A 113,318-nucleotide genomic window follows, 5' to 3' on the forward strand; every position below is an offset into this window, starting at 1 on the left:
CCAAGAAGGCCCCGCCGCGTCGGTGAACGGGCTTATAAGACCACTCCCCAACACTGTCAAACAATCATCATATCAAAGTTATCCACAGAAAATAAGGCGGGAAACCAGGGGAAAATGAAGAAATCCACCTTTTCCACCCTTTTATCTCCCTGAAAAAACTTCCTTTTTCTGCGTTTTTTCTTAAAAATCTCTGTCCACACTCAGAAATCCGGCCAGTTAGGCGCCAGATGCCCCCCCATTCTCAGGGGAGCGACCTTTGTCGCCAATCCGGTGGCGTCATTTGTTTCCACCAACAACCCACACACCGTCGCCTCCCCTTCCGCTGGCTGCGGGCGCTCTCCGGGAATTTTCCTGACCAGCTTGTGGAGAGCTGCTTCCTTTCCCATCCCGATCACGCTGTCGTAGTCACCGCACATTCCGGCATCCGTCTGATATGCCGTACCCTTTGGCAGAATACGGTGGTCCGCCGTTGGAACATGTGTGTGCGTCCCAACCACAAGAGACACCCGACCATCAAAGTACTGACCGAAGCCCATTTTCTCGCTGGTGGCTTCTGCATGGATATCAATGATGATCGCATTCACGGTCATACCGAGCCGATGTCGCGAGAGGAGTTCACTCACAACGCGAAACGGGTCATCCAGCGGGTCCATGAAGATACGCCCCATCACATTGATGACGAGCGCACGACGTCCGCGCTCTAGATCAATAATATAACTCCCCTGCCCCGGCGTACCGGCGGGATAGTTAATAGGCCGAACAATGTTGGGCATCTGATTGATATGCCCGATCATGTCCCGCCGATCCCAGGCATGGTTTCCTAGTGTAATGACATCCACCCCAGCAGATATGAGACTTCTGGCAATATCGGGGGACAGACCATAACCGTGTGAAGCGTTCTCACCATTCACGACCACAAGATCCAGAGCCAGCTTTTTGCGCCACTCTGGCAAATTGCGGGTAATCGCTTCACGTCCGCTACGACCTACAACGTCACCCAAAAACAGAAGTCTCAACAGTCAGCCTTTCGAGTTATGGAAACCTGTCTCAATCGTCTCTTTTTCAGTGACGATAACAGACAGTGGAATATCGTATGGTCCCGCTGGAAGGGCTTCCATTTCCTGCGTGGAAAACCCGTAGCCAATTGCAGGCACCTTCAACTGAGCAAGAGTACGGTCGTAGTAACCGCCCCCATAGCCCAGACGGTAACCCGCTCGGTCAAATGCCAGAAATGGAACCAGAACAAGGTCAGGAATGACCACCGGACCGTCTGGATAAGACGTACCAAAACGGCCCTCACACATAGGAACACCCTCTTTCCATTCCCGAAAGATGAGCGGATTTCCTTTGGGGGTCGTTTCCGGAAGCCCTATACGGCGGCCAGCTTCCACCAACTGGAAACAGAGCGGCCGTAAGTCAATTTCTCCGGGAAGCGGCCAGACAGCCCCAATAACAGAAGCACTATGAGCTTCTATGACGTTACGCAGACGAAGCAGAAGCGCAGCTTCTGTGTCTCGAGCCGTGGCATCCCTCCGTTCGGTCATCTGCCGGCGGAGTTCTTTTTTCTGGAGATCGAGAGAAGAAATCTGTGGAGCCGCCAAAGCCGTTGGTCTTTTCAGCCCTCCTAGACCTGCAAGTGCAGGTGGGCACCGGTTAACGTGACCAGGGCCACGACAGAGCCAGTTCCCGTAGGAATGCTTATCGGCCCGGGGGTTGATTTGCCTGACGCACCAGGCAGCTCCGAACTACATATTAGACAGTGCAGGGAGATATTCAACGACAATCGCAAAATCACTCAGACGTTTCGAGTGCACCCGCCAGTTCTTCCGCGCGCTGCGCCAGTTGAGCCAGACGCTCCTGTCGAGCTTCCGCTATGCGAAGTGCTGCCTTCGCTTCTTCCACCGTAGCAAGCATATCATCCGGAAGAGGGCGGCGTTTGAGTTCAAAAATCTCATCTGCCATGAGCAGCGCAGCCATCATGAGAGTCTTGGATTCACTGGCAGCGCCGCCCAGCGTGCGGGCCCGTTGCAACCAGCTCTCGACCTGCCGTGCCATCGCGTAAAGGTGATGCTCTTCGCCGTCCTGACAGCCGACACTGTACACATATCCGTTCAAACGGATGGAGACCTGCGCCATGGGTTATTCGCCTTTCCGTTCGAGAATACCGCGGATACGAACACAGAGCGCATCAATATTTGCAGCAATTTCAGGAAGATCGGGGGCAGAACGCGCTTCACGTTCACGCTCTTCCCGGGCACGGGCCTGCTGTTCCATCGCACTGGCAATCCGCACCATTGCTTCCTCAAGACGATCAATAGTCTTATCGTCCTGCAGATATCCTGCCTGCTCGCTCAAAATGCGTTCTTCCCGTTCCTGCCATGACGTGCCGATGAAATGACCGACACACATCCTACTGGACTGTCTCTTCAGGAAAGACCTGAACCCCTCATCAGGTCAAGCACCTCTCAGCCTTTGACGAAGCCGGTCTTCGTCATTTCCCGTCAGGCTGACATGACAAACCTGAAGACACGCCATCCCCTCCCGTTCCTTGCCATGTCACCGATGGGGGCGGGAAACAGTTTCGGCGTCCCCTGGTGGCTACAGGTTGTCGAGGAAGAGCGCTCAGCATCCATTCTTGATTGCGGGGCCTCTGCGGCCCTGGCCCGCCTTGCACTTCTGGCTGGAATCGGATGGGTCGTATGCAGGGCATCGCCCGGGCAATTGAAAGCCTTGTATTCGGACGAACTCCATCGAGAGCGAATTCTCACGGAGGTGCCACAAATCACCCCTTGGCCCCGCTAGCCTGAACCTCCTGAATCTGCGACACTCACTCCATGATACCCTGCGACTTTTACCCCGTTCTTCCAGCCAATTTTGATGCGACCGTACTTTTTGACACTCTGCCTGCGCTTCTGGCGCATTCAGAAGTCACGGCCCTGCGCCTTCCGGCAACGCACACACTGGATAAACCGCAGTTTTCCAGACTGTTGGCGCTCCTGCATGACAACGATGTCGCCTTGATGCTTGATGTGCCGGACGGGGTTTCCACTCTTTCCGCCGATCTTCTGAAAGTAGCGGACGGGTTGCATGCCCCTTCAGCAGACAGCCTGCCGCCCCTCCGCAAACTGGCTGGTGACAACATTCAAATCGGATGTCTCTGCCAGAGCCGCGATGAAGCCATGCTGGCTGGTGAACGAGGCGCTGACTACATTGCTTTTGCTGTAGAGCACACAGACATGATCCGGTGGTGGACGTCTGTCATGGAGTTGCCTGCCGTAGCGGAGAATGTTCAGACAGTGGAGGAAGCTGCCACTGCAACCGCAGCTTCTGCAGACTTCCTTGCGATACCACTTAAACTCGACGGAACTGACGAGACGCTGATCTCCAGCCTCCTCGCCAGACTCCAGGGCTGATCGAGCCTCCCTGTTTCTTCAGCGGGAAACAGGGATCAGGGCATCCTGCGTGAAGTACAGAACGCCGTTTGATTGCGGGAAAGAGTGACCCCAAAGACGCGTTGTCTGACCCGCAGGATTATTCAGCAGAATTGCACCCGTCTGCGGTTCGACGTGAACGCTCAGGATATCTCCATACAGCGTCTTCAGACCAATCCCCTGCCCGTGACGCCGAGCAATGGTCTTGCGAATGGTCTTTTCATCCCAGTGACCTGAAACAATCGTATATCCCAGAATATGGGTCAGTTGCCCGCGCATCGCAGGCGCCATCAGGCCGCCTGGCCAGCGGCTGGAGAGCTTTTCCATCGCTTCGTTGGGAATGGCGAATACCGTGATGGGCCCCGGTCCCGTAATCCACGGCACAAGCCCGACCGCCCGAAGAGCAGCCATATAGTTTGCAAGCTCGATAGAAGCGCCGATGTTTTCATCCAAAGGACGATCATCATAGGATGGCGTAGCTGGCCGCTGATAGGCAACTGGCGTACTGGGTTCATTGTTTTTGGGCTCGACAAACGCTTTGGCCACGGCGTCAGGTATGTAGGACATGGACGTTTTGGCAGGCGTCTCGAAGCTGTCCTGATAATTGTGCGACCAGTCCGTTCCGTGACAGCCTGCCAGAGCAAGCCCCAGAAAAAGACTTCCCCCCAGCTTCAGACCCGAAGCCCTGGACTTGCCACTGAGGATAGAAGGAAATCCGAATCGCACCTGCATGTCTTGGTCACACCGTCTTACTGAAGATGATGTGACCATAGACCAGGAAAATGATTTCAGCACCCGTCCCCGCGCATGGTCCATCCTACGACGTGACCAGTGACGAGTTCAAAAGTCGTCTGGCAGGTGGTGTTGTAATAGGTGGAGGGGAAACCGCCGCCCCAGCCACCACCCCAACCGCCGGGTCCGCCCCAGCCGCCACCCCAGCCACCCCAGCCAGGTCCACCCCAGCCGCCACCCCAGCCCCAGCCGCCGCCGCCCGAATACTGGGTTTCGTTCTCGATATAGGCGAGAAAGGAGTGACCTTCGGTTTGGTAGCTTCTGCTCGGCACGCCAAACTGACGAACGACATCGACTTCGGATTTTCCGACCATGCCGTCGAGAACCTGACGCTGCTGGAGGGTAGGCACCTCACAGGCAGACAGAGCCAGAAGTGCGACGACGGAAAGCAGTTTTGCCTTTTTCATTTTCTTTGTCCCCGGCTGGATGCGCAGCGCAGATATAATCTTCAGCACGATGTTTTAACCCGTTTGGCATAAGAAACGGATTAAAACTCCTGCAAGTTTCAAAACGACTGACCCAACCACAAAATGTCACGGATTTTCGGCGCTCCTGTTGCCAGCAGAACCAGACGATCAAATCCCAGTGCGATACCGGAGCATGATGGCATATCTGGCAAGGCAGTCAAAAAAGCTTTATCAAGCGGCCAGTCCTGATCCGGGGAAAACTCCAGACGTCGTTGACGATCTGCCTCAAAACGCTGGCGCTGCTCGACAGGGTCCGTCAGTTCTTCGAACGCATTCGCCAGTTCGATGCCGCCAATATAGAGTTCAAACCGGAGCGCCGCACGCTTATCGGCGGGGTCACGTTTGGCCAGTGCTGCCTGTTCCGCTGGCCAGTGCGTGAGGAAAGTCGGCCGCTCACGCCCGATCACTGGCTCGATACGCTCAAGAAGCAGGCGGAAAAACAGGTCTTCCCAGCTTTCCCCGTCCCGCAGACTGACTTTCGCCTGACGGGCAAGCGCTTCGGCATCCCCCGCCGTTTCAAGCAGATCAGCTCTAACGTAACGCGCAAAAGCATCCTGCATCGTCAGGCGCTCAAAAGGCTCCGTCACCGGAATTAGAACACCATCACGATAAACCTGATCCGGCAGAAGCGCGCGTACAAAGTCTTCGGTTTCGTCCATCAATGCATCAAGATCAGCGCCAGGCGCATACCATTCCAGCATCGTAAATTCGGGTACATGCGTGGCACTCATCTCTCCATTTCGCCAAACGCGCGCGAGTTGGAAGATGGGCAGACCAGTCGCTGCGATGATCCGCTTCATGGCAAATTCGGGACTGGTATGCAGGAAACGCACCTCACGCGAGCCATCCGCATGTTCCAGTTCAGTCCGAAAACACCGCAGATGAACTTCTTCGCCAGGCACAGGCACCGCGTAAGGTGTGTCGACGTCCAGATATCCCCGATCATCGAAGAATTTCCGTGTGGCCTGCACCATCTGGGCCCGACGACGCAGGAGCGGCAGACGTTCGGCAATCCTGTCCGGATCGGAAGAAGAATGGGTCATCGGAGCGAGTTCCTGTTGCAACACACGGCCAGCCAGCGTTAGAGCCACCACATGCACGATACGGTCAAGACCTCTCCGAAGCGGCGCGTCCTGCGTACGCCGTCCGATCTGATTCAGGCCGGCCTCGTCCCGGAAGCCGAACGCAGCACGCTGGATGCTGTCGCCAGCCAGTTTGCAACGGCGATCCCGCCTGCGTTTCAGGCCCTGATTGAAAGGCCGGATGATCCGATCGGCAGGCAGGTCATCCCGAATGAACGCGAACTCTCCACACAGCCCTACGAAACCCTGGATCCGATCGGAGACGATGCGCTTTCTCCAATCAAGGGAATCGTGCACCGTTATGAAGATCGTGCGCTTCTCAAGCCCCTTCTGATCTGCCCCCTGTATTGCCGTTTCTGCTTCCGGCGGGAGCATGTCGGCCCGGATGGTGGATTGCTGAGTGATACCGAACTTGAGCAGGCCCTGGACTGGGTCAGAACCCATCCCGCCATCCGCGAAATCATTCTGACAGGCGGTGACCCGTTAATGCTGGCTCCCAGACGGCTGAAACATATCGTTCAGTCACTGTCAGCTATCCCGCATATCGAGACGATCCGCATCCATTCCCGCGTCCCGGTAGCCGATCCAGCCCGGATTACGCCCGAACTTCTGGATGCCATGGAAACGGACCGGGCCATGTGGGTCGTCGCCCACATCAATCACGCCCGGGAGATGACGACCGAAGCACGTACTGCCATTCGGTCCATTCTTGCACGTGCGATACCCGTCCTGTCCCAGTCCGTTCTGCTGCGCGGCGTGAATGATACGGAAGAGTCTCTTGAAGCCCTGCTCCGGGCGTTGGTGACGGCACGGGTCAAACCCTATTATCTGCATCATCTGGATGCAGCCCCCGGTACCAGCCATTTCCACGTCCCCGTTGAGGAAGGACGAGCCCTGCTTGCCCGTCTGCGTGGACGGGTTACCGGCCTTGCCTGGCCGACTTATGTCCTCGACATTCCGGGCGGCAAAGGAAAAGTGCCTCTCGGGCCAGACTATCTGATGACGGGGGAAGATGGAAAAGTCCGCTCTCCAAAGGGCGAGATCTCCTCCTTTACATAAGGCAGGTGAAACCGGACGGCGCAAACTCCCGTCCGGTCAGAAAAAATTTTCAGCCTTCGGTCTTTGGAAACAGGTGTGTGGCGTGCGTAACAGCCCCACCCGCACGGATTGCTGCAGCCACGAGGGCGATTTCCGCCAGTTGGGCATCCGTCGCACCGGCATCCCGTGCAGCTTTGCCATGCAGCTCAATACAGTAAGGACATTGTGTCGTCAGGGCGACAGCCACAGCCGCGAGCTGTTTGGTCAAGGCGCTGACAGCCCCGTCTTCGAAAGCCGCACGGTCAAACTTCCAGAACGCGTCCATGCCTTCGCTGGCATTGGCTTCCAGATGCGGAATGCGGGAAAGATTCTTCATGTCGTACATAGAGGGAGCCTCCAGTTGCATGCCCCGCCTGCACGACAGGGTCTGACGAGTACCATGAACGCGTCCGGTGCATGCCCCAAGAGGGCGGTACTTCACACTTTCCTGAGCCATTCCGGTCAATGAAGCCGCCTTGCGCCTTGCCGACCTCCCCCCTGCGGCGCTAGAAGCCCACAAGACGTGATAAAAAACCCACCATTGCAGGGTCAGGACACACCATGAAGCAACAAGCCAACCTTATCCGCGCTGGCCAGGTCATCGAGCATGGCGGCCGCCGCTGGACGGTTCTCAAGCAGCAGATCATCACCCCGGGTAAGGGTGGCGCTTTCATTCAGGTTGAAATGCGCGACCTGAACACCGGCAACAAGACCAACGAGCGCTGGAGAACGGCTGACAGCGTCGAGCGTCTGATGACGGAAGACAAGGACTACACCTACTCCTACATGGACGGTGAAAATGTTGTCCTGATGGATCCGGTGACCTTCGAGCAGCTGATTCTGCCCCAGGACATCTTCGGTGACCAGTTCGCTTTCCTTCAGGACAACATGGCCCTGAACGTGAAGCTGGTTGAAGGCGACCCGGTTGGTGTTGAACTGCCGCCGCACGTCACGCTCGAAATCACGGAAGCCGATCCGGTCGTGAAGGGCCAGACGGCCTCTTCTTCCTACAAGCCGGCTGTCCTGTCCAACGGCGTCAAGACGATGGTTCCTCCTTTCATTGAAGCTGGCGAGCGCATCGTTGTCCGTACGGATGATGCGTCCTACGTCGAGCGCGCCAAGGACTGATCATGCGTCTTTCCCCGCACATGGCCGTCATGCAGAACGCAGCGCAGAAGGCAGCACGCCGCCTGCTCCGCGATTTTGCAGAGGTCGAGCAGCTTCAGGTCAGCATCAAGGGTCCGGGAGATTTCGTTTCCCAGGCCGACCTGCGTGCAGAAACCATCATCCGCGAAGAACTCGCCCGCGCACGTCCAGGCTATGCCTTCCTCATGGAAGAAACAGGCGCTTCGGGCGGGGATAACTGGACGTGGCGCTGGATCGTCGATCCGCTGGATGGCACGACGAACTTCCTGCACGGCATTCCGCACTGGGCCATTTCCATTGGTCTCCAGCGTCGCCTGCCGGACGGTAGCGTCGAACTGGTTTGTGGTCTGGTCTACAACCCGGCTGCCAATGAGATGTTCTGGGCCGAAAAGGGCATCGGCGCCTTCGTAAACGAACGCCGCCTCCGCGTCTCCGCACGCCGGAACATGCAGGAAGCCGTATTCGCCACGGGTATTCCGTTCGCCAAGGTTCCGGGCAGCCAGCGTATGCCGTTCGCCCGCGTTCTCGGCGCCCTCATGCCGCAGGTTGCAGGAATCCGTCGCTTCGGCGCGGCTGCCCTTGATCTCGCATGGGTCGCCGCTGGCCGTTACGAAGGCTACTGGGAATTCGGCATCAAGCCGTGGGACTGTGCTGCTGGCCTGCTGATCGTGCGTGAAGCCGGTGGCCATGCCACCGATCCGGACGGCAAGGAACTTCATGACCTTGATGACGACGTCAACGTTGTCGCTGGAAATGCCCAGTTGCATGGCACATTGCGCGCCATCGTCCACGAAGCTCTGAACCGGGAGTAACCGGAAGTCACTCCCGCCCCATTGCGGGAGGATGGAACGCTCGGTTAGGATCAGGCCATATGTACAGGCCGATCCTAACCTCCCTCTCAGTGGCGGCCGCTCTGGCCTGCCTTCAGCCCTCCGGGGCACATGCTCAGGTCTCCAGCAATCTGGATGATCTGCCTCAGGGCAAACCGGCCTCTGTTGCAAAACCGGCCACCCCGTCCCGTCCCGCTCATCATGCAGCGACGGCTCCCCAGACATCCAAAACGTCTGCCTCGAAAGCACCTGCCTCTCCTGTAAAGGCATCTGCTCCCGCAAAGGCAACCGTACCCGCCGTGCCAGCCGCTCCCCCGCCGCCGGTTGTGCTACCGCCTCCGTTCGTTCCCATTCAGACGCACGCCCCCGTGCCCCCCGCCGACATCAAGCCGGTTGCGGATGCGAAGACCCGCACGGAAATACTTGAAGGTGGCGGAATGCGCATTCTGTTTGCACCGGAAAGTTCTGACCTGAACGATGACAGTCTGAAATCCGTCGTGGCCTACGCAAACACCCTCAGGGACCAGCCCGAGAAACGTATCATCCTGACAGGATATGCGACGCTGCCAGGTGATGACATTTCGATGCCGCGTCGCATTTCTCTTGCACGCGCGCTGGCAATACGCTCCATTTTCATCAACGCAGGCGTTGCAACCACACGTCTCTATCCGCGCGCCATGGGACGTCCTGACAAGAATGACACCAGCCCGGCCGACCGTCTGGATATCGTAACCGAGAGCAATCCCCAGCCTTCCGAATCCGCAACCCCGGCAAGCGGCACGCCATAAGCCAGGAAAGACCCGCCGTGACCCGTCCCACCACATTCCTTCTGCGTATGGGTATCTTCCTTATTGCCGTTGCACTTCTTGCAGCGTCGATGGCGAAGACCCTCCTGAATGCCTTCAATGCCAATCCGAAGCTGGATGCCGTCATTCTGGGCGTTCTAATCCTCGGCATTATCTGGAATCTGAGAGTCGTTCAGCGGCTCATGCCTGAAGTCCAGTGGGTAGAACTGCTCCGCCAGCCCCGGACGGGTCTGGGCACACCCAATCCGCCGAAACTGCTTGCACCAATGGCAAGCATGTTAGCCGCCCGCAGCCGGACGGATCGGCTGACGCTCTCCACCCAAACGACGCAGGCCATGCTCGACAGTCTGTCGTCCCGTCTGGATGAGAGTCGCGAAATCTCGCGCTACATGACGCAGCTGCTAATTTTCCTTGGCCTTCTGGGAACGTTCTACGGCCTGCTGCTGACGGTCAGTTCCATCGCCTCTGTCATCGGTGGCATGTCAGCGGGCAATGGTGATCTGGATGCGATGTTCAACCAGCTCAAGACCGGTCTGGCTGGCCCACTCGCAGGCATGTCTACAGCGTTCTCGGGCTCCATGTTCGGCCTTGCCGGCGCACTGGTTCTCGGCTTTCTGGATCTGACCGCCGGTCAGGCACAGACACGGTTCTTCAATGAACTTGAAGAGTGGCTCGCCGGTCTGACGCGTGTTAGCGGCGGCACAAGCATCGACAGCGATGGCGCGCCAATTCCGGCTTATGTTCAGGCACTCCTTGAGCAAACCGCCGAAAATCTGGAAACACTTCAGAATGCCGTCTCCCGCAGTGAAGAAGGCCGCGTCCGTGAAGTACAGCTTCTGGACAGCTTGCAGGAACGTCTTCGTGGCATGACCGAACTGCTGAAAGCCAATCAGCAGATCATGGCTCGGACGGCGGAAACAAATGCTGCCCTCGTGCCGCTCCTGCGTCAGATGGGTGAAGAGGGTCAGCCAGGCTCGCAGGGCACGCCATTGCTGCGCATTGAAAGCCATCTCTCCCGCCTCGTGGAAGAACTGCATCAGGGTCGTGCCCAGACCATTGGCGAAATCCGCAACGATTTGCGGGTTCTGGCGCGGACAATCGCGGCAGCCTCAGGCAACACGACCGGCACTTCCAGCAGGCAGGACTGACCCATGGCCCGGCGCAGACGCGGACCCAACAACGCCCTGGATGCCTGGCCCGGCTATGTGGACGCCCTGTCCACGTTGCTGATGGTCGTAACATTCGTTCTTCTGGTTTTTGTTGTGGGGCAGCAGTTCCTGTCCGTCTCCCTGATGCGGCGCGAACACACACTGGATGCCCTGCAAAAGCAATTGGCCGAACTGTCGCACATGCTCTCCATGACGGAGGACAAGAACAAGTCCCTGAATGCGACTGTCGCCAGTCTGGCCAATGACAAACAGAAAAACGAAGACCAGCTTAAGGCCCTCGCGGGCCAGATGGCTCTGCTGAACGGTCAGCTTCAGTCCAAGGATCAGGCACTGGCATCAGCCGACAGCGCCAGTCAGCAGCAGAATACCAAGATCTCGGATCTTCAGGCGCAGATTGAAGAACTGACGCGCCAGCTCCAGGCCATCAGCAATGCCCTGGATATCGAAAAGAAGAACGAGACCGCGAAAGACACTCAGATACAGGATCTGGGCAACAAGCTGAACATTGCCCTCGCTGACAAGGTCAACCAGCTCAAACGCTATCGTTCGGAATTCTTTGGCCGTCTGCGGGATATCCTGAAGAACCAGAAAGGCGTGAATGTTGTCGGAGACCGTTTTGTCTTCCAGTCAGAAATTCTTTTCCCTCAGGGAAGCGCCGATCTGACCGCAGAAGGCAAAAAAGAAATCACAACGCTAGCCAAAACCTTCAAGCAGGTTTCTTCAACTATTCCGGCAGATATTCCATGGATTCTGCGCATTGACGGACATGCTGACAAACAGCCGATCCACAGTGCTTTTCCGAGCAACTGGGAACTGTCGTCCGAGCGTGCCATTACGGTCGTGAAGCTCCTGGTCTCGGAAGGGATCGACCCCCGCCATCTGGCTGCTACCGGCTTTGCTGACTACCAGCCGCTTGACGCGGCCAACACTCCAGCGGCATACGCCCGCAACCGCAGGATCGAGTTCCGTCTGACGGATCGCTGATCCCTTTTGACCTGCCTTTGGAAAAAGGCAGGTTTCCCCGCAGGTCTGCTGACATTCCTGCCAGAATCCCGTATGTAACCTGCCATGACCGACACCCCGCTCTCCCTCATCCGCAATTTCTCGATCATCGCGCATATCGACCACGGCAAGTCCACGCTTGCTGACCGGCTGATTCAGGCCTGTGGCGCGCTTACCGAGCGCGAGATGAAAGCTCAGGTCCTCGATTCGATGGAGCTGGAGCAGGAACGCGGCATCACCATCAAGGCGCAGACCGTGCGCCTCACCTACCCGGCCAAGGACGGCAAGGTTTACACGCTGAACCTCATGGATACTCCGGGCCATGTTGACTTCGCCTATGAAGTCAGTCGCTCGCTGGCAGCCTGTGAAGGCTCCTTGCTGGTCGTAGATGCTTCGCAAGGTGTGGAAGCGCAGACGCTGGCCAACGTTTATCAGGCTATCGATGCCAACCACGAAATCGTTCCCGTCCTGAACAAGATCGACCTTCCAGCCGCAGAGCCGGAACGCGTCCGGGCACAGATTGAAGAAGTCATCGGTATTCCTGCCGACGATGCCGTGGAAATCAGTGCCAAGACGGGCATCAATATCGAAGGCGTGCTGGAAGCTCTGGTCGAGCGCCTTCCGGCTCCGAAGGGTGACCGCGATGCGCCCCTTCAGGCCCTGCTGGTCGATAGCTGGTATGACCCGTATCTCGGCGTCATTATCCTGATCCGTGTCATGAATGGCACCGTCAAACGTGGTGATCGTATCCGCATGATGCAGGCCGGATCGACCTATCACGTCGATCAGGTCGGTGTGTTCCTGCCGCGCATGACGAACGTGGACGAACTTGGCCCAGGCGAAATGGGCTTCATCAATGCTGCAATCAAAACCGTGGCGGACGTTGCCGTCGGCGATACCATCACCCTTGATCGCAAGCCTGCAGAAAAGACCCTTCCGGGCTTCAAGCCCTCCATCCCGGTTGTGTGGTGTGGCCTCTTCCCGATTGACGCGGACGATTTTGAGAAGCTGCGTGATAGCTTGGGCAAGCTGCGCCTGAATGACGCCTCGTTCCACTTCGAGGCAGAAAGTTCTGCGGCTCTTGGTTTCGGATTCCGTTGCGGGTTCCTTGGACTGCTACATCTGGAAATCATTCAGGAGCGTCTGTCCCGCGAGTTCAATCTGGATCTGATCGCCACCGCGCCGTCCGTCGTTTATCGCATGACGCTGACGAACGGAACGAAGGAAGAGCTTCACAACCCGGCCGACATGCCGGACCCAGCCCTGATCGAAACCATTGAAGAGCCTTGGATCAAGGCCACGATCATGGTGCAGGACGAATATCTGGGCTCCGTACTCACGCTCTGTTCGGAACGTCGCGGTATTCAGGTTGATCTCACCTATGTCGGCAATCGTGCCATGGCCGTCTATCGCCTGCCGCTCAACGAAGTGGTGTTCGACTTCTACGATCGTCTGAAGTCCCTCACCCGCGGTTATGCGTCATTTGATTATCAGGTCGATGGATACGAAGAGAGCGATCTCGTCCGTATTTCCATCCTGGTGAACCATGAACCGGTCGATGCACTGGCATTTGTGGCGCATCGTACGGTTGCCGAGACGCGTGGTCGGGCAATCTGTGGCAAACTCAAGGATCTGATTCCAAAGCAGCTCTTCAAGATCGCCATTCAGGCTGCCATTGGCTCCAAGGTCATTGCGCGTGAAACCATCGGTGCGCTGTCCAAGGACGTGACTGCGAAGTGCTACGGCGGCGATATCTCCCGTAAGCGCAAACTGCTGGACAAGCAAAAAGAAGGCAAGAAACGGATGCGACAGTTTGGTAAAGTCGAAATTCCACAAAGCGCTTTCCTTGCCGCACTTAAAATGGATTGATCCTGCCTTATGTTAAAAACAGCCGCTGTTCTGTTCGTCCATAACGAGGTCGACAACATTGGCTGGTGGATCAGTCATCACAGAGCGATTGGTTTTTCGACACTGATCATCTGTGATGACTACTCTACGGATGGCACATGGACTGTTCTTTCCAGTGCAGCATCTTTTCATGACATTCGTCTTCATCGTTCAAATGCTGATTTTCCCGATCGCCTGGCACGCCAGACCGCGTTTCAGGAAGAGGTCTTCAGTGAAGGTAAAAGCGAATTCGACTGGATGATGATTCTGGCTGCAGACGAATATCTGCATCTTGAAGCTGACATATCTCTCGAACACTTCCTCTCATCCATCCCAGAGGATGTGCAGCCGGTTCACTGGTGTCTCTTTGGATCAAATGGACACGAAGTACCGTCTCCATTTGCGCCGACACAGATTTTCACTCGGCACGCGACACTGGAAACTGCAGATCACCATGTGACCCGAGCCCTGGTTCGGCCAGATCGACATAACGGACAAATCCCGGACCCATTCTCCCGACTGGCTCACGCGCCGGACTGGTCTCGCGCCAGAATCCTGCACTACGCGGCTGGAGATCGGCACAGTTTTCTGAAACGTCAATCGAGTACGACACCGGAAGAGGCTTGGTCTCATTTCAATCGTAATGATGTGCTCGACACATCGGCCCATCGCTGGGTACGGCAGACGCGTCAGTTTGCGGCCTCTATTGTCCAGGCGAGCCTGACAGATCTTTACTGGCAACTCCGTCAGGTCGTAATCCGTAACGATGAAGAGCTACTCGCGAAGCTGGGACTGAGTCCTTCAGTTCTCTTTGAGGATCAGGATTTTTCTTTTCCGGAATTCACGTTCTATGCTTTTGGGCAAGATGCGCAACTGGCTCTGGATCTGGAGACTGAAGATCTTGTAACAGTCGAGACCACCGCGCTCGATACAGCACGTTACGTCCGCTTGCTCCTCATGGTCGAAACCAGCGCGCCAGCCCCTTACCCCGCCTACCTTTTAACAGAGCGCCTCTGTTCAGTATCCTGCCTGAACATAGAGCATTCCCCGTGTCTTCTGCCTACTGTCCCGCTGCAACTGGCCCCTGAAGAGCGCCTTGTTCGGTCTCCGCTGACGGGTCAGAAAGTTGCCCTTCAGACACCCGGCGACGCGCTGCTCAAGCAGGAGCCCTCCACCGAACTGTCCAGGCGCGCTACCGCATTGCGGGTCCTTTGTCAGGACGGCCATTCTCTGGTCGCACTTCTGCGGGGAATCGAAAAACTACCCACCCCAGATGCCGCGGCCCTGGGCTGTGCTATTGCGATGCTCCCCTATGCAGAAGCCAGCCGGCTGGCTAAAGCCTTTCCGGGCCTTGTTCCACTCAATGTTCGCCCCGTCAGCCCCTGACAGCAGCTCTGCGGAAAAGATCAAACGTTGAGCTAACACCGTCCATGACTGACTGACGGTAAATTCGGTCAGCATTCCCCAGGCGGTCTCTCAGAATTTGAAGGAAGGCTGGCCATCCGCCTTTTTCGTGACCTGCGGAAAGATAGGTACGAGGCAGCCCTTCCCCCACTTGGGCAGAAAGCATTTTACCCCCCAGTCGGGATCCTTCCAGAACATACAGAGCACCCAACGTGGCCCCGGCTCCTGAGGGTGGCTGCCAATCCAACTGCTCCGGAAGAGCATGTCCCAACTCGGTCAGATCACGCTGAAGATACACTGTACGCTCTTGCCAGTGCGGCAGATCAGGCGCGCCTTTCAGCCAGCGTTCAACCTGAGGTAAAACGCGCCCATGGGCCTGAAGAAACGCTCCATAGGACGTCGCATCTGACAGGGTGAACCCGGAATAGGCCTGATCAACCTGTTCATGGATGGTACGGCTGACGTTACGCAGTGCTGTCAAAGGGTCGTCTTCACGCATTTTCCGCACTCTTCTGTCCTGCGAGCGAAACTGGCCCGGCTGCAAATCGTATTCATACCAATGCAGTCATATTTCCAATCCTGCCAGACTTTTCATGATGTGGAATTTCAATGGTGAGCGAAACCTCTTCATCCCCCCGATCGGCTGATCCCCGTCGGCATCCCGTCCTCAAAGTGATCGGTGGCCTCTTTGGGGCACTGGCCGTGGGCATCATCGTCCTGGTGATGATCTGGCAGTGGGACTGGTTTGTACCGCTCATCAATCGCAAAGCCTCTGCGGCGCTTCATCGACCGGTCAGCATTGCTCACCTTCATGTCTCGCCAGGTCTCAGAACCAGCGTCACAGTTGATGATCTGAAAATTTCCCAACCTGAGGGGTTTGAAAAAGAAAGCGCAGATTTCGCGTCTGCAAAATTCCTGACAGTCAAGGTAGATGTCTGGCGCTATCTGACCGGACGTGGGCTTTTCATTCCAGTCATCCGCATGGATACACCAAAGGGCGACATCGTTTCCCGGATAAACGGCCAGAACAACTATACATTCGGCGATACGGCTGAAAAGAAAGAGACTTCCTCCTCATCGAATACGACAGCACTCCCAGACATCGGCGAAATCGATATTCAGAATGCCGATGTCCGACTGGCCCTCGCACAGTTAAAAACGGACATGCATGTTCTGGTCCACACAACGCCGCCACAGAACGGCACGAAGGGTAACGTTGTTGTTGATCTGAAAGGTCGTTATGCCCAGGCACCGATCAACGGCCATATCGTTGGCGGAGCCCTGCTATCCCTGACAAAGCCTGCAGAACCGTACCCCATTGATGGCCGCATCGAGAATGGTCCGACTTATGTCACCCTGAAAGGGACGGTTGACGATCCGATGCATTTCAAGGGGACGAAACTGGCCCTCCATTTCGCGGGCCCGGACATGTCATTGCTTTATGGACTGACCGGCGTCCCTATTCCCCACACACCCGCCTATAGCATCACCGGTAATCTCGGTTATTCCGAGAACGCCATCCGCTTCCAGAAATTTGAAGGCAAGATGGGGTCCTCGGATATCGGGGGGGATATCAACGTCAATCCACACCTCAAGCCGCCCTTCGTCGAGGCGGCTCTGCATTCCCACTCGGTTGATCTGGCTGATCTGGGAGGCTTCATCGGCGCCAAGACCGGCGAAGCGAAAAAGACAGCTCCACCCAGCCGTAGCGTTCTGCCTGACCAGAAAATCAATGTTCCCAAGCTGAATGCCGTCAATGCGCATGTCACCTACCATGGCGATCATATCCGCAACAAAGACTGGCCTCTGGACAACATCGACACTGAATTTGAAGTCAGGGACGGTGCCATTGATCTGAAACATCTGGCCTTCGCGACAGGCTCCGGAAAAATCAGTGCGACGGCAACGCTACAACCAACTAAAAACGAACAGTTCCGAACGAAATTCCGTCTGGACGTGTCTCGTCTGCCCCTCTCCCGAATCATGAAAGCCACGGATACTTTCAAGGGTGAAGGAACAATCGGCGGTCATGTTACGCTCACGTCGACCGGCAACTCTGTCGCCTCTCTGGTTGCCAATGGCGATGGCGGCACCACGCTGGTGCTGGATCGCGGTGGCGATGTAACGGCGCTTCTGCCTGATCTGCTGGGGCTCAAACTCGGTTCCGCCGTTCTTTCAGCACTGGGAATTCCAGACCGCTCCAAACTGGAATGCCTCGTGGCGGATATGCCGCTGGACAACGGTATTCTGAAAACGAAGTCCCTGCTGCTTCAGACTGAAACAACCCGTACGACCGGAACAGGCACGGTTAACTTCCATAATGACACGCTTGATTATGCTGTCACCACACGCGCCACCCACCCACAGATCCTGTCCCTGCCCGGCGCGGTTCATATTTTCGGTCCTCTTAACGGTCCCAATATTTTGCCTGGCGCAGAAATGATCGGTCGCGTTGCTGCTTCGGTAGGGCTTGGTGTCCTGTTTCCACCTGCAGCCCTGATCCCAACGATTCAGCTCGGTGTTGGCGAAGGCTCCGCATGTGAGCGCGCGGTTCAGGAAGCCAATACAAATCCGGCCGCAGGGATTGCACCCGGCAGTACGACAGGCGCAGGGGCCAGCAGCGTACCTCATCCTGAAAAACAGGGCGCGGCAGGGAAGCCAGCAAAACACCTGACACCTGCACAAGTCCACAAAGCATGGGCACAAAAATCGAAGCCGAAATGAAAAAACATCAAGGCCCCATGGCGGAATGAACTTTTTTCACTATAGCTGAGCACAATGTTCGTTCCCGCCGGAGTGCCTGATCGTTGCTGTCCACACTCGACCGCTGGTTTCATATTTCCGCCCGCGGCTCCACCATACCCCGTGAGATCATCGCTGGCCTGACGGTCTTCGGGGCCATGGCCTATATCGTCGCCGTCAATCCTTCCATCCTGTCTGAGGCAGGACTGGACCGGCATGATATGGTCATGACCACCATTGCTGGAGCAGTCGCAGGCACCCTGCTGATGGCGCTCTGGGCGAGATTGCCCATTGCGCTTGCTCCGGCCATGAGCAGCAACGTGCTGTTTGCGCAGGTTGTGGTTCAGCAAGCTCATGTAAACCCTCGCACTGCATTTACTGTCGTCCTGTTCAGTGGCCTGTGCTTCACGGCCCTTTCGCTTAGTCAGATCAGACAGCGCATCATTCGTGGTTTTCCGCCCTCAATCGTGCTGGGTATTCAGGTCGCGCTCGGCGCATTCATCGCCCGTATCGGCCTGACGACCGGCGGTATTGCTGTACCTACTGCGCAGGGACTTACCTTTGGATCACTAAGCGACCCATCAGTCCTGCTCAGTCTGGCGGGCGTCCTTCTCTGTGCCGTTCTGGTCGTACTACGTGTTCCAGCCGGACTGCTTCTGGCGATTTCAACCCTGACGGTTGCAGGGCTCTTCATCCATACGGACAAGGGCGCCATCACAACCCTGCCTGCCCATGCTTTAGACTGGCCGCATTATCCCACCAATCTCTTCCTGCCTTTCGATTTTGCAGGTTTCTTTTCCCATCTCGGCCTACTCATTCCGATCACACTTTACTTCCTGATCAGCGACTTCTTCGATGCGACTGCCACAATGATGAGTGTGGCTCATCGCGCAGGGCTGGATGGCACACCGGAAAAACCAGCGCTGGATCACCGGGCTTTTGCCTCTGATGGTGCCGCAAGTATCATTGGTGCCAGCCTTGGGACCTGTACGGTCTCGGCATATGTGGAAAGTCTGGCGGGCGTCGAAGCCGGTGGCCGTACAGGCCTGAGTGCGCTAGTTGTGGCGCTGCTGTTTGCTGTGTCGTCAGTTTTCTGGCCATTAATCACTGCCATTCCGGCAATCGCAACAGCACCCGTTCTGGTGCTGGTCGGACTGAACATGCTCGGAAGTCTGCATCGCGTGGCAGACAATCCGTCTGACGCCATTCCTCCCCTGACGATGCTGCTCATCGCAGGCGTGACAGGCAACTTCATGCTCAGCCTGTCCTGCGGCCTACTCCTTTATACCGGGCTGGCTCTCGTACTTCGCGACTTCAAACGTCTGACGCCGATCGTTCTTGGTCTTGATGTTGCATTTCTTTTCTACATGGTTCTCCAAAGCCATATGGGCGGATAAGACTTTTTACGTTCCCAATTTAAGCCTTTTTTAAGAAGGGCTGGCCCAACATGCACAGCATGAGTGCCAGCCCCCATATTTTTATCGCGACACCCTGCTTCGGCGGATCTGTCACGCAATCCTACATGCAATCCATTATCGGCTGCATGGCGGAAGCTGCTTCCCAAAATATCCGCCTGACGCTGTCTACGCTGGGAAGTGATGCACTAATCACCAGAGCCAGAAATACGCTCCTGCACCAGTTCATGACCATGACGGATGCGAGCCACCTGCTCTTTGTTGACAGCGACATCGGTTTTTCATTTTCAGATATTCAAGCCCTCCTTAACGCTGACAAGCCAGTTATCGGAGGAGCCTACCCACTCAAATCCCATTACTGGGACAAGAACACAGAGCGCTTTCTCGCGTCTGGTGAACCACCGGAAACCGCAAGCCTCCGTTATGTTGGAGATTGTGCGGCTCTTTATAGTGAGAGTACGCGACCGCATGTTGCGCAGGTCTCATATGTCGGAACAGGATTCCTATTGCTGACACGCGCGACCATTCAACGCATGGTGAACGCTTACCCGGACAGTCGCTATCAACGGATTGATGCTCAACAGAGCGGAGACATACCTGCAATTTCCGCTGAACAAACGGACGCGTTTGCACTGTTCGACTGCATGATTGACCCAGAGACACGAACCTATCTGTCAGAAGACTACGCCTTCTGCCGCAGGTGGATCAATATAGGTGGAACAGTCTGGCTGCATCGTGGCCTGGCGCTCTCCCATACTGGACCTGCGACCTTTTGTGGAAATCCTGCAAACCGTATATTGCCGCTTGTTAAATAATTATGGAAATCAATTGAAATAAATCTCTTATTAAGGGCTTGCGCCACTATTCTGTCATAATAAGGCGGTTTAAGATAAGGTCTGCGGTGTCGGGAGCGTGATGCATACAGGTCCCCGGCATCGCTCACCTCATCTATGCCTGCAGCGCTTTCTTGAAAAAGATGACATTCGCTGCAGGATCGGCTGCCCCCAGAACCGTATTGTAATGCACCTTGTGATAACGGCTCAGGACATACGGGTCACTCGCACCCGGTAAGGCCTCTTTCACCCGATAAAACCGAATGCGGGCCATCGCACAGGCATAACGCAGATTTGTCACCATCTGCGCGCTCCGTGGCAGATCCGGGGCCAGCATATCCTCCAGAAGACCACCAAGACGCTTTCCCACTGGAAAACGCAGAAAATTGTTCCAGCAGTCATCGTGCGTTGCGGGTTCCATCTGCCAGAGTCCCAGGGCTGGGCCTCCGCCAACCTGTTTCAGATATGTGCCCCGACTTTCCGCGAGCGCAGTTCCAGTCAGCAGATTAACCGCGACATCTCCTCCGAGTCCCAAGGCTCCCAGAGTTGGTTCAACCACAAGATGCTTGAGCTGTCCGACATCAAGTCCGTTCATAGCCGGCGTCCTCAATGTGTGCTCAGGGAGAGAGCGAAATGCACCATCCCTGTGCCAAGAATGGACGTCGCCAGCGTTACAAGAGCCGTCAGAACCGCTCTCCCACCGATCAGACGGTCCAGCTTTCCATTCACAATCCTGTTACCGTCATCCATCTTGGTCTCAAGAGACTTCATCTGGTCTCGAAGAGAACTGATTTCCTGACGCATTTCCGTGCGGAGCTGTTCATAGCGGTCTGAAAGCCCCCCAGCCACAGTTTCCAACCGCAGAACTCGATCTTCCAGAACCCGCAGCGTGTAAGCACGACGCTCATTTCCTTCAGAAGCCGAGGGGCTCTCGCAGATCTGCTTTTCCATACATCCCCCAAAAACAAAAAAAGCGCCCCGAAGGACGCTTTGTGGCATTGAGCCATAAATATAGAAAAACACTCACATTTCAGCAATGGAAAATCGATCCCTTGGCCCGAGGTCAATCGCGAGGCATAACAGACGTCATGACATTACCTCCGACGGAGACCCTGCTGGACCTGCGCGGTCTCGCCTGCCCCATGCCTGTTCTCAAGGCAAACCGTGCGCTCCGCGATATGGCGCCCGGTGCTCGCCTTCGCATTCTGGCAACGGATCGCGCCTCAGTGGCAGATTTTCAGTCCTATTGCCGCGAAACAGGACATGCCCTCGTCGCGTTCACGGAGACTGCAGGTGTGCTGTCCTTCGTCATCCGCAGGCGTGCAGAAACGCAACCCTCCTGAGGAAACTCCCCCGTTCCCACGCACAGGGCTGGCAAAAGCTGTCATCTGGCTGTAATCCCTCGCTACCTTGTTTCCAAAGCATGTCTTGAGGCTTTCCATGCCCGAACCCATTGATGCCATGTCTTTCGAAGATGCTCTCTCCGAGCTGGAGCGCATCGTCCGTGGCCTAGAGGGCGGACAGATGAAGCTTGAAGACGCCATTTCTGCCTATGAACGTGGTGCTGCCCTGCGCAGACACTGCGATGCAAAGCTGGGAGAGGCTGAAATGCGTGTGCGTGCCATCGTGCAGAACGATGACGGCAGCACAGGCACTGAGCCTCTTGCCGATACCGGAGAGACCGGCCGATGAGTGCCACCACCACGTCCACCTCCCTCAAGGAGGCTCTCGCTCACGCCTGCACGGACATTGAAGCGACAATTGACGCTCTGCTCCCCATGGTGCCGGGTGACGAATCTGTTCTTCTGGAAGCCATGCGTTATGCCTCCCTCGGCGGCGGCAAGCGTCTGCGCGGCTTCCTGGCCGTAGAAGTTGCGTCACTGTTCGGAGCTAACCGTCAGGCCGCCCTGCGCGTTGCGGCGTCCGTCGAGATGCTGCACGCCTACTCACTGGTTCACGACGATCTCCCGTCCATGGACGACGACGATCTGCGCCGTGGACAGCCGTCGACGCACCGCCAGTTTGACGAAGCCATCGCCATTCTCGCAGGTGATGCCCTCCAGACCCGCGCGTTCGAAATCCTTGTCGAACCTGAAACCAGCCCCGATGCCACTGTCCGCGCCAATCTGGCCTTAGCCCTGGCGCGCGCGTCAGGCGCGGCAGGCATGGTCGGCGGTCAGGTCGTGGATATTCGCGGTGAAGGCCGTGCGTTGCCACTGAACGATGTCCGCCGCCTTCACGCGCTGAAGACCGGAGCGTTGATCCGCTATGCTGCCGAATCTGGCGCCATTCTGGCTGGCGTGACCGATGAACGCCGTGATGCCATCGTGGCTTACGGCCGCGATCTCGGGACCGCCTTTCAGGTGGCCGATGATGTTCTGGACATGACCGCAAGTGCCGAAGAACTCGGCAAGACTGCTGGCAAGGATGAAGCCAGCGGCAAATCAACCTATGTCTCCCTGCTTGGCATTGACGGAGCCCGCGCCGAGGCCCGCCGCCTGAGCGATCAGGCCCGGGAGGCCCTTTCATCTTTCGGCGCACAGGCCGCAGCCCTCAGGGCCCTTGCAGACTACGTCGTCGAGCGCAGGAACTGATTCCATGAGCAACCCGTCTTCCACGATCCCTACCTACGGCCGCTATCCGGTTCTGGACCGCGTCACCCTGCCGTCAGACATGCGGAATCTTTCTGTCGATCAGCTCAAGCAGCTCGCCGACGAACTGCGCTCCGAGACGGTTGACGCCGTTTCCACCACTGGCGGCCATCTTGGTGCGTCTCTTGGTGTCGTCGAACTGACCGTTGCGCTGCACGCTGTGTTCAACACGCCTGATGACCGTATCATCTGGGACGTTGGCCATCAGGCCTACCCACATAAGATTCTGACAGGCCGTCGGGATCGCATCCGCACCCTGCGCCAGCCGGAAGGTCTGTCCGGCTTTACCCGCCGCGCGGAAAGCGAATACGACCCGTTCGGTGCAGCGCACTCATCCACGTCCATTTCCGCCGGTCTCGGCATGGCCGTGGCGCATCACCTGCGCGCGGAAGAAGATCCAAGCTACCACGAGCGCAACGTGATTGCGGTTATCGGTGACGGCTCTATCTCCGCTGGTATGGCTTACGAGGCCATGAACAACGCTGCCGTTGCGGGTCCCGGGGCAAACCGTCTGATCGTGGTGCTGAACGACAACGAAATGTCGATTGCCCCCCCAGTTGGTTCGATGTCGAACTACCTGTCCCGCCTGATGTCGTCGCGCCAGTTCTTTGGTCTGCGGGATCTGGCTGGCAAGGTCGCAAAGCGCCTGCCAGGCAAGATCGAACGTACAGCCAAGCGCGCCGAGGAATATGCCCGCGGCATGATTACCGGCGGCACGCTGTTTGAAGAACTTGGCTTCTATTACGTCGGCCCGGTCGATGGCCACGATATGACGCAGCTTGTTCCCATCCTGCGCAACCTGCGTGATGCAGACGATCAGGGTCCGATCCTGCTCCACATCATTACGGAAAAGGGGCGCGGCTATAAGCCTGCCGAAGCCGCTGGCGACAAATACCATGCTGTCAGCAAGTTCAACGTCGTCACGGGGGAGCAGAAGAAGGCTCCCGCCGGTCCGCCGAGCTATACATCCGTTTTCAGCCGCGAACTTCTCCGTCGCGCCAAGACGGACGACAAGCTGATCACGGTCACTGCCGCGATGCCCTCCGGCACAGGCCTGACAGCTTTCGCCAAGGCCTATCCGGATCGCTTCTTTGACGTCGGGATTGCCGAACAGCATGCCGTCACTTTTGCAGCCGGTATCGCTTCAGAAGGTCTGCGTCCGTTCTGCGCGATCTACTCGACCTTCCTGCAGCGTGCCTATGATCAGGTCGTGCATGACGTCGCCCTGCAGAACCTGCCCGTTCGCTTCGCGATTGACCGCGCTGGTCTCGTAGGTGCTGACGGTGCAACCCATGCCGGGTCGTTCGACCTGAACTATCTGTGCTGCCTGCCGAACATGGTCGTCATGGCGCCGTCCGATGAAATCGAACTGCTTCATGCCACAGCCACAGCCTGTGAATACGATGCTGGCCCGATCGCCTTCCGCTATCCACGCGGCAGCGGCATTGGTCTGGATCTGCCGGAAGAGGGTGAAGTTCAGGAAATCGGCAAGGGCCGAGTTGTTCGCGAATCCCGTCAGGTTCCTGGAACGCGTTCTGGCGTGGCCATCCTGTCTCTCGGCACCCGTCTGCATGAATCCCTGCGTGCAGCGGACCAGCTTGCAGCACAGGGCATTTCCGTCACCGTCGCAGACGCACGTTTCGCAAAGCCGATCGACACCAAGCTGGTTGATGATCTGGTTGCGCAGCACGAAGTGCTCATCACACTGGAAGAAGGCGCAATCGGCGGCTTCAGCAGCCTGGTCGTTCAGCACCTCGCTGAAACGGGTAAGCTGGACACGGTGAAGTTCCGTCCGATGGCACTCCCTGACAAGTACATCGACCACAACAACCCCGACGTTCAGTATGACGAAGCTGGCCTGACGGCTCCGCACATTGTCCGGACTGCCGCCGCAGCACTGGGCGTTGAAGTCGCTCAGCAGTCAGCCTGAGTTATGGCCAAACGCCGCGCAGACCAGCTTCTCGTTGATCGAGGGCTGGTCGAAAGCCGAACACGCGCCCAGTCCCTCATCATGGCAGGTCTTGCCTATACGGGGGACCGGCGCATCGCCAAGGCTGGAGACCAGCTTCCGGAAGATGCTCCCCTGTCCCTTAAAGGGCAGGATCATCCCTGGGTCTCGCGCGGTGGCCTGAAACTCATTCATGGTATCGAGCATTTCGGGCTGGACCCGAAAGGTCGTATTGCTATCGACGTCGGCGCCTCTACGGGCGGCTTTACAGACGTTCTGCTAACTCATGGTGCCAGCAAGGTTTACGCTGTTGATGTGGGCCATGGGCAGTTGGCCTGGAAAATCCGCTCTGACGAGCGCGTTGTTGTCATGGAAAAGACGAATGCCCGTGCTCTGACGGCAGAACAAATTCCCGAACCGGCTGGCATTGTCGTCTGTGATGCAAGCTTCATCGGCCTCAAAACAGTTCTTCCCGCTGCTCTGGCTCTTACAACGCCTGACGCATGGGCCATTGCGCTGATCAAGCCTCAGTTCGAAGCAGGTCGCGGAGAAGTGGGTGCCAAAGGTGTGGTGCGAGATCCGGCTGTGCATGATCGCGTCTGCGGAGAAATCCGGGACTGGTTTGCCTCACTTCCCGGCTGGGAAGTCCTTGGAATCGAGGCCAGCCCGATCACCGGCCCTGAAGGCAACCGGGAGTTTCTGATTGCAGCCCGCCGCACGGAAACGCCAGTCGCCGCCTGAATGATTGCATCCGGCGCAGGAAAATTCCTGCGTCAGACTGCGCATGCGCCAGAACCAGAGCGCCCTGAATCCCACTGACAATCTCTTCTGCAAGATCATTAGCTTCCTCCTGCGGCTTTCCCGATTTATGAGCCGCTGAGGCCAGAGCGATCTGCCAGTCGGAAAAATACGCCCGTATCTGTGTCCCGAACGGTGTCTCCTCATCCAATGCCATAAGCCCCATCAGGCAAATTTTCTGACCTGACTGGAAATACTGTTCCGTACTCCGAAACATACGCTCAATTCCTGCCCACGGGTCTTCAGTCTCTTTAAGTGGCACAAAGATTTCTGCCTCGAACCAGCGTTGGATATGAGCCAGAACTTCGGCAGCCATCTGCTCTTTTCCATGCGGGAAAAAGTTATAAAGACTCCCCTTTCCCAGTCCGGTTGCCGCTGTCAAACGACTAAGAGAAGCTCTCTCATATCCGTGACGCCGGAATACCTCAGCAATGGCCTGAAGAACTGGATCACGGCCCCGGCGCGAAGAAGTCGTCACAAACCCATCTCACTCAGCCCCGGATGAGAATCAGGCCGCACAGGCCATTCCCAACGGAACAAACGCTCTGATTCTACAATCCGGACGTCATTGATACTGGCATGCCGTTCAGCCATCAGCCCGGCATCATTGAAACCCCAGTTTTCGTTTCCATGGGAACGCCACCACTGGCCACCGTGATCGCGCCATTCATAAACGAACCGCACAGCAATCCTGTTTCCATCAAACGCCCAAAGCTCCTTAATCAGCCGGTACTCGAGTTCCCGTTCCCACTTCCGGACGAGAAATGCCGTAATGTCCGCCCGCCCTGCGAGAAATTCATCCCGATTTCGCCAACAGCTGTCCTGGGTGTAGGCCAAAGCTACGTGCTCCGGGCACTGACCATTCCATGCATCTTCCGCAGCACGAACTTTCTGAATGGCCGCTTCACGCGTGAACGGCGGCAGGGGTGGTCTGATGTTCATGATGAAATTTCCTGACTAAAAAGATAAGCTCAATTTGTACTGATCGGTACAAAGAGTCCATCCTGTTGGATCAAGACTCACTTTCCTTTGGAAATCCGCGCTCTCTCCGTGCTATGGGTCCGCCGCCATGACCGTCCTGACACACCCAGATACCCGCCCGCGCATCAACTCCGTCGCCTCTGACGACCTGAACGAGGCTGAGCGGGAGCGTATCCGCGCAAAATCCGCCCTCTTCGCGCCGCCAGAAGCACGGCTGGAAGATGGCCGCCGGGATCTCGTCGGCATGTCGCGTGAGGAACTTGCCACCCTGATGACCGAAATTGGCGAAAAGCCATTCCGGGCAAAGCAGATCTGGCACTGGATCTACCACCAGGGCGCGACCGACTTTTCGAAGATGAGCACCATCGCCAAGCCTCTTCAGGCCAAGCTGGCAGAACACTTCATCGTCGGACGCCCCACGACCACGACGGAACAGACATCCGTTGATGCAACTCGCAAATTCCTTTTCCGCTTCCGTGACGGACAGGAAGCCGAGACGGTTTATATCCCGGACCGCAAGGAAGACCGTGGCGCGGTTTGCATTTCCTCGCAGGTAGGCTGCACCCTCTCCTGCACGTTCTGCCATACCGGCACACAGAAGCTTGTTCGCAATCTGGGACCGGCTGAAATCGTTGGCCAGTTCATGGCGGCACGAGACAGCTACAAGGAATGGCCAAGCCCGAGCGCAGACATGCCGCGCTTCCTGTCGACCATTGTTCTGATGGGCATGGGTGAGCCGCTCTACAACTATGACAACGTGGCCAAGGCCATGCGCATCATCATGGATGGTGAAGGCATTGCCCTCTCGCGCCGTCGTATCACACTGTCCACATCCGGTGTCGTCCCGATGATGGACCGCTGCGGCGATGAACTCGGCATCAATCTGGCCATTTCCCTGCATGCCGTCACAAACGAGCTGCGCGATCAGATCGTCCCGCTGAACCGCAAGTATCCGATCGAGGAATTGATGGCGGCGTGCAGGCGCTATCCCGCAGCCTCAAACTCCCGTCGCATCACGTTCGAATACATCATGCTCCGCGGCGTCAATGACAGCGAAGCGGATGCCCGCGAACTGGTGCGTCTGATCAAGGACATGCCTGCCAAGGTCAACCTGATCCCGTTCAACCCATGGCCCGGTTCAGACTTCAAACCGTCCACACGAGAGCAACTCGCGAAGTTTGCAAAAATCGTGATGGATGCGGGCTTTGCCTCCCCGATCCGCACACCGCGCGGTCAGGACATTCTTGCCGCCTGCGGGCAGCTCAAGACCGAAAGCGAGCGTCAGCGCAAAACCGTCTGACGCCCGGTTTCCCTCACGAACGCGGGATGCTAGAAACGCCTTCCGAACGAAAACCATAAGGACCACGCAGTTATGAGCGCCCATCAGGACGTCAAGAAAGTCGTTCTCGCCTATTCCGGCGGGCTGGACACTTCGGTCATCCTCCGATGGCTCCAGAAGACCTATAACTGCGAGGTCGTGACCTTTACGGCTGACCTTGGCCAGGGCGAAGAGCTGGAGCCGGCCCGCAAGAAGGCCGAGATGTTCGGCGTGAAGGAAATCTTCGTCGAGGATCTGCGCGAGACCTTCGTCAAGGATTACGTCTTCCCGATGTTCCGTGCGAACACGGTTTACGAAGGCCAGTACCTCCTCGGCACATCCATCGCCCGTCCGCTGATCGCAAAGCGCCAGATCGAAATCGCCGAAGCTGTGGGTGCGGATGCCGTTGCCCACGGCGCAACCGGCAAGGGTAACGATCAGGTCCGTTTCGAGCTTGGCTATTATGCCCTGAAGCCGGACGTGAAGGTCATTTCTCCATGGCGCGAATGGGAACTGACCTCCCGGACGAAGCTGCTTGAGTTTGCAGAAGAAAACCAGATCCCCGTCACGAAGGACAAGCGCGGCGAAGCCCCGTTCTCCGTCGATGCCAACCTTCTGCACTCCTCGTCTGAAGGCAAGCTGCTCGAAGATCCGGCTGTCGCACCTGACGAAATCGTCTTCCAGCGCACCATTTCCCCGGAAGCTGCGCCGGACAAGGCTACGGAAATCAGCATCGACTTCGTGAACGGTGACCCGGTTGCCATCAATGGCGTTGCCATGAGCCCGGCAACGCTGCTGACGCGCCTGAACGAGCTGGGCCGTGAAAACGGCATTGGCCGTCTGGATATCGTGGAAAACCGCTTTGTGGGCATGAAGTCCCGCGGCATCTATGAAACGCCGGGTGGCACGATCCTGCTGGCCGCTCATCGTTCCATCGAGAGCATCACGCTGGACCGCGAAGCAGCCCACCTCAAGGACAGCATCATGCCGCGCTATGCGGAGCTGATCTATAACGGTTTCTGGTTCTCGCCAGAGCGCCGGATGCTTCAGGCCCTGATCGATGCCAGCCAACATTCCGTCAACGGTCGTGTGCGCATGAAACTCTACAAGGGTAACGTCGTTTGCGTCGGTCGCGAGAGCCCGAACAGCCTGTACGATACCCGCGTTGTGACATTCGAGGACGACGAAGGCGCGTATAATCAGCAGGATGCGCAGGGCTTTATCAAGCTTAACGCACTGCGTCTGCGTCTGGGCGGCCAGATTGGCCGTCGCGGCGGCGCACTCTGATCCATAACCAGTTGCGGGGGACCATGACCAGCCTGTTTCGCCTTACATCAACCCTGACCCTGTGCGGCGCACTCCTTGCAGGATGCGCCGGACACAAGGAAGACGCGCCGGAACTGACGCCTGAGCAGTTCATGGCGAAGGTTCAGGCGGAACCAGGCGTCAAGACCCTCCCCGACGGGCTGTCCTACAAGGTCCTGAAAAGTGGACCGAAGGACGGCGAAAGCCCCCATCGCGGGTCGACCATTATGGTGATCTATGAAGGTCGCCTGCCAGATGGTGGCATTTTCGACAGCTCCGACCAGCACGGTAACGGTGCTTATATGGAGATGCCACTTGATGGTCTGGTCGATGGCTGGCTTGAAGCCCTGCCCATGATGCATGTCGGGGATGAGTGGATGCTCTACCTTCCCGCCAAGCTGGGTTACGGCAAGCGCTCCATGGGTATCATTCCGCCGAACAGCCCGCTGATCTTCAAGATCCAGCTTCTGGGCGTCAATAACGGGCAGCAGTAAAAACTGCCCTCTACTTCCAGAAAAGCCTCAGGGCTTTTCTGGAAGACACCAGTGCTCATTGCACCGCGCTTCATAAAGCTCCTGGTCTCCTGTCTCGAGAAGACGTCCTGTCTCGTGTGTCTTGGCCGTCCAGCGTGCCGGGCCGTTGCAGGTATGACACCGGGCTTCAAGATAAATGATATCGTCGGCAAACTGCATCAGCTTTGACACGATTTCGAACGGCTGCTGCCGGTAATCGCTATCCAGCCCACCGACAGTCACGGTCGCCCCCCGCAGCTTCGCGGCCTGCAATTCCGTAACGATGTCGCCCTCATAGTGTGGCGCGACCATGAAGTGCACTTCGTCCAGCACAATATGATCGTAGTTGTCTGCATGAACAGGCCACTGCCGCACGGACTGGGCTGCAAAATGGGAACCGTCGCGGCTCACAAGCTCTGCACCATCCCGCGTATCGAATCCCGGTTTCAGTGTCAGAACACGCCCATGCGCGGCCGCAGCCTTGATCAGATGCGAGGATTTCCCTGCAAACATTGGCCCCACATATAGTACCAGACGTCCCTTGCCGCTCATGCTTTCTCCTTCCGATAGCGCCCATGAGCCCTATCGGGACGGATTTGCCAAGACCCGCCCTTGCTGAATGCAGTCTGAAAGTGCAACAAACAGTTCGTGATCAGATTAGACCCAGCAATACGGCTTCCCCTGTTTATCGCCATTTTCCTGGCGATAGTGTTCGTTGTCGGTCATGCATGGGAAAATCGTGAACAGGCACCCCGCGAGTATTCGAATGAATGCAGCATCTGCCATCATGGCGGCCATGGGCAGGCCCGGGCCGTTGCTCCGATCTTTGGTCGGGTTGGTCATATCGCCCTGACACCGGAAGGCCACCGCTATATCATTCATGTGCTGTTGAATGGCCTTGATGGGCCAATTACGGCAGGCGGGGCGTCCTACAACAGTTCCATGCCGTCATTCCACCGCCTTCCAGACGATGAAATCGCACGAATCCTGACATTTGTAGGCAGTCAGGAAATGCCAGCCGGCGGTCCGACTTTTACAGCCGCAGAAATCGCTGAAGAGCGTAAACACCCGCTTTCTCCGATGGAGGTTCTGCTTGAACGCCAGAAACTGGAACAGCAGACGCCTCTTCCATGAAACGGATCGTTCTTCCTCTCTGCCTCGCTCTGACCTCTTGTGGAAAAAAACCAGCCGGACAAGCTGTGTACGGCCCCCACTGCGGGATCTGCCATCATGGTGGCGGTGGAATGCCGGGCGAAACGCCGCCCCTCGTAGGCCGGGTCGACGTCATTGCGCAGACGCCGGAAGGCCGCCATTATCTTGCGTCCGTGCTTCTGAATGGCCTACGCGGCAGCTTCACGACGCAAGGGTATGGCTATAACTACTCCATGCCTGCGTATCGTGACCGTCTCACTGACCAGCAGATTTCAGATACTCTCAACTGGCTGATCGCCCGCGGTCAGATCAAACCCGCTCCCGTTATCACACCTGCTGAAATTGCCCGTGCCCGTACGACGCCAGGCGATCCGGCAACAAGTTACCAGGAACGAAAGCTCCTGGAGCAGAAGCACCCGCTTCCGTGAAAGCACGATCCTTTCCCAAAGCTGAAGACTGAGTTCATCATGCAGCGTGTATTTTCCGGCATTCAGCCGACCGGTATTCCTCATCTGGGTAACTACCTGGGCGCCATCCGTAACTGGGCCGCCATGCAGGCGGACCATGACTGCGTCTTCTGCCTGGTGGACATGCATTCCCTCACGATGCCCTGGACACCAGAAGACCTGCGCAAGCAGACCCTCGGCTCCGCAGCGTGCCTTCTGGCAACAGGCATTGAGCCAACGCGCCTGTACAATCAGTCTGCCGTCAGCGCTCATGCCCGCCTCGGCTGGATCTTCAATTGCGTCTCCCGCCTCGGCTGGCTGAACCGCATGACCCAGTTCAAGGACAAGGCTGGCAAGAACCGGGAAAACCATTCCGCTGGTTTGTATGTCTATCCGAACCTGATGGCTGCGGACATTCTGGCGTTCCACGCGACCCGCGTTCCGGTCGGCGATGACCAGAAGCAGCACATCGAGCTGGCCAATGACATTGCCCAGAAGTTCAACCATGACATGGGCACGGACTTCTTCCCGCAGATCGAGGCGTTCATTCCACCGGCTGCTGCCCGCGTCATGAGCCTGCGTGACGGCACGAAAAAAATGTCCAAGTCGGACCCGTCCGAACAGAGCCGCATTGTCCTGACGGATACGCCAGACGAAATCGCTCTGAAGATTCGCCGTGCCAAAACAGATTCCGACGTTCTGCCAAGTGAAGTCGAAGGGCTTGGAGATCGCGCGGAGGCCCGCAATCTGGTGGCAATCTATGCGGCCATGTCAGGCGAAACGATGTCTGACGTTCTGGCGCGTTTTGGCGGTCAGGGCTTCGGGCCGTTCAAGAGCGCTCTGGCAGACCTGCTGGTGGAAAAGATCGGCCCGGTGGCAACCGAGACAGCGCGCCTGATGCAGAATGAAGACCATATCATCTCCGTCCTGCGGGCAGGTGCCGATCGCGCCCGCGAAATTTCGGAACCGATTGTTCAGGAAGCCGAACGCCTGGTCGGCTTCATTCGTTAAACGGCCTCTTATCTGGGTGAGCGGGAAACCGGCTCATCCAGAAGATCCATGATTTCGGACGCCGCCGCATCCGCTGGCGTCCCCACTGGCGGAGAGAGCTTTTCAAGCACCTCTGCAAACGCGATACGCTGCTTGCCAGCCGCAGCAGGATCGTCCAGCAGTTTGCCAATCGTTGCCGCGAGCTTTTCAGGAGTGCAGTTTTCCTGAAGCATTTCAGGAACCACTTCCCGCCCGGCCAGCAAGTTGACCATGGCGACATACGGTACCTTGATCATGCGACGCGCCATCATCGCCGTCACAGGATTTACGCGATACGTGACCACCATGGGAACATTCCCCATAGCCAGTTCAAGCGTCGACGTGCCTGATTTCGTCAGTGCGCCCTGAGCTGCCGCGAACGCATCATGCTTGTCATGAATGTCGGTCACGATATGCGGCTGTATCGGCCACTTGCGGATCAGGTTTCGCACTGTTGGGGCAATGACAGGCGCAACTGGAATAACCGGGCAGATATCGGGGTGCGTTTTCCGAAGAATATCGAGCATCTTGCGGAATACCGGTAGCAGTTTCGGAACCTCGGAACGCCGGCTTCCCGGCATCAGGATCAAAACAGGAGCGGCTTCCGGAATGTTATGCCGCATCCGGAAACGGGCAGCATTTCCTTGCCTTACCCCGGACTGAAGAACCGGATGCCCGACAAAACGCGCTTCCAGTCCCCGTTGGGCAAACCATTCCGGCTCGAAAGGCAGAAGACACAGGAGACGGTCCCAAAGGCCCGGAAATTCCTTTACGCGCTTCTCGCGCCAGGCCCAGACCTGGGGCGCAACATAATGAACGCGCTTGATGCCGGAATTTTCGATCTTCTGAAGTAACCGGAGCGTAAAGCCCGGACTGTCGATCGTCACAACAAGATCAGGCTTACGAAGCTCGATATCCTGCACAGCTTCAAGAAGACGCTGCCGAAGATGCTTCACCTTGGGCAGAACTTCCACAAGGCCCATAACGGCCAGATCGCTCATCGGGAACAGACTGTGCAGCCCGAGAGCTTCCATACGGCCCCCCCCAACCCCGGCAAACACCAGGGTAGGGTCCTGCGCATGTAATGCCAGCATGAGACGTGCACCAATCACGTCTCCGCTCGCCTCTCCCGCCAGAATCCAGATCACACGTCCATGCTGGGGAACAGAAGCCCCCGGTTGGAAGGTCCTGTTCATCGACTGATCGCCTGATCCGGAGTCTGCAAGAGAATTCATCGACGCAGCGTGGCCCCTGTTGCCTTGAGAACTGCACCTTCCACCGATTTGGAGAGCGCTTCAAGGCCAGCATCCGTCAGACTTTCGGTCTGGGGTTGCAGAACCACTTCCACACCGAGCGAACGATACCCTTCTGGCAGGCTCCCGCCTTCGAACACATCGAAGAGGCGAACATCCTGAATCAGGTTCCGGTCCGCCATGCGAACAGCCTTCAGAACACCCTGAGCTTCGACATCCGGCCCGGCAAGGAACGCGAAATCCCGGCGGACAGGCTGAAGAGCCGAAAGAACCGGTGCGGCCTTCTTCTTGGCTTTCGGCTGCGGAATACGATCCAGATACAGCTCAAAAGCTACGACCGCACCACTCAGACCAAGCGCACGCGCCACGCGGGGATGCAACTCACCAAATGTACCCAGAACCAGCTTAGGTCCCTGGCGCACCTGCCCCGAACGGCCCGGATGGTAAAACCCCGGTGCATCTGCGGTCACAGACAGCGATGCCTCTGGCACACCAAGCGCCATCAGGGCAGCCGTCAGATCAGCCTTGGCATCCCACAGGGTTGCTTCCTGAGCTGCACGGCCCGGCTCACGCGCCGTCAGGCCGCCACGCAGACCGGAAAGGCGCAGATGCTGCCCCTCAAAGTCGAAGCACGGACCAATCTCGAACAGAGCCCCCTCTCCTGAGAGACCCAGACCACGGGCAAGGTTTCTGCTCAGAGCCCGTGCCAGATTAACGAGCGGCGTTGGGCGTAACTGATCCAGATCGGTTGCGATCGGGTTCAGAAGACGCTGCGTTTCCGGCACATCGCCAAAAAGAACCGCATCTTCATTGGCAACGAACGAAAAGCCCACCGTTTCCATCATGCCGCGTGCCGCGCAAATCCGGCGAAGGAGCGCCGCCCGCGCCTGAAGAGGCGTTACGGCAGGAGCCGGGATCATGGCCGTTTGTGGAAGCGCTACAGGGGGAACCGCGTCCAGCCCATGCAGACGAAGCACTTCTTCTACCAGGTCACATTCCGCTTCCATGCGAGCAACGCTGGCTGCGGCCTTGGCGGCAACGCCTTCGTCCAGTGTTGCGGCCTGAGCCAGCACCTGACCGGAAGCAACGTCATTCCGCCAGGACGGGACTGCGAATGTCGCGCTCTCGTCGTCACGTTCGACAACTTCGAAGCCGAGATGCTCAAGTGAACGAACAGCCTCATCCGCCGGAATCTGCACGCCACCCAGCGTTTCCAGACGCTCGAAACGGAGCGTAGCCGTACGCTTCCAGTTCGGCGCCTCACCAGCTTCCGTGATTTCACTCGGCTCACCGCCGCACAGGTCACGGATCATGATGGTCGCTGCTTCGAGACCACCCCGCACCAGTGCCGGGTCAATGCCACGCTCGAAGCGCTGACGCGCATCAGTGTGGATCGCCAGACGGCGGCCCGTCAGGGCAATACGAACCGCGTCGAACAATGCGGATTCAACAAACACGTCCGTCGTGTTCTCATCCACACCGCTCTGCTGACCACCCATGATGCCTGCGAGAGACTGCACACCGGCGTCATCAACGATCACCATATCGTCCGTGCCAAGGACGTATTCGTTACCATCCAGCGCCGTGAACGTCTCGCGTGCGGCATGCGTGACGGTCAGCGTGTTTCCGGAAAGCTTTGCAACATCAAAGACATGCAGTGGACGACCAAGGTCGAACGTGAGGTAATTCGTGACGTCAACCAGTCTGGAAATCGGCTTGAGACCCACGGCCTTCAGGCGACGCTGGAGCCAGTCCGGGCTGGGACTATTCTTCACACCGCGAATGACGCGCCCCACGATATACGGGCAGTCCGGATGAGCCGTCTTCCAACTGATTGATGGTTCGAAATCACCCTCGACAGCTTCTGTCAGCCAAGGCTTGAGATGACCGATACCTGCCGCGGCAAGATCACGCGCAATACCGCGAATGCTCAGCGCATCGCCACGGTTTGGCGTAATCGCAATCTCAATGACCGGGTCATCAAGCTCCGCATAAGTCGCATAAGCCTCACCGATCGGAGCCGTTTCAGGCAGTTCGGCAATACCGTCGCTTTCCTCACCAAGACCGAGTTCGCGCAGGGAGCACAGCATGCCGCCGCTTTCCTCGCCGCGGATCTTGCCCTTCTTGATGGTGATATCCAGCCCCGGAACATATGTGCCCGGAGGTGCAAAAATTACATGGAGGCCAGCGCGTGCATTTGGTGCACCGCACACGACCTGCAAATCTTCATAGCCTGCACCAGCGGCCACGCGGCAAAGCTGAAGGCGGTCTGCATCCGGATGGCGATGCGCTTCCAGAATTTTGGCCGTCCGGAAGCCTGCAAGCTTCTCGGCCGGATTCTCAACGCTCTCCACTTCAAGACCAATGCCGTTCAGACGGGCACAGATCTCTTCGGAAGAAGCTGTAAAATCAAGGTGTTCACGCAGCCATGAGAGAGAGAACTTCATGTCACACGCCCTCCGTCAGCGTGGCGGGAGAGAAAGCTGAAAAGCCATAGTGACGCAGCCAGCGCAGGTCGCTCTCATAGAAGGAGCGAAGATCTGGAATACCGTTCTTGAGCATGGCCAGACGCTCGACGCCCATGCCGAAGGCAAAACCCTGCCACACGGCCGGATCGAGGCCGCAATTGGCCAGCACGCGTGGATGGACCATGCCTGACCCCAGAACTTCCAGCCAGTCAGACCCGCCGCCAATCTCACCCGTCGCCTTGGACCAGCCGATATCCACTTCCATGGAGGGCTCGGTAAAGGGGAAATAAGACGCACGGAAACGCACCGGCAGATTGGGCTTGTCAAAATAGACGCGCAGGAACTCGATCAGGCAGCCTTTCAGGTGCCCAAGAGTAATGTTGCGATCAATGACCAGACCTTCGCACTGATGGAACATTGGCGAATGGGTCGCATCATGATCCGCACGATAGGTACGGCCAGGAGCGATAATGCGGATAGGCGGCTTCTGGCCCAGCATCGTCCGGATCTGAACGCCGGAGGTCTGCGTTCTCAGAACACGTGGTTCATTGCTGCCTGACTTGGGGGGCAGATAAAACGTGTCGTGCTCAGTGCGAGCAGGATGGTGATCCGGTGTGTTGAGGGCAGAAAAATTGTGCCACTGGCTCTCGACATCCGGTCCTTCAGCAACCGAAAAGCCCATGGCACCAAAAATGGCCGTCATTTCTTCGATGGTACGGCTGATGGGATGGATTGCACCGGTCGCAACGGACGGCGCGGGCATTGTCACATCCACCCGTTCGGACTTCAGGCGCGCTTCAAGAGCCTGTTCCTCGATCTCACGACCGCGTTCCTCAATAGCTCTGGTCAACTCATCCCGAAGGCGGTTCAGAGCCTGCCCGCGCAGTTTGCGCTCTTCCGGGTCAAGTTTGCCAAGCTGCTTGAGCAGCCCGGTCAGGGCACCAGACTTCCCCAGCGTTCCAACGCGAATGGCATCCCATTGCGCGCGATCCTGAGCAGCGCCCAGCGCAGCAAGAGTGTCATTCTTCAGCGTGTCGAGATCGTCAGCCATACCGCCCATCGCTTACAGTACAAATACAAAACGGGCCGCCCTGATAACAGGACGGCCCGCCAGTCACCAGCCCCCACAAGTGGGGATCAGGTCTGAAAAGCTCAGGCTGCGAGAGCGGCCTGTGCCTTCTTGACGATTTCTGCGAATGCAGCTGCGTCGTCGAAAGCAATGGCAGCAAGGACCTTACGGTCGATCTCGATGCCAGCCTTGTCCAGGCCATTGATGAACTTGCTGTACGTCAGACCGTGCTCACGGACGGCAGCGTTGATACGCTGGATCCACAGGGCGCGGAAATCACGCTTCTTGTTGCGACGGTCGCGATACGCATAGCGCAGCGCCTTCTCAACGCGCTCCAGAGCAATACGGTAGTTCGTAGACGAACGGCCGCGGTAACCCTTGGCGAGGTCGAGAACTTTCTTGTGACGGGCGTGCGTCGTTACGCCCCGCTTAACACGTGCCATGTTACCTTATCTCCTTAGAGCCCGTAGGGCGCCCACTGCTTGATGGTCTTAGCGTCCATATCCGTCATGGTCTGAGGACCACGGTTGGTGCGCTTCATCTTCTGCGGACGGTTGATAAGGCCGTGGCGCTTGTTGCCTGGGCCGCATGTCACCTTACCGGTCGCGGTGATCTTGAACCGCTTCTTGACCGACGACTTGGTCTTCATCTTGGGCATTTCGGTCTCCCTCGCCGTAAACGATTGGCCCCACACGAAGCGGGGCACTGCACGGCCGGGCATGCCACTTATGGCCCGGACGCGTACACGGAGCGGCTGCCTTATCCCATCCGAATGATTCCGCCAAGGAATTTATTTTCTTTAGCGCACAAGCAAAAGAAAGCTCTTTCTTCAAGTCACGTCAGTGTGATTTCACTCACAGTGACGTGAGCAAAATGAACCTTCTGACATCTTGCTTCTTAATGCGCTTCTATGTGTTTGTCCGAAGGTCAAGTGCTGCACCAAATAACAGCTCTAGGAACATCATGAGCATTCCATCCCGGCCAGGGCTTTGGGCCCTGATTACGGCCGCGGTTTTCGCGCTTTGCGGTGCGATCCTTACCGTGGGCGGTGCCTGGGCCGTCTCTGTTGGCGGCCCTCTCTATTACCTTCTGCTGGGCATAGCGCTCCTCGCTACTGCCTTCCTTTCCTGGCGTCGCAACCAGGCGGCCCTGTGGCTCTTCGCTGCCGTGATCTTTGCGACAGTCGTGTGGGAGCTCTCCCTGGTCGGGCTCGACCTCTGGAGCCTCGTCCCCCGCTCTGACATCGTGATCATCCTCGGCATCTGGCTGCTGATTCCGTTCGTGTCCCGCCAGATCGGTGGCACGCGCGCTTCTGTGATGCCGCTTGCGGGCTCTGTGGGCCTCGCTGTGCTGGTTCTTGCAGCCGCTCTCTTCACGGACCCGCACGACATCAGCGGCAACCTGCCGGCACAGCTGACCAACGCTGCCCCTGCCGATCCGGACAATGTTCCTGACAGCGAATGGCACGCCTATGGTCGTACGCAGGCCGGTGATCGCTGGTCTCCGCTGAAGCAGATCGATTCGACCAACGTTCAGAACCTCAAGGTGGCATGGCATATCCACACCAAGGATCTGATGGGCCCGAATGATCCAGGCGAAGCCACCAACGAAGTCACGCCAATCGAATTCGACAACACCCTATACCTGTGCTCACTGCACCAGAAACTGTTCGCAGTTGATGGCGCGACCGGCCATGTAAAGTGGACGTTCGATCCGCACCTTCAGGTTAATCCGGGCTTCCAGCACCTGACCTGCCGTGGCGTAAGCTTCCATCAGACCCCCGCTGACGCGACTGACAGTGACGGCAACCCTGCTCCGACAGATTGCGCCAAGCGCATCATTCTGCCGGTCAACGATGGTCGCCTTGTCGAAGTCGATGCAGAAACCGGGCAGAAGTGCTCTGGCTTTGGCAACGATGGCGAACTGGACCTGCGTCAGCCGAACCAGCCTTATGTCACGCCAGGCATGTATGAGCCGACGTCTCCGCCGGTCATCACGGACAAGCTGATCATTGCCAACAGCGCCATCACCGATAACGGCTCCATCAAGCAGGCTTCGGGCGCAACACAGGCGTTTGACGTTTACACCGGCAAGCGCGTGTGGGTGTTTGACGCGTCCAACCCGGACCCGAACCAGATGCCAGACCCGGATCATCCGGTCTTCCATCCGAACTCTCCGAACTCCTGGATCGTGTCGTCTTACGACAAGAATCTGAACCTCGTTTACATCCCGATGGGCGTTGGTACGCCGGATCAGTGGGGCGGTTACCGCACCAAGGAATCCGAGCGCTATGCTCCGGGCGTCATCGCGCTAAACGCAGAGACGGGTAAGCTGGCCTGGTACTACCAGACCGTTCATCACGATCTGTGGGACATGGACGCCCCGTCCCAGCCAAGCCTCGTAGACGTCACCCAGAAGGACGGCTCCATCCTTCCGACGATCTACATCCCGACCAAGACGGGCGATATCTTTGTCCTCGACCGCCGTACGGGCAAGGAAGTCGTCGCAGCTCCTGAAACGCCTGTTCCAGGCGGCGCAGCTCCGGGCGATCACACCAGCCCGACGCAGCCAATGTCGCAGCTGAGCCTCCGTCCGAAGAATCCGCTCTCCGATTCCGACATCTGGGGTGGCACGATCTTTGATCAGATGTTCTGCAGCATCTACTTCCACTCCCTACGCTACGAAGGTCCGTTCACGCCGCCGTCCCTCAAGGGTACGCTGGTGTTCCCGGGCGATCTGGGCATGTTCGAGTGGGGTGGTCTGTCGGTTGACCCGCAGCGTCAGGTGGCATTCGCCAACCCGATCTCCCTGCCATTCGTTTCCCGTCTGGTTCCTCGTGGCCCGGGCAATCCGCTTTGGCCGGAAGGCGATGCAAAGGGTACAGGTGGCGAGACCGGCCTGCAGCACAACTACGGCATCCCGTATGCTGTTGACCTGCATCCATTCATGGACCCGGTCCTGCTGCCACTTGGTATCAAGATGCCTTGCCGTACGCCGCCCTGGGGCTATGTGGCCGGTATCGACCTGCGCACCAACAAGGTGGTCTGGCAGCATCGTAACGGTACGCTCCGTGACTCCATGCACGGCAGCTCCCTGCCCATCCCGCTGCCTCCGATCAAGATCGGCGTCCCGAGCCTCGGCGGCCCGCTCTCCACGGCTGGCAACCTCGGCTTCCTGACGGGCACGATGGATTACTACATCCGCGCCTACGACCTGACGACGGGCAAGACCCTGTGGCAGGACCGTCTGCCGGCAGGGGCACAGGCCACGCCGATGACCTATGCCGTCAATGGCAAGCAGTTCGTGGTCACCTATGCCGGTGGTCATAACTCCTTCCCGACCGTCATGGGTGACGATCTGATTGCTTACTCGCTGGGCAACTGATTCACTTTTGACGTCCGACTACGGAAAAGGGCACCTGCGGGTGCCCTTTTTTGTTGAAACGGCTTTACAGGACTCATCGGCAACATAAAGTTACTTTTAAAGTCCACCCGAAGCCTTCTGGAGCCCGCATGATCCGCCGGATATTTCCCCTTCTGCTCGGTAGCCTGATGTTCACCGGCACCGCCTGTGCCGAAGACGATCCGCCAGCCCTCACCGTCATGCAGGATCCACATCACACGGTGTCAGCCATCTACCCTCCGGCCGAACAGGAAAATCGCCAGAGCGGGACTGCAACGGTCCATTGCGCCATTACCCCCGCAGGCGCCGCAAAGGATTGCCAGATTCTTTTTGCGACTGCGCCCGATTTTGCTCTGGCAGCCCAGGAGGCCGCGCTAGGGTCGCGGTTCCTTCCTCAATATGCCGGAACAAAGCCGCAGGAAGCCTTTTGGGACCATACATATACATTCAAGACTGATCCCAACCTGACCCATCCCATACTGGACAGGGCACACTCGCTCCCTCCGCGTTATCCGGAATTTGCCAATGATCAGGGCGTGTCAGGTGACGTCACAGTAAACTGCGATATCGACCCTATCGGGGTTGCCCATAACTGTATGGCGTCAGGCAACAGCCCTGATCTTCTGAAGACAGCAACCCTCGCCTATTTCAGCCTGGCAAGATATTTCCCCGCCATGGACAATGGGAGACCTGTCGCAGGTCATTACCGCGGACATGCCAACTGGGATATCGTCCATCCGGAAGACCAGCAGGGCTTCCGCTAAACTCTGGATTACTGAGCAGAAACGCAATAATTTGTATTTCCGAAACTCATCCCTTCAGGATGGGCCATTTCAGATGGATGCTTAATCATGATGATCCGTAACCTCGCCTTTGCCGCACTCGCAGTTATCGCTTTTGGCGGCCAGCTTGCTCACGCCAAGTCCCAGCCCTGCCGCGATGCCAAAGGCAAGTTTACCAAGTGCGAAGCTCCGAAGAAGCCCAAGCCCTGCCGAGACGCGAAGGGCAAGTTCACCAAGTGTGAAACCCCTGCCCCTCAGGCTGCTCAGCCCGCCAACTGAGCATAAAAAAAGCCCCTGCCAGCAGAAATTGGCAGGGGCTTTTTCATATTCCGGCGGAAAAATCAGGCCGCAGCGCGCTTGAGAATAGCCTGCGCCATGGCCTCGACCCCATTCCCACGATTGGTGGACAGAGCCTTGACCAGGCCCATATCGTGCAGAAAAACCGGGCTCGTCTGAAGAATTTCCTCGCGGGGACGTCCCGAATAAACCCGTAGCAGCAACGCTACGAGCCCCTGCACAATCGCAGCATCCGAAGCCCCGGCAAAAAAGAGCCGGCCATCACGGTCCTCAGCTTCAAGCCAGACCTGGCTCTGACACCCTGGAACACGATGGGCATCATCCTGCCATTCCGTCGGGAGAACAGGCAGCTTGCGTCCCATCTCGATGATGTACTGATACCGCTCCATCCAGTCGTCAAACATCGCCAGTTCGGCTTCGATTTCCTCAATGGCGGCGGCGGCAGTTTCCTCTTGCGGCGCAAGAAAGGCATCACTCACAAATCAGTCTCCGTTACAGGATAAAGCGGCTCAGATCACCCTTGCGGGCAAGTGGCGCCACCCTGTCACGAACATCCTCTGCCGTCACCCTCACGGTCTCGCCTTTGCGCTCGGAAGCCGCAAAAGACACGTCCTCCAGCAATTTCTCAAGAACGGTTGCCAGACGACGCGCACCAATATTCTCGACACGCTCGTTAATGTCCGCAGCGAGCTCCGCCAAGGCATCCACAGCGTCATCAGAAAATTCGAGCGTCACACCTTCCGTCCCCAGAAGACTGACATACTGCTTGAGAAGCGAGTGTTCCGGCTCCAGCAGAATGCGCTTCAGATCGTCCCGGTTCAGTCCCGACAGTTCCACGCGGATGGGAAGACGCCCCTGCAACTCCGGCAGCAGATCCGAAGGCTTGGCGATATGGAACGCACCGGAGGCGATGAAGAGGATATGATCCGTCTTCACAGCCCCGTACTTCGTGCTGACCGTCGTGCCCTCAATCAAAGGCAACAGATCGCGCTGAACCCCCTCGCGAGAGACGTCCCCGCTCCGTGTTCCGTGCTCAGACGTCGCGCAGACCTTGTCGATTTCATCCAGGAACACGATGCCATGGTTCTGGGTATGCGCCACGGCTTCGCGGGTCAGGGACTCATCATCCAGCAGCTTGTCAGCTTCCTCACGGATCAACTGCTCACGTGCCGCTGACACCTTCAGCTTCTTGCGTGAAGGCATGCGGTTCATGAAGCCTTTCATCATGTCATTGAAGCTGATGACCTGTCCCGGCTGCATACCCGGAATATCACCACCTTCCTTGGCACCACCGGCCTGTGGATCAGGAGCAATCTGGATTTCAATTTCCTTGTCTTCCAGTGCCCCATCCCGCAGCATCTGACGGAACTTGACCTTTGTATCGGCCGTGGCGCCTTCCCCGACAAGCGCATCAACCAGACGGTTTTCAGCCGCAGCCCGCGCTTTTTCCTGCACATCCTTGCGGCGGCTCTCGCGCAGCATGTTCAGCGAGACTTCGACAAGATCACGGATGATGCTGTCCACATCACGGCCCACGTATCCCACTTCCGTGAACTTGGTGGCTTCGACCTTGAGGAACGGCGACTGTGCCAGCTTCGCCAGACGGCGGGCAATTTCCGTTTTACCGCACCCTGTCGGACCGATCATCAGGATGTTCTTGGGAACAACCTCATCCCGCAGGCCGTCCGGGAGCTGGGACCGGCGCCAACGGTTCCGCATGGCAATCGCTACAGCGCGCTTGGCATCAGACTGACCAACAATAAAACGATCAAGTTCGGAGACGATTTCGCGGGGTGCAAAATTTGGTACGGCCATGTCAGGAAGCCTCCCCGCCGAGTGTTTCAAGCGTCACGGAATAGTTTGTGTAGACGCAGATATCGCCAGCAATCTTCATGGCCCGGCGCGCGATTTCCTCTGCGCTCAGACCTTCAACAGTCATCAAGGCCCGAGCAGCCGACAGGGCGTAGTTACCACCAGAACCAATGGCGACGATGCCATCTTCCGGCTCCAGTACATCGCCATTCCCCGTCAGGGTAAAAGAGCGCTCCGCATCTGCGACGGCCATCATGGCTTCCAGGCGGCGCAGATAGCGGTCCGTGCGCCAGTCCTTCGCCAGTTCGACGCAGGCACGCTCAAGCTGGCCCGGATAACGCTCGAGCTTTGCCTCAAGCCTTTCCAGCAGCGTAAAGGCATCAGCGGTCGCGCCTGCAAAACCCGCAAGGATTTTACCATGCGGACCAATACGCCGAACCTTGCGCGCATTGCCTTTGATAACGGTCGCTCCAAGAGAGACCTGCCCGTCCCCCGCCATGGCAACCTGCCCATCGCGGCGGACACAGAGAATGGTCGTGCCATGCCAGCCGACCGGATCGTGGGGAGTAGTTTGGTAAGACATCACACGAAAAGATGGGGTGCGTCCGCCTGCTGACAAGAGGGACGCGGCGTGCAGGCTAATTCGTCTCAGCCTGCATCAACCGCTGTATGGCAGTTTGCAGGCTTTTATGGGTGAACGGCTTGGAGAGCGGTTCGTCTTCCCCCTGTTCGGGCAATGCATCCGTGTGACCACTGATGAACAGAACCTTCAGACCCGGCACCATCTCCTTCAGCGCTGCCGCACAGGCAGGACCATCATGATCAGGCATCCGCATATCGATCACCGCCAGATCGAATGGACCCTTTTTTTCCACAGCAGCCAACGCATCCGCCAGACACGATACAGCCGTGACGTCATGGCCATCGTGACGCAGAAAACCAGCCGTCACCATCCGAACAGGAGCCTCATCATCAATGACGAGAACCCGCAAATGCATCTGCCTGTTCTCATCTGCCTGGTGCTCAGTCAGCGTATCTTCCCTGACCACCGGAAGAATCAATGTCATGCACGTCCCCTTCCCGAGCGTGCTGTCCACAACGATTTCCCCATAACTCCGGCTCAGAAACCCGTAGACGCTCGACAGACCCAGACCCGTGCCACGCCCGACATCCTTCGTGGTGAAGAACGGATCGAAAATCCGCTTCATCACCTCTGGAGACATCCCCTCGCCTTCATCAATCACATCAATCGCAACAGCCCGCTCCGGACAGCACTCGGGAGGCAGCGTATCGAACTTCTGTCCCACCAGACGTGCTGACACCCTCACGGTCCCGCCATGGGTCATCGCATCCCGGGCATTCACACACAGATTGAGAAGCGCCATCTCGAGTTGATCCTGATCGGACCAGACTGCTGGAAAATCGGGAGAAAGCTCTTCAAGCGACAGCACACAGGTGATGCTTTTCTCCCCGCTCCGACGCTTGAGACTTTGCACAAGGAGGGCCTCAAGCCCCGGCAAGAGTTCCTGCAGCCGAACAGGTGCCAGCCTCGCCTCACGAGGACGCCCAAACTGCAACAGCCTGCGCGTCAGAACGGCTCCTCGCTGCGCAGACTCCATGGCATTTTTCACAAGTGCGCCGGACGTCTCATCCAGTTCCACCATATCTTCGAGCAGTTCCAGAGAACCGGAAATCGCTGCGAGAAGGTTGTTGAAGTCGTGCGCAATCCCGCCAGCTAACGTCCCAAGAGACTGAAGTTTGTCTGCCTGCCGAAGCCTGCTCTCCATCAGGACACGCCGGGTGACATCCCGGTCCATACTGACCTGCCAGCGTTCAGCGGAAGGAACATTTTGCGGCCACGCCAGAGCGAGCCGCGTCAGTTCATGCCAGCGTTGTGTGGTGCCCTCATTTCCGTCGGGTACAGTCTCCGCAATCAGTCGCTCTTCCTGCCCGCTCTGCCGGACCGCTTCGCGCATCTGGCGAACTTCACCCCGCAGAGTCTCAGGAAAATGCGTTAGCTCGTCTCCGGCATTCTCAACGGTTTCATCAAGAATATTGCTCCGAATGCATCGCCCCTGCGCATCGGAAAAAACCAGACCGATCGGCAACGCTTCCATAAGACCGCGCAGCAGGGCCTGCTCCGTCTGTAAGGCGCGCTGGGCCATACAGTGCTGGGTCACTTCCCCCACGAGGGATCGTAGCGCATCTGAATCCCAAGGTTTGTGCACGTAAGCCTGCACCTGCCCGAGATTCAGCGCCGAGACCACCGCATCCAGGTCCGCATATCCCGTTAGAAGAATACTGCGTGCGTCAGAAAACTCCCGCGCCCGCATCAGCAGTTGGTCACCCGTCAGGCCAGGCATCCGCTGATCGGAAATAATGGTCGCGACATCCGGATGCGCACGCAGAAGATCAAGCGCCCTGAACGGATCCGTCGTGGCGAGGATCTCGTACTGGTCCTCCAGCAAATCCTCCAGTGCAACAAGGATTTCCTCCTCATCGTCCACCAGCAGGATCCGGGGACGGCTCGGCCCCTTGGCACTCCACACACTCATACGGGACGACCAGTCGCAACCGGCCCCTCTTCTGTCATTGTCACGGGCAGGCTGAGCCGGAAACAGGCTCCAATTCCTCGGCCATCCGGCAGATTGGCATCCGTGATCTCGATGGTTCCGTCATGGGCCTCCATGACGCTGTAAGCAATCGCCAGCCCCAGTCCGGTGCCGGTTCCAACAGGCTTGGTCGTAAAAAACGGATCAAAGACGCGGTTTCTCAATTCAACGGGCAAACCCGGCCCATCATCGCTGATGGTCATGTCATACCGGCCGTTCTCGAGCCGAGACGTAATGACAATCCGCCCCTCCACAGGGCCTCCTTCCGGAGACATATCCGCCAGCGCATCGGCAGCATTGGATATGATGTTCATAACGACCTGATTCAGGAATGCAGGCTGACAGACCAGATGCGCCGGCGCCTGAAGATCCTTCTCAATAATGATATCTGGCCCCAGCTTGTGCCCCAGTAATGCCAGTGCAGTATCCAGCGCCCCGGGAACGTCGACCGTCTGGAACGAACTTTCATCCAGTCGCGAGAACCGTCTGAGACTCAAGACGAGGTTCTGGATACGCTGAAGTCCGAGCTTCATGGACTCCAGACGCGAAATTCCCTTCTGCATGAGAGGCGCACCCTCTTCAGGGCCACCCATCGTCTGAAGGCGTTTCAGAGTTCGCTCAACCGTATCTGCATGAGCAATCGTAAATGCCAGCGGATTGTTGATCTCATGGGCGATACCCGCCACCAGCTCACCCAGAGACGCCATCTTCGCGGTCTGGACGAGTTTGGACTGTGCCTGAATGAGCTGCTCATTCGTCCGGGCCAGTTCCATGTTGGCCTGCGCCAGTGCCTCAGCCATTTCAGCCTTGGCTCTCGCCGCTTCAAGTGTCAGGGCATTCTGCTGACGTTCAATTTCCTGCTGACGAAATTCATCCTGCGCCATACGTCGCTGGGCGAGTGTTCTGATCCGCATCGCCAGCGCTTCAATGGCGATATCACTGGGCACCAGATCATCAATGCCAGCTTCAAAGAACTCACCGGAAGACTGCCGTCTGAAGCGCGACGCCTCCACAATCCCTAACGTCCGGAACGGGATACCGCCAGCCTCAAGCACCGCCTGCCGACGTGCATCCAGAAGTCTGCAGAATTTCAGATCTTCTTCGCCACTTCCCAGCTCCAGAACCAGACAGTCAGGCCCATCCGCACCACGCAGCCAGCCGCCTTCGATCAGATCATCAGAACGCTCGATGGATGTCACCGTATGGCCATCGCGCCAGAGCAGTTCGCCTAGTGTGGTTTCAGGGGCATCATCGGGAATGTCCTCGTCTTCATCTTCATCCCGAGGGGAATTGACGATAACGATTCTGGCCCGACGCAGGCGGGATGCCTCGTCTACCTGAAGAAGCTCCGGCCCCTCTCGCAGAAGTGCGCGCATTCGCAGCACCAGAAGATCCGGATGAGCAGATTTGGAAATATAGGCGTCTGCGCCGCTTTCCAGGCCTTCGCGCTCAACCCCCGGAGACGCGTCCTCCGTCAGCATCAGAATGGGAATGGTCCGGGTCAATGCATCCAGCCGCAGACGCCGCGCAAGCTGGCCGCCTGTCATGCCCGGCAGCTCTGAACAGACCACCACAAGATCGGGCATCAGGTCTTCGACCATGCCCAGCGCGGCCTCGCCACTCCCCAGACATGTGACGGCAAAACCTTCTTTCAGCAGAACACGCCAGATCCTCTGGGCATGCGTGTCGTCCGGCTCCACGAGAAGAACACGTGCCGTCTCCGTCGCTCCAGACGGATTTCTGAGGTCAGAAGGTAGCATGACGGTGACGGAATGTTTGCATTGACGGCCTCTTGCAGCTAGTCCGAAGCTGATGTTCGTCCGATTTCCAAGGGGCGAAGACTAACTCCCGTTACCGGACCAGTGGAAGCCGTATCTATGGACATTCAGCCCTCCTGCAACATTACGGACCGCCTGCTCAACACCCGTAGCGGGGAAAGTGCCCCTCTTTCAACCGGGGCCCTGATCCGGACTGGCATCTGGTCCGTCTGCTATTTCATGTTCTATTTCGCCCAGCAGGTGGCCGAACTTCTGGCTCCGCTGCTGCTGATCCTGGGTCTGGGCTGGTACATCCTGCCGCATATCGTCAGCGCCATCACGACAAGTGCAGCCAGCGCCGACCCGCAGGCGAAGGACATCATGAATCATGTCGCCGGTACGCTGCCAACGCATCTTCAGATCGGCAGCCACCTGCTGACGCCCGGTTCGCTGATGTTCGACGGCTTTCTGCTCATGGGTCTCGCCGCTATCGGTGCCACGCTGTCCGCACTGGCTGCCCGCAACATGTGAGAAAGGTCAGGGGGAAACAAAATGGCCGACACCTGGCCACAGATGGCTCACTTCCCCCGCTTTCCAGTGCCATACGGCAACGGCACCACACCCGACCATGACAAGGCTGACGCCCCATGCAGCCAACCAGCTTCCCGTGCTTCCAATCATGTGACGAACCGGCGCTTCTGATGCAGCGACCGGTCCAACCGGTGCACGGGAATGCAGGACGGACTGACGACGCTCAATTTCCCTTGCTGCCAGACTGCACACACCTGCTGACTGTTGCTTCAGAGGTCCTGCGCCAGGTTCAGTTCCTTCATCCGGCTCTGCGAGAGAGGCCACAGCATCCTCCACACCATGCCCTTCCTCATCAGGCATGGCGGCTGAAGCCTCCGCATCCCAGCTTTCCCCACAATTTGCGCAGCGCAACCGGCGCGCATGGTCCAAAAGTGCCTGAGGCACTTCAAAAACCGCATGACAGTGGGGACATTCAAGACGCATCACAGTATCCTTCAAAAATCAGGCCACACCGACATCAGCCTGATCTGAACTGGCTTGCCCATATGAAGGGGTTACCGTTAATAAATGGTTAATGTGCCTGCAATACCTCTGAGCGCCCATTCATGATCCGCCTTCGAGATGTGTCTCTGAAACCCGCTGGCGTTGGGCAACCCGTTCTGCACGGCATGACCCTGAGCATTCCACAGGGAGAGTTCCGCTGGCTGCTGGGACCATCGGGGGCAGGCAAATCCAGCCTTCTTCGCCTTCTGACACTCGGAGCACGCCCGGCGTCCGGCCAGATGGACATTCTCGGGACATCCGTAACAGGAGCAAGCCGGGGCGCATTGCGGAATCTGAGAAGACGCATCGGATTTGTGCCGCAGGACTACCGCCTGATTGGTGAATGGACCGTCTTTGACAATGTCGCCCTTCCGTTGCGCTTAAGGGGCCGATCTGAGCGCGAGATCCGGCAGGAGGTTTTCTCCGTTCTGGAGTGGCTGGACGTTGCCGCTTATGCTCATTCCCGCCCCACCATCCTGTCAGGTGGAGAGCAACAGCGCGTTGCGATCGCCCGCGCCCTGATCGGGCGCCCTGACATACTTCTGGCGGATGAACCCACAAACGCTCTTGAAGAGTCTCAGGCCAGACGCCTGCTCTCCACATTCCAGGAACTGATTGATCTCGGTACAACCGTGATCGTCGCAACACATAACGAATCTCTGGTGCGGGAAGCCCCCGCGCAGTCGATCATGCTCCGCGACGGCACCCTTGATCCGCAGGCTGTCGCCCCTTGAGCCGCCGCGTCTCCCCCGGCCTGCGCTCCGGCAGCCTACCGCTTCTTGTTGCTCTCATGACCCTTCTGGCCGGCCTGGCCCTCGCAGGTCTGAGCGGTATTCAATCCCTGGCCGCAGGCTGGTCACAGGCCGCGCGCAGTGCTGCAACCATCGAAATTCCGACGGACATCCCGAATGCGCCTGACCGGACGGACGCCCTTGTCCATGCCCTGAAAGCACTAGACGGGGTAACGAACATCCAGAAACTCTCGACAGACAAGGTTCAGGATCTTCTCGCCCCCTGGCTGGGACAGCCTGTTGGATCTCACAAAGGATTACCCGGACTGTCGTTGCCCCAGGTCCTGATCGTGGCCCACGCCCCCGGAACCGACCTCACCGCAACAGTCCACGACGCACTTCCAGAAGCCATCGTTCAGGAAGACCTTCAATGGGGGCAGAGACTCGAGCGCCTTGGCACCAGTCTCACGGGCTGCGCATGGCTGGCCGTGATTCTGATCGCAGCCATTGTCATCCTTTCCATTGGCATTACGGTGCGCCGTTCTGTAGCGGCTCAGAAACGGGCCGTGGACATCGTTCATTCACTTGGTGCGGCAGACCTCACAATCTCAAGCCACATTGCAGGACGCGCCGCACTCCTCAGCTTTCTCGGAGGTATCGCGGGACTGATTCTTCTCACTCCGCTGACAACTTCCCTCGCAACGACGCTTTCCCCTTTCGCACACCAGTCGGCACTCCCGGCAACCTTTCCAACCACGCTTGATGGATGGTGGACGACCCTGAGCATCCTGCCGTCCTCCCTTTTGAAGGAACTCGGAGCACTTCCCCTCATCGCCGCCTGTCTCGGATGGCTCACGGCCCAGGGCGTGGTCCTCGTCTGGCTGAGACGGCTGCCGTGAGAGCCATTTTTTCCGTTCTGTTGCTGGTCGCTCTTCTGTGGACACTCGGGCTGGCGTGGTTCATCCATGATTCCCGTCAGCCTCCGCATGTTGCGACTGTCTGCGACGGGATTGTGACCCTGACAGGCGGCCAATCACGGATCGAAACCTCCATAACCCTCCTCAACGGAGGCTACGGACAACTCCTGCTCATTTCCGGAGTGGGTCCGCACGTCACCCTTGATCAACTGATGAAGCTGCAGAAACAGTCCCTGTCACAGGATATGGAAGCCAGAATCACACTGGGGCGTCGGGCTGTCAGCACGATCGGAAATGCCTACGAAATCACAACATGGGCCCGGGATCACAAGCTTCACAGTCTGCTTGTCGTAACAGCCGGCTATCATATCCGACGCGCCATCGTGGAACTGCATCGTACAGCTCCGGAACTGGACCTTGTTCCTTACCCTGTCCTGCCGCCCGCTCTTGAGGCACCTTTAACGCGCCAGACGCTTCACCTTCTGGTTCGGGAATATCTCAAACTTCTTGGAGCCGAACTCGGCAACCTTACGGGGCTACCAGACGGAAATGCCGGCCTGACCGCGCACTGACGCCTCTTGTCTAATGCGCCATTTTCTGGTGAGCACACAGCATCATGAGCATATTCCGCGGCCTGCTGTTCAATCTGTACTTTCTGATCCTTACCCTGATCATGGGTCTGGGCGCTCTGCCGATCCGTTTGCTCGGACGGAAGGATCTGGCTCTAAGCTACGCCAAGCTCTGGTCCCGGGCCGTTCTGGTCGGCTTCTCACGCCTCTGCTCCGTCCGCATTGAAATCAGCGGGCAGGACAATATTCCCGCAGGCCCGAGCCTCATCGCATCGCAGCATCAATCCTTCTTCGATGGATTTGTCTGGATGAATCTGGTTCCTCTGCCGACCTACATCATCAAGCACGAACTTACGAAAATTCCGCTGGTTGGCCCCATGCTCGTCCTTGCGGGCATGATCCCGGTCAGGCGCAGCGATGGCTCCAAAGCCCTCCGCACCATGATGAAGGACAGTGCAGACGCCCACGCGGCAAACCGACAGATTGTCATCTTCCCTGAAGGGACAAGAACCCTGCCGGGTGAGCGCCATCCCATTCAGCCCGGCATCATCGCTCTTGCCCGGCAGGCCAATGTGCCGGTCGTCCCGGTCGCAACCAATTCCGGCCTCTTCTGGGACCGCTCTCCCTGGCACAAACAACCGGGAGTCCTGAAGGTCGTCATCGGCAAGCCACTCCCTGCAACACAAGGACGCGGCGCCTTCACTGCAGCGCTGGAAGAAGCGTGGGACGAACTGTGCGCAACTCATGCATTACCGCGCGATCCTGTGGATAACTCTGTGGAGTGAGAAACGCTTCAGCTCATCTTGAGAGTTGATGATATTTCACACTTGGGCACCGCAGGAATTACGCAGAAACCCTTCAGTTTCCAACACCAGTATAAAAAGCCCGTTTTCCTGCGGTTTTCCGGGCTTTTCGACAGGCTTACCTCTGCCTTTTTTCTGTCACACTGATAGAAAGCTCTTTCGCCCGGCAGCAATTTTTCCCTCACTGCCGTTTTGGGGATAAAATAGAGCCGTCAGAAACCAGATTTATATCCGCCCTCACAAAGACAGGCTCAGTGACCTTTTCTCTCAATACTGTCCGTTACCTTAAGACGGGACTTGTGATGGCCGGTATCGTCACAGGCCTCCTGTTTGTGGACACCCTGCTGTGGTGGCGTACAACCCATACGATCGAGACAGGAATCGAAGCCCGTCGCGCAGAACTTCAGGCCGCCGGATGGGCCACGACGGTTGAACAGATCACTCATGGTGGCTGGCCATTCGGCGCATGGGTCACACTGGCCTTCCCACACCTGCGTCATGACCGCTCTATTTCGGCTCCGTTTGAAGCTGGCTGGAGCGGAAAAGCCCTTCGCGTGGGGGGCTCATGGCTGGAACTGATACGAACAGGCTTTCCGGTATTTCTGCCTGGGCCCCACGCAGCACGTTTCATCTCCCAAACCGTCCAAATGACGATTCTGTCTCAGAATCTGCATCTGCGTTTTTCCACAGACCACGAAACAACGTTCAAAGCCCCCTCTGCCCAGATCGCTCTGACAACACCCTCTCTGGATCAGTCAATTTCGGTCACAGAATTCTCCGGACGCCTGTTCACAGCCCCTGACGCCCCTCACGATGCAACACGCCTAGGCCTCGAACTGTCTGCCCGAACACTGCGTTCGCCAGCACTCGATCCACTCAAGCTCGCTTTACGAGACGCCCGGCTCGTAGCAGCCCTGACATCCTCGACCCGAAAAGATGTAACACCCTTCTTTTCACTGGAGGGATATGACCGGCTGCTGCTCCAGACAGCGGCTGTCTCATTCGGCCCAGATCATCATGCCAGTCGCCTGTCCTCCTCTGGAATGCTCGAATTGCCAGCCTTCACCGGCCACCTCACCTTTAGCCTGCTCAACTGGCATGATGCGGCAGAACAGCTTCTGAACACGACGTCCGTCCGAACCTCGCTGGCACCAGATCTGCAGGCCATCCTTGAACGTGTCCTGCACGCAGAGCCTTCGCCCGCGCTACGCAATGACCTGCCGCTAGTCTTTGATGTTCCGGTCATTCAGGGGCAATTCCCATTGTCTCTGGACGCGTTTCTGCAAAATATTTCCACACACAAAATTGACGGATCACATTCGCGAGAGTAGACGCGGGGACATGTCTTGATCTTTGTCAAAATCGTGGCCTTCGCGAAAACTTTCGTTGTGCTGCGGCTTTCAGAGCTCAGGTCCGGGTCATGTGTGCGGTGCGGCGCGCGTGATCTTCGCTCTTTTCCTGACTTCTAAGGCGTGAACGTAGCTGACGGGTCCTTCCGGACTGGTTCTGCGGTCCGTCGTCCAAGCAGAAGGCACAATCGCAATGTTCGGCCTGTCGGCTTTATTTCTCGCGCGATTCCAGTTCGCGTTTACAGTCGGGTTTCACATCGTGTTTCCCGCATTCTCGATCGGGCTCGCTGCCTATCTTGCGGTTCTTGAAGGCCTCTGGCTCAAGACCGGACGCAGCGCCTACCTGGACCTCTTCAAATACTGGCTGAAAATCTTCTCCGTCGTGTTCGCGATGGGTGTGGTGTCTGGCCTGGTCATGTCCTACGAGTTTGGAACCAACTGGTCCCAGTTCTCGCAGAAGGCTGGCCCCATCCTTGGCCCGATGCTGGCCTACGAAGTGATGACGGCCTTCTTCCTTGAAGCCGGCTTCCTCGGCGTCATGATGTTTGGCCTCAACCGCGTAGGCAAAGGGCTGCACTTTGGCGCAACCTGCATGGTCTCGATCGGTACGCTGATCTCCATGACGTGGATTCTCGCCTCCAACTCCTGGATGCAGACGCCTCAGGGCTACATCATCGATGAAGCCACGGGCCGCTTCCTGCCGGGCAACTGGTGGCAGATCATCTTCAACCCGTCCTTCCCGTTCCGCCTCGTGCACATGGGACTGGCAGCCTTCCTGTCCGTCGCGTTCATCGTAGCTGGCGTCGCTGGCTGGCATCTGCTGAAGGCCCGTCGTGAAGGCCGTCAGGCATCCGAACAGGTTCGTCTGATGTTCTCCATGGCAATGTGGATGGCTGCGATCGTTGCTCCGGTTCAGTTCCTGGCGGGTGACACGCAGGGTCTGAACACGCTGGAATACCAGCCTGCCAAGATCGCTGCCATGGAAGGTGACTGGGACTCTGAAGGCCGCGCGCCGGAAATCCTGTTCGGTATTCCGGACATGGAAAACGAGACGACGCACTACAAGGTCCAGATCCCGCTTCTCGGTTCCCTGATCCTGACGCACAGCCTTGATGGCAAGGTGCCGGGCCTGAAGGACTACCCGAAGGATCTGCGCCCGTACTCGCCGCTGCTGTTCTTCTCCTTCCGCATCATGATTGCGCTTGGCTCGCTCATGGTTCTGGTCGGCCTGTGGTCTCTCTTCCTGCGCTGGAAGGGCAGCCTGTACGACAATGCAATGCTGCATCGTGTCGCACTCTGGATGTCTCCGGCTGGCTTCGTCGCTCTGCTCTGCGGCTGGATCACGACCGAGGTGGGCCGTCAGCCCTTCACGGTTTATGGTCTGCTCAAGACGTCTGACAGCGTGTCCCAGATCGCCCTGCCGAGCATGGCAACGTCCATGATTGCATTCGTGATCGTGTACTTCATTGTCTTTGCAGGCGGCATCACGATCCTGCTGCGCAGCTTTGCCCAGGAACCGCATCCGGGTGAAGAAGGTCCGTCCGAGCACGAACCGCAGATGTCTGCCGGGACAACGCAGGTTTCCCATCACCCTCACAATGCTGGTCTGGCGGAGTAAGCGATCATGACCGAAACCGCCGCTTTCTGGCTTCCCGTGGTCTGGGCCGTTCTCGCGGCCTCTGCCATCTTCCTTTACGTCATCCTTGACGGCTTTGACCTCGGCATCGGTGTCCTGTTCCTCAAGGAACGGGATCACGATCACCGCAACGTCATGGTCAACACGGTCGCTCCTGTCTGGGACGGCAATGAAACCTGGATGATCTTTGGCGGCGCCGCCCTCTATGGCGTCTTTCCGGTCGCGTATGGCACCATCCTGCCAGCGCTTTACCTGCCAATCCTGTTCATGCTGCTGGCTCTCATTCTTCGCGGTGTCTCTTTTGAGTTCCGTTTCAAGATGAAGTCCCCCCGGTCCCAGTTCTTCTGGGATGCGTCCTTCTGCGGCGGCTCCATTGTCGCAGCCTTCATGCAGGGCGTTATCCTTGGCACGCTTGTTCAGGGCATCCCCGTCCAGAACAACGTGTTCGTTGGAACGTCGCTAGACTGGGTCACGCCGTTTGCCCTGTTCTGTGGCGCCGCAGTGACCATCGGCTACGCGCTTCTGGGCTCCACATGGCTGATCTGGCGTTGCGAAGGCGAACTGCAGGATACGATGCGTCGCGTCTCTTATGCGCTTGCTGGCCTGATGCTGCTGGCGATCGTCGCCGTCTCCGCATGGACGCCGCAGCTTCACACGACCTACATGCAGCATTGGCTTGAATGGCCGCAGCTTGCTCTGGTCCTGCCGGTTCCGGTTGCTGTCGTTGCTGTCGCTGGTGCGCTCTTCCTGGGCCTGCGTAACCGTAAGTCCCACCTGTTGCCGTTCATCGCGACACTGGGTCTGTTCTTCCTGTGCTTCTCCGGACTGGGGATCAATGTCTGGCCGTATATCGTGCCGCCGACAATCACCATCTGGCAGGCCTCTTCCCCGCCGAGCAGTCAGGCTTTCGTCCTGTTCGGTGCCATGTTCCTGCTGCCGGTCATCCTCGGATACACGATCTATTCCTATTATGTGTTCCGCGGAAAAGTGACGGCAGAGCATCACTACCACTGATTTTCCGGGAGTTCGGACCATGAGAATCGAGTACGGAAAACCCGATCAGAAAACTGGCCCCGTTGCGTGGATGAAACGGGTCGGGTGGTTCGTTCTTTTCTGGGCCAGCGGCGTTCTCGTCGTTGGCGTGGGAGCCGAACTCCTCAAGAAAATCATTTTCGGCGGTCATCACTGACCTACCCCGGAACAAAAAACCCCGCCTTACAAGGGCGGGGTTTTTTGTTGCCTTCAGAAGGTATCTTTCTGAAGGCGCAATTCTGAAAAGCGAGCGACATCTGATGCTCTCAGAAACGGGTTCGTTGCCCGCTCGGTGCCAAGAGAGACTGGCAAAGTCGGGCGCCCTGCTTCCAGAAGCGTTTCGACTTCAGCAGCCCGGGCCTTGAGGGCTGGGTTGTCCGGCTCAACATGCAACGCGAAGGCGATGTTGGAGCGGGTATATTCGTGCCCTGCACAAACCAGCGTATCATCTGGAAGGACATCATAACGATGCAGACTCCGGAACAGCTCCTCTGCCGTCCCTTCGAGCAGACGCCCACATCCCGCGCTGAACAAAACATCCCCGCAGAAAAGCGCGGGCACTTCCGGGACAACATAGGACAGATGCCCCACAGCGTGGCCCGGCGTCAGCAGAACCTCTACGGCCACGTCACCAATAAAAAACGTGTCTCCATCTTCAAGGCCACGATCCAGTCGAGGCAGCCATTCCGGCTTCTGGGATGGGCCGAACACCTTCGCCCCGTAGCGTTCCCGCAAAGCATTCACCCCGCCCGTATGATCCGCGTGATGATGGGTCAGAAGGATCAGATCCAGTCGACCTTCACCCAGAAGGTCGATCACCGGCCCTGCCCCACCAGGGTCCACGACAGCGCGCGACCCATCACCGGCCGTCAGAAGCCAGACATAATTATCTGACAGAACCGGGATAGCTTGAATATCGAGTGACATGACGGTTCCCCTGAACTTCGCTTGCTGATTAGATGCATATCATGCTGACGCGCCTGACACGTTCCCGTTCCGAAGATGCCGCGGCCTTTTACGAAAGCCGGACAGGAGTGCGTACCGCCGCGCTCCTGAACCGGCGACTGCAGGCCATATTGCCAGATCTCCGGGCACGTCGCCTGCTCGGCATAGGCTATCCCGGCCCCTATCTTCCCGCCAATGCGGGCTATGCGGTTTCGGGGCGCCTCCAGCATCCACAGACCCAGCGACCTTTTCCTCAGACACTTCAGGATTGCCTCGTTGATAGTGGGCGCCTGCCTTTCGATGACCTGTCGATGGACACGGTCCTGGCCGTCCATGGGCTCGAATTTACCCGCTCGGCTCCGGATTTTCTGCGTGCCATCTGGAAAGTCATGACCGATGACGGGCAACTGATCCTTATTGTCCCGAACCGCTCCGGCTACTGGGCCCATACGGACGCAACGCCCTTCGGTCACGGTACCCCTTTCAGTACGGCGCAACTCACCCGTCTGCTGGAACAGGGGCTGTTCTGCATTGAGCAGCACACAGGCGCTCTCATGGCACCCCCTGCGCTTCTTTCCAGAATTTCGGGCACCCTTCCCGAGCGCGTGGGAAAAATAACGCATTATCCCTGTGCGGGCGTGCATATCGTCGTCGCGCGCAAGAATGTCTATGCCGGACTACCACTTATGGAAGAAAAGGCCCGTACAGCCGTTCCCAGACAGCTTGCGGAACCTGCCTGAAAAACGCCTTCTTTGTGGCGAATTCTTGACCCTAGCTTTCTGTGCCGTAAGAGTGCGTCCCATGTCGTTGATCCAGTCCTTCAAGCTCGTCCTGTCGCCGCCGCATCGCGCCGCGACTCCCTTCCTCGCCGCCGGCGCCCTCGTCGGGCTCATCGGTCGGGCGACGCCGTGGCGCTTTACGCGTCTTCTCGGCAAGGCAGGCATCGCGTTCTCCGCGTTCTGCCTGTACTTCTTCCGTGACCCGAAGCGCACACCGCCGCCGGGTGCAAACCTGGTTCTGGCTTCAGCCGATGGCCGTGTTACAGGCGTGTCTCTGGTTTCGCCACCACCGGCTCTGGAAATGGGCACCACACCAGTCTGGCGCGTCTCGACGTTCCTGTCCGTCCTGGATGTCCACATCAACCGGATGCCAGTCGCCGGGCAGGTCACGAAGATTGCCTATCATGCAGGCAAGTTCCTGAATGCCAGCCTCGACAAGGCGTCCGAACATAACGAGCGCAACGAAATCCGCCTGACGCTTCCGGACGGCCGCAATATCGGCGTCGTGCAGATCGCAGGCCTGATTGCCCGCCGTATTCTCTGCTTCGTGGAAGAAGGCGATCATCTGGAAGCTGGCGAGCGTTTCGGCCTGATCCGCTTTGGCTCTCGCACTGACGTATATCTGCCGCCTGGTGTTGAGCCGATCGTTGTTGAAGGGCAGACCATGATCGGGGGCGAAACCGTCCTGGCGAAACTCTGAGCCAGACCGCGCCCATGACCATTCCCGAGACGGCTGAACTCAACCGTCCAGCCCGACGCCGTCGTATTCGCCGCAGACTGCGCCGTATGGGACGTACTCCCCGCACCCGCGTGCGGGGACCGTCTTTCAACCGGCTGATCCCCAACATCCTGACCATGCTTGGCCTCTGCGCTGGCCTGAGCGGGATGCGCTTTGCACTGGAACACCAGTTCGCCCACGCGGCAGTCGCTCTTCTCATCGCGGCCTGTATCGACGGGCTTGACGGACGGATTGCACGCCTCCTGCGCGGAACCACACGGTTTGGCGCAGAATTCGACAGTCTGTCTGACTTCGTGTGCTTTGGCGTTGCGCCGTCTTTTGTGCTGCTGATGTGGTGCCTTGAAGATGCCGGACGTTATGCCTTCGTGCCGTGCATCATGTTCACAGTCTGCATGGCGCTGCGTCTGGCGCGCTTTAATGCGAGCCTCGATGACGATGACAAGCCGGACTATTCCGCGAACTTCTTCACAGGTGTTCCCGCTCCGGCAGGAGCAGGCATCGTGCTCTTTCCAGTCTTTCTGGGACTGGAAGCGGACCGTATGCATGCCGATGGTCTTGCTGCCCTCGCCCGTGAGCCGATTGTTTCCGCCATCTGCCTTATCCTGACAGCACTTCTGCTGGTTTCCACATTACCAGTCTGGTCCTTCAAGAACTTCAAGGTTCCAGCCCGCTACGTGCTTCCGCTGATGCTGGGAACCGGCCTTTACGCCGCTGTTCTCGTTGCTGACCCGTGGGGAGCCCTTGCTGCGGCTGGTCTGTTCTATGTCGCCATTCTGCCGTTTTCCCGCCGGTCCTATCACCGGTTAAGAAAAGCAGCCGAGGACATGTCCGAGACGGTTGAAGAAGAAACCGCCTGAAACAGAAAAAGCCGCCGGAGACCCCGGCGGCTTTTTTTTAATCTATAAGGCCGAAGACACTCTCCGGCCTTCAAAACACTCTTATTCCGTTACATCCCAGAGCCATGCCGCGCCGCGAACGCCAGAGCTGTCACCGTGCAGGTTCTTCACGATCGGCGTCGTGCAGACAGGCGTAATGACGTGCTTGCTCAACAGGGGCGGAACGCGATCATAGAGCGACGCAAGGTTCGAAATGCCGCCCCCCACAACAATAACGTCCGGGTCAAGAAAGTTGATCGCCAGCGAACATGCACGAGCAAAGCGTTCCATGTAACGATTAAGCGCTGCAATCGCAGCCTGATCCCCGTTCGCAGCCGCATCTTCAATGCCCGCAGTGTTCCGGTTGCCGTCGCCTTTCCAGTCCGCAGCAAGCGCTGGACCCGACAGATAGCGCTCCATGCACCCTTTGTTGCCACAGAAGCACGGGCGCGGCTCGCCATCTTCCGGCAGAGGCCAGGGAAGCGGAAGGTGACCCCACTCACCTGCAATGTGATGCCGCCCCTCAATGACCCGACCATTGTTCACAATGCCCGCACCCATGCCAGTTCCGACAATGATACCGAACACTGTCTGAGCACCCTTCGCAGCCCCGTCTGCCGCTTCTGAAAGTGCAAAGCAGTTTGCATCATTCTCGGTGCGGACCGGGCGGGCCAGAGCGGATTCCAGATCCATGCCGAAAGGCTGGTCATTCAGCCACGTGGCATTGGCATTCTTGATCAGACCCGTTTCCGGAGAAATGGACCCGGGAATACCGATCCCCAGCGTGGACGTACTCTGACCGGCAGACACGCGGTGACTTGGAACAGCCCCCAGACGATGGTCCACGCTCGTTACGAGATCACGGATTGCAAGAATAGCTTCCGGATAGACACCCGGATTAGGAATGCGCTCACGCAGGACAAGCTCGCCCTGGCGATTGAGAACTGCGATCTCGATCTTCGTTCCACCGAGATCGATACCAAGGCGATAATCAGCCATTTCATGCCCTGTACTGTTTTGATGGCTCCCGACACGGGTAGCCAGACACGGATTAACGCACTGTATGCGCCAGTCTGCTTGAACGGGAAAGCCTCTGCGGGCAAGTCGTCCCATCACAAAAAAACAATGTTTCTGTTTTTAGCGACATGACCGGACACAAAAGCCGGACGTTTTCAGCGTCCAGCCAACCGCTGCATACCTGAAAGAATATCCTGCGCAGACGGCGGACAGCCGGGAATGGTCTTGCGAACCTGCGTCAGGGCCTTGAGGCCTCCAAGCGTGGCGTATCCAGCCCCGAACAGGCCACCATCGATCGCACAGGCCCCAACGGCGACCAGGCTTTTCCCCGGCGGCATGGCTTTCCAGACGCGATCAAGCATCTGCACGCAGGCGCGACTCATGGCACCCGTCACCAGCAACCAGTCCGCATCCGCCGGATCGGCCACACGTCTGAAACCATATCGCTCAAGGGCAAACGCCGAGCCGCACAGGCTCTCGACTTCCATGGCACACCCTTCGCAGCCACCAGTCTCAAGCACATACAGGCTGATCATCCCGGTTCGGGCGGGTGCATCATTTTCCGGAGAGACCCTCCAGCGCGAGGCATCAATGAACGCATGCAGCACACTCAGCGGGCCGGTCTTCTGAAACACGCTCACATCGCCACTCCTGATGGGGACAGGGCCAGAGAGCGCAGAGCGGCAGGCAGTCGCTCTGGCGTTTCACCTTGCAGCACAGCAGGCAGAACCGACAATAACGACACCGAGGGATCACGAGCCTGAACGGCATCAATCTTCCCATTCCTGAGGCGCACCCAGTACCAGATATCTCCGCGGGCTCCCTCCGCAACGCCGATGCCTTCCTGCGTGGCCTCAGGCGCAGGCTCGTCATCATCCATACCGATGCTGCCGAGAATACGCTGGATCAGAGCCAGGGAGTCGCGGATCTCGGTCAGGCGCAATGCATCTCTCGCCGCGCCATCACCTTCACTTGATCCTGTCGAGCGCAGGGCATCCAGTCGCATTCCGGCTTCCCTCCGACGCACGTCCAGACTGCGCCCCGAGGCTCTGCCCACCAGCCCACCAACCGCAAACTCCCGCGCCTGCGCCGGAGACAGAACAGCAAGGCCCTTCAGTCGCGGGGCAAAAACGGATTGCAGCTCCCGCAACTGGGCCATGCGTGGCTGCATCGCACTCACAACCGCCTGCGCCAGCGGAACGATCTCCAGACCCACGCGAAAACCATCACATCGCACCAGATCTGTCAGTCGCCGGGAAATGCCCTGTTCAGCACAGGCGGAAGCAATCGCCTCACGTGCATGCTCGCAATGTGTGGCCAAAAGCCCTGCATCCACAGATCTGGCTGTGCGGGCCATGTCAAACAGGTGAACAGACATCCGCTCGATTTCCAGCAGGATCATCCAGCAGTCCCGCACGCCCGGACCCGGCTGCAAACCGCGGGCCTGAGCCACAGCCCGGCAGAACGCAAGCGGATGCGCCACAAACCCTCCGGCGGTCATCCGGGACACCAGAGGCAGGGATTCCTCAGGTGTCAGACCGATCATCCGGTGCAGTACACCGCGATGCGCCAACCCGGCATTCACGGAGACCCCCTGAACTTTTCCGCGGACAACATCAAAAGACAGTTCCAGCGGCCCCGTCAGACCCGACTTTTCGGCAGGGAGAACTGTACGCCCGGCAACAGGACGAGCCGCCTGCCCACCCGGTCCAGGGCGGGAAGATAACGGCCATGTTGCCTCCCACACCCCTTCATCCAGTGCAGGCTGACCATCCCCGGAGGCGCTCATCGCCTCGACGCCCCACAGATCATAGGCCACCCGCTCGCCCCATTCCGCAGCCGGGAAGCGCGATGACGGCGCAAGATAACGGCGCTCCTCCATTGTGGTGCTGGCTATGAGTGGACAATCACCTTCAAGCAGCAGAACATAAACGCGGTGTTCATCCGCCCAGCAGGACAGAAGCGACAATGTCGCCCCCGGCGCTGCCAGCATGGCTTCCCACTGTTCCGCGTCCAGAGAATAATGAGACAGCGCGACGCGCTCACCACCCCGGATAATCCTTCCCATCTCGCTCATGGATGCCACCCCGGTGTTGGATGCCAGGCCAGCAGCAGAGGCCCGCACAGCCCGACCACGAGAAGAGCAGCCTCAACCACCGGGACCATACCGGCTTTCAATGCCAGACCAGACGGCATCAACCCCGCAAAACGAACGTGCCTTAATCCCGGCAACAGGCACACAATCATCAGCGCAAGAAGGAGCGGCTCGAGAGAGCGTCCAATCGCGAGAAGCGCACAGAAAACCGGCCAAGGCGCCATCCCATCGGCGACACTCCGGTAATGGTCAGCATTTCCTTCCCGTTCCAGCACAGCCAGACCAAGCGACGTAATGAGCAGAAGGACAATTGCACTGCCTTCCCCAACCGCTGCGGCAATCGCTCCAAGAGCCGCCAGAACTGGCAGGAACTGCCCTCGCCCTTTCGACTGCACTGCCATCTTCATGATGAGCGTCCCGAAGCCCGCAACCAGAACCAGCAAATGCACAAGCGCATGATTATCAAGCCGCAGCATCAGAAGGATCGCGGCAAAGCGCAGACCCGTATCCAGCAGAGCAGCCTCCGGCTCCGGAACGGGCGACGGGCCCAGTCCAGCCATCATGCAAAGTCCAACTGTCAGCAGAACAGGCCCAAGCGGAGACTGCTCCATGGAAAGCAACGACGCCCCCAGAACACCCAGAATTACCCCCCCAAGCCGGGACCTGGCCATGTCCCAGACAATCGCCGCTTTCTGTGCCCCGCGGCCTTCCCGCCACGCCAGCAGAACAGTCCCCGCCCCACACAGTACCGTCACGGCGAAAGCAGAATGGACATTCAGCGCCATGAGCGCACAGCCTGTCACCAGAAAGGGCAGGATGCGGCCAGTTCTATCCCTTGCGGGAGGCAGCAGCAGCGGCATGACGGCTACGGCACAGGAGCAGGCAGCTGCCAGCGCATCGGCCCCTGGCATCAACCAGACAGCAATCGGCGTCATGATCGCCCCTGCAATGGCAAATGTCAGGCTACTGGCTGGCTGACGGTTTGCGGGCGTGAGCATGAGGAGGAAGGCCGCCAGAAGCGGCCAGACCGTGACGGCAAACAATGTCCCGACCGGAGCAAGCGGATGCATCAGTTTTCCTCCACGCGGCGCCAGGCCAGACGCGGCAGTAACGTCACGCCCAGCGCACCCAGCACGCCCCAAAGCGCAACAGCCGCTGCAAACAACGGCCAGGATTGCAGGATACACGCCATGACGATCAGACCGTCAGCCGCCACCAGAAGGCCCGTAAACTGCACAAGAGACGGCCCGAACGCCGCGCCACAAAGCCCGATCAGAACAACACCGGCCCCGAGAACGGGCGCGAGCCCCAGACTTGCGCCGGACAGGCCCAGCGCCAGCAACAGCAGAAGAGCACCAACCACAGGCAATACAGCGCCCCGATCTGGCGCATGGGGCGCAAAACGTCGCAGCCAGATCCAGGCACCGATATTCAGCCCGACCAACGTAACCGACGTCAGCAACGCCAGCAGGCCACCACACACAGTCGCTCCGGCAAACGCACAGACCAAACCATAAAACGGTAATCCCCGCCCATCCCGGCCCAGACCCGCCAGTGCCAGAAGGAGCAGAACGCCAAACCCGACAATCATGTCGCGAACCTCCCGGCCAGCGCCAGAAGAAGCGCCACGCCCGCAAACAGTGCCGTCAGCCGTTCGCTGCGCTCCTGTGCGGTCAGTCTCAATGTCACAAGCACCATCACCACGAGCAGGATACGCGCCAGAAGCGCCGCCAGCCCCACGAACCATCCGGAAAGGCCCGCCTCCGGCAACCCGACGGAGATGGGCAAAGCCAGATCAGCCAGCAGGAAAATCCAGACAAAATTCAGAACCTGAGCGACCTGCCGCGCCATATCCCGAGCCGCCCGATCTTTCATGCCTTCCAGACGCTGAAGCGTATCGCCTTCACGAAGTGGCGGGCACGAAATGGCCAAAGCCAGAACGCAGGCCCCCAAGGCGCCTTCCAGTCCCGGTACCGGCTCAATGTGCAACATTGCACAAAGCCCTCCCAGACCATCCGCGCCCGGAGCGGCCAGAGCAATCAGGGCTTCCGTCAGACACAGCACCAGAACCGCGGGAAGAACACGCCGCCCTTCATCCCGTAAGGAGGGACGCCCCAGCATCAGCCTGCCCACGAGAAGCAGTATGCCAACAAGCAGCGGATTGGCCAGCGAGATCAGGGCGCCTCCCGTTGTTACAGCAGGCAGAACAGCAAGGCTCAACAGGGAAACAGCCAGAACAAGAGCCATCCCAGGAGCCAAAGGCTGGCGGAACGCAGCGCGCCAGAAAAGTCCTGCACTCCGCACATGACGGACAGGCCCAGACACAGCTTCACCGTTGATCCAGCGCGGCAGGTCTTCCAGAAGCCACGCGACCACAGGCGTCAAAAGCAGTAGCAGAACACACTGGAAAAGCGTCTGGGCGACAGCAAGGAGGACAGCCATCATCATGATGTCAGCCCCAGAACGGCCAGTACCAGAGCCAGCAGCACAAGCCACAGGCCAACGGCCATCCGCCGTGTATCCGGCATTTTCCCGACTTTCAGGGACATCATGGCACGAGCACGTCCCCGTCCACCAACGATCAGACGGCGGAGAACCCAGGGCAAAGCGGCTGGCTCTTCAAACAGGCCAGTTTCGCCCTGCGCAGTCTGAATCCGCCCGGAAAACAGATCTGCAAAGGCTTTTTCCAACCCACGCTCCACCCGCCATGATTTGACCAGCCACAGCCAGATCGCTCCGAGAAGCAGCACAATGGCCGGCAATCTGAGATGCGCGCCATCTCCGCCACCCAGAGACCAGAAGGGCCAGACCCATTCTCCCCCCACATGATGAAGAACCGGGCTGAACACCCCGAACACGATCAGAGGCAGCAGTATGGTCGCCAGAGCAATGGCACCAACTGCTCCAGCAGGTCCAGCAGGTCCAACAGGCAACACACCCGCTTCGGGTCTGCGCCCAACGGTCAGAACATCCACAAGCGAAATCAGGCCGATCAGAAGTGCAACAAACACCCCGATCACGCTCCAGCCCTGCACACCCGCAGCCAAACCAAGCGCGGCATGAATTCCAAGCCACAGCACGATAAATCCCGGCAACGGCGGAAAAGGCAGCCTGAGAATAGCGAGCGCTGGAAGAAGACGAAGTGCTGGGACGTACAGAACCAGAAGGGTGAGATCCAGCAACAACGCTTCCAGAGCAATCCGGGCGCCCGTCGTCAGACCTTCATCCTGTGCTGCAATCATGAGCGTTGCCAGAATGGCGGGACGAAGCAGCCCAAGATCTCCCGGCTTCTCTCCCCACAATGCACAACGTCCCAAAACAAGAAGGATCATCGCACCGAGGCCAGCCATGCAGAAAATTGGGTTGATGGCCCCTGCATGCCAGAGAACAGCAACGGCAAGAAGGGATGAAAGAGCCGGAAAGAGTGCCCCATCGCGCGAACTGAGCGCAGGCCAGTAAAGAACCGGAAAAAGCGCCAGAAGGGCCACGGTACTGTCAGGGATCAGCACGGAGCAGAGAAGCGCCGGTAACGCCCACCAGAGCGGACAGGCCCTGCGTTCCTGCGTCATCCAGACACCAAGTGCTACGGCAATAGCTGGAGCCGACGTCGCGAGGATCGCAACGAGCGCCGCCGGAAGAACAATCCGGCCCTGCCCGGTCACACTGTCCCGATCCGCTTTCAGAACGGCAGGAACAGTCAATACTGCGAGGCACAGAGAGACCGGATCGGTATGAAAAAGGGTCGAAAAATTGAACAGGGTACGGTCCGCTTCGGCAGTGGAAACGGGCCGTATCAGATCATGCCCGTCAGATCATGGCGAGAGATACCTTGCGTTGCGGCGGAGGAAAAGCATGATCCAGAACTTTCAGATCCTCTTCCGTCAAAGCAATCTCCAGACTGGCAACATTCGACAGCAGATGTTTCGAAGATCCTGCTTTCGGAATAGCCATGACATTCTCCCGCCGCATCACCCAGGCCAGCGCAATCTGCGCCGGGTCGGCCGGCCCGGCGGAGGTCTCGTGCCGCCCGGCAACTTCCTTTAGTGCAGGATGCTGAAGCAGTTCCCCACCCTGCCCCAGTGGCGAATACGCCATCGTGACCACGCCTGCGTTCAGATCATGATCCAGCAGATCGAACTCGGTGCCCCGATGCTCCAGACTGTAGAGGATCTGGTTAATCTGGCAGGAGCCTGAAAGGGCTTCGATTTCTTCCATGTCATCGACATCGAAATTCGAAACACCCCAACCCCGGATCAGTCCGTCCGCCTGAAGGTCTTCAAACGCCCGGATGGTCTCTTCCAGCGGCGTACCACCGCGCCAGTGCAGCAGATACATGTCCAGCCAGTCCGTCTCCAGATGCTCAAGCGATCGGCGACAGGCCCTGCGCACACCGTCATATGACGCATTGGACGGCAGAACCTTGCTGACGAGATACACGTCATCACGCACATCCGCGATGGCCTCGCCGACCAGCTTTTCAGACCGGCCATTGCCGTACATTTCCGCGGTATCAATGACGCGCAGACCGGCTTCCAGTCCCTTGCGCAGGCTTTCGATTTCCGAAGAGCGACGATCTGCACTGTCTCCGACATTCCATGTCCCCATTCCGAGTGCAGGAACAGTGGTGCCGTTGCGGAGCGTAACGGTTTTCATAAGGCGTCTCCCGGGAAGAACTCAGTCACACAACGACATGAACGCAGGAGATGTTCCGCCAAAAGGTCAGCCGGATTTCTTCCAGCCCCGTTCCTGCTGCTGCCAGTACACAAGCGTATGCCCCGCAGCCTTCAGGGCGACCCACCGCTGACGCGCCCGCTGGACACTGGCAGAATCACGACCGTCAAACAGATCAAAAACTCTTGTGAAGGGCGAGAAGTCATCCTCTCCCGCCCCATCAACACGGAACAGAAATTTCGCACCATTCGGCACATCATTCCCTTCCGCCAGCCAGATCGGCTGCCGGGCAGCATGCCCCATCTTTGCCGTTCCATGAGGCAACCAGACCGGATCACGCGAAGCCCAGAGCGCGGTATCCAGCGCAGTGACAGACGCCGCATCGGGACAACGAACAAGCGCCCGCTCTCCCACATCCAGCGTCTTGCCCAGAAGCGCAGGCAACGCCTCTTCAAGAGGCGTCCGCGTCAGATGGTAAAATCCGACATCCACTCTCAGGCCCCCGTTCTCAGGCACGAACCTCATGGGACTGCACGAACTGGTTCAGAAGACGCACGCCAAAACCCGTGGCACCCTTCGGAGCCGTCGGGGACGCCGTCGTCTTCCAGGTCGTGCCTGCAATATCCAGATGCGCCCATGTGGCATCACCCACAAAGCGCTTCAGGAACTCAGCCGCCAGAATGGCACTGCCCGGACGGCCACCAATGTTCTTCATGTCGGCAATATCAGAGTCGATCTGACGGTTGTAGGCCTCGCCCATCGGCATCCGCCACAGACCTTCGCCAACCTGCTTTCCAGCCTCGAACAGACCAGACGCCAGTGCGTCGTCATTGCTGAACAGGCCCGCATTTTCCGTGCCAAGACTCACCACGATCGCACCGGTCAGCGTAGCCAGATCCACCATCAGCTTCGGCTTGAAACGGTCCTTCGTGTAGGCCAGCACGTCTGCCAGAACCAGACGGCCCTCGGCATCCGTGTTCAGAACTTCAATGGTCTGGCCACTATAGCTCGTCACAATATCGCCCGGACGCTGCGCCCGGCCGGACACCATGTTCTCGACCAGCCCGACAACACCAATGACATTGACCAGCGCCTTACGGCGCGCCAGCGCGCTCATCAGGCCGATGACGGTGGCCGCACCACCCATATCGGTCTTCATTTCATCCATACCAGCGGCTGGCTTGATGGAAATACCACCGCTGTCGAACGTCACGCCCTTGCCGATGAATGCCAGCGGCGCGTCTTCCCCGCCACCGTTATGGCGAACAATGACTGTGCGTGGTGCATTGGCGCTGCCCTGCGCCACACCGAGCAGCGCACCGAACCCGAGCTCCTGCATGGCCGCCTGATCCAGCACTTCAACCTCAAGACCGATCTCACGCAGTGCCTCGATACGCGCGGTGAACGTCTCAGGATAAAGAATGTTGGCCGGCTCGCTGATCAGATCACGCGTCAGGAACACGCCACGAGACACGGCATCCAGAGCCACCCAGCGGCTTTCCGCGGCAGGCACATCGGAGGTTGCCACCGTCAGGGCTTTCAGAGACGCATGATCAGAAGACTTCTTCGTACGGTAAAGATCGAAATCATAGCGGACGAGACGTGCCCCCGAAGCGGCTTCTGCGGCAAATCCGGCAACATCTGACGTCAGAGCCAGAACGGCATTTTCCACACCATCCAGAGTCCTGGCCGCCGTACCGCCAGCGTTTTCAACAGCAACGGCAGTCGCAGCCGAACCATCCTTGGCCGCGCAGCCAACGAGCACGACCTGAGACAGCGATGCAGCAGGAGCCGTCAGAACAAGCGTCTGGCCTGCGTCGCCTTTGAATCCCTTGAACGCCACGGCCCGACCCAATGCACCGGCCGTCGCTTCATCAAGCGCCTTGAACGTCGCGTCTTCGGACGTTCCCTTGCCATGACAGATCAGCGCAACAGCCTGTGGCGCACCATCATTCAGCGCAGGGAACGAACCGAAAGAAATATCGAGCATATGACACCTTTTGCATGGCAGAACCATTTCAGTTCCTTCGTTATCGGGAACAGCGTGGCTCCACACAAGAGGGTCCAGAGCAATGATCAACCGGATGCGTTACATCGCCGCCTGTTCACTCCCACTTTTCCTGATAAGTGCTTTCACAGTTTGCGCACCGGCTTCGGCCAGTAGCGTACAGGCTGCCGCCCCGAAACTGGAGCAACTGACGCCCCTGCCGCTGCATGACGGCATGAACAGTTTCAACGGACCAGACGGACCATTTTCCGTGTTCCAGACATGGCGCGACAATGGAAATGCGTGGGGCTACCACCTGTATCTTCTGACCAACACTGTCGAAGGAAAAACAAGCGCCATCAGCGTTGAAGCCAGACCCCGAAGTTCCGACACATCGTTACGGGACCATCTGAGCGATGCGCCGCATACCGGCGAAGATGCCTTGTCGACCATTCAGTTCGCCAGGGGGTTACTGGATGGGAAACCGTCAGTCCTGCTCTTCGAAGCCATCCGTGATCCCGGAGAGCACCCGGTCCCATCGCCTGGCCCGACCGTCGTCTATGTCTACAACCTGACTACATCGGACGGAACGCCCGGCTGAACGCCTTCCTACTTTCACTTTGTCAAAAAAATTCCTGTGCCGGGAACATTCTGCAGTTCCGATACGGCCTTGAAGGTAGCCACTGGCCTTCCCCTCTCGGCAGACGCAGACCCTCCACCGTCCGCAAATGGCTGCCTGCATTAGACGATGCGTCTCCGGGCACGCATCAACACATGACGAAACGCCTTTCATGAAGTAGCCTTGCAGGCATGACCTCAGCTCCTCTTCAAACGGTCTCCCCTGATGATGACCGCGCCCTGCTGTCCCTGGCTTTTCGCCTTGCGTCCGAAGCCGCCGACATCATCAACGAGATCCGCGCCCGCGGCTTTCGCACGGAAGTCAAAAAAGACGCCTCCGTCGTCACGGAAGCCGACCGGGCATCCGAGGAGCACATCCTGCGCGGCTTACGGGCCGCCTGCCCCTCTCTGGCGGCCATTGGGGAAGAGGAAATGTCCTCTGGCATCGAAGTCGAAGCCGGAAAAGCCTACTGGCTGGTCGATCCGCTGGACGGCACACGCGGCTTCTCGTCAGGCGGCAGGGACTTCACCGTCAATATCGGCCTTGTTCGTGGAGACCGTCCCGTTCTGGGCGTCGTCGCTCTTCCGGGCTACGGCCTGATCTATAGCGGCGGCCAACGCCTCGGCGCCCATCGCTTCGATGGCACAACCAGCACACCTATCCATACAGCCACTCCGTCCGAAAACGGCCTGCGCGTTCTGGCATCCAGCCATCATGGCAACACGGAACTGCTGGAACGCTGGCTTGCCGGGCGAAAAATCGCGTCCATCGACAAGCTGGCCTCATCGGTCAAGTTCATGCGCGTCGCGGAAGGGGCTGCGGACTTCTATCCCCGCTTTGGTCCGACGATGGAATGGGATACCGCCGCTCCGCAAGCCATTCTGGAGGCCGCAGGGGGAAGCCTGCTGGATGAACACGGTAAGCCTCTTCTCTATGGCAAACCAGGCCGCCTGAACTCATCCTTTTACTGCACGGGAGGCGCGTCATGAGCGAGACCCTTCATACGGAACGTCTGGCCGCTGACCCGGCAGGTATCCGCCGCGCTGCTGAACTTCTGAAAGCGGGCAAACTCGTCGCCTTCGGAACCGAGACCGTCTATGGCCTCGGCGCTCTTGCTTCATCCGACACGGCCGTCGCCCGTATTTTTGCAGCCAAGGGGCGACCACGCTTTAATCCGCTGATCAGCCACCTGGCGGATGCCGAAAGTGCCTTTGCACAGGCAGACCTCCAGGGACGCATCAAGGACATCGCCTACGCTCTGGCGGAAAAGTTCTGGCCTGGCCCGCTGACAATGGTTCTGCCTCGCTCCCCGAACGCCACAGTTTCGGACCTCGCTGCGGCCGGGCTAGACACGCTGGCTCTGCGTGTTCCGCGCGGCAAGACCGCGCTGGCATTACTTCGGGAAGTCGGTGCCCCGATTGCCGCCCCGTCCGCCAACATCTCGGGAACCGTCAGCCCTTCAGATGCTTCGCACGTCCTGCGCTCTCTCGATGGTCGCATTGACGCCATTCTGGATTCCGGTCCCTGCTCGGTCGGCGTCGAAAGTACCGTTCTGGATCTCACACGCGACACGCCCCTCCTGCTGCGTCCGGGTGGTGTCACACTCGAAGACCTGAGAGCCCTGTGTGGCCCCATCCACCATCCTGATGATTTTACAGAGGCTCTTCCCGCCTCTCCCGGACGTCTGGCATCCCATTACGCGCCATCGCTGCCGGTCCGGCTGGATGCCTATGAGGTAGAGCCGGATGAGGCCCTGCTGGCCTTCGGGCCATCATTGCCGGGGGCGGGACTGACCTGGAACCTAAGTGAAACGGGCGATCTGGAAGAAGCGGCAGCACGTCTTTTCGCCGGACTGCGCTTTCTTGATGCCGAAGGCACAAAACAGGGAGTGACACGTATCGCAGCCCAGCCGATCCCTCGTCAGGGACTTGGGCTGGCCATCCGGGACAGACTGCGGCGTGCGGCTGAACCCCGACCGTCTTCAGCCCTTCCCGGCTGAGACATGACCGACACTTTCGACCCGAAAGACATCAAGGTTCTGTCCGATATTCTGGCGCTTGTTCTGGAGGAGTCTCCCGGCTCCGCACAGAATGCATTGGACGCCCTGCGGACGCGCGCCCGGCGCAACAATCTGACAGGGGGCGCCCTCAAGAACCTGTTCACCAGTCTCGCCACAGACCCCATGCGGACGGGAACAAGTGCCCGTGAAGCGCAACTTCGGCAGGCCATTGCGCGACTTGAAGGCGAAATCAGAACACAGCAGGGCAGAATACGCTCTCTTCAGGCGACCCTGAGCCGGACACAGATGGACGCCTACAGCCTTCAGGCGGAAATCGTAACCAATAAAGCCCAGCAACCATGGCGTTACATAGCGATTGCCTTCGGCGTAAGCGCAGGGTTATTGCTTGGGATCGCGGCCACCCAGCTTTACCACAGCCTGACAGATCCTCCTCCGATCGATCGTTCGGTTTACTTCCGTTAAACACCGCTTTTTTGCCTTTCTCCCGTCACAGGCTAAGGATACACGAAGGGCCATGGCCTCTTCCCCCGGCACTTCAGGGCGACATCTGCTGCCCCTTATTGATCGCTACGTCCTTCGACAGCTTCTGGTCGCACTGCTTGCCCTTACTGGCGGCGCAGTTGCTCTCATCTGGCTGACGCAATCGTTGCACTTCGTCTCGATGATCGTCCAGCATGGTCTGTCACTGCGCGTTTTCCTGCAGTTGACGTCACTGATGCTGCCATCGTTCGTGGCGGTTATCCTGCCAATCACCACTTTCCTTGTGGTGCTGTTCACGTATCAGCGCATGTCAGGAGATCGTGAACTGACCGTCATGCGCGCTGCCGGACTTTCGCCGCTTGAACTGGCGCGCCCCGGCATGATCTGCGGCGCGGCTTCTGTCGTGCTGTGCTATGTACTGACACTCTGGCTGGCCCCCGTGTCGTACCATGCGTTTCATCGGTACGAGTTCCAGATCCGTAACCAGATGGCAGCGTTCCTTTTACAAGACGGCGTCTTCACCAAGGTGTCGGGGGATATGACCGTCTATGTGCGTTCAAGAGATGCCAACGGGCTGCTCCATGGTGTGTTGGTGGAAGATGATCGCGATCCGGATGCCCATACGACCATTCTGGCAGAACGGGGCACCATCGTGACCGTAAACGACAAGCCCCGCGTCGTGCTCTACAACGGATCCCGCGAAGAAATCGATCGCCACACAGGACGCCTGAACGTGCTGACGTTTGGCCGGAATACCATCGATCTCGCATCCTCCCGTCAGAACAATCATGAAGAGCGGGACGCGGCAGAGATGCCCCTTCACGAGCTTTTTCATCCCAACCCTACCGAAGTCTCAGAGCGCGACCGCGGCAAGTTCGCGGTTGAAGGCTGGCATCGCCTGACCGCGCCGCTGACCGTGTTGTCCTTTGCCATGATCGGGCTTGTCGCAGTTTTGCGTGGTGCGTTTTCCCGTCATGGAAATATCACCAGACCGATGACTGCCATTCTGACAGTGGTGGGCCTTCAGGCGCTGACCCTCATGCTTCAGAACCTTGCAGGCCGAAACCTTGCACTGGTTCCCCTCATCTGGGCCGTCGCTATTCTCCCCAGTCTCATCTGTGCGGCCCTGCTGTTTGCCGAACAATGGACTGGCACATCACAGCAGGCGAAACAGTCTTCATGAAGCGCATGTTCTATAGTCGGCGCGGCTGGTTCTCCACCCTGCTCCACACCCTCCGCCCGCAGGAAAGCGAAGTCGGCTTTTCCACGACGCTGGCGATCTACATTGCCCGTCACTTTACACTGAATACGCTCGCCATGGTCCTGGCCCTGACCGGGCTTGTGTCCCTGTTCGATTTCATTGACCTGCTTCGCCGCGCCGCAACCAGACCGGATGTTCCAACAAGCCTTATTCTGGAAATCGCAGGTCTGCACATTCCGTATTACGTCATCTACGTGCTGCCCTTCGGCATCCTGCTCGGCGGTATTGTCTGCTTCTCACGCCTGACCCGGTCTTCGGAACTGATCGTTGCCCGCGCCGCCGGCATTTCCGCCTGGCAGTTCCTTGCAAGTCCTCTGGCCTGCGCCCTGCTGATCGGTCTTTTCACAACCACGGGCATGTCCGCACTGTCTTCCACCATGTACCGGCAGGCGGAATTCCTGGACCAGTCCTATCTGCGAACTGGCGGTGGCCCCCTGACGATGCAGGGTGGCGAACTCTGGCTCCGGCAGGCGGATGAAGGTCTCATTCCACACGGTGTTGCCATTCTGCATGCCCAGAATGTCCGCCTTAACAAAAACACTCTGGAAGTTTCAGGCGTAACCGTGTTTCGTCTGGACGAACGTGATCGCCTGATCGTTCGTGTTGAATCGCCGCTGGGTGTGCTGGCCAATCAAGAATGGCACCTCGCTGATTCGGCACTTCTGGAACCCGACCATATGCCCCAGAAAATCGGTGCGCTGACCCTGCCGTCCGATCTGACTGTCAGCCGAGTTCAGGAGAGTTTTGCGTCTCCCGATACGCTCTCGGTCTTTGCTTTGCCTGGATTTATCCAGTTGCTGGAGCACTCTGGTTTCCCGTCGATCCGTCACAGGTTACATTTCCAATCGCTTCTGGCTCTTCCCATCCTTGCTGGTACAATGGCATTGGTATCGGCAGGCTTTTCGATGCGTCCGGCACGGCGCGGCGGGGTGGCCCGGATGCTGGGATCGGGAATTGCTGCAGGTTTTGCACTTTTCACCATCTCGAAAGTGGCTGAACAGTTTGGTGAATCCGGCGCATTGCCGCCGGTTCTTGCAGCATGGGCACCTACGGGCGCAGGGCTTTGTCTTGCGGTCGCGCTTCTGCTGCACATGGAGGATGGTTGATGTCGGTGCCCCGGTGGCTCCCTAAACGCGCACGCAGGTATGTTTCCCTTGCAAGCGCCGCCCTGACGGGAACAGCGCTCGTGGCGCCGCAGGACATGTTTGCCAATACGATGCAACGCGACAACACGCACATCATCGTCATTGGGAAACCTACGTCCGAGCGTGATCCCCTGACCTACCTCGCCGATAGCGAAAGCTACGCCAAGAACGGCCTTGTCACGTGGGAAGGGAACGTCCGGATCTGGCAGGGCGAGCATGCCCTGCGCGCTGACAAGATTACTTATGACCGCAATACCGGCGTTCTCGCGGCAACAGGCCACGTGGCCATCATGGAGCCGGATGGCAGCACGACCTATGCCACGTACATGGAATTCAGCCATGGCATGCATGATGGGATCGGCACGTCCATCTATATGAAGATGGAGGACAATGCGAAGCTGGCCGGTAACGGTATGCGGCGTACGAACGGCCTCATCAACGATCTGTCACATGCCGTTTATACAGCCTGCGAAATCTGTGCGAAGCGTCCGGACGCGCCGCCATTCTGGCAGTTCCAGGCCTATGGCGCGACGCAGGACACCGAGCACAAGCGGATCGAATTTGATCACGCATGGCTGAAAATGCTGGGACTTCCGGTATTCTACTTCCCGTTCTTCTCCATGAGCGATCCGTCCGTAAAGCGTCAGAGCGGCTTTCTGATGCCTGGCATCAGCCCGCACGACAGATATCTCGGTACGTATTTCACGCTCCCCTACTTCTGGGCGATCGACGAACATCAGGATCTGACCGTCCGCGGTCTGGCTTCGACCAAGACAGGACCGGAAATCACGGCGCAGTATCGGAACCGCTTTAACTTCGGCATGCTGGACATCACGGCAGGCGGTGCTTTCGATACCAACCGGGAAAGCCGTTACGTCAACACCTTCGGCAACAACGTCAATTCCTCCGGCGAATACGGCCTTCAGGGATATATTTTCGGGCAGGGCAATTTCTCGCTCAGCCAGAACTGGCTGGTCGGTGCGAACATCAATCTCGCAACATCCGCCAACTACATGCGTGACTACCGCGTCCCAGGCTACGGTGCGGAAACTCTGAATTCAAATCTCTTTCTTGAAGGTTATGGCACCGGGTCTTACGCCCGCATTGATGCGCAGGCTTATCAGGGCCTGAACCAGGGCGTCATTCAGAACTCAGACCTTCCATGGGTTCTCCCGCGCTTCACCTATGCCTTTCAGGGACAGCCAGACGCACTCGGCGGCCGTTTCAGCCTGAATACGACGGATTTTGACGTATATCGTGTCAATGGCGTGTCCGATCAGCGCGGGCAGCTTCAGATGCAATGGGATCGACCATTCCATAACAGTCTTGGCCAGCAGTGGCTTGTGACGGCCCGACTGGACTCAAACATCTACCGTGCCACCCGTTCGTACCAGCAGCCCCTGTATTACACGGCCATGGGTACGAAATTTACGGGTCAGGTTCTGCCGACTATCGCCGTGAAAATGAACTGGCCGTTCCTGCGATCCTTTGCTCATGGGCATGGTTCACAGATCTTCGAGCCCATCGTGCAGGCGATCGCCGCCCCGAATACAGGCAATTCGGCCAACAGCTACATGCCGAACGAAGACAGTCTGTCCTATGAATTCACGGATACGACGCTCTTCTCGCTGAACCGATACACAGGCACGGACCGTCTTGATGGCGGCCTGCGCGCCAATATTGGCGTGCACCAGAGCTGGATGTGGAACGGACATACGATCGACATGCTCGTGGGCGAGAGCGTTCAGGAGCATATCACCCATAATCGCATCCCCTATTCGGGTCTGGACCATCACCTGTCCGATCCCGTTGGGCGACTGCGGGTTTCTCCGAACCAGTATGTCGATGTCACGGCACGTGGGCGCTATAACCCCTGGACCCACCAGGTTGATTATGGCGAAGGCCTCCTTAGCGCGGGCATCCCTGCCCTTCGGTTCACCGCTGGCTACATTTACGCCCCCATGACACCTTATTATTATTACGCCACGAATTATCGTACGAGTGGCGTGAACGCGCCTTACGTCGTGAAAACCAACGAAATCACCGGCGGCGTATCGACGCATTGGCGTCAGTATCACGCCTCCGGCTTCTTCCGTCGCAGCCTCTCCCGGAAACAGTTCGTCGCAAATGGCGGAGATATTGGCTATTCCAACGACTGCTTCGGGCTGGATATCATGTATATCAAGCAATACACACGGATCGGCGGCGAGCAGCGGAACACCACAGTGATGTTCAACTTTACGTTCAAAACGATCGGCACTTTCGGAATTAACGGCTGAGCATGTCCAAGACCCAACGCACCGCATCTACGGCCCTGGCTGCCCTGCTGGCCCTCTCTGTCGCAGCGCCTGCTGCTGTGGCTCGTACCGCCCCCGCACACAAGAGCGCCCCCCAGAAGGCCGAGGCTCCCGCCAAACCGCCTCCGGAAGACCAGATCCTTGCCGTCATCAACGGTCAGGTCCTGACCCAACGTGATGTGGACAACCGTGCAAAGCTGTTCGTGCTCTCCACCGGCCTGCCTGTCAGCCCGGATGTCATGAACCGTATGCGCGGGCAGATCATTCATCAGTTGATCGATGAGCGTCTGAAAACGCAGGAAATGCTCAAACGACATATCAACGTCGAACCTGAGCAGATTGCCGCAGCCATCAGCAATATCGAACAACGCAACGGCATGCCCAAGGATGCCCTGCGTAACCGTCTGGCTTCCGATGGCGTCTCTCTGACGACCCTGATCGATCAGATCCGTGTTCAGATCGGCTGGATGCAGGTTCTGCGTGAACAGCTCGGTGAAGGCGGCCGTATCACAGCAACGCAGATTGCCCAGCGTGAACAGGCTCTTCAGGCGGAGCAGGGTCGCGCGCAGTACATGATGAGCGAAATTTTCGTTCCTGTCGCGGATCCCCGCCACGACGAAAATGAACTGGCCTTTACGCGCACCATCATTTCCCAGCTTCGCGAGGGCGCACCTTTCCCGATTGTCGCCGCACAGTTCTCGCAGGCACAGTCCGCCCTTGATGGCGGATCCATGGGCTGGGTTCAGGAAGACAGCCTCGATCCGGAAGTGGTCAATGTCGTGCGCCAGATGCCCATCGGGGCCATTTCCAATCCTATCCAGGTCGCGGGTGGTTTCGTCATTGCCACCGTTCAGGCCAAGCGTGTTGTCGGCAAGCAGATGGGAACACTTGTTTCCCTCCGTCAGGCCTTCTTCCCGTTTGATGCTCCTCTGAACCCTCAAAACCCAACACCACAACAGCAGGTTTCTCTCCAGAAGGCGACCCACGCCATCGAGACCATCCATAGCTGCGATGCACTGGAAGCACTCAACAAGTCTCTGGGTGAAAAGCGCCCCAGCAACCCGGGAACGCAGGTTCTGGAACGTCTTGCGCCGCAGATGCGGTCCGTTATCGAGCCATTGCCTGTCAACAAGGTCAGCCGACCACTCGTCTCGATGGATGGCATTGCCCTGCTCATGGTCTGCGACCGCCAGCAGAAAAACCTGGCCCAGCAGACTCCCGGCGAAATCGCAGATCAGCTCATGAACGAACGTGTGGAACAGGCGTCCCGCCAGCTTCAGCGCGATCTGCAACGCCGCTCCATCATTGATATCCGCCCTGCTGCGAAGCCGGCCCTGAACTGACGTGAGTCTTCCTTCTCTTAAAGACACCATTCAGGTCCATGGTCTGGATGCCAAGAAGTCTCTCGGTCAGCACTTCCTTCTCGATCCGGGTATCTGTGCCCGGATCGTGTCCCTCGGCGGGGACCTGACCGGCCGCAGCGTTGTGGAAATCGGTCCTGGTCCCGGTGGCCTGACCCGCGCCCTGCTGGACAGCCCGGCAGCCCGGGTCGATGCTGTTGAAATTGACGAGCGCGCATGGCCCCTGCTGGACGAACTGGCAGAGCATTATCCAGATCGCCTGCATATCGTCCGTCAGGATGCTCTGAAACTGGACGCCGCGAGCCTTGCTCCTGCCCCTCGCCAGATCATCGCGAACCTGCCCTATAACGTGGCAACGCCTCTGCTTGTGGGCTGGCTAAAACAGGCAGCGTCCTGGGAACGCCTGTCTCTGATGTTCCAGCTGGAAGTAGCAGAACGTATCTGCGCTGATCCTGACACTTCGGCTTATGGGCGACTGGCCGTTCTGGCCCAGTGGTGTGCGTCCTGCTCTGTGGCGTTGCGCATTCCACCAGGCGCCTTCTCACCACCGCCAAAAGTACATTCCGCAGTTGCGGTTCTGATTCCACATGCGGAACAACCAGAGCCAAATCTCTTCCGCGCCATGGAACGGGTTACTGCGGCCGCTTTTGGGCAGCGTCGCAAGATGCTTCGGTCTTCGCTGAAGTCCATCGGTGGCGAGGCTCTCCTTGAAGAAGCCGGAATCGAGCCGACCCGACGCGCCGAAACGCTTACAGTCGCAGAGTTCGCCCGCCTCGCAGAACTACATCTTGCCCGTTCCCGCTCCTGAAACAGATCACCCACGCTGCCGCTGGGCCAGGACAGACCCCCTTCTTCGTCAATACCATGACGAGGAATGGGGCGTTCCTGTCCGGGACAGCCGCCTTTTGTGGGAAACGCTTGTTCTTGAAAGCTTTCAGGCCGGCCTGTCCTGGTTGATCGTCTTACGACGTCGGGAAGGCTTCCGACGTGCTTTTACTGGTTTCGATCCTGAAAAAGTCGCGCGCTTTACAGATGAAGATGTCGAAAGACTGATGCAGGACGAGGGAATCATTCGGGCCCGTGCCAAAATTGTCGCGACCATAGGGAACGCCCGCGCCTACCTCGCCATGCGGGATAACGGCGAAGATTTTGCAGATTTCATGTCAAAACTCGTTCCTGACGCGCCAATTCACAATCCCAGCGGAACAGTCCTGAGCCAGTCTCCTTTATCCGTAAAAATTTCAAAAGAACTGAAGTCTCGTGGCTTTCGTTTCGTCGGGCCCGTTATTGTCTATGCATGGATGCAGGCCGTGGGTCTGGTGCACGACCATGACCCAGGCTGCTTTCGCTATACGCCAGAACCGTGACACAGAGGCTCAGGTCTCTGAGCCCGTATGCTCCGTCTCGTACATGTAATCCCGTGTGAGCGGTAAAGCGTCCACGGATCGCGTCAACTGAATCTGAAAATTCATGTGTCCCTGCACCCGGAACGCCAGTTCACTTCCAATCAGATAGAGTTCGAACATCCGGACAAATCGCTCATCATAAAGCTTGATAATCTTCTCACGGTTGGCATCAAACCGTTTGCGCCATTCGGCAATGGTTTTGGCATAATGCAGGCGCAGGATCTCGCAATCCGTCACCCACAATCCTGACCGCTCCACCGCTGCCAATGTCTCGCTCAGGGCAGGAGAATACCCGCCGGGGAAAATATATTTCTGAAGCCAGGCATTGGTCGTTCCTGGGCCGTCTGTTCGACCAATCGAGTGAATTAGCGCCACCCCATCGGGCTTCAGACAGTCTTTGATTCCTTGGAAATACCGCTCGAACTGCGGCTTACCCACATGCTCGAACATGCCGACTGACACTACGCGATCAAACTCATGATGGACATTCCGATAGTCCATAAGCTCGAAGCGAACCTGCCTTTCAAGTCCCTCTTCCCTGATGCGCCGTCGCGCCTCCTCAAGCTGCTCTCTCGAAAGGGTAATGCCAACAACCGTCGCGCCATAATCCTTTGCAAGCGTCAGGGCCAGACCGCCCCATCCGCATCCAATATCCAGAACCTCAAGTCCTGGTCGATCAAGTTTGAGCTTGGAGGCAATATGCCTTTTCTTTGCAACCTGCGCCTCTTCAAGAGTCATATCGTCGCGGGCAAAATAGGCACAGGAATACTGGCGGTCCTTATCCAGAAAAAGATCGTAAAGACGGCCATTCAAATCATAATGGTGGGCAACATTGCGACGTGATGTCTTGAGAGAATTCAATCCTTTGAAAGGATGAATCAGACACCGAAGCCGATCTTCGATTTCTTCAAAAACATGGCCGCCTTCCATGATGTTGGCCATCAGAACCTGCATCAGCGTTTCAAGAGTACATCCTTCGGGGCACAACTCGCCCGCCATGTATTCTTCACCAAACGCCAGACCGGAATTGATGACCAAAGACCGCTCGGCCTGCTTTGTTTTTAGATGAAGGCCCGCTTCAAGGCCGGGTTTAGTGCCTCTGTAGGTATGGTTCGTACCGTCACTGAATGTGACATGAAGTACCCCAACCTGAATAAATTTTTTCAGAACGAAATCGAGAATGGGCTTCACACCTGCCTCCCCCCTGTTCACGCGCTTCACGACAAAGCGTGACACACTTGCCAGTTTCCTGACCAGAAGAGCAGATATCAAAAAACCCGGCACGGGAATCCCCGGCCGGGTTCTCTGTTTTGGCTATGCCAACGAAATCAGCCTTCGGCTTCTTCCGTGACTGCAGCTTCGGCAGCAGCTTCTTCAGCTGCATTCTCTGCCTGCAGTTCGCCGAGGATGTTCTCATCCTCTTCTTCCACGCCAACGGCTTCGCCGCGGGCCTGGCGCTCAGCTTCTTCAGCGGAACGTGCAACGTTGACTGTCAGCGGAATGGAAACTTCCGGGTGCAGGACGATGCGGGCTTCCGTCAGGCCAAGGACCTTGATCGGGTGAGCCAGAACAACCTGCTGACGAGCGATCGTCAGGCCGGCATCCGTAGCAGCAACGGCGATGTCACGCGTGCTGACGGAACCGTACAGGCTGCCGCTGTCGCTGGCCTGGCGGATGATGACAACCGAGAGGCTGTCCATACGCTCGGCAAGACGCTCGGCTTCTTCGCGCTTCTTGATGTTCAGGGCTTCAAGCTGCGCACGTTCCGTGTCGAAACGCTTGCGGTTTGCAGCCGTGGCACGCATGGCCTTGCCCTGCGGAAGCAGGAAGTTACGTGCGTAACCCGGCTTCACTTGGACAAGATCACCCATCTGGCCGAGATGCTCGACCCGCTGGAGCAGGATCAGTGCGGTCTGGGACATGGTGCTCTCCTCAGCTCACGACGTAGGGGAGCAGGGCAAGGAAGCGGGCACGCTTGATAGCCTGCGCCAGCTCACGCTGCTTCTTGGCCGAAACGGCCGTGATGCGGCTCGGCACGATCTTGCCGCGCTCGGAAAGGAAGCGGCTCAGCAGACGCACGTCCTTGTAGTCGATCTTCGGCGCATTCGGGCCGGAGAACGGGCAGGACTTGCGACGACGGTAGAACGGGCGACGTGCACCAACTGCGGTACGACGGGTAGCCGGGTTCACTTCGGGGGTGGTTGTCTCGGACATGTTTCTTACTCCGCTCCAGCCGCCTCACGAGCATCTTCATGCTCGCCGCGTGCACGATACTCTTCGCGGTCTTCACCACCACGACGCGGGCCGCCACGGCCGCTCTCGAAACGGCCAGCCGGCTTGGAGCCGCCACGGAAACCGCCACGCTCGCCACGGTCGTCGTTCTTGCGAGCCAGAACCGGGGACGGGTTCTCGTCGATCTCGTCAACGCGGAGCGTCAGAACGCGCAGCACGTCTTCGTTCAGACCAAGCTGACGCTCAAGTTCACGCAGCGTGTCAGGGGTGCAGTCGAGACCGAGCAGGACGTAGTGGCCCTTACGGTTCTTCTTGATGCGATATGCGAGCGAACGGAGGCCCCAGAATTCGCGCTTCTGGATGGAACCACCATGCTCGGTCAGCAGGGCTTCAATGGTCTCGACCAGGCTCTCGACCTGTGCCTGGGACACATCGTTACGTGCAATGAGCACGCTTTCGTACAGTGGCATGAAAACTCCCTTCGGATGAGGTCAACCCAACTGGTCCAGCCCGTGCCGGAGACAGTGCAATCTTGAGGAAAGCGTGGGTATAGCCGGCGCGACGCCACATCGCCCGGCAGGGAAAGGCTGCATTAATCACGCAGACCTTCGAAAATCAAGGATAAACTCAGAGTCGACGCAGTCTAGGTGGCAGATATTCATCCGGAACATTCCACACTTCCTGCACGACGTGCCGGATCACAAAGCCGCCCTTCTGATAATTGCTCAGCGCGCGCGGGTGATCGAGGGTGCAGGTATTCACCCGGAGCCGCCAGCTTCCCGCGTCAAAAGCCTGAGAAACCGCACACTCCAGAAGAACATGCCCTAGCCGCCGCCCGATAGCGGCAGGCACCAGACCGAAATAAGCCAGATTGGCGTCCCCATGGTCCCTCAGGTCCAGCTCATAAAACCCCAGAGCTACACCGGCACCATCCCGGAGCACCATGAAATAGACCAATGGATCATGCAGGATTTCCGCGAGCTGCCCATCCGGCATCGGACGGCGCATCCACCAGCAATAGTCTTCTCCGACATCACGGTAGAGCTGGCGATAAAGCGTGAGAGCCGGTGGCAGAACCCGTTCAAGGGCCAAACCTTCCGGAAGCACTGGAGACGCACACGAGGTGCGCGTCTCCAGGAAAGTGACATCCACCTCAAGCCGGGTGGATGCCCCCTTTGGACTGAGCCAGTCCGGCAACATAACCCCGACGATCAGTTATCGTCGAGGAAGGACCGCAGCTTGCGGCTACGGCTCGGGTGCTTGAGCTTACGAAGCGCCTTCGCCTCGATCTGACGGATACGCTCGCGGGTCACGTTGAACTGCTGCCCGACTTCCTCAAGCGTGTGATCCGTGTTCATGCCAATGCCAAAGCGCATACGAAGCACGCGCTCCTCACGCGGCGTCAGGGAGGCCAGCACACGGGTCGTCGCTTCACGCAGGTTCGTCTGGATTGCGGCATCCAACGGAATGACGGCCGTCTTATCCTCAATGAAGTCACCAAGATGGCTATCTTCCTCGTCGCCAATCGGCGTTTCAAGGGAGATCGGTTCCTTGGCGATCTTCAGGACCTTCCGAACCTTTTCCAGCGGCATGCCAAGCTTCTCAGCAAGCTCTTCCGGAGCCGGCTCACGCCCGATCTCATGCAGCATCTGACGGGACGTGCGCACCAGCTTGTTGATCGTCTCGATCATGTGCACCGGAATACGGATCGTCTTGGCCTGATCCGCGATGGAACGCGTGATGGCCTGACGGATCCACCAGGTGGCATAGGTCGAGAACTTGTAACCACGGCGGTACTCGAACTTGTCCACGGCCTTCATCAGACCGATGTTGCCTTCCTGAATCAGATCCAGGAACTGCAGACCACGGTTCGTGTACTTCTTGGCAATCGAGATCACGAGACGCAGGTTCGCCTCGATCATTTCCTTCTTAGCACGCGTGGAATCACGCTCACCGCGGGAAATGGTCGCATACACGCGACGGAATTCGCCAACCGGCAGACCCGTCTCATGCGCCAGCGCAGACAGTTCTCCACGCAGGCTACGAAGCTGCTCCAGGTGGCGGGTTGTCAGTGTCTTCCAGCCCTTGCCCGGAAGGGTGCAGATGAACTCGATCCAGGTCGGGTCCATCTCGCGGTTACGATACTTCAGCAGGAAGTCATCACGCGTGATCTTGCAGCTTTCCGCAAGACGCAGCATCCGGCCTTCAAGCTGGTTCAAACGCTGAACATGGACCTTGATCTGGGCGACCAGTTCCTCAATCCGGTTGTTATGCAGATGAACCTGCTCAACCAGACTGACCAGTTCACGACGCAGCTCTTCGTAAACCTGCTCGGACTTGTCCGTTGATTCTTCACCGGCCGTCAGGGCCTCAAGACGCTTGACCTGCAACTGACGAAGCTTGTGATACAGCGGCTCAATGGCTTCAAAGCGCGCCAGGATTTCCGGCTTCAGCTTTTCTTCCAGAGCGGACAGGGAGAGGCCACTGCCTTCCTGCTGCTCGCCGTCACCTTCCTCGGTGTCGTCATCGCTCGCATCGTCGTCAGCCGACTCTTCGCCTTCTTCACCTTCCTCGCCCTCGGGCCCTGGCTCACCAGCCTGGCTGGCCTCCAGATCCACGATGTCGCGAAGCAGCATCTCGCCATCCTTGAGACGCTCATGCCAGGAAATGATGGCACGGATCGTCAGCGGGCTTTCGCAAAGCCCACCGATCATCTCGTCCCGACCGGCCTCGATACGCTTGGCAATGGCAATTTCGCCTTCACGGGACAGAAGCTCGACCGAGCCCATCTCGCGAAGGTACATACGAACCGGATCATCCGTCCGGCTGGCAGCCTCCGCGTCGATGTTACCACCCTGCGGCTCGTCGGACTCCTCGGCCTCTTCCTTGGCTTCTTCCTGAGCAGGCTCAGCGTCGTCCTGCTCTTCGTTCTCCAGAACCTGAATGCCCATTTCTGACAGAGCTGCCATCACGTCTTCGATCTGCTCGGAGGACATCTGATCCTGCGGCAGAACGGCGTTCAGCTCGTCAAACGTGATGTGGCCACGTTCACGCCCCTTGGCGATCAGCCGCTTTACGGCAGCGGACTGCGTATCAAGAAGAGTGGCATCCCCCTCCTGTTCCTGCGCGTTCCGATCCGTACCAGAGGCTGTTTTCGTCGCCATGCGTCTCTCCCTCAACTCCACCGAAAGCAAGCAATTCGGCAGCGTGCAGGTGGTCGATCCTGAGCTGTAAGTCAAGGTTCAGACGAAAAAGAATGCAACTTCAAGGCAAGAAAAAACGTTAGCGCCGCCCTTTTTCAGCCTTCGTCTTCCATATTCTCCCCCCGTCGAAGCGCCTCCAGAACCCTCATGCGCGCAAGCAGACTTTCCGGGAAAGACGCATCTCCGTCGCCCCCGCCTGAATAGACCTGCATGATGGTTGCCTGAATGTCATTGGCCACTTCGCGCTCAAAATTGCGAAAATTTACAAGCCCGTAAAAGTGCCACCAGCTCTCTACAATATCGACTTTGAGAACATCGTCCCTGTCTTTTCCAAGCCCCACCTCCCGCGGCATCGGGCTTTCCGTGACGGCTGCGGCGATATCGGTCAGACCGTGATCCTCGATCCAGCGCTGACAGTGCTCCTCCGTCAGATCTTCGTCCTGGCAGGCCCAGTCCAGAAGAGCCGAGCGAATCCGATCCAGTTCTCCGGGAAGCGCCAGACTGCTATAGGCCTGCTCCACTTCGGGAAGGATATCGGGATACCGCAGAAGCATCGCCGTGAGGATATTGAGACGCTCCACACTTCCCTGCTCGATGTGACGCATTTCGCCCGGAGCCTGCGTCGACAGAGGAAGCGGCGCACCCTTCTTCTGAAACGGTTTTTTCCCACCTCCGCCACGCCTGAACCGCGCAAAGAACATATCCAGGAACGTGCTGCGATATTCGGACGAGAGGGCGCGATCCGGGATCAGCTTGGAAAGCGCCACCAGCTTTTCACGGAGCGCCGCACGTTGATCGGGGCCGGGGTCCGACATATTCCCCGTCATCAGACCAAACAGCTCTGTAGCCAGAGAGGTCGCGCCTGAAAGGGCTTCCCCCATCGCGCCAGCCCCCCGAGAACGGATCAGGCTATCTGGGTCATCCTTCGGATCAAGGCGGCAGAACCGAAGCGTCCGTTCCGGAGACAGCAACGGCAGGGCCACTTCACAGACACGCAGCGCCGCACGCGCGCCCGCGGCATCACCATCCAGACACAGAATGGGAGATGAAGACATCCGCCACAGAAGATCAAGCTGCTCTTCCCCCAAGGCCGTCCCCAGAGGAGCAACCGCCCCTCCGAACCCGGCCTGGTCCAGGGCAATGACGTCCATGTACCCTTCGACCACAACCAGCTCAGCGCCTTTGTGGACAGCCTCACGAGCCAGATCGAGATTGTAGAGGGTACGTCGTTTGGAAAAGAGTGCCGTTTCCGGACCGTTCAGATATTTCGGCTGACCATCCCCCAGAGTCCGCGCCCCAAAGGAAATGATCTTCCCGCGACGGTCCCGGATCGGGAATGTTACCCGATTGAAGAACAGTTCCCCTTTGGGTTGCCCCCGATCATCCACGCGCAGAATACCGGCCTGTACCAGCATGTCAGGGGTCACATCATGGGCACGCAGCTCTTCAACCAGCTGCCGCCCATCGCCGGACCATCCGAGCCCGAACCGCTCGATGGTCGCTTCGCTCAGCCCACGTCCACGGAGGTACGCCAGCCCCTCCCGTCCTTCCGGAAGGTATAGCCGACGCCGGTAGCTGGCCTGAACCAGAGACAGAACATCCCCGAGAGATTTGACCTCCCGCGCACGCGCTTCACTCCGCGGGTCCTGTTTCGGAACTTCAAGCCCCGCTTCAGCCGCCAGTTGCTCCACGGCTTCCGGAAAACTCCGGCCATCGCTCTGCATGACAAAAGAAATTGCATCGCCATGGGCGCCACAGCCGAAGCAATGAAAATGGTCGTCATAAACGTAGAAAGACGGCGTCTTTTCTCCATGGAAAGGACAGCATGTTTTCCAGTTACGACCGGAACGAACCAGCTTGTTACGCCGTCCGATCAGGGAGGCCAGCGGCGTTCGATTGCGGAGTTCGTCCAGAAAGGCGGCGTCAAATGCCATCGGGCAGCAGGAGCCTTTCAATCAGTTCCGTCAGGAGACAAGGCTCTTACAATCCTGAGGCAGGAAAATCCACTCCTCCCCCACACGACCGCTCATTAAAGAAAAACCAAAAGGCCAGTGCCTATTTCTGAAACAGTCATAGCCATTTTCCTGATCTGGAAACGATAACAATATGACAGACAGAAGAAATTTTTTTCTTTTGACACCCATCAAGGGAAGAGGCGCAAATATAGCGTCAATATGGCAGTCGAACGAGGCGCAGGGTCCTGCATCCCTTTAGCGGGGTGGATGAGTCGCGCCTTCACAAAAGTTTAAAGACGCAGGATCTCAACCTATGACCGTAAAAATCACGGTACTAAAAGAACAGGATGAAGGCGGTGAACGCCGCGTCGCCCTGATCCCGCAGGTTGTCGAGCGCCTCAGCAGCCTCGGCGTCTCTTTCGCGATGGAAAACGGGGCCGGTGTCGCCTCTTCCTACCCGGATGAAACCTATAAAGACGTCACCCTTTCAACGGACCGGAAGGCCCTGTTGAGCGACGCGGACATTGTCCTCGCCGTTCAGCCTCCTACCATTGAAACCGTTCAGGCCATGAAGCCTGGCGCCATTCTGGTGTCCTTCATCTACGGCCGGAACCACCCTGATCTGGTCAAGGCCCTGCGGGACCAGAAAGTGACCTGCTTCGCCATGGAGCTGGTGCCCCGCATTTCCCGTGCCCAGGCCATGGACGCCCTGTCCAGTCAGGCCACCCTCGCCGGCTATTACGCCGTCCTGCTGGGGTCCGTGCACATGACCAAGATCCTTCCCATGATGACCACAGCCGTTGGCTCCCTGCGGGCTGCACAGGTTCTTGTCATGGGTCTTGGCGTCGCTGGCCTACAGGCCCTCGCCACGGCCAAACGCCTTGGCGCGGTGACGGAAGGCTATGACGTCCGCCCCGAAACACGCGAGGAAGCACAGTCTCTCGGTGCCAAATTCGTCGATACCGGCGTGGATGCCACCGGCAAGGGTGGTTATGCCCGCGAACTGACGGATGAAGAAAAGCAGACGGTCCGCAAGGCCATCAGCGATCACATCGCCCGCGCCGACCTGATCGTCACCACGGCAGCCGTCCCCGGCAAGAAGGCTCCGCGCCTGATTGATGCCGAGCAGATCAAGGCCATGAAACCCGGCTCCGTCATCATTGACCTCGGTGCGGAAGGTGGCGGCAACTGTGAAGGCACACAGGCAGGCCAGATCGTACAGGTTGGCCCGACCACGATCGTGGGCCCGATCAATGTTCCGTCCATGCTCGCCCTTCAGGCCAGTGAACTTTATTCCAAGAACATCATGCATCTGCTCCAGCAGATCCTGACCAAGGATGGTCAGATCCAGCTGGACTTCACGGACGAAGTCATTTCCGGCACCGCCCTCACTCATGATGGCTACATCACGAACGAAGGCATCCGCACAGCCGTCGATCCGAATTCCCCGGCGCCACCAGCACCACAACCCCCTGCCCCGGCTGCCGCCCCTGCCGCACCGGCACAGGCTTCAGGACAGGAGGCCGCACGATGATCACCGCAATGACCTTCATCATCGCGCTCTACATCTTCATGCTCGCCGCCTTCACAGGCTACGAGGTCATCAGCCGCGTGCCCTCCATCCTGCACACACCGCTGATGTCCGGCTCGAACTTCGTGCACGGCATCGTGGTCGTCGGCGCACTGACAGCCCTGTTCAACGCCTCCTCCGTGCTCGAACAGGTTGTCGGCTTCCTCGGCGTCATGATGGGGGCTGGTAACGTTGTCGGCGGTTACGTCGTGACAGACCGTATGCTGGCCATGTTCAAGCCCAGTGACAAAGCTGCTCCGCAGAAGGGAGCACAGAAATGATCCTCCTCGAATATATCGTTGCCATCAGCGCCCTTATCGCCTCCGGCCTGCTGGTCTATGGCCTCAAGCGCATGTCCTCTCCCGTTACGGCCGTTTCCGGCATTGTGACGGCAGGCTGGGGTATGCTGTTCGTCACGGCAGCCAGCTTCCTCGGCATTTTCAGTGTTTCTGAAGCCGCAAAACCGCATCTGGTCGTCAACGTCATTCTGGCCATCCTCGGCCTTGTCATTGGTGGTGGCTGGGCTGGATGGAAAGGCCGCAGTGTGGCCATGACGGCCATGCCGCAGATGGTCGCCCTCTTCAACGGCATGGGTGGCGGTGCAGCCGCGGCTGTGTCCGTCATCGCGCTGACCGGTCCGAAAGAAACAGGCATCGTTCCGCTTCTCGTCACCGTCGCAGGTGGCCTGATCGGCAGCATGTCCCTGTCGGGGTCCATCATTGCCTGGGCCAAGCTCGATGGCCGGATGAACAAGCCGATCCGCTTCGGTGGGCAGCGTATCATTAATGCTGCCGTCTTTATGCTGACCGTCCTGCTCGGCATCATGGCAGCCTTCCTGTACCATCAGGATGGCGGCGGTATCGCCACGCTGCTGTTCTTCATCGGCGCCCTGCTGGCTGGCATCTGCATGACGGTCCCCATCGGCGGTGCAGACATGCCGGTCGTGATCTCGCTATACAACGCCTTCACGGGTCTGGCCGTGGGTCTCGAAGGCTATGTCATGGCCGACCCGGCTCTGATGATCGCCGGTATGGTCGTAGGTTCTGCCGGTACGCTGCTGACGGTCATGATGGCCAAAGGCATGAACCGCTCCATTTCCAACGTGCTGTTCAGCAACTTCGGTGAAGCCTCTGCCTCTACGGCCACAGGTCCCCAGAAAGAAGCCAAGTCCGTTGCTGCGGGCGATGCTGCCACGACAATGCGTTACGCATCGTCCGTCATCATCGTTCCGGGTTACGGTCTGGCCGTCGCTCAGGCTCAGGGCAAGCTGTACGACTTCGTCAAGCAGCTTCAGGCCGCAGGCGTGGACGTCAAGTTCGCCATCCACCCGGTCGCCGGCCGTATGCCAGGCCACATGAACGTGCTGCTCGCCGAAGCCGGCGTCCCGTACGACATGATCTATGACATGGAAGACATCAACGACAGCTTCGCTGACACGGATGTCGCCCTCATCATTGGCGCCAATGACGTGGTAAACCCGTCTGCCCGGACAGATAAGTCCTCCCCGATCTATGGCATGCCAATCCTCAATGCCGATCAGGCCCGTCAGGTCTTCGTCATCAAGCGTGGTATGGGCATGGGTTACTCCGCTGTTCAGAACCCACTCTTCTTCCAGGACAACTGCGCCATGGTCTTCGGCGATGCGCAGGCCGTCCTCAGCAAGATGGTCGAAGCCGTCAAGGCTCTCGGCACATCGTAAACCAGTTCTCAAGGAGACACTCTCATGGCTGATACAATGCTGGCCGCCGTCGTCCGCGAGTTCGGGAAGCCTCTCTCCGTTGAGAGGCTTCCCATCCCCGAGATCCGGCCTAACCAGATCCTCGTGAAAGTGGATACCTGCGGCGTCTGCCATACCGACCTGCACGCCGCAGAAGGGGATTGGCCTGCAAAGCCGAACCCGCCGTTCATCCCGGGCCATGAAGGCATCGGTCACATCGTGGCCGTTGGCAGTCAGGTCAATCACGTCAAGGTTGGCGACGTAGTTGGCGTGCCCTGGCTCTACTCGGCCTGCGGGCACTGCGAACACTGCCTCGGTGGCTGGGAGACGCTGTGCAAGGATCAGGACGACACCGGCTACACGGTCAATGGCTGCTTCGCTGAATATGTTGTCGCAGACCCGAACTATGTCGCGCATCTGCCCAGCAACATTGATCCTCTTCAGGCTGCCCCAGTCCTTTGCGCTGGCCTGACCGTCTACAAGGGCCTGAAAATGACCGAGGCACGCCCTGGTCAGTGGATGGCTATTTCAGGCGTTGGCGGTCTGGGTCAGATGGCTGTGCAATACGCCGTCGCCATGGGCATGAATGTCGTGGCTGTGGATATTGACGACGACAAGCTTGCCACAGCAAAAAAGCTTGGCGCCGCCCTGACCGTCAATGCCAAGGACAAGGACCCGGCAGCCTTCATCCAGCAGGAAGTCGGCGGCGCTCATGGTGCTCTTGTTACGGCCGTGGGCCGCACCGCATTCTCGCAGGCCATGGGCTATGCCCGCCGGGGCGGCACAATCGTTCTGAACGGCCTGCCACCAGGGGACTTCCCGGTTTCGATCTTCGACATGGTCATGAACGGCACAACCATTCGTGGCTCCATCGTCGGCACACGGCTGGACATGATCGAAGCCATGGATTTCTTCGCCCGTGGCAAAGTGAAATCCGTCGTCACCGCAGACAAGATCGAGAACATCAACACGATCTTCGACAACCTCAAAAACGGGCGCCTTCAGGGCCGTACGGTTCTGGATTTCCGGTCCTGAGACTTTAGAAAGCACATACCATGTTTGCCATGCAGCTCCGCCAACACCACCAGCCTCTGGAATGGGTGGAGCTGCCAGACCCCGAACCCGGACCGGACGAAATCCGTATCCGCATCGGGGCCTGCGGCGTCTGCCGCACAGACCTCCATGTCGTGGATGGCGAACTCGCCAACCCCACTCTTCCCATCATTCCCGGACATGAAATCGTCGGGCGAATTGATAAACTCGGAAGCAACGTTACGAGCCTGAATGTTGGGGAACGGGTCGGTATCCCATGGCTCGGCCATACGTGTGAGCATTGCTATTACTGCACGCATGGGATGGAAAATCTCTGCGACCATCCCCTTTTCACCGGCTTCACCCGCAATGGCGGCTACGCGACAATGACCGTCGCTGATGCACGATATGCCTTTCCCATGGGCGACAAAGGGGAAGACAAGGATCTTGCTCCCCTGCTTTGCGCTGGCCTGATCGGCTGGCGCTGTCTCAGCAAAGCCGGCGACGGCAAAAAAATCGGTCTGTACGGCTTCGGAGCTGCTGCCCACATCATCATTCAGGTACTGCGCTGGCAGGGACGAGACGTTTACGCTTTCACATCCCCCGGAGACACCGAGAAACAGGCATTTGCCCGTTCCCTTGGCGCAGTCTGGGCAGGTGGTTCAGACGAGCTCCCACCTGAACAACTGGATGCTGTAATCCTGTTTGCCCCTGTCGGCACACTGGTTCCCACCGGACTGAAAGCCGTCCGTAAAGGCGGGAAAGTTGTTTGCGGCGGTATCCATATGAGCCCGATCCCGTCCTTCTCCTACGACACTCTCTGGGAAGAACGCGAAATCGTCTCCGTCGCCAATCTGACCCGGCAGGACGGGCTGGATTTCCTGAAACTGGCTCCGGAAATTGGCATCAGGGTGACGAATACGCCTTACGCCCTCAGGGACGCCAATCAGGCTCTGGACGATTTACGCCATGGCCGCTTTGAAGGCGCAGCGGTCCTGATCCCCTGATCAGTTCAGAGGCGCCGGAACCCCGTCCCGTCGGTCCTGCGCCTCGACATACATACGTAATACAGACGGATAACGTGCGCGCGTCGTCTTTTCGAGTAAGGACACCCCACGTTCCACATCCCCGGCAGGGGTTGCGTCGTTCCAGTCCAGGGACACCAGCACAATAGTGCTTTCCGGACCGCGGGTTTCCGTCACAACTTCATTGACCCCAACCACACCCGGCAGTTTGGTCGCTTCCGCCCGCACAAAAGCATCAATATCGGGATTGCTTTCACCAACCAGCAAAGAACGCGTCTCATTGGTCAGAAGACCGGCGACAACAACCAGCACCACACCGATCAGCAGAGATGCCACGCCGTCCAGAACATGCAGCCCTGTCACCACGGAAAGCAGAGTGAAGACGAGCGCGATAACAAGACTGGCCAGCGCCGCTCCATCCTCGAACAGAATAACGAACAGGCCCGGGTCCACACTCCGGCGAATGATGTTCCAGAGGGAAACGCCCTCTTTACGCGGCAGGGCTTTCACGGCTGCAATAAAGCCGTATCCCTCCATACTTCCCGAAATTGCCAGAATAGCGACGTTCATCCACCAGCCCGGAAACACATAGCCCAGGATTTGGACGGGCTGCATTTCCGAAGGATGCATGACTTTTTCCCACCCCTCATAAAGAGAAGCGACGCCGCCACCTACAAACAGGGCCCCTGCAACCACCATCGTCCAGAAATACAGCTCCCGGTGATGACCGAGCGGATGCTGTTTCGTGGCAGGTGCAGTCGCCCGCTTCATACCGACAAGCAGAAGGATCTGGTTTCCACAGTCCACAAAGGAGTGAACCGTCTCCGCCAGCATGGCTGCGGAGCCCGTCAGCAATGCTGCGGCCCCCTTCACACAGGCAATCCCGAAATTGACCCCCAGCGCGATGAAAACAACTTTTACGGAACTGCCTGCGGACATTCTGGCCTCATGATGCGAAACAGTTCTCAACTTGGAGAGGTTCAGCCCTCTCTGTCAAACGCCCCCGTGACCGTTTTTCAGATAATCGCCTTGACGGTGTTACGGAAGGTAAACTGTCTGACCTCTTTTGCCAGATCAGACGCTTCCTGACGCAGATTACGACAGGCGGCCGTCACCTGCTCCACCATGGCCGCATTATGCTGAGTCATCTGGTCCATTTCCCGAATGGCCGTGTTGATCGTCTCAAGAGTTGCCGCTTCATCCGCAGTTGAATAGGAAATGTCCTGCAGAACGGAAGTAATGCCGTCAATATGACCGTTGATGAGATGCATGGCCTTGTCGGCTTCTCCCACCAGATGAACCCCCTCTTCCACCTGCTTGACGGACGTTCCGATGATACTCTGAATTTCCCGGGCGGACTGAGCGGATCTCTGGGCAAGCGCCCGGATTTCCATAGCAACAACATTGAAACCACGTCCCGCTTCACCTGCCCGGGCAGCTTCAATTCCGGCATTTAGAGACAGCAGGTTGGTCTGGAATGCCATTTCCTCAATCAGACCGATAATGGACTCAATCCGGCGTGAAGACGTGCGGAGGGCTCCCATCGCTGCGTTGGCCGAACGCATGACATCCGACACTGACAACGCCTGCTCTCGCGTTCCCATGGCTGTTTCGCGCGCCTTCTGGGACGCTATGGCCGTCTCACGAACTGTCAGGGTGATATTGTTAATGGAAGACGCCGCCTCCGCCAGCCTGTTTGCCTGCCGCTCTGTTCGGCTGGCAAGATCACCAGATGCGGTGGAAATTTCTCTTGTTCCGCTCGCGATTACGGATGTGCCATCCGAAATTTTCTCCAGAGCCGCCCGATAGGCACGGATCATGGTATTGAAATTCTGGCGAAAATCTTCGAAGCGATCCTGAAAAGGCTTGGCAAAAATGAATGTCAGATCTCCGGACTTCACCACGTCCATGCCCACGCAGATGGCTTCGATGGTTTGATCCTGAAGCTGTCGAATACGCTCACTTTCTTTCGAAAATCGACGTTCAGCTTCCGCCGCCTGCTGCGCTTCCACGGCGGCAAGTTCCTGATACGCAATGCGCTCTTCACTGTTTTTCAAAAAGGCCTGGAGAGAACGCGCCAGCCGACCAATGCAGTCTTTGTGATCCAGGAAAGGAATCGTAACCTCTGTTGCACCGCCTGCAACCTTTTCCGTCAGCGCTGTAATTTTCTCGAACGGAACAGCAACCACCTTGATGGTAAAGCGACCAATCAGCAGCGTCAGCCCAATCTGGAGAAGCACACCCGCAACCTGCGCGATGACCTGTACATTCTCCAGGTGATTCAGATAGCGCAGACAAATCCAGTCAACGGCAACCTGGACCACCGACAGGACCAATAACGCACCTATGATGACACGCAGCTTCTGCCGAACATAGGCAGTCTGTTCAATCCACTGCAGCATCTCGCCTCTCGATCACATCCCATGGCCAGGTTCAGGAACCGGCATCTGACAAGGTAGAAGGACGAGAGTTATCAAATGATCTTTAATGATACGTTAATTAAACAAGAACATTTTATGACCAACGCGTCCAAAGACATGAGCATAAAAAAACCGCCCAAAGAGGGCGGTTTTCAGTTCTGTTCTTATATTTCAGGCTGAAAGACGAGCCTTCACCAGCCCGCTGGCCCTGGCCGGATCAAGATCGGAACCGAAACGCTCTTTCAGAGCCGCCATGACCTTGCCCATATCCTTCATGCCTTCTGCACCGACAGCCGTTACAGCCTCATTGATCGCAGCTTTCAGCGTGCCCTCATCCAGCTCAGGCGGCAGATAGGACTGGATCGTAGCAATCTCGCCCTCTTCCTTCTCAGCAAGCTCCGGACGACCACCCTGACGGTACATGGTGGCAGACTCTGTGCGAGACTTGATCATGGAACGCAGGGCGGAAATCATTTCCGCTTCCGTCACTTCTCCACTCTTGGCGCGAGCCGCAACCTCGAGATCCTTGAGCTTTGCGGTGATGCCGCGGATCTGCGCTACCTTCTCGGACTGGCCGGCCTTCATTGCAGCCTTGAGATCGTCCATGATCTGTGCACGAAGTGACATGCGCCTTCTCCCATCTGTTCAGAGGCCCGGAAGCCTCAGTGTCAATTCATGGCCGCAAAATCGCACAAAAGCAGGCTTCCAACAATGGAAGGCGCGAGACGGGAAGTTTTTTCCCACCCTTTCTTTTTCCATCAAGAATCATGTGGGAAAAAACTTCCCATCCGTGCGCCAATCGCTTATCAGACCTGAAAGTGAACGCGGAGCCAGGAACGGGCGACCATGGACATCGACAGAATCATCGAAAAAGCCGGAGGCGCGGACGAGATCGCCGCTCTTGCCGGCGTCGGCCTTGAGGCCGTCCGCAAATGGCGTCAGTCGCGAACCGTGCCGACCAAGCACTGGCCCGCCCTGCTGCGCGTTCCCGGAATCGAACTCCAGGATCTGACTTCCGCTGAAACCCCGCAACAAAGAGAGACGGACGTGTCCAATTCCTGCCCTGTCGGCGCCAATGCCGCCCTTGTCCTTGCAGATGGCACGGTCCTGTGGGGCCGAGGCTTCGGCGCCCATACCGATGGCGCCGTTGGTGAACTCTGCTTCTCCACCGGCATGACCGGCTATCAGGAAACCCTGACAGACCCGTCTTTCGCCGGTCAGATTGTCACCTTCACCTTCCCGCATATCGGCAATGTCGGCACGAACACGGACGACAATGAAGCGCCCAAAATGGCTGCTCTTGGCGCCATCGTGAAGGAAGACGTGACCGCTCCGGCAAGCTGGCGCTCCATGGAATCCCTCGACGGCTGGCTAAAGCAGCACGGCCGCGCAGGCATCAGCGGCGTCGACACCCGCGCTGTCACCCGCTCCCTGCGTGACAATGGTCCGCAGACTGCCATCCTTGCCTTCCCGGCGAACGGTCGGATCGATACCGACAGCCTGCTGAACCGCGCCCGTCAGTGGCCCGGCCTCGAAGGCATGGATCTTGCAAAAGAGGTCACGCAGCCAAAGCGTGTCTGGACGGAAGGCGTGTGGGAAAGCACCCGCCCCGCCCGTACCGAGAACCGCCGCCGCGTGGTCGCCATGGACTACGGCGCCAAGGACAACATCCTGCGCTGCCTCGTGACCGCCGGTTGTGACGTCACCGTTCTGCCCGCGACAGCAACGGCCGAGGAAATTCTGGAACTGAAGCCCGAAGGCGTCTTCCTGTCCAATGGTCCGGGCGACCCGGCAGCGACCGGCACCTATGCCGTCCCGGCCATCAAAAGCGTTCTGGATGCCAACGTGCCTGTCTTCGGCATCTGCCTTGGTCATCAGCTTCTGGCGCAGGCCCTCGGCGGCAAGACCTACAAGCTGGATCGTGGCCATCGCGGCGCCAACCAGCCGGTCAAGGACATCGAGAGCGGCCGCGTGGAGATCACCAGCCAGAACCATGGCTTCGCCGTGGATGAGAAGTCCCTGCCGGCTGATGTGAAGGTGACGCATGTGAGCCTGTTCGATGGCTCCAACGAAGGCATTGCCTCCACCACGAAGGACGCCTTCTCCGTTCAGTATCATCCCGAGGCCAGCCCTGGCCCGTCTGACAGTTTCTATCTTTTCGAGCGTTTCGTCGCGGTCATGGACCGTCGCGCCGCCAACAGCACGAACGCAGGAGCCTGAGCCATGCCAAAACGGACAGACATCACGTCCATCCTGATCATCGGCGCAGGCCCGATCGTTATCGGACAGGCCTGCGAGTTCGATTACTCTGGCGCACAGGCCTGTAAAGCCCTGCGTGAGGAAGGCTATCGCGTCATCCTCATCAACTCCAACCCAGCCACGATCATGACCGATCCGGGCCTGGCGGACGCGACCTATATCGAGCCAATCACGCCGGAATTCGTCGAGCGCATCATTCTCAAGGAAAAGCCCGACGCCGTTCTACCGACCATGGGTGGCCAGACAGCCCTGAACGCCGCCATGGCGCTCGACAAGTCCGGCTTCCTCAAGAAGCACAACGTGGAACTGATCGGCGCAGACGCAGAGGTCATTGACCGCGCAGAAGATCGCCAGAAGTTCCGCGAGGCCATGGACGAGATCGGGATCGAAAGCCCCCGCAGCACCATCGCCCATACGCTGGCAGAAGCGCGCGCGGCTCTGGCTGACGTCGGCCTGCCCGCCATCATCCGCCCGTCTTTCACCATGGGCGGCGCTGGCGGCGGGATCGCATATAACCGCGAAGAGTTCGACCAGATCGTCACAGGCGGCCTTGATGCCTCCCCGACGACGGAAGTGCTGATTGAAGAGTCCGTTCTGGGCTGGAAAGAGTACGAGATGGAAGTGGTCCGCGACACGGCGGATAACTGCATCATCATCTGCTCCATCGAGAACATCGACCCGATGGGTGTTCACACAGGTGACTCCATTACCGTTGCCCCGGCCCTGACGCTGACCGACAAGGAATACCAGCGCATGCGGGACGCCTCACTGGCGTGCCTGCGCAAGATCGGTGTCGAGACGGGCGGCTCCAACGTGCAGTTCGGCGTCAATCCGGCTGATGGCCGCATGGTCGTCATCGAAATGAACCCGCGCGTGTCCCGGTCGTCTGCACTCGCCTCCAAGGCCACTGGCTTCCCGATCGCCAAAATCGCCGCCAAGCTGGCCGTTGGCTACACGCTGGACGAACTCAAGAACGACATCACGAAGACGACCCCGGCCTCCTTCGAGCCGACGATCGACTATGTTGTCGCCAAGATCCCCCGCTTCACGTTCGAGAAGTTCCCCGGCTCCCCGGCCTTGCTTTCGACGTCCATGAAGTCGGTCGGGGAAGCCATGTCTGTTGGTCGCTCCTTTGCCGAGGCGATCCAGAAGGGTTTCCGCTCCATGGAGACGGGCCTGACAGGTCTGGACCCGGTTGAGGCGCCCGGCGACGGTTCAAAGGACGCCTATCTGGCCGCCCTCGCCGAGCCACGCCCGGAACGCATCCTGATGGCCGCACAGGCACTCCGCGCTGGCCTGACGGTTGAAGAGGTTCAGCAGGCCTGCAAATTCGAACCATGGTTCCTGCGCCAGCTGGAAGACATTATCGCCTCAGAGCGTGACGTTGAGAAGAATGGCCTTCCAAAGGATGCCTACGGCTTCCGTCGCCTCAAGGCCCAGGGCTTCTCTGACGCCCAACTCGCTCGCCTCTCCGGTCAGAGCGCCCCGGATGTTGCGGCACAACGTGAGGCTCTCAACGTCGTGCCGGTTTATCGCCGCATCGACACCTGCGCAGCCGAGTTCGCCTCCGACACGCCGTACCTGTACTCCACCTATGAAGGCGGGTTCGGCACACCGGAATGCGAAAGCAAGCCAACCAGCCGCGACAAGATCATCATTCTGGGCGGCGGCCCGAACCGGATTGGTCAGGGCATCGAGTTCGATTACTGCTGCGTTCATGCGGCTTACGCCCTGCGCGAAGCTGGCTTTGAAACAGTCATGGTCAACTGCAACCCGGAAACGGTCTCGACGGACTACGACACGTCCGACCGTCTGTATTTCGAGCCGCTTACGGCCGAAGACGTCATCGCCCTCATTCGCACGGAAGCCCGTGGCGGCAAGATCCTGGGCTGCATTGTGCAATACGGCGGCCAGACGCCTCTGAAGCTCTCCCGCGCACTGGAAGAGGCAGGCATTCCGCTCCTTGGTACCCCTGCCGATGCGATTGACCGCGCCGAAGACCGCGAGCGTTTCCAGACCATGCTGCGCAAGCTCGGCCTACGCCAGCCACGCAACGGGATTGCCCGCACGCCCGCAGACGCCGAGAAGGTTGCAGAGGAAGTCGGTTATCCTGTTGTTGCCCGCCCATCCTACGTTCTGGGCGGGCGCGCAATGGAAATCGTGTACGACAACGCTGGCCTGAAGCATTACCTCAACACGGTTCTTCGTGCGGCTGGCCCGGAAGTCTCGACTGGCCCGATCCTGCTCGACCACTACCTGAACGACGCGATCGAAGCCGACGTGGACTGCATCGCCGATGGCGAGACGGTCTATGTCGCCGGCGTCATGGAACACATCGAGGAAGCTGGCATCCACTCCGGTGACTCCGCCTGCTCCCTGCCGCCCTACACGCTCTCCCCGGCACTGGTGACTGAACTCCGCTCCCAGACGGAAGCCATGGCTCGCGAGCTTGGCATCCGTGGCCTGATGAACGTTCAGTACGCCATCAAGGATCAGGAAGTCTTCGTCCTTGAAGTGAACCCACGCGCTTCCCGTACCGTGCCGTTCGTCGCCAAGGCGACAGGCGTTCCGGTTGCAAAGATCGGTGCCCGCGTCATGGCTGGCGCGCGCCTCTCCGAGTTCCGTCTGGATGGCGGCGCGGTCTCTCCGCATGTGGCCGTCAAGGAAGCCGTCTTCCCGTTCCATCGCTTTGCGAACGCTGACACGATCCTTGGTCCGGAAATGCGCTCCACCGGTGAAGTCATGGGGCTGGATTCCAGCTTCGAGCGTGCGTTCGCCAAGTCCCAGCTCGCTGCCGGCGTAAAGCTGCCACTGTCCGGAACGGTCTTCCTGTCCGTCCGTGACAGCGACAAGGGACATGTTCAGCCTCTGGCCCGCAAGCTTGTGGAAATGGGCTTCACCATCCTTGCCACCAGCGGTACGGCATCACGCCTTGAAGCGGCCAACATTCCCGTGAAGCGCGTCAACAAGGTGATGCAGGGACGCCCGAACTGCGTGGATGCCATCCGTTCCGGCGACGTGCAGATGGTCATCAACACATCTCAGGGCGGTCAGGCCGCCCGCGACAGTTACGACATCCGTCGCGGCGCACTGACCATGGGCGTCCCACACTACACCACGATTGCGGGCGCACGTGCGGCGACATACGCCATCGCCGTCCTCAAGGAAGGCGATCTGGGTGTCGCGCCGCTCCAGTCTTACTTCAAGGGTGAGTTCTGAACTCGCTTCATGAAAAAGCCCGTCAGAGCAATCTGGCGGGCTTTTTTCGTTCTTATTCGCCTGAATACCGAAGAATATCGCCCGGCTGACAGTCGAGAACCCGACAAAGAGCCTCGAGCGTAGAAAACCGGATCGCTTTTGCTTTCCCTGTCTTGAGAATGGAGAGATTGGCAAGCGTCAGATTCACCTTCTCTGACAGTTCCGTCAGAGACATGCCTCGCTCTTTCAGAAGTTCATCCAGACTGACGTGAACAGGCATCAGATGACCTCATCCATTTCGGATTGAATCTGAGCTCCGAGATCGAAAAGCCAGACAGCAGTATAGAGAACGCCAATCTGAAGAGCGATACTCTGAAGTTCGAAAAATATTCCTCCCCAACTAATATTCAAATAATTAACCGGACCATCAATAGGCAGAAAGTTTCCGAAAAAAGTAATAATAATATAAATTACTCCCAAAACAAGAATATTATAGGACCTTTTCCTATTATCCTCTCTAAACAATCTCTCGTTTTTTATAGATATTATTATTTTTGTAAAAATCTTTACTGAAATAAGAAGCAGAACATACCGTGAAAAATCAGAAAAAATCGCTATGAACCCCGAAATTAAATCCTTATGGGAATAGCCCGCAAAATTGGGTTTTGGCAGATGAAAAACGAATACAGCCAAAAACAAAATGAACGAAAACATGCCGTACAAAATTGTTGTTATCCATAACAGACAGCGAAAAATGCGCAGCAAACTTAAGGCGTAATCAATGCGCTTCCCTGCTTTTCGCTGACGATCAGGCAATATCATTTCAAAAACCCCAATAAATTTATCGAATATCGATAACACACTCCTTCCTCGACAAGGCAAGTAATTTATCGCTTTTCGATAAACAAAAACACCGCACCTTGCAAGAAACCCCCTTAAATCCTATATTGTCTGGCTATTCATTCAATTTCAGCTACGCTTTTCCGAGGATTTCAGAGTGCAGAAAATTCCCATGACCGCGCAGGGGCTGCAGCGTCTTGAAGACGAACTGCGTACCCTCAAGAGCGTTGATCGCCCTGCAGTCATCCGGGCCATTGCTGAAGCACGCGAGCATGGCGACCTTTCTGAAAACGCAGAGTACCATGCCGCTCGTGACCGCCAGTCCTTCATCGAAGGACGTGTACTTGAGCTTGAAAGTATTGTTTCTTCAGCCGACGTGATCGATCCATCCACGTTCACCGGCACCAAGGTGCGCTTTGGTGCTCATATCGAAGTCGTGGATGAAGAGACAGACAAGGAAAATGCCTACCAGATCGTCGGCGTTCACGAAGCCGATATCAAGCAGGGTCTGATCTCCATCTCTTCCCCGCTGGCCAAGGCCCTGATCGGCAAGGACGTGGGCGATACCATCTCCGTTCCCGCTCCCGGCGGCGATCGTACCTACGAGATCCTGAAAGTCACATACCGCTGATGTCTGACGTCCTGACGTCCCCTGTCCCTGTCGTTACCATCCAGGACATCGAGAGCGCCCATGAGCGCATCGCGTCCACAGTGGTGCGCACGCCGACGATTACCTGCCCCGCCCTGTCCCGTCTGACAGGCGCGGAAATTACGCTCAAGCTCGAGAACCTTCAGGCCATTGGCTCCTTCAAGGAGCGGGGTGCCGCCAACAAAATGGCACTCCTGACGGCTCAAGAACGGGCACGCGGTGTGATCACCGTTTCGGCAGGAAATCACGCGCAAGGTGTGGCCCGTCAGGCCAGTCTTCTCGGCATTGATGCGACAATCGTCATGCCGCGCTTCACGCCTGCCTCCAAGGTTGCGGCAACGCAGGCCTGGGGAGCGAATGTCGTTCTGGCTGGCGACGATTTTGCACAGGCCTGCGTCACAGCAGAAGAACTTCAGAAAACAGAAGGACGCGTTCTCGTCCATCCGTTCAATGATCCTGCTGTCATTGCCGGACAGGGCACGGCGGCTCTGGAACTGCTTCAGGACGCCCCTCAGATCGACACGGTGGTTGTCCCGGTGGGTGGTGGTGGCCTGATCGGTGGTTTTGCAACCGTGATGGCGGCCCTACGGCCGGACGTGGAAGTCATTGGCGTGCAGGTCGAAGCCTATGCGTCTCTGGCCGCCTTCCCTCAGGAAGGAGGCCCGACGCTCGGCGGTTCCACGATCGCAGAAGGCATTGCCGTCACCACGATGGGCGAGCATTGCCTGAACGCGTTCCGCAACCGGATTTCCAGAATTCTGGTGGTCAATGAGCTTCAGGTCGAAAGCGCCATCACTACGCTCGCTGAAAAAGCCAAACAGGTTTGCGAAGGTGCAGGTGCCACAGGGCTGGCCGCCGTCATCGCCAATCCGGAACTGTTCAAGGGCCGCAAAGTCGCCCTTCCCCTCTCTGGTGGCAACATCAACGCCCGCATTCTGGCAAACACGATCCTGCGGTCTCTTCTACGGGACGGACGGATCCTGCGTCTGATTTTCCAGATCCCTGACCGGCCTGGCATGCTGGCCGATATTTCGGCCCGGATCGGCAACTATGGCGGGAACATCATAGAAGTGTCCCATCATCGCCTGTTCGCCTCCCCCTCCGTGCAAACGGCAGAACTGGTCGTGATGATTGAAGCCCGCGATACGGAACATGCCAAACAGATCGAGACCGATCTGTCCCGGCATTACATCGTACGCAGGGACTGAAAACTCATGTATTCTTTCATACTGGTGGTCGCCACAGGCCTGATGCTGGCTGAACACCCCAGTCTTCCGGCAAATTCAAAGCTTCAGCACACGGACGCCAGAGTATCCTAATTGATGCCTTTGAACGGAGCGAAACCGCCAAGACTGAAGTCTCCTGCGACATCAGCAAAGCGGACGCTCCCTCAAACTGTCACATCGTGAAGTCGAACAACCCTCACTTTAACGCATCGGCGATCGAATTTGTGCAACGCATGCACTACGTCCCTGCCCGCAGAAACGGCAAAATATTGCCGTCCCCAATCACGTCGAACACGTTGATTCCACACTTTAAAGCAACAGCTCAGACGCCCTCTACAATAACAACGTTGTAAGACGCAGCTTTCCAGCGATGTTTCGCAGCAGCCTGATATTCGGGGCTGTCATACCAGACACGGGCAGATGTGATGTCCGGAAATTCGATAATGACCACGCCATCTGGCTCGATGCCTTCAAGCTTCTCCTGCTTTCCATAAGCAGCAAGAATTTTGGCGGGATGACCTTTGAAGGTTTCCCCAACAGTCTCTGAATAGACCTGAAACTCGGCGGGGTCTGTCAGTTTATCGCGAATAAAAACAGCGTAGGCGGTCATGGATTAAACTCCCAAGAAAGGAATGATGATCCATAACCGGCCATAAAACGGCATGGTATTCAGCACACAAACGCGTGTGCCGAATATTTGCAGCTATTAGCGGGTCCCGAACAGACGGTCGCCAGCATCGCCCAGACCCGGGACAATATAGCCGTGCTCATCAAGCTTCTGATCCACACAACACGTCACGACCTGCACATCCGGATGCAGTTCCGTCATGTGAGCAATTCCTTCCGGAGCCGCCAGAAGGCAGGCAAAAACAGGCGCAATCGCTCCCGCTTCCTTGACGCGCGTTACAGCAGCGGCAGCCGAGTGCCCGGTGGCCAGCATCGGGTCCAGAACGATGCAGGTCCGGCCCGGAACATCGCTCGGCATATTGAAATAGTATTCGCTGACTTCCAGCGTCTCATGGTCGCGCCGCAGCCCGATATGCCCCACACGCGCAGACGGCACGAGATCCAGCATTCCGTCCAGAAGGCCGTTACCGGCACGCAGAATGGAGACGAAGCAAAGCTTCTTGCCGTCCAGTTCCTCACCTTCCATCAACCCGCTTGGCGCCTCGATCTGACGTGGCACGAGAGACAGGTTACGCGTGGCTTCATAAGCCAGAAGCAGACTGAGCTCACGGGTCAGGCGACGAAAGCCCGCTGTGGATGTGTTCTTATCACGCAGACGGGTCAGCTTGTGGCGCACCAGCGGATGGGTGAGAACGATAGGCGGCAGCGCCTGACTCATGCTTTTTCTCCTGCGGCCGGGCGAAAATCGAGCGCCAGACCGTTCATGCAATAACGTAATCCCGTGGGCGGCGGCCCATCGGGAAAGACATGCCCCAGATGCCCCTGGCAGTTCGCACAATGCACTTCCGTGCGAACCATCCCGTGGCTTCCATCCTGTGTCGTCTCCACGGCGCCTTCCAGCGGCTGGAAAAACGATGGCCAGCCACTTCCGCTTTCGTATTTCGTGGTGGACGAAAACAGATCACGACCGCACCCGGCACAAGCGTAGATCCCGGCACGCTTTTCATCATTCAGCGGGCTGGAACCGGGATATTCGGTACCATGCTCCAGCAGAATACGGCGCTGTTCCGGGGTAAGGCCAACACCACATCCGCCACCATTGGCGCCCTTAACGGGACCGCAGCCTTGGGTCATGGTCAGTCTCCAGAAAATCTGAGGTTTTCAGTTTCCGATATATGGAAGCCAGACACCCTTTTGTCACGCATATCTGAAGGAAAGCGCGAAACTTCTTGCCGTCCGCCCCGTTGAAATCCTGCAACTCTTTATTCAGGAGGAGATCATCATGAGCTCCATCGAAGACAAACTCAAAGGTGCCACCAACAAGGTCGTCGGCAAGATCAAGGAAGAAGTCGGTCGCGCCACGAATGACGAACAGCTTGAAGGCGAAGGCGTTGTCCAGAACCTCAAGGGTCAGGCCCAGACAGCAAAAGGCGACGTCAAGGACGCCGTCAAGAAGGGTGTCGACAAGATCTGACGCTCACATCACTGTCATAATACAGCAACGCCCGCCCCTTCCGGCGGGCGTTCGCATTTGTGGGGAAAGGTGGCATAATGACGCTTATTCTTTCCTCCTTCTGCAAGACAGGAAACAGCCATGTCCTCTACCGCTTCGTCCTCACGCCGCCCTGTCATGCTCGTCATTCTGGACGGGTTCGGCTGGCGCGAGGAAAACTCTGACAACGCGGTAAGACTGGCCAACACCCCGACTTTCGATACCCTGTGGGCCAATTCCCCACACGCATTTCTTAAAACCTGCGGTGAGGATGTCGGCCTGCCAGAAGGCCAGATGGGCAATTCCGAGGTTGGTCACCTCAACATCGGTGCTGGCCGCGTCGTGATGCAGGAATTGCCGCGCATCTCACGCAGCGCCCGAGATGGCTCGCTTGCCGAGAATACGACCCTGAACGAATTCATCCATGCGCTGAGAGTCTCCGGTGGCACCTGCCATCTTATGGGCCTCATTTCCCCTGGCGGCGTTCATGCCCATCAGGATCATGTTCTCGCACTCGCCAAAATCGTCAGCGCTGCCGGCGTTCCTGTAGCCCTGCATATTTTCAGTGATGGTCGCGATACGCCGCCTCAGTCCGGGCAGGAGTATATTCCTGCCCTTCTCAAGGACCTCCCCGAAAGCGTGCAGGTCGCCACGATCAGCGGACGCTATTACGCCATGGACCGTGACCGCCGGTGGGAGCGTGTCAAACTGGCTGTCGATGCGATCCGGGATGGCAAGGGCCCACATGCAGACGATGCCCTTTCCGTGCTCAAAGCCAGCTACGCAGACGACAAGGGAGATGAATTCGTCATCCCAATAGTCCTTGGCGATTATGAAGGCATGAAAGACGGCGACGGCATTCTGTCCTGCAACTTCCGCGCAGATCGTATCCGCCAGCTTCTGGATGTTCTGGTCGTGCCAGATTTCGACGGTTACGAGAGTGGTCGACGCATCAATTTCGCAGCCGTCAGCGGCATGACGCGCTACTCCGACCATCTTGCTCCGTACATGACCGTCCTGTTCCCAAAGCTCCCCCTCGACGACCTTCTGGGAGACGTCGTGGCCAAGGCTGGCAAAGCGCAGCTTCGTATGGCCGAGACGGAAAAGTTCCCGCACGTCACATACTTCCTGAATGGTGGCCGTGAGGTTCAGCTTCCGGGCGAAGAGCGTATCCTCGTTCCGTCTCCCAAGGTTGCCACCTACGATCTGCAACCGGAAATGTCGGCTCCCGAACTGACGGACCGTGCCGTGGATGCTATCGACTCAGGCCAGTTCGACATGATCATCCTGAACTTCGCCAACCCGGACATGGTCGGCCATACAGGCTCCCTGCCGGCAGCGATCAAAGCCTGTGAAACGGTGGATCAGGGTCTGGGCCGTATCAACGACGCCCTTACCCGTGCTGGGGGTACGCTGATCGTCACCGCAGATCATGGCAACTGCGAAACCATGCGTGATCCCGAGACCGGCGGCGCTCATACAGCACATACGCTCAACGTGGTTCCGGTTATTCTGGCCCATGCCGAGGGCAAAACCATTCATGATGGTCGCCTGGCCGATCTGGCCCCCACAATGCTAGCGCTCCTCGGCCTGCCACAGCCTGCAGCCATGACCGGCGTTTCCCTGCTTGAAAACGCCTGATCCGGCCAGACTGCTGCCATTGGCCCTGGCATTCTCGCCATGGCTGATGGCTGCCTCCACGGCAGATCACGCTCATCACCGATCTGCCAAGTCTGCTCATCATTCGTCCACCCAAAGTACCGGACAACAGGCCCTTGCACAGGTACAGGCAGCCCGAAAAACTCTGGAAGCACAACAGGCGCAGGAAGCCGCAACTTTACGGGCCAGACAGCAGGCCGCCATTCAGGCCCAGCAGAAAGCTCTTCAGGACAACGCACGCAAGGTCGCTTTCGCCGCGCAGACACGCACGGCCCAGACGGCTGTTCAAACCACACGCTCCCGTATCGACACCCTGAATGCAGAAATTGATGACCTGACGCATAAGCAGGCCAGCATCAGGCAGGACATCGCCCACGAAAACGAGGCATTGCAGCCCCTGTTGCCGGTCGCTGCACGCCTGTCCATCGCGCCTGATGCCGCACTTCTGGCCTCCCCCTCTGCCGCGACAGACAGCGTAACAGCCCTGTCCATTCTCGGTGGCTTCTCACGCCTGACCCAGCAACGCGCCGCGCACCTCCAGACAAAACAGGAAGAACTCCAGACAGTCGGAGACGCGCTGGATAGCCGTCAGAAAGAACTGGATGGTCTCCTGAAGTCCCAGACGCATCAGCGTGATGTGGCGGCAGCCAGAACGAAGGTCGCCGCACGCCAGGAAACAGTATCGGATCAAGCCGCGAAACGCGCCAAATCAGCGGTCGCCGAAGCCATGAAAGCCTCCGCCGATCTTTCGGCCGAAATCGAGGCGATTGCCCGCCAGGAAGCGCAGGCAAAAGCCGAACTTGAAGCTGAGGCCCGTGCGCTGGCCAAACAGCATCAGATGGAACAGGCCCGAAGGACAAGAGCTCAGGTAAAGGCTCTCTCTGCCGGAAATGGCGTTTCTTCCGGCAACGGACACGCGCCTGTGTCAGGACATATCGCCGTGAGATGGGGACAGGAGACCGAGGGCGGCCCCTCCACCGGCATCACGTATGCCGCAGCGTCCTCGGCTTCTGTACAGGCGCCCTGCAGCGGACGAATCGTATTCTCAGGCCCCTTCCGCTCATTCGGACAGATGCTGATCCTCGATTGCGGACAGAATTATCGTTTTGTTCTTTCCGGTCTTGGCTCTCTGGGTGTTTCGAGCGGGCAAAGCGTCAGAAAAGCCGCCACGCTTGGGCAAATGCCTGGCTCCGACGGGCTGCTCTTCGTCCAGTTACGCCATGGCGCACAGATCGTCAGCCCCGCTCCGTTTCTCTGACCCTGTTTTCTGACAGGGCAGGACACTGTAAGATCACGTCTTAACATTTCGGCAACCCGTTTCGCGCTAGTCCTGCACAGCAAGAGACGCCGGAAGCACGCCCGTTCCCGAGGATGGAGATCACATGAAGTTCCGTACTGGCCTGTTGCTGGGCACCGCCTTTCTGGCCGGACTGGCTGTCGGACCGGGCGCACTGCGTCTCGTCGGGTCCGCTGGCACTTTCCCTACTGCCGCCATCGCCCGCGACGTCTCCCATGACAATAGCGCGGAAACCGTTCGTCTTCTGACCCTCCTGGGTACGGTCATGGACGTCGTGAAGGCCGAATACGTGCATCCGGTGTCGGACAAGGACCTCATCAACAATGCCCTGGATGGCATGGTTGGCGAGCTTGACCCGCATTCGTCTTACATGACGGCCGCCCAGTTCAAGGACATGCAGACCGAGATTTCCGGAAAGTTCGGTGGTCTTGGCCTTCAGGTGCAGGCAGAATCCGGCCATGTCCGCGTGGTTTCGCCGATTGACGGCACACCTGCTGCGCGCGCTGGCATCCAGACTGGTGATTTCATCACGATGGTTGACCACAAGAGCATTGATGGTCTGACGCTCGATCAGGCTGTTCGCAAGATGCGCGGCGATCCGGGAACATCCATCAGCCTGACCGTCGTGCGCCCCAAGACCGGCAAGACGCTGACTTTCGACATGAAGCGCGAAATCGTTCACGTCCAGATTGTCCGCTCTGCCCTGTATGGCAGCACAGCTTACATCCGCCTGACCGAATTCGATGACGATCTTGAAAGTGCAATGCACACGGCTTTTGACAAGCTGAAAGCAGAAGCAGCCAAGAGCCCGGCCCACAAGCTGACCGGCGTTATCCTGGATCTGCGGTCCAACCCCGGTGGCAAGCTGGATCAGGCTATCGCCGTGTCTGACGATTTCATCAAGGAAGGCGAAATCGTCTCCATCCGCGGCCGTCATCCGGAAAACAACCAGCGCTGGGATGCCCGCGGAACAGACATCACGAATGGTCTTCCGATTGTTGTCCTGACGAATGGCGGCTCGGCTTCAGCCAGCGAAATCGTTGCCGGAGCCCTGAAGGATCATCGCCGCGCAGTCATTCTGGGCGAAAAGACGTTCGGCAAGGGGTCCGTCCAGACACTGATCCCGATTGGCGATCAGGGCGCTGTGCGTCTGACAACGGCCCGTTACTATACGCCATCCGGACGTTCCATTCAGGGGCTGGGCATTACGCCTGACATTGCTGTTGCCGAAACCAAAGATGATGATGGCTACGGCTATCGTGAAGCCGATCTGTCCCATATCCTGACGAATGTGGGTGGAAATCGTACGGCTGAAACGCCGCGCACGGATATTCCGGAGATTTCCAAATCCATCCCCAAGGCTCCCCCAGCGGACTGGCCAAAGTTCGATCTGACGAAGCCCGCAACGGACTTCCAGCTTCAGCAGGCCATCAAGGTCGTGAATGCGATGGCTGGGATTTCCAACCCTGCTCCGGCAGTTGAACAGGCAACAGAGGTCAAGGCTCCACCGTATGACAAAAAGCCTGCACCGCCCGCACCAACTCATTAAACACTCCCCACCAGAAGGACAGTCCAGATCGTGCAGAACCGTCCCGCTTCACCCCGCTCTTCCGGGCTCTGGAGCCGTCTTCCCGTTATCGGACGCCTTCTGGTCGCGTTCTGGGCTCTTGTTCTTGCAGGTGGTACGACAGCGGCTCTGATGCTCCGGCATCAGACGCCACCGTCTACATCAGTACGGACCGCACAAAACAAACCTGCCGCCCCCGTTGCTCATCCGGATACGGTGGCCACCAATCATTCAACGCACCAGCCTGTGACAGTCGTACAGCAGACGCAGGGTGCCCCGATCCCTAAATCTCTTCCTGTCACAGCACCGGTCCCTTTGACGCCCGAAGTCAAATCTCCACAGATGCCTCCACCGATTGCCCAGACGCCTGCAGTCGATCTGGATTCAATCACGGCATCAGGCAAGACGGCTCTCGCCATCGTCTTGCAGGGCTTCGGCTATTCAGACGCCATGACCTACGATGTGCTCTCGCGCATTCCAGCCCCGGTCGCGGTCGGCGTCTCGCCCTATATTGGCAATCTGCCGGATGTCCTGTCCCGCGCGCATGCAGCCCATCGAGAAATCTTTGTCACACTGCCGATGCAGAGTGCACATCCAGAAAACGTCGATGAAGGCCCACACGCCTTGGGCAATGGCAATTCCGAAGCCGAGGATCGCCGCGAACTGGACTGGTGCCTGTCCCGCGCCCAAGGTGCGACAGGCCTGACGGATGCTTCGGAGGCCGGCGACAGCCAGCCCGGCGGCGGATATGCCACCACCCCGGGCTTTCATCCGATTGAAGACATCATCGCCAGCCATGGTCTGCTTTATCTCAGCGGGTCACCGCAGGAAGACCGCCATATCCGTGGCATGACTGCGACCGCATGGGTCAATGGTGACACAGACGCCGCGACGCTCGATGCCAAGCTTGCCACACTGCTTCCCGAAGGCCCGAAGCCGACCCATATTCTGTTGATGGTTGGCCCGCTAACGCCCGTAGCAATCGATCGTCTTGCAACCTGGCTCAACGGCCCTGCTGCAGACCGCTTCATTCTCGTTCCGCCTTCCACACTGGCAGACAAAGGCGCAACCGGCGAGCAGGCCTCGGCTCAGCCCAAAGACATTCAGACGGCTCCCCTATGATCGATTTTTCCAATCTCCCTTATCGTCCCAATGTTGGGGTTGCCCTTTTTAACAGAGACGGAAAACTCTTTGTTGCTCGCCGTGCGGATTTGCCAGGCGACATCTGGCAGTGCCCACAAGGCGGTATCGATGAGGGGGAAGATCCCCAGACTGCCGCCCTGCGTGAGCTTGAGGAAGAAACAGGCTGTACGCGTGCAACAGTTCTCGCCGAACGCTCAGACTGGCTGGCTTACGATCTACCAGCAGCATTAATCGGCCGGGCACTCGGAGGGAAATTCCGAGGCCAGACACAGAAATGGTTTGTTCTCGGTTTTGATGGAGCAGACAGCGACATCCGTCTGGATCTGCATGCCCCCGCAGAGTTCGATCTCTGGGAATGGATAGAACCAGAGGACCTGCTTCAGCGCAATCTGGGCTTCAAACAGGAACTCTACGAAAAGCTCCTGCCAGAACTGAAGGCTTTGTTTCAGGCTGCTTCCAACGACTGGCTGCGAACCAGCCGGGCATAAAGGCCGTCTTTCTTCAGCAACTCGGCGTGAGACCCTGCCTCTACAGCCCGTCCATCATCCATCACGACAATCACATCTGCGGACTGAACCGTCGAAAGACGATGCGCCACAATCACAGTGGTGCGTCCAGTCCGCAGGGTTGCGAGAGCACCCTGCACGCGAGACTCGCTTTCTGAATCCAGCGCACTTGTCGCTTCGTCGAGCAGCAGAATGCGAGGATCACGCAGAAGGGCACGTGCCAACGCCACACGCTGTCTCTGACCGCCCGAAAGACGACGGCCGCCTGGTCCGACGCGTGTTTCCAGACCATGCGGAAGATTGTCCGTAAAATCGACAGCCGCCATCCGACAAGCCGCCTCAACTTCGTCTCGGCTCGCATCCGGCCGGCCGATCCAGATATTCTCAATCAGCGAGAGATCAAACAGAGTCGTATCCTGACTGACATATGCGATCGCATCGCGCAGGGAAGACACATGCACATCCCTGATATCCACGCCCTCAAGCAGGATACGCCCACCCGACACGTCATGCAGACGCGGAATCAATGACAAAGCCGTCGATTTCCCTGCCCCGCTCGGTCCGACGAGAGCCACAGTCTGACCAGGTTGCACGTCCAGCGTCAGACCAGCCAGCCCCACCCGACCGTCTTCGTACTGATAGGATGCCTGCTCAAAAACAAGATGCCCCTTGCCGCCGGGCAGAGACACGGCATCCTTTCGGTCAGTAACCGCCGGCGGTTCATCAATGACGGCAAAGACGCGCGCCAGTCCCGCAAGACCTTCCTGCATCGCCGTGTTGAGAGAACCAAGGGCGCGGATTGGTCGGGCCGCTGTCAGGAGAGCGGTAATAAAGGCTGTGAAGTCTCCAAGGGTGGCCCCGCCCATGGCAGCACGCCAGCCCGCAAATCCCAGAACGACAGCGACAGCCGTTCCGCCCAGAACTTCCAGAACGGGATCAACACGCGCACGCCCCTTGGCAATCCGCAGAAAAGCCGTGTGCAGCAGGTCTAGAGACTGATCAACACGAGTGCTTTCACGGTCTTCCATCCGGTAAATCCGAACCTGCCGTGCCAGCGCAAAACTTTCGTTCAGGAGGGCAGACGTCTCACCGATCTGCTCCTGCATTCCGCCAGACGCCCGACGCACTTTCTTGCCCAGCTTCTGGATCGGAACAGCCGCCACAGGGTACAGCACCAGCGCAATAAGACTCAGTTCCCAGTCCGCCCAGATCATGGCGGCCACCAGCCCGACAACTGTCACCGCATCACCCAGTGCGTTCACAACACGCACCATGGCCTCACGAATGGAAACGGCATCCGTTGTGAACCGCGCAGCCCACTGGGCGGGCGCCTCACGCTCGATGCGCGACACATCAGTTTGAAGGGAATGTCTGAACATGCGGGACTGCAACCCGCGGATAACCGTCAGAACGAGCCCCTGCACAGCAATCGTCTGCCCATACTGGGAGGCCGCTTTCAGTGTGGTCACAATCACGACCAGCGCTGGAACCTGATACAGAATCCGGGGGTCCTGCGCAGCAAACATGTCCACTGCACGCTTGATGACAACTGGATAAAGCGCAGTCAGGCTGGCCATCAGAACGGTCAGCACAATCACCGTCACGATCTGGCGAACGTGATGGCGCATTTCGTCACGCCAGATCCTGCGGATCAGAATCTGGCTATCAGTATCAAGGGCTGTCTTTCTGCTCATGCGAGGGGGTTTAGCAGGCCTCTGCCGATCCGCGAAACCAGACAGACCAGATCCTAGGTTTCAGTCTTTTCAGAAACGCTCGACAAATAAGCCAGACAGGCCGCGCGATCCGGCAGACAACCCTGCTGCATCCACCAGGCCTGCCCGGCTTTGAGCCATTTTCCCATAGCCGGCCCAGGCACAAGCCCAGCATCCTTTGCATCGTTTCCCCCCAGCGGAAAAACGGGCTGTGACTCTCGCTCCAGACGCTGCCTCAGGACAGTCCACCCGTGATCCGGCTCACCGAGGACATGCGCCTGCCTTAACCAGCTTCTCTCCAGAAGAACTGGAAGAGGCTGCTGAAATCGTGCCCGGCGAAGGTCATCATCTGTCATGTCGGGAAAAAGATCCGGCACGTTCTGACCAAACAGACGCAGCCTGTCGCGGTCTGCATTCGAGAGTTTCAGGCGCTCTGCCAGATCGTCCCACTCGGCATGACAGAGCGCAAAAAGTCTCAGAATGGCATCGGCAGGTGCCTGACATGC

The 113,318-nt window shown here is 58.1% G+C and carries 118 protein-coding genes and 1 other RNA gene (1 of these 119 running past the window's edge); 65 read left to right on the forward strand and 54 right to left on the reverse strand.

Going from position 1 to position 113,318, the window contains the following annotated elements:
- Positions 1–200: 200 nt before the first annotated feature.
- From B7444_RS01145 to B7444_RS01165, 5 genes are all read right to left on the reverse strand, one after another.
- Positions 201–1,016 carry a TIGR00282 family metallophosphoesterase gene (locus tag B7444_RS01145; protein WP_007284669.1) on the reverse strand — a complete coding sequence of 272 codons (816 nt, stop codon included), beginning with the start codon at positions 1,014–1,016 and terminating at the stop codon, positions 201–203.
- A gap of 3 nt (positions 1,017–1,019) precedes the next feature.
- Positions 1,020–1,601, reverse strand: coding sequence for a 5-formyltetrahydrofolate cyclo-ligase (locus B7444_RS01150; RefSeq protein ID WP_007284668.1), 582 nt, complete (start codon positions 1,599–1,601; stop codon positions 1,020–1,022).
- Positions 1,588–1,744, reverse strand: a non-coding RNA gene (ssrS, locus tag B7444_RS01155) — 6S RNA. Before ssrS ends, B7444_RS01150 begins: the two co-directional genes overlap by 14 nt.
- A 47-nt stretch (positions 1,745–1,791) precedes the next feature.
- Entirely contained in the window at positions 1,792–2,136 is a 345-nt protein-coding gene (locus B7444_RS01160) for a cell division protein ZapA (protein WP_007284667.1), read from the reverse strand.
- 3 nt (positions 2,137–2,139) lie between these two features.
- Complete coding sequence (locus B7444_RS01165; RefSeq protein WP_231502764.1) at positions 2,140–2,355, reverse strand: hypothetical protein; 216 nt, start codon at positions 2,353–2,355, stop codon at positions 2,140–2,142.
- A 39-nt stretch (positions 2,356–2,394) separates the two neighbouring features.
- Between B7444_RS01165 and B7444_RS01170 the strand changes: the two genes are divergently transcribed.
- On the forward strand, positions 2,395–2,802 hold the full coding sequence (locus B7444_RS01170) for a hypothetical protein (RefSeq protein WP_224777764.1): 408 nt from the start codon (positions 2,395–2,397) through the stop codon (positions 2,800–2,802).
- Between the two features lie 32 nt (positions 2,803–2,834).
- Entirely contained in the window at positions 2,835–3,413 is a 579-nt protein-coding gene (locus B7444_RS01175) for a thiamine phosphate synthase (RefSeq protein ID WP_007284664.1), read from the forward strand.
- Between the two features lie 18 nt (positions 3,414–3,431).
- Here B7444_RS01175 and B7444_RS01180 read toward each other — a convergent pair whose 3' ends face one another.
- From B7444_RS01180 to epmA, 3 genes are all read right to left on the reverse strand, one after another.
- Positions 3,432–4,163 (reverse strand): fasciclin domain-containing protein, encoded by a 732-nt coding sequence (locus B7444_RS01180; protein ID WP_007284663.1) that lies wholly within the window; start codon positions 4,161–4,163, stop codon positions 3,432–3,434.
- Between the two features lie 56 nt (positions 4,164–4,219).
- Positions 4,220–4,630 carry a hypothetical protein gene (locus tag B7444_RS01185; protein ID WP_048855106.1) on the reverse strand — a complete coding sequence of 137 codons (411 nt, stop codon included), beginning with the start codon at positions 4,628–4,630 and terminating at the stop codon, positions 4,220–4,222.
- Between the two features lie 98 nt (positions 4,631–4,728).
- Positions 4,729–5,733: an EF-P lysine aminoacylase EpmA gene (gene epmA, locus B7444_RS01190; protein WP_035729142.1), complete on the reverse strand. Its 1,005-nt coding sequence runs from the start codon at positions 5,731–5,733 to the stop codon at positions 4,729–4,731.
- 51 nt (positions 5,734–5,784) lie between these two features.
- On the opposite strand from epmA, the gene B7444_RS01195 reads away from it, so the two are divergent.
- On the forward strand, positions 5,785–6,831 hold the full coding sequence (locus tag B7444_RS01195) for a lysine-2,3-aminomutase-like protein (RefSeq protein ID WP_007282877.1): 1,047 nt from the start codon (positions 5,785–5,787) through the stop codon (positions 6,829–6,831).
- A gap of 49 nt (positions 6,832–6,880) precedes the next feature.
- Here B7444_RS01195 and B7444_RS01200 read toward each other — a convergent pair whose 3' ends face one another.
- Positions 6,881–7,195 carry a carboxymuconolactone decarboxylase family protein gene (locus B7444_RS01200; RefSeq protein WP_007282876.1) on the reverse strand — a complete coding sequence of 105 codons (315 nt, stop codon included), beginning with the start codon at positions 7,193–7,195 and terminating at the stop codon, positions 6,881–6,883.
- 215 nt (positions 7,196–7,410) lie between these two features.
- Between B7444_RS01200 and efp the strand changes: the two genes are divergently transcribed.
- The 7 genes from efp to B7444_RS01235 all read left to right on the forward strand — a co-directional run bounded on the left by efp (position 7,411) and on the right by B7444_RS01235 (position 15,075).
- Complete coding sequence (gene efp / locus B7444_RS01205; RefSeq protein ID WP_007282875.1) at positions 7,411–7,977, forward strand: elongation factor P; 567 nt, start codon at positions 7,411–7,413, stop codon at positions 7,975–7,977.
- 2 nt (positions 7,978–7,979) lie between these two features.
- On the forward strand, positions 7,980–8,807 hold the full coding sequence (locus tag B7444_RS01210) for an inositol monophosphatase family protein (RefSeq protein ID WP_007282874.1): 828 nt from the start codon (positions 7,980–7,982) through the stop codon (positions 8,805–8,807).
- Between the two features lie 59 nt (positions 8,808–8,866).
- Entirely contained in the window at positions 8,867–9,613 is a 747-nt protein-coding gene (locus B7444_RS01215; protein WP_231502765.1) for an OmpA family protein, read from the forward strand.
- A 17-nt stretch (positions 9,614–9,630) separates the two neighbouring features.
- Positions 9,631–10,779: a hypothetical protein gene (locus B7444_RS01220; protein ID WP_007282872.1), complete on the forward strand. Its 1,149-nt coding sequence runs from the start codon at positions 9,631–9,633 to the stop codon at positions 10,777–10,779.
- A 3-nt stretch (positions 10,780–10,782) separates the two neighbouring features.
- Positions 10,783–11,784 carry a peptidoglycan -binding protein gene (locus B7444_RS01225; RefSeq protein ID WP_007282871.1) on the forward strand — a complete coding sequence of 334 codons (1,002 nt, stop codon included), beginning with the start codon at positions 10,783–10,785 and terminating at the stop codon, positions 11,782–11,784.
- An 84-nt stretch (positions 11,785–11,868) separates the two neighbouring features.
- A complete protein-coding gene (lepA, locus tag B7444_RS01230; RefSeq protein WP_007282870.1) occupies positions 11,869–13,671 on the forward strand; it encodes a translation elongation factor 4 in 1,803 nt (600 codons plus the stop codon).
- Between the two features lie 9 nt (positions 13,672–13,680).
- Complete coding sequence (locus B7444_RS01235) at positions 13,681–15,075, forward strand: glycosyltransferase family 2 protein (RefSeq protein WP_007282869.1); 1,395 nt, start codon at positions 13,681–13,683, stop codon at positions 15,073–15,075.
- Here the strand turns inward: B7444_RS01235 and B7444_RS01240 are convergent.
- Positions 15,065–15,592, reverse strand: a complete 528-nt coding sequence (locus tag B7444_RS01240) for a biliverdin-producing heme oxygenase (RefSeq protein ID WP_035729146.1) — start codon at positions 15,590–15,592, stop codon at positions 15,065–15,067. The two genes, B7444_RS01235 and B7444_RS01240, sit on opposite strands and share 11 nt — an antisense overlap.
- A gap of 110 nt (positions 15,593–15,702) precedes the next feature.
- Here B7444_RS01240 and B7444_RS01245 point away from each other — a divergent pair, with 110 nt between their 5' ends.
- From B7444_RS01245 to B7444_RS01255, 3 genes are all read left to right on the forward strand, one after another.
- Positions 15,703–17,817 carry an AsmA family protein gene (locus tag B7444_RS01245; RefSeq protein ID WP_035729147.1) on the forward strand — a complete coding sequence of 705 codons (2,115 nt, stop codon included), beginning with the start codon at positions 15,703–15,705 and terminating at the stop codon, positions 17,815–17,817.
- Positions 17,818–17,900: 83 nt separating this feature from the next.
- Complete coding sequence (locus B7444_RS01250) at positions 17,901–19,232, forward strand: NCS2 family permease (protein WP_007282865.1); 1,332 nt, start codon at positions 17,901–17,903, stop codon at positions 19,230–19,232.
- 50 nt (positions 19,233–19,282) lie between these two features.
- Positions 19,283–20,065, forward strand: coding sequence for a hypothetical protein (locus tag B7444_RS01255; RefSeq protein WP_007282864.1), 783 nt, complete (start codon positions 19,283–19,285; stop codon positions 20,063–20,065).
- A 133-nt stretch (positions 20,066–20,198) separates the two neighbouring features.
- Here B7444_RS01255 and B7444_RS01260 read toward each other — a convergent pair whose 3' ends face one another.
- Together B7444_RS01260 and B7444_RS01265 are read right to left on the reverse strand one after the other, a co-directional pair.
- Positions 20,199–20,678, reverse strand: coding sequence for a hypothetical protein (locus B7444_RS01260; protein WP_007282863.1), 480 nt, complete (start codon positions 20,676–20,678; stop codon positions 20,199–20,201).
- An 11-nt stretch (positions 20,679–20,689) separates the two neighbouring features.
- Positions 20,690–21,034 carry a hypothetical protein gene (locus B7444_RS01265; RefSeq protein ID WP_007282862.1) on the reverse strand — a complete coding sequence of 115 codons (345 nt, stop codon included), beginning with the start codon at positions 21,032–21,034 and terminating at the stop codon, positions 20,690–20,692.
- 137 nt (positions 21,035–21,171) lie between these two features.
- On the opposite strand from B7444_RS01265, the gene B7444_RS01270 reads away from it, so the two are divergent.
- From B7444_RS01270 to B7444_RS01290, 5 genes are all read left to right on the forward strand, one after another.
- Complete coding sequence (locus B7444_RS01270) at positions 21,172–21,426, forward strand: sulfurtransferase TusA family protein (RefSeq protein ID WP_007282861.1); 255 nt, start codon at positions 21,172–21,174, stop codon at positions 21,424–21,426.
- A 97-nt stretch (positions 21,427–21,523) separates the two neighbouring features.
- Positions 21,524–21,775, forward strand: a complete 252-nt coding sequence (locus B7444_RS01275) for an exodeoxyribonuclease VII small subunit (RefSeq protein ID WP_007282860.1) — start codon at positions 21,524–21,526, stop codon at positions 21,773–21,775.
- A complete protein-coding gene (locus B7444_RS01280; protein ID WP_007282859.1) occupies positions 21,772–22,677 on the forward strand; it encodes a polyprenyl synthetase family protein in 906 nt (301 codons plus the stop codon). The genes B7444_RS01275 and B7444_RS01280 overlap by 4 nt, the downstream gene beginning before the upstream one ends.
- Before the next feature lie 4 nt (positions 22,678–22,681).
- Positions 22,682–24,664 carry a 1-deoxy-D-xylulose-5-phosphate synthase gene (gene dxs, locus B7444_RS01285; protein ID WP_007282858.1) on the forward strand — a complete coding sequence of 661 codons (1,983 nt, stop codon included), beginning with the start codon at positions 22,682–22,684 and terminating at the stop codon, positions 24,662–24,664.
- Positions 24,665–24,667: 3 nt separating this feature from the next.
- A complete protein-coding gene (locus B7444_RS01290; RefSeq protein ID WP_007282857.1) occupies positions 24,668–25,423 on the forward strand; it encodes a TlyA family RNA methyltransferase in 756 nt (251 codons plus the stop codon).
- On the opposite strand, the gene B7444_RS01295 is transcribed toward B7444_RS01290, so the two are convergent.
- Both B7444_RS01295 and B7444_RS01300 read right to left on the reverse strand, forming a co-directional pair.
- Positions 25,353–25,958 (reverse strand): TetR/AcrR family transcriptional regulator, encoded by a 606-nt coding sequence (locus B7444_RS01295; protein WP_051997085.1) that lies wholly within the window; start codon positions 25,956–25,958, stop codon positions 25,353–25,355. The two genes, B7444_RS01290 and B7444_RS01295, sit on opposite strands and share 71 nt — an antisense overlap.
- Entirely contained in the window at positions 25,955–26,422 is a 468-nt protein-coding gene (locus B7444_RS01300; protein ID WP_007282856.1) for a nuclear transport factor 2 family protein, read from the reverse strand. Before B7444_RS01300 ends, B7444_RS01295 begins: the two co-directional genes overlap by 4 nt.
- Positions 26,423–26,549: 127 nt before the next feature.
- On the opposite strand from B7444_RS01300, the gene rlmN reads away from it, so the two are divergent.
- The 3 genes from rlmN to B7444_RS01315 all read left to right on the forward strand — a co-directional run bounded on the left by rlmN (position 26,550) and on the right by B7444_RS01315 (position 29,578).
- Positions 26,550–27,761, forward strand: a complete 1,212-nt coding sequence (gene rlmN / locus B7444_RS01305; RefSeq protein WP_007282855.1) for a 23S rRNA (adenine(2503)-C(2))-methyltransferase RlmN — start codon at positions 26,550–26,552, stop codon at positions 27,759–27,761.
- Between the two features lie 72 nt (positions 27,762–27,833).
- Complete coding sequence (locus B7444_RS01310) at positions 27,834–29,066, forward strand: argininosuccinate synthase (RefSeq protein WP_007282854.1); 1,233 nt, start codon at positions 27,834–27,836, stop codon at positions 29,064–29,066.
- Between the two features lie 23 nt (positions 29,067–29,089).
- The gene (locus tag B7444_RS01315; protein WP_007282853.1) at positions 29,090–29,578 is read left to right on the forward strand and encodes an FKBP-type peptidyl-prolyl cis-trans isomerase; all 489 of its coding nucleotides are present in this window, start codon (positions 29,090–29,092) and stop codon (positions 29,576–29,578) included.
- Between the two features lie 27 nt (positions 29,579–29,605).
- On the opposite strand, the gene B7444_RS01320 is transcribed toward B7444_RS01315, so the two are convergent.
- Positions 29,606–30,148 (reverse strand): thymidine kinase, encoded by a 543-nt coding sequence (locus tag B7444_RS01320; RefSeq protein WP_035729148.1) that lies wholly within the window; start codon positions 30,146–30,148, stop codon positions 29,606–29,608.
- Between the two features lie 96 nt (positions 30,149–30,244).
- On the opposite strand from B7444_RS01320, the gene B7444_RS01325 reads away from it, so the two are divergent.
- The 3 genes from B7444_RS01325 to trpS are packed head-to-tail and all read left to right on the forward strand — an operon-like array spanning position 30,245 to position 32,205.
- Positions 30,245–30,730 carry a c-type cytochrome gene (locus tag B7444_RS01325; protein ID WP_048843575.1) on the forward strand — a complete coding sequence of 162 codons (486 nt, stop codon included), beginning with the start codon at positions 30,245–30,247 and terminating at the stop codon, positions 30,728–30,730.
- Positions 30,727–31,176: a c-type cytochrome gene (locus B7444_RS01330; protein WP_007282850.1), complete on the forward strand. Its 450-nt coding sequence runs from the start codon at positions 30,727–30,729 to the stop codon at positions 31,174–31,176. The genes B7444_RS01325 and B7444_RS01330 overlap by 4 nt, the downstream gene beginning before the upstream one ends.
- Positions 31,177–31,215: 39 nt before the next feature.
- Positions 31,216–32,205, forward strand: coding sequence for a tryptophan--tRNA ligase (gene trpS / locus B7444_RS01335; protein ID WP_007282849.1), 990 nt, complete (start codon positions 31,216–31,218; stop codon positions 32,203–32,205).
- 8 nt (positions 32,206–32,213) lie between these two features.
- Here the strand turns inward: trpS and lpxB are convergent, their stop codons facing one another.
- From lpxB to rpmI, 5 genes are all read right to left on the reverse strand, one after another.
- Positions 32,214–33,458: a lipid-A-disaccharide synthase gene (gene lpxB, locus B7444_RS01340; RefSeq protein ID WP_007282848.1), complete on the reverse strand. Its 1,245-nt coding sequence runs from the start codon at positions 33,456–33,458 to the stop codon at positions 32,214–32,216.
- Positions 33,455–35,923: a phenylalanine--tRNA ligase subunit beta gene (gene pheT / locus B7444_RS01345; RefSeq protein ID WP_007282847.1), complete on the reverse strand. Its 2,469-nt coding sequence runs from the start codon at positions 35,921–35,923 to the stop codon at positions 33,455–33,457. Before pheT ends, lpxB begins: the two co-directional genes overlap by 4 nt.
- A gap of 1 nt (position 35,924) precedes the next feature.
- Entirely contained in the window at positions 35,925–36,995 is a 1,071-nt protein-coding gene (gene pheS, locus B7444_RS01350; RefSeq protein ID WP_035729169.1) for a phenylalanine--tRNA ligase subunit alpha, read from the reverse strand.
- A gap of 101 nt (positions 36,996–37,096) precedes the next feature.
- Complete coding sequence (gene rplT, locus B7444_RS01355; RefSeq protein ID WP_007282845.1) at positions 37,097–37,456, reverse strand: 50S ribosomal protein L20; 360 nt, start codon at positions 37,454–37,456, stop codon at positions 37,097–37,099.
- 14 nt (positions 37,457–37,470) lie between these two features.
- On the reverse strand, positions 37,471–37,671 hold the full coding sequence (gene rpmI / locus B7444_RS01360) for a 50S ribosomal protein L35 (protein ID WP_010501937.1): 201 nt from the start codon (positions 37,669–37,671) through the stop codon (positions 37,471–37,473).
- A gap of 305 nt (positions 37,672–37,976) precedes the next feature.
- On the opposite strand from rpmI, the gene B7444_RS01365 reads away from it, so the two are divergent.
- The 3 genes from B7444_RS01365 to B7444_RS01375 all read left to right on the forward strand — a co-directional run bounded on the left by B7444_RS01365 (position 37,977) and on the right by B7444_RS01375 (position 41,476).
- On the forward strand, positions 37,977–40,397 hold the full coding sequence (locus tag B7444_RS01365) for a glucose/quinate/shikimate family membrane-bound PQQ-dependent dehydrogenase (RefSeq protein WP_007282844.1): 2,421 nt from the start codon (positions 37,977–37,979) through the stop codon (positions 40,395–40,397).
- A gap of 128 nt (positions 40,398–40,525) precedes the next feature.
- Positions 40,526–41,179 (forward strand): energy transducer TonB, encoded by a 654-nt coding sequence (locus tag B7444_RS01370; protein WP_007282843.1) that lies wholly within the window; start codon positions 40,526–40,528, stop codon positions 41,177–41,179.
- Positions 41,180–41,266: 87 nt separating this feature from the next.
- Complete coding sequence (locus tag B7444_RS01375; RefSeq protein WP_007282842.1) at positions 41,267–41,476, forward strand: hypothetical protein; 210 nt, start codon at positions 41,267–41,269, stop codon at positions 41,474–41,476.
- A 62-nt stretch (positions 41,477–41,538) separates the two neighbouring features.
- Here the strand turns inward: B7444_RS01375 and B7444_RS01380 are convergent, their stop codons facing one another.
- The 5 genes from B7444_RS01380 to B7444_RS01400 are packed head-to-tail and all read right to left on the reverse strand — an operon-like array spanning position 41,539 to position 47,678.
- Positions 41,539–41,973 carry a SufE family protein gene (locus tag B7444_RS01380; RefSeq protein WP_007282841.1) on the reverse strand — a complete coding sequence of 145 codons (435 nt, stop codon included), beginning with the start codon at positions 41,971–41,973 and terminating at the stop codon, positions 41,539–41,541.
- A 13-nt stretch (positions 41,974–41,986) separates the two neighbouring features.
- Positions 41,987–43,309 carry an ATP-dependent protease ATPase subunit HslU gene (hslU, locus tag B7444_RS01385; RefSeq protein ID WP_007282840.1) on the reverse strand — a complete coding sequence of 441 codons (1,323 nt, stop codon included), beginning with the start codon at positions 43,307–43,309 and terminating at the stop codon, positions 41,987–41,989.
- A gap of 1 nt (position 43,310) precedes the next feature.
- A complete protein-coding gene (hslV, locus tag B7444_RS01390) occupies positions 43,311–43,889 on the reverse strand; it encodes an ATP-dependent protease subunit HslV (RefSeq protein WP_016738073.1) in 579 nt (192 codons plus the stop codon).
- A gap of 55 nt (positions 43,890–43,944) precedes the next feature.
- Complete coding sequence (locus B7444_RS01395; protein ID WP_007282838.1) at positions 43,945–45,861, reverse strand: ATP-binding response regulator; 1,917 nt, start codon at positions 45,859–45,861, stop codon at positions 43,945–43,947.
- Positions 45,858–47,678 carry an ATP-binding protein gene (locus B7444_RS01400; protein WP_007282837.1) on the reverse strand — a complete coding sequence of 607 codons (1,821 nt, stop codon included), beginning with the start codon at positions 47,676–47,678 and terminating at the stop codon, positions 45,858–45,860. Before B7444_RS01400 ends, B7444_RS01395 begins: the two co-directional genes overlap by 4 nt.
- Before the next feature lie 117 nt (positions 47,679–47,795).
- Between B7444_RS01400 and B7444_RS01405 the strand changes: the two genes are divergently transcribed.
- On the forward strand, positions 47,796–48,206 hold the full coding sequence (locus B7444_RS01405) for a hypothetical protein (protein ID WP_007282836.1): 411 nt from the start codon (positions 47,796–47,798) through the stop codon (positions 48,204–48,206).
- Between the two features lie 6 nt (positions 48,207–48,212).
- On the opposite strand, the gene B7444_RS01410 is transcribed toward B7444_RS01405, so the two are convergent.
- On the reverse strand, positions 48,213–48,689 hold the full coding sequence (locus B7444_RS01410) for a zinc-ribbon domain-containing protein (protein WP_007282835.1): 477 nt from the start codon (positions 48,687–48,689) through the stop codon (positions 48,213–48,215).
- Between the two features lie 122 nt (positions 48,690–48,811).
- Between B7444_RS01410 and B7444_RS01415 the strand changes: the two genes are divergently transcribed.
- The 8 genes from B7444_RS01415 to B7444_RS16290 all read left to right on the forward strand — a co-directional run bounded on the left by B7444_RS01415 (position 48,812) and on the right by B7444_RS16290 (position 55,943).
- A complete protein-coding gene (locus B7444_RS01415) occupies positions 48,812–49,483 on the forward strand; it encodes a cell division ATP-binding protein FtsE (protein ID WP_007282834.1) in 672 nt (223 codons plus the stop codon).
- Positions 49,480–50,379 (forward strand): cell division protein FtsX, encoded by a 900-nt coding sequence (locus B7444_RS01420; RefSeq protein WP_007282833.1) that lies wholly within the window; start codon positions 49,480–49,482, stop codon positions 50,377–50,379. The genes B7444_RS01415 and B7444_RS01420 overlap by 4 nt, the downstream gene beginning before the upstream one ends.
- Positions 50,376–50,969: a YdcF family protein gene (locus B7444_RS01425; protein WP_007282832.1), complete on the forward strand. Its 594-nt coding sequence runs from the start codon at positions 50,376–50,378 to the stop codon at positions 50,967–50,969. Before B7444_RS01420 ends, B7444_RS01425 begins: the two co-directional genes overlap by 4 nt.
- 44 nt (positions 50,970–51,013) lie before the next feature.
- A complete protein-coding gene (locus B7444_RS01430) occupies positions 51,014–51,751 on the forward strand; it encodes a lysophospholipid acyltransferase family protein (protein ID WP_007282831.1) in 738 nt (245 codons plus the stop codon).
- A gap of 272 nt (positions 51,752–52,023) precedes the next feature.
- Positions 52,024–53,100: a DUF2125 domain-containing protein gene (locus B7444_RS01435; protein ID WP_231502766.1), complete on the forward strand. Its 1,077-nt coding sequence runs from the start codon at positions 52,024–52,026 to the stop codon at positions 53,098–53,100.
- Positions 53,101–53,311: 211 nt separating this feature from the next.
- Positions 53,312–54,736, forward strand: coding sequence for a cytochrome ubiquinol oxidase subunit I (locus B7444_RS01440; protein WP_007282828.1), 1,425 nt, complete (start codon positions 53,312–53,314; stop codon positions 54,734–54,736).
- 6 nt (positions 54,737–54,742) lie between these two features.
- Positions 54,743–55,768, forward strand: coding sequence for a cytochrome d ubiquinol oxidase subunit II (gene cydB / locus B7444_RS01445; RefSeq protein WP_007282827.1), 1,026 nt, complete (start codon positions 54,743–54,745; stop codon positions 55,766–55,768).
- Between the two features lie 19 nt (positions 55,769–55,787).
- Positions 55,788–55,943: a hypothetical protein gene (locus tag B7444_RS16290; protein ID WP_007282826.1), complete on the forward strand. Its 156-nt coding sequence runs from the start codon at positions 55,788–55,790 to the stop codon at positions 55,941–55,943.
- A 53-nt stretch (positions 55,944–55,996) separates the two neighbouring features.
- Here the strand turns inward: B7444_RS16290 and gloB are convergent, their stop codons facing one another.
- Positions 55,997–56,713, reverse strand: a complete 717-nt coding sequence (gene gloB / locus B7444_RS01450; protein ID WP_007282825.1) for a hydroxyacylglutathione hydrolase — start codon at positions 56,711–56,713, stop codon at positions 55,997–55,999.
- Between the two features lie 41 nt (positions 56,714–56,754).
- On the opposite strand from gloB, the gene B7444_RS01455 reads away from it, so the two are divergent.
- The 3 genes from B7444_RS01455 (at position 56,755) to B7444_RS01465 (ending at position 59,106) form a co-directional block, all read left to right on the forward strand.
- A complete protein-coding gene (locus B7444_RS01455) occupies positions 56,755–57,471 on the forward strand; it encodes a class I SAM-dependent methyltransferase (RefSeq protein WP_224777761.1) in 717 nt (238 codons plus the stop codon).
- Between the two features lie 61 nt (positions 57,472–57,532).
- Positions 57,533–58,210, forward strand: coding sequence for a phosphatidylserine decarboxylase (locus B7444_RS01460; protein WP_007282823.1), 678 nt, complete (start codon positions 57,533–57,535; stop codon positions 58,208–58,210).
- Between the two features lie 14 nt (positions 58,211–58,224).
- The gene (locus B7444_RS01465) at positions 58,225–59,106 is read left to right on the forward strand and encodes a CDP-alcohol phosphatidyltransferase family protein (RefSeq protein WP_007282822.1); all 882 of its coding nucleotides are present in this window, start codon (positions 58,225–58,227) and stop codon (positions 59,104–59,106) included.
- A gap of 81 nt (positions 59,107–59,187) precedes the next feature.
- Here the strand turns inward: B7444_RS01465 and B7444_RS01470 are convergent, their stop codons facing one another.
- From B7444_RS01470 to B7444_RS01515, 10 genes are all read right to left on the reverse strand, one after another.
- Positions 59,188–60,123 (reverse strand): ROK family protein, encoded by a 936-nt coding sequence (locus B7444_RS01470; protein WP_007282821.1) that lies wholly within the window; start codon positions 60,121–60,123, stop codon positions 59,188–59,190.
- 173 nt (positions 60,124–60,296) lie between these two features.
- Complete coding sequence (locus B7444_RS01475; protein WP_016738078.1) at positions 60,297–60,782, reverse strand: NADH-quinone oxidoreductase subunit B family protein; 486 nt, start codon at positions 60,780–60,782, stop codon at positions 60,297–60,299.
- Positions 60,779–62,218, reverse strand: a complete 1,440-nt coding sequence (locus tag B7444_RS01480) for an NADH-quinone oxidoreductase subunit D-related protein (protein ID WP_016738079.1) — start codon at positions 62,216–62,218, stop codon at positions 60,779–60,781. Before B7444_RS01480 ends, B7444_RS01475 begins: the two co-directional genes overlap by 4 nt.
- Positions 62,215–63,306, reverse strand: coding sequence for a hypothetical protein (locus B7444_RS01485; protein WP_007282818.1), 1,092 nt, complete (start codon positions 63,304–63,306; stop codon positions 62,215–62,217). Before B7444_RS01485 ends, B7444_RS01480 begins: the two co-directional genes overlap by 4 nt.
- The gene (locus B7444_RS01490; protein WP_007282817.1) at positions 63,306–63,827 is read right to left on the reverse strand and encodes a hypothetical protein; all 522 of its coding nucleotides are present in this window, start codon (positions 63,825–63,827) and stop codon (positions 63,306–63,308) included. The genes B7444_RS01485 and B7444_RS01490 overlap by 1 nt, the downstream gene beginning before the upstream one ends.
- Positions 63,824–64,684 carry a hypothetical protein gene (locus B7444_RS01495; protein WP_007282816.1) on the reverse strand — a complete coding sequence of 287 codons (861 nt, stop codon included), beginning with the start codon at positions 64,682–64,684 and terminating at the stop codon, positions 63,824–63,826. Before B7444_RS01495 ends, B7444_RS01490 begins: the two co-directional genes overlap by 4 nt.
- The gene (locus B7444_RS01500; RefSeq protein ID WP_007282815.1) at positions 64,681–65,937 is read right to left on the reverse strand and encodes a hypothetical protein; all 1,257 of its coding nucleotides are present in this window, start codon (positions 65,935–65,937) and stop codon (positions 64,681–64,683) included. The genes B7444_RS01495 and B7444_RS01500 overlap by 4 nt, the downstream gene beginning before the upstream one ends.
- Before the next feature lie 106 nt (positions 65,938–66,043).
- On the reverse strand, positions 66,044–66,889 hold the full coding sequence (locus tag B7444_RS01505; protein WP_007282814.1) for an aldo/keto reductase: 846 nt from the start codon (positions 66,887–66,889) through the stop codon (positions 66,044–66,046).
- Positions 66,890–66,955: 66 nt separating this feature from the next.
- A complete protein-coding gene (locus B7444_RS01510) occupies positions 66,956–67,432 on the reverse strand; it encodes a DNA polymerase III subunit chi (protein WP_048855107.1) in 477 nt (158 codons plus the stop codon).
- The gene (locus B7444_RS01515; protein ID WP_007282812.1) at positions 67,416–68,897 is read right to left on the reverse strand and encodes a leucyl aminopeptidase; all 1,482 of its coding nucleotides are present in this window, start codon (positions 68,895–68,897) and stop codon (positions 67,416–67,418) included. The genes B7444_RS01510 and B7444_RS01515 overlap by 17 nt, the downstream gene beginning before the upstream one ends.
- A gap of 82 nt (positions 68,898–68,979) precedes the next feature.
- On the opposite strand from B7444_RS01515, the gene B7444_RS01520 reads away from it, so the two are divergent.
- The 10 genes from B7444_RS01520 to B7444_RS01565 all read left to right on the forward strand — a co-directional run bounded on the left by B7444_RS01520 (position 68,980) and on the right by B7444_RS01565 (position 79,444).
- Positions 68,980–69,495 (forward strand): hypothetical protein, encoded by a 516-nt coding sequence (locus B7444_RS01520; protein WP_007282811.1) that lies wholly within the window; start codon positions 68,980–68,982, stop codon positions 69,493–69,495.
- 209 nt (positions 69,496–69,704) lie between these two features.
- Positions 69,705–70,502 (forward strand): 3'(2'),5'-bisphosphate nucleotidase CysQ family protein, encoded by a 798-nt coding sequence (locus B7444_RS01525; RefSeq protein WP_007282810.1) that lies wholly within the window; start codon positions 69,705–69,707, stop codon positions 70,500–70,502.
- Entirely contained in the window at positions 70,499–71,512 is a 1,014-nt protein-coding gene (locus tag B7444_RS01530) for an L-threonylcarbamoyladenylate synthase (RefSeq protein ID WP_007282809.1), read from the forward strand. The genes B7444_RS01525 and B7444_RS01530 overlap by 4 nt, the downstream gene beginning before the upstream one ends.
- Before the next feature lie 3 nt (positions 71,513–71,515).
- Positions 71,516–71,995, forward strand: a complete 480-nt coding sequence (locus tag B7444_RS01535; RefSeq protein WP_007282808.1) for a hypothetical protein — start codon at positions 71,516–71,518, stop codon at positions 71,993–71,995.
- Between the two features lie 52 nt (positions 71,996–72,047).
- Complete coding sequence (lptF, locus tag B7444_RS01540) at positions 72,048–73,196, forward strand: LPS export ABC transporter permease LptF (protein ID WP_007282807.1); 1,149 nt, start codon at positions 72,048–72,050, stop codon at positions 73,194–73,196.
- The gene (gene lptG / locus B7444_RS01545) at positions 73,157–74,380 is read left to right on the forward strand and encodes an LPS export ABC transporter permease LptG (RefSeq protein WP_007282806.1); all 1,224 of its coding nucleotides are present in this window, start codon (positions 73,157–73,159) and stop codon (positions 74,378–74,380) included. Before lptF ends, lptG begins: the two co-directional genes overlap by 40 nt.
- A complete protein-coding gene (locus tag B7444_RS01550; protein ID WP_035729152.1) occupies positions 74,380–76,698 on the forward strand; it encodes an LPS-assembly protein LptD in 2,319 nt (772 codons plus the stop codon). Before lptG ends, B7444_RS01550 begins: the two co-directional genes overlap by 1 nt.
- A gap of 2 nt (positions 76,699–76,700) precedes the next feature.
- The gene (locus B7444_RS01555) at positions 76,701–78,059 is read left to right on the forward strand and encodes a peptidylprolyl isomerase (RefSeq protein ID WP_007282804.1); all 1,359 of its coding nucleotides are present in this window, start codon (positions 76,701–76,703) and stop codon (positions 78,057–78,059) included.
- 1 nt (position 78,060) lies between these two features.
- Positions 78,061–78,885, forward strand: a complete 825-nt coding sequence (rsmA, locus tag B7444_RS01560; RefSeq protein WP_007282803.1) for a 16S rRNA (adenine(1518)-N(6)/adenine(1519)-N(6))-dimethyltransferase RsmA — start codon at positions 78,061–78,063, stop codon at positions 78,883–78,885.
- A complete protein-coding gene (locus B7444_RS01565) occupies positions 78,866–79,444 on the forward strand; it encodes a DNA-3-methyladenine glycosylase I (RefSeq protein ID WP_007282802.1) in 579 nt (192 codons plus the stop codon). The genes rsmA and B7444_RS01565 overlap by 20 nt, the downstream gene beginning before the upstream one ends.
- A 9-nt stretch (positions 79,445–79,453) precedes the next feature.
- Here B7444_RS01565 and B7444_RS01570 read toward each other — a convergent pair whose 3' ends face one another.
- From B7444_RS01570 to dnaG, 7 genes are all read right to left on the reverse strand, one after another.
- Positions 79,454–80,674 (reverse strand): SAM-dependent methyltransferase, encoded by a 1,221-nt coding sequence (locus tag B7444_RS01570; RefSeq protein WP_029495776.1) that lies wholly within the window; start codon positions 80,672–80,674, stop codon positions 79,454–79,456.
- A gap of 137 nt (positions 80,675–80,811) precedes the next feature.
- Positions 80,812–81,405: a 50S ribosomal protein L9 gene (rplI, locus tag B7444_RS01575; protein ID WP_007282800.1), complete on the reverse strand. Its 594-nt coding sequence runs from the start codon at positions 81,403–81,405 to the stop codon at positions 80,812–80,814.
- A 10-nt stretch (positions 81,406–81,415) separates the two neighbouring features.
- Entirely contained in the window at positions 81,416–81,697 is a 282-nt protein-coding gene (gene rpsR / locus B7444_RS01580; protein WP_007282799.1) for a 30S ribosomal protein S18, read from the reverse strand.
- A 5-nt stretch (positions 81,698–81,702) separates the two neighbouring features.
- Entirely contained in the window at positions 81,703–82,185 is a 483-nt protein-coding gene (gene rpsF / locus B7444_RS01585; RefSeq protein WP_016738084.1) for a 30S ribosomal protein S6, read from the reverse strand.
- Positions 82,186–82,342: 157 nt separating this feature from the next.
- A complete protein-coding gene (locus B7444_RS01590) occupies positions 82,343–82,822 on the reverse strand; it encodes a GNAT family N-acetyltransferase (RefSeq protein WP_007282797.1) in 480 nt (159 codons plus the stop codon).
- Between the two features lie 104 nt (positions 82,823–82,926).
- Positions 82,927–84,879, reverse strand: a complete 1,953-nt coding sequence (rpoD, locus tag B7444_RS01595; protein ID WP_007282796.1) for an RNA polymerase sigma factor RpoD — start codon at positions 84,877–84,879, stop codon at positions 82,927–82,929.
- Between the two features lie 134 nt (positions 84,880–85,013).
- Positions 85,014–86,852, reverse strand: coding sequence for a DNA primase (gene dnaG / locus B7444_RS01600; RefSeq protein ID WP_007282795.1), 1,839 nt, complete (start codon positions 86,850–86,852; stop codon positions 85,014–85,016).
- A gap of 334 nt (positions 86,853–87,186) precedes the next feature.
- On the opposite strand from dnaG, the gene B7444_RS01610 reads away from it, so the two are divergent.
- Genes B7444_RS01610 through B7444_RS01630 form a run of 5 tightly spaced genes read left to right on the forward strand, consistent with a single transcriptional unit; the run spans position 87,187 to position 92,199 of the window.
- Complete coding sequence (locus tag B7444_RS01610; RefSeq protein ID WP_007282793.1) at positions 87,187–88,407, forward strand: NAD(P) transhydrogenase subunit alpha; 1,221 nt, start codon at positions 87,187–87,189, stop codon at positions 88,405–88,407.
- Entirely contained in the window at positions 88,404–88,724 is a 321-nt protein-coding gene (locus B7444_RS01615) for an NAD(P) transhydrogenase subunit alpha (protein WP_007282792.1), read from the forward strand. The genes B7444_RS01610 and B7444_RS01615 overlap by 4 nt, the downstream gene beginning before the upstream one ends.
- Positions 88,721–90,142 carry an NAD(P)(+) transhydrogenase (Re/Si-specific) subunit beta gene (locus B7444_RS01620; RefSeq protein ID WP_007282791.1) on the forward strand — a complete coding sequence of 474 codons (1,422 nt, stop codon included), beginning with the start codon at positions 88,721–88,723 and terminating at the stop codon, positions 90,140–90,142. The genes B7444_RS01615 and B7444_RS01620 overlap by 4 nt, the downstream gene beginning before the upstream one ends.
- Before the next feature lie 24 nt (positions 90,143–90,166).
- Positions 90,167–91,195 (forward strand): alcohol dehydrogenase AdhP, encoded by a 1,029-nt coding sequence (adhP, locus tag B7444_RS01625; RefSeq protein WP_007282790.1) that lies wholly within the window; start codon positions 90,167–90,169, stop codon positions 91,193–91,195.
- Between the two features lie 20 nt (positions 91,196–91,215).
- Positions 91,216–92,199, forward strand: a complete 984-nt coding sequence (locus B7444_RS01630; protein WP_007282789.1) for a zinc-dependent alcohol dehydrogenase family protein — start codon at positions 91,216–91,218, stop codon at positions 92,197–92,199.
- On the opposite strand, the gene B7444_RS01635 is transcribed toward B7444_RS01630, so the two are convergent.
- The 3 genes from B7444_RS01635 to B7444_RS01645 all read right to left on the reverse strand — a co-directional run bounded on the left by B7444_RS01635 (position 92,200) and on the right by B7444_RS01645 (position 95,264).
- A complete protein-coding gene (locus B7444_RS01635; RefSeq protein ID WP_007282788.1) occupies positions 92,200–93,156 on the reverse strand; it encodes a cation diffusion facilitator family transporter in 957 nt (318 codons plus the stop codon).
- 77 nt (positions 93,157–93,233) lie between these two features.
- Positions 93,234–94,619, reverse strand: coding sequence for a methyl-accepting chemotaxis protein (locus B7444_RS01640; protein WP_007282787.1), 1,386 nt, complete (start codon positions 94,617–94,619; stop codon positions 93,234–93,236).
- A gap of 189 nt (positions 94,620–94,808) precedes the next feature.
- Entirely contained in the window at positions 94,809–95,264 is a 456-nt protein-coding gene (locus B7444_RS01645; protein ID WP_007282786.1) for a GatB/YqeY domain-containing protein, read from the reverse strand.
- Positions 95,265–95,483: 219 nt separating this feature from the next.
- On the opposite strand from B7444_RS01645, the gene carA reads away from it, so the two are divergent.
- Complete coding sequence (carA, locus tag B7444_RS01650; RefSeq protein WP_007282784.1) at positions 95,484–96,857, forward strand: glutamine-hydrolyzing carbamoyl-phosphate synthase small subunit; 1,374 nt, start codon at positions 95,484–95,486, stop codon at positions 96,855–96,857.
- Between the two features lie 3 nt (positions 96,858–96,860).
- On the forward strand, positions 96,861–100,115 hold the full coding sequence (carB, locus tag B7444_RS01655; protein WP_007282783.1) for a carbamoyl-phosphate synthase large subunit: 3,255 nt from the start codon (positions 96,861–96,863) through the stop codon (positions 100,113–100,115).
- A gap of 52 nt (positions 100,116–100,167) precedes the next feature.
- Here carB and B7444_RS01660 read toward each other — a convergent pair whose 3' ends face one another.
- Together B7444_RS01660 and B7444_RS01665 are read right to left on the reverse strand one after the other, a co-directional pair.
- Positions 100,168–100,374, reverse strand: coding sequence for a helix-turn-helix domain-containing protein (locus B7444_RS01660; RefSeq protein ID WP_007282782.1), 207 nt, complete (start codon positions 100,372–100,374; stop codon positions 100,168–100,170).
- A complete protein-coding gene (locus tag B7444_RS01665) occupies positions 100,374–100,955 on the reverse strand; it encodes a hypothetical protein (RefSeq protein ID WP_231502768.1) in 582 nt (193 codons plus the stop codon). Before B7444_RS01665 ends, B7444_RS01660 begins: the two co-directional genes overlap by 1 nt.
- 136 nt (positions 100,956–101,091) lie before the next feature.
- On the opposite strand from B7444_RS01665, the gene greA reads away from it, so the two are divergent.
- The 3 genes from greA (at position 101,092) to B7444_RS17415 (ending at position 103,162) form a co-directional block, all read left to right on the forward strand.
- Complete coding sequence (gene greA / locus B7444_RS01670; RefSeq protein ID WP_007282780.1) at positions 101,092–101,565, forward strand: transcription elongation factor GreA; 474 nt, start codon at positions 101,092–101,094, stop codon at positions 101,563–101,565.
- Positions 101,565–102,791, forward strand: a complete 1,227-nt coding sequence (locus tag B7444_RS01675; RefSeq protein WP_007282779.1) for a threonine ammonia-lyase — start codon at positions 101,565–101,567, stop codon at positions 102,789–102,791. Before greA ends, B7444_RS01675 begins: the two co-directional genes overlap by 1 nt.
- A gap of 110 nt (positions 102,792–102,901) precedes the next feature.
- Complete coding sequence (locus B7444_RS17415; protein ID WP_224777915.1) at positions 102,902–103,162, forward strand: energy transducer TonB; 261 nt, start codon at positions 102,902–102,904, stop codon at positions 103,160–103,162.
- Here the strand turns inward: B7444_RS17415 and B7444_RS01685 are convergent.
- The 3 genes from B7444_RS01685 to msrB form a co-directional block, all read right to left on the reverse strand.
- Positions 103,132–103,419, reverse strand: a complete 288-nt coding sequence (locus B7444_RS01685; protein ID WP_007282778.1) for a DUF1330 domain-containing protein — start codon at positions 103,417–103,419, stop codon at positions 103,132–103,134. The two genes, B7444_RS17415 and B7444_RS01685, sit on opposite strands and share 31 nt — an antisense overlap.
- Positions 103,420–103,515: 96 nt before the next feature.
- On the reverse strand, positions 103,516–104,154 hold the full coding sequence (upp, locus tag B7444_RS01690; RefSeq protein ID WP_007282777.1) for a uracil phosphoribosyltransferase: 639 nt from the start codon (positions 104,152–104,154) through the stop codon (positions 103,516–103,518).
- Positions 104,151–104,570 (reverse strand): peptide-methionine (R)-S-oxide reductase MsrB, encoded by a 420-nt coding sequence (msrB, locus tag B7444_RS01695; protein ID WP_007282776.1) that lies wholly within the window; start codon positions 104,568–104,570, stop codon positions 104,151–104,153. Before msrB ends, upp begins: the two co-directional genes overlap by 4 nt.
- 148 nt (positions 104,571–104,718) lie before the next feature.
- Here msrB and B7444_RS01700 point away from each other — a divergent pair, with 148 nt between their 5' ends.
- The 6 genes from B7444_RS01700 to B7444_RS01725 all read left to right on the forward strand — a co-directional run bounded on the left by B7444_RS01700 (position 104,719) and on the right by B7444_RS01725 (position 111,082).
- Positions 104,719–104,910 (forward strand): CsbD family protein, encoded by a 192-nt coding sequence (locus B7444_RS01700; protein WP_007282775.1) that lies wholly within the window; start codon positions 104,719–104,721, stop codon positions 104,908–104,910.
- 120 nt (positions 104,911–105,030) lie between these two features.
- Positions 105,031–106,569: a 2,3-bisphosphoglycerate-independent phosphoglycerate mutase gene (gpmI, locus tag B7444_RS01705; protein ID WP_007282774.1), complete on the forward strand. Its 1,539-nt coding sequence runs from the start codon at positions 105,031–105,033 to the stop codon at positions 106,567–106,569.
- Positions 106,556–107,845 carry a murein hydrolase activator EnvC family protein gene (locus B7444_RS01710; RefSeq protein WP_007282773.1) on the forward strand — a complete coding sequence of 430 codons (1,290 nt, stop codon included), beginning with the start codon at positions 106,556–106,558 and terminating at the stop codon, positions 107,843–107,845. The genes gpmI and B7444_RS01710 overlap by 14 nt, the downstream gene beginning before the upstream one ends.
- 124 nt (positions 107,846–107,969) lie before the next feature.
- On the forward strand, positions 107,970–109,433 hold the full coding sequence (locus tag B7444_RS01715) for a S41 family peptidase (RefSeq protein WP_007282772.1): 1,464 nt from the start codon (positions 107,970–107,972) through the stop codon (positions 109,431–109,433).
- Between the two features lie 30 nt (positions 109,434–109,463).
- On the forward strand, positions 109,464–110,573 hold the full coding sequence (locus B7444_RS01720) for a divergent polysaccharide deacetylase family protein (protein ID WP_007282771.1): 1,110 nt from the start codon (positions 109,464–109,466) through the stop codon (positions 110,571–110,573).
- A complete protein-coding gene (locus B7444_RS01725) occupies positions 110,570–111,082 on the forward strand; it encodes an RNA pyrophosphohydrolase (RefSeq protein WP_007282770.1) in 513 nt (170 codons plus the stop codon). The genes B7444_RS01720 and B7444_RS01725 overlap by 4 nt, the downstream gene beginning before the upstream one ends.
- Here B7444_RS01725 and B7444_RS01730 read toward each other — a convergent pair.
- Positions 111,040–112,794: an ABC transporter ATP-binding protein gene (locus B7444_RS01730; protein ID WP_007282769.1), complete on the reverse strand. Its 1,755-nt coding sequence runs from the start codon at positions 112,792–112,794 to the stop codon at positions 111,040–111,042. The two genes, B7444_RS01725 and B7444_RS01730, sit on opposite strands and share 43 nt — an antisense overlap.
- Positions 112,795–112,847: 53 nt before the next feature.
- Positions 112,848–113,318 carry the final stretch of a CCA tRNA nucleotidyltransferase gene (locus B7444_RS01735; protein ID WP_007282768.1) on the reverse strand. The gene runs 735 nt beyond the window's last position, so 471 of the gene's 1,206 nt are visible here — the last part of the coding sequence; its start codon lies off the right edge, out of view; the stop codon is at positions 112,848–112,850.

Source organism: Gluconobacter thailandicus F149-1 = NBRC 100600 (genome assembly GCF_000964465.1).
GTDB lineage: Bacteria > Pseudomonadota > Alphaproteobacteria > Acetobacterales > Acetobacteraceae > Gluconobacter > Gluconobacter thailandicus.

Excerpts from the sequence above, each read along its gene's own strand:
- msrB (WP_007282776.1), bottom strand. The coding sequence starts at position 104,570 with ATGACCCAAGGCTGCGGTCCCGTTAAGGGCGCCAATGGTGGCGGATGT.
- rpoD (WP_007282796.1), bottom strand. The coding sequence starts at position 84,879 with ATGGCGACGAAAACAGCCTCTGGTACGGATCGGAACGCGCAGGAACAG.
- B7444_RS01320 (WP_035729148.1), bottom strand. The coding sequence starts at position 30,148 with ATGAGCGGCAAGGGACGTCTGGTACTATATGTGGGGCCAATGTTTGCA.
- B7444_RS01180 (WP_007284663.1), bottom strand. The coding sequence starts at position 4,163 with ATGCAGGTGCGATTCGGATTTCCTTCTATCCTCAGTGGCAAGTCCAGG.
- B7444_RS01660 (WP_007282782.1), bottom strand. The coding sequence starts at position 100,374 with ATGCCTGTTCACGTCAGTCTGGATGAACTTCTGAAAGAGCGAGGCATG.
- rlmN (WP_007282855.1), top strand. The coding sequence starts at position 26,550 with ATGACCGTCCTGACACACCCAGATACCCGCCCGCGCATCAACTCCGTC.
- B7444_RS01415 (WP_007282834.1), top strand. The coding sequence starts at position 48,812 with ATGATCCGCCTTCGAGATGTGTCTCTGAAACCCGCTGGCGTTGGGCAA.
- B7444_RS01240 (WP_035729146.1), bottom strand. The coding sequence starts at position 15,592 with ATGCGTGAAGACGACCCTTTGACAGCACTGCGTAACGTCAGCCGTACC.
- rpsF (WP_016738084.1), bottom strand. The coding sequence starts at position 82,185 with ATGCCACTGTACGAAAGCGTGCTCATTGCACGTAACGATGTGTCCCAG.
- hslV (WP_016738073.1), bottom strand. The coding sequence starts at position 43,889 with ATGTCTTACCAAACTACTCCCCACGATCCGGTCGGCTGGCATGGCACG.
- dnaG (WP_007282795.1), bottom strand. The coding sequence starts at position 86,852 with ATGGCATTTGACGCCGCCTTTCTGGACGAACTCCGCAATCGAACGCCG.
- B7444_RS01200 (WP_007282876.1), bottom strand. The coding sequence starts at position 7,195 with ATGTACGACATGAAGAATCTTTCCCGCATTCCGCATCTGGAAGCCAAT.
- B7444_RS01515 (WP_007282812.1), bottom strand. The coding sequence starts at position 68,897 with ATGCTCGATATTTCTTTCGGTTCGTTCCCTGCGCTGAATGATGGTGCG.
- B7444_RS01235 (WP_007282869.1), top strand. The coding sequence starts at position 13,681 with ATGTTAAAAACAGCCGCTGTTCTGTTCGTCCATAACGAGGTCGACAAC.
- B7444_RS01510 (WP_048855107.1), bottom strand. The coding sequence starts at position 67,432 with ATGAGGTTCGTGCCTGAGAACGGGGGCCTGAGAGTGGATGTCGGATTT.
- B7444_RS01555 (WP_007282804.1), top strand. The coding sequence starts at position 76,701 with ATGTCCAAGACCCAACGCACCGCATCTACGGCCCTGGCTGCCCTGCTG.
- B7444_RS01370 (WP_007282843.1), top strand. The coding sequence starts at position 40,526 with ATGATCCGCCGGATATTTCCCCTTCTGCTCGGTAGCCTGATGTTCACC.
- B7444_RS01215 (WP_231502765.1), top strand. The coding sequence starts at position 8,867 with ATGTACAGGCCGATCCTAACCTCCCTCTCAGTGGCGGCCGCTCTGGCC.
- B7444_RS01490 (WP_007282817.1), bottom strand. The coding sequence starts at position 63,827 with ATGATTGTCGGGTTTGGCGTTCTGCTCCTTCTGGCACTGGCGGGTCTG.
- B7444_RS01715 (WP_007282772.1), top strand. The coding sequence starts at position 107,970 with ATGAAGTTCCGTACTGGCCTGTTGCTGGGCACCGCCTTTCTGGCCGGA.
- lptF (WP_007282807.1), top strand. The coding sequence starts at position 72,048 with ATGGCCTCTTCCCCCGGCACTTCAGGGCGACATCTGCTGCCCCTTATT.
- B7444_RS01280 (WP_007282859.1), top strand. The coding sequence starts at position 21,772 with ATGAGTGCCACCACCACGTCCACCTCCCTCAAGGAGGCTCTCGCTCAC.
- B7444_RS01315 (WP_007282853.1), top strand. The coding sequence starts at position 29,090 with ATGACCAGCCTGTTTCGCCTTACATCAACCCTGACCCTGTGCGGCGCA.
- B7444_RS01290 (WP_007282857.1), top strand. The coding sequence starts at position 24,668 with ATGGCCAAACGCCGCGCAGACCAGCTTCTCGTTGATCGAGGGCTGGTC.
- B7444_RS01430 (WP_007282831.1), top strand. The coding sequence starts at position 51,014 with ATGAGCATATTCCGCGGCCTGCTGTTCAATCTGTACTTTCTGATCCTT.
- B7444_RS01210 (WP_007282874.1), top strand. The coding sequence starts at position 7,980 with ATGCGTCTTTCCCCGCACATGGCCGTCATGCAGAACGCAGCGCAGAAG.
- B7444_RS01275 (WP_007282860.1), top strand. The coding sequence starts at position 21,524 with ATGCCCGAACCCATTGATGCCATGTCTTTCGAAGATGCTCTCTCCGAG.
- B7444_RS01260 (WP_007282863.1), bottom strand. The coding sequence starts at position 20,678 with ATGAACGGACTTGATGTCGGACAGCTCAAGCATCTTGTGGTTGAACCA.
- B7444_RS01460 (WP_007282823.1), top strand. The coding sequence starts at position 57,533 with ATGTCGTTGATCCAGTCCTTCAAGCTCGTCCTGTCGCCGCCGCATCGC.
- B7444_RS01520 (WP_007282811.1), top strand. The coding sequence starts at position 68,980 with ATGATCAACCGGATGCGTTACATCGCCGCCTGTTCACTCCCACTTTTC.
- rplI (WP_007282800.1), bottom strand. The coding sequence starts at position 81,405 with ATGTCCCAGACCGCACTGATCCTGCTCCAGCGGGTCGAGCATCTCGGC.
- B7444_RS01270 (WP_007282861.1), top strand. The coding sequence starts at position 21,172 with ATGACATTACCTCCGACGGAGACCCTGCTGGACCTGCGCGGTCTCGCC.
- B7444_RS01635 (WP_007282788.1), bottom strand. The coding sequence starts at position 93,156 with ATGTCCGCAGGCAGTTCCGTAAAAGTTGTTTTCATCGCGCTGGGGGTC.
- rpmI (WP_010501937.1), bottom strand. The coding sequence starts at position 37,671 with ATGCCCAAGATGAAGACCAAGTCGTCGGTCAAGAAGCGGTTCAAGATC.
- cydB (WP_007282827.1), top strand. The coding sequence starts at position 54,743 with ATGACCGAAACCGCCGCTTTCTGGCTTCCCGTGGTCTGGGCCGTTCTC.
- B7444_RS01375 (WP_007282842.1), top strand. The coding sequence starts at position 41,267 with ATGATGATCCGTAACCTCGCCTTTGCCGCACTCGCAGTTATCGCTTTT.
- B7444_RS01330 (WP_007282850.1), top strand. The coding sequence starts at position 30,727 with ATGAAACGGATCGTTCTTCCTCTCTGCCTCGCTCTGACCTCTTGTGGA.
- B7444_RS01185 (WP_048855106.1), bottom strand. The coding sequence starts at position 4,630 with ATGAAAAAGGCAAAACTGCTTTCCGTCGTCGCACTTCTGGCTCTGTCT.
- trpS (WP_007282849.1), top strand. The coding sequence starts at position 31,216 with ATGCAGCGTGTATTTTCCGGCATTCAGCCGACCGGTATTCCTCATCTG.
- B7444_RS16290 (WP_007282826.1), top strand. The coding sequence starts at position 55,788 with ATGAGAATCGAGTACGGAAAACCCGATCAGAAAACTGGCCCCGTTGCG.
- B7444_RS01645 (WP_007282786.1), bottom strand. The coding sequence starts at position 95,264 with ATGTCACTTCGTGCACAGATCATGGACGATCTCAAGGCTGCAATGAAG.
- B7444_RS01730 (WP_007282769.1), bottom strand. The coding sequence starts at position 112,794 with ATGAGCAGAAAGACAGCCCTTGATACTGATAGCCAGATTCTGATCCGC.
- B7444_RS01440 (WP_007282828.1), top strand. The coding sequence starts at position 53,312 with ATGTTCGGCCTGTCGGCTTTATTTCTCGCGCGATTCCAGTTCGCGTTT.
- B7444_RS01400 (WP_007282837.1), bottom strand. The coding sequence starts at position 47,678 with ATGCTACCTTCTGACCTCAGAAATCCGTCTGGAGCGACGGAGACGGCA.
- B7444_RS01685 (WP_007282778.1), bottom strand. The coding sequence starts at position 103,419 with ATGACCGCCTACGCTGTTTTTATTCGCGATAAACTGACAGACCCCGCC.
- B7444_RS01470 (WP_007282821.1), bottom strand. The coding sequence starts at position 60,123 with ATGGCTGATTATCGCCTTGGTATCGATCTCGGTGGAACGAAGATCGAG.
- B7444_RS01530 (WP_007282809.1), top strand. The coding sequence starts at position 70,499 with ATGAGCGAGACCCTTCATACGGAACGTCTGGCCGCTGACCCGGCAGGT.
- B7444_RS01160 (WP_007284667.1), bottom strand. The coding sequence starts at position 2,136 with ATGGCGCAGGTCTCCATCCGTTTGAACGGATATGTGTACAGTGTCGGC.
- B7444_RS01405 (WP_007282836.1), top strand. The coding sequence starts at position 47,796 with ATGGACATTCAGCCCTCCTGCAACATTACGGACCGCCTGCTCAACACC.
- B7444_RS01525 (WP_007282810.1), top strand. The coding sequence starts at position 69,705 with ATGACCTCAGCTCCTCTTCAAACGGTCTCCCCTGATGATGACCGCGCC.
- gpmI (WP_007282774.1), top strand. The coding sequence starts at position 105,031 with ATGTCCTCTACCGCTTCGTCCTCACGCCGCCCTGTCATGCTCGTCATT.
- B7444_RS01255 (WP_007282864.1), top strand. The coding sequence starts at position 19,283 with ATGCACAGCATGAGTGCCAGCCCCCATATTTTTATCGCGACACCCTGC.
- adhP (WP_007282790.1), top strand. The coding sequence starts at position 90,167 with ATGGCTGATACAATGCTGGCCGCCGTCGTCCGCGAGTTCGGGAAGCCT.
- epmA (WP_035729142.1), bottom strand. The coding sequence starts at position 5,733 with ATGACCCATTCTTCTTCCGATCCGGACAGGATTGCCGAACGTCTGCCG.
- rpsR (WP_007282799.1), bottom strand. The coding sequence starts at position 81,697 with ATGTCCGAGACAACCACCCCCGAAGTGAACCCGGCTACCCGTCGTACC.
- B7444_RS01485 (WP_007282818.1), bottom strand. The coding sequence starts at position 63,306 with ATGCATCCGCTTGCTCCGGTCGGGACATTGTTTGCCGTCACGGTCTGG.
- dxs (WP_007282858.1), top strand. The coding sequence starts at position 22,682 with ATGAGCAACCCGTCTTCCACGATCCCTACCTACGGCCGCTATCCGGTT.
- B7444_RS01725 (WP_007282770.1), top strand. The coding sequence starts at position 110,570 with ATGATCGATTTTTCCAATCTCCCTTATCGTCCCAATGTTGGGGTTGCC.
- B7444_RS01465 (WP_007282822.1), top strand. The coding sequence starts at position 58,225 with ATGACCATTCCCGAGACGGCTGAACTCAACCGTCCAGCCCGACGCCGT.
- B7444_RS01505 (WP_007282814.1), bottom strand. The coding sequence starts at position 66,889 with ATGAAAACCGTTACGCTCCGCAACGGCACCACTGTTCCTGCACTCGGA.
- rplT (WP_007282845.1), bottom strand. The coding sequence starts at position 37,456 with ATGGCACGTGTTAAGCGGGGCGTAACGACGCACGCCCGTCACAAGAAA.
- B7444_RS01620 (WP_007282791.1), top strand. The coding sequence starts at position 88,721 with ATGATCCTCCTCGAATATATCGTTGCCATCAGCGCCCTTATCGCCTCC.
- upp (WP_007282777.1), bottom strand. The coding sequence starts at position 104,154 with ATGAGTCAGGCGCTGCCGCCTATCGTTCTCACCCATCCGCTGGTGCGC.
- B7444_RS01535 (WP_007282808.1), top strand. The coding sequence starts at position 71,516 with ATGACCGACACTTTCGACCCGAAAGACATCAAGGTTCTGTCCGATATT.
- B7444_RS01195 (WP_007282877.1), top strand. The coding sequence starts at position 5,785 with ATGCACGATACGGTCAAGACCTCTCCGAAGCGGCGCGTCCTGCGTACG.
- B7444_RS01175 (WP_007284664.1), top strand. The coding sequence starts at position 2,835 with ATGATACCCTGCGACTTTTACCCCGTTCTTCCAGCCAATTTTGATGCG.
- B7444_RS01630 (WP_007282789.1), top strand. The coding sequence starts at position 91,216 with ATGTTTGCCATGCAGCTCCGCCAACACCACCAGCCTCTGGAATGGGTG.
- B7444_RS01225 (WP_007282871.1), top strand. The coding sequence starts at position 10,783 with ATGGCCCGGCGCAGACGCGGACCCAACAACGCCCTGGATGCCTGGCCC.
- carB (WP_007282783.1), top strand. The coding sequence starts at position 96,861 with ATGCCAAAACGGACAGACATCACGTCCATCCTGATCATCGGCGCAGGC.
- B7444_RS01245 (WP_035729147.1), top strand. The coding sequence starts at position 15,703 with ATGGTGAGCGAAACCTCTTCATCCCCCCGATCGGCTGATCCCCGTCGG.
- lpxB (WP_007282848.1), bottom strand. The coding sequence starts at position 33,458 with ATGAATTCTCTTGCAGACTCCGGATCAGGCGATCAGTCGATGAACAGG.
- B7444_RS01615 (WP_007282792.1), top strand. The coding sequence starts at position 88,404 with ATGATCACCGCAATGACCTTCATCATCGCGCTCTACATCTTCATGCTC.
- B7444_RS01265 (WP_007282862.1), bottom strand. The coding sequence starts at position 21,034 with ATGGAAAAGCAGATCTGCGAGAGCCCCTCGGCTTCTGAAGGAAATGAG.
- B7444_RS01480 (WP_016738079.1), bottom strand. The coding sequence starts at position 62,218 with ATGAGCGAGATGGGAAGGATTATCCGGGGTGGTGAGCGCGTCGCGCTG.
- lepA (WP_007282870.1), top strand. The coding sequence starts at position 11,869 with ATGACCGACACCCCGCTCTCCCTCATCCGCAATTTCTCGATCATCGCG.
- B7444_RS01675 (WP_007282779.1), top strand. The coding sequence starts at position 101,565 with ATGTCTGACGTCCTGACGTCCCCTGTCCCTGTCGTTACCATCCAGGAC.
- B7444_RS01550 (WP_035729152.1), top strand. The coding sequence starts at position 74,380 with ATGTCGGTGCCCCGGTGGCTCCCTAAACGCGCACGCAGGTATGTTTCC.
- B7444_RS01700 (WP_007282775.1), top strand. The coding sequence starts at position 104,719 with ATGAGCTCCATCGAAGACAAACTCAAAGGTGCCACCAACAAGGTCGTC.
- efp (WP_007282875.1), top strand. The coding sequence starts at position 7,411 with ATGAAGCAACAAGCCAACCTTATCCGCGCTGGCCAGGTCATCGAGCAT.
- gloB (WP_007282825.1), bottom strand. The coding sequence starts at position 56,713 with ATGTCACTCGATATTCAAGCTATCCCGGTTCTGTCAGATAATTATGTC.
- pheS (WP_035729169.1), bottom strand. The coding sequence starts at position 36,995 with ATGGCTGACGATCTCGACACGCTGAAGAATGACACTCTTGCTGCGCTG.
- B7444_RS01300 (WP_007282856.1), bottom strand. The coding sequence starts at position 26,422 with ATGAACATCAGACCACCCCTGCCGCCGTTCACGCGTGAAGCGGCCATT.
- B7444_RS01365 (WP_007282844.1), top strand. The coding sequence starts at position 37,977 with ATGAGCATTCCATCCCGGCCAGGGCTTTGGGCCCTGATTACGGCCGCG.
- B7444_RS01495 (WP_007282816.1), bottom strand. The coding sequence starts at position 64,684 with ATGATGATGGCTGTCCTCCTTGCTGTCGCCCAGACGCTTTTCCAGTGT.
- lptG (WP_007282806.1), top strand. The coding sequence starts at position 73,157 with ATGGACTGGCACATCACAGCAGGCGAAACAGTCTTCATGAAGCGCATG.
- B7444_RS01640 (WP_007282787.1), bottom strand. The coding sequence starts at position 94,619 with ATGCTGCAGTGGATTGAACAGACTGCCTATGTTCGGCAGAAGCTGCGT.
- B7444_RS01455 (WP_224777761.1), top strand. The coding sequence starts at position 56,755 with ATGCTGACGCGCCTGACACGTTCCCGTTCCGAAGATGCCGCGGCCTTT.
- B7444_RS01395 (WP_007282838.1), bottom strand. The coding sequence starts at position 45,861 with ATGAGTGTGTGGAGTGCCAAGGGGCCGAGCCGTCCCCGGATCCTGCTG.
- hslU (WP_007282840.1), bottom strand. The coding sequence starts at position 43,309 with ATGGCCGTACCAAATTTTGCACCCCGCGAAATCGTCTCCGAACTTGAT.
- B7444_RS01410 (WP_007282835.1), bottom strand. The coding sequence starts at position 48,689 with ATGCGTCTTGAATGTCCCCACTGTCATGCGGTTTTTGAAGTGCCTCAG.
- carA (WP_007282784.1), top strand. The coding sequence starts at position 95,484 with ATGGACATCGACAGAATCATCGAAAAAGCCGGAGGCGCGGACGAGATC.
- B7444_RS01170 (WP_224777764.1), top strand. The coding sequence starts at position 2,395 with ATGACCGACACACATCCTACTGGACTGTCTCTTCAGGAAAGACCTGAA.
- B7444_RS01610 (WP_007282793.1), top strand. The coding sequence starts at position 87,187 with ATGACCGTAAAAATCACGGTACTAAAAGAACAGGATGAAGGCGGTGAA.
- pheT (WP_007282847.1), bottom strand. The coding sequence starts at position 35,923 with ATGAAGTTCTCTCTCTCATGGCTGCGTGAACACCTTGATTTTACAGCT.
- B7444_RS01310 (WP_007282854.1), top strand. The coding sequence starts at position 27,834 with ATGAGCGCCCATCAGGACGTCAAGAAAGTCGTTCTCGCCTATTCCGGC.